At 52.9% G+C, this 115,343-nt stretch carries 98 protein-coding genes, 3 rRNA genes and 2 pseudogenes (1 of these 103 running past the window's edge); 44 read left to right on the top strand and 59 right to left on the bottom strand.

Annotated elements, in window-relative coordinates:
* The 6 genes from WC1_RS22065 to WC1_RS22090 all read left to right on the top strand — a co-directional run.
* Positions 1-1,377, top strand: the 3' portion of a protein-coding gene (locus WC1_RS22065) for a sugar ABC transporter ATP-binding protein (RefSeq protein WP_016149418.1). Its footprint begins 147 nt before the window's first position; 1,377 of the gene's 1,524 nt are visible here — the last part of the coding sequence; its start codon lies off the left edge, out of view; the stop codon is at positions 1,375-1,377.
* Positions 1,370-2,365 (top strand): ABC transporter permease subunit, encoded by a 996-nt coding sequence (locus WC1_RS22070; protein WP_003841094.1) that lies wholly within the window; start codon positions 1,370-1,372, stop codon positions 2,363-2,365. Before WC1_RS22065 ends, WC1_RS22070 begins: the two co-directional genes overlap by 8 nt.
* An 88-nt stretch (positions 2,366-2,453) precedes the next feature.
* Positions 2,454-3,395, top strand: coding sequence for an ABC transporter substrate-binding protein (locus WC1_RS22075; protein ID WP_003031801.1), 942 nt, complete (start codon positions 2,454-2,456; stop codon positions 3,393-3,395).
* Between the two features lie 120 nt (positions 3,396-3,515).
* Positions 3,516-4,199 carry a D-lyxose/D-mannose isomerase gene (locus WC1_RS22080; RefSeq protein WP_003031789.1) on the top strand — a complete coding sequence of 228 codons (684 nt, stop codon included), beginning with the start codon at positions 3,516-3,518 and terminating at the stop codon, positions 4,197-4,199.
* 14 nt (positions 4,200-4,213) lie between these two features.
* Complete coding sequence (locus WC1_RS22085; protein WP_016149417.1) at positions 4,214-5,074, top strand: ketose 1,6-bisphosphate aldolase; 861 nt, start codon at positions 4,214-4,216, stop codon at positions 5,072-5,074.
* Positions 5,071-6,075: a carbohydrate kinase family protein gene (locus WC1_RS22090; protein ID WP_155849113.1), complete on the top strand. Its 1,005-nt coding sequence runs from the start codon at positions 5,071-5,073 to the stop codon at positions 6,073-6,075. Before WC1_RS22085 ends, WC1_RS22090 begins: the two co-directional genes overlap by 4 nt.
* An 87-nt stretch (positions 6,076-6,162) precedes the next feature.
* Here the strand turns inward: WC1_RS22090 and WC1_RS22095 are convergent, their stop codons facing one another.
* Positions 6,163-6,894 (bottom strand): response regulator, encoded by a 732-nt coding sequence (locus WC1_RS22095; RefSeq protein ID WP_016149415.1) that lies wholly within the window; start codon positions 6,892-6,894, stop codon positions 6,163-6,165.
* 292 nt (positions 6,895-7,186) lie between these two features.
* On the opposite strand from WC1_RS22095, the gene WC1_RS22100 reads away from it, so the two are divergent.
* From WC1_RS22100 to yjcO, 7 genes are all read left to right on the top strand, one after another.
* Positions 7,187-9,172, top strand: a complete 1,986-nt coding sequence (locus tag WC1_RS22100; RefSeq protein WP_016149414.1) for an alkyl/aryl-sulfatase — start codon at positions 7,187-7,189, stop codon at positions 9,170-9,172.
* 216 nt (positions 9,173-9,388) lie between these two features.
* Positions 9,389-9,664: a YtcA family lipoprotein gene (locus tag WC1_RS22105; RefSeq protein ID WP_003844749.1), complete on the top strand. Its 276-nt coding sequence runs from the start codon at positions 9,389-9,391 to the stop codon at positions 9,662-9,664.
* Between the two features lie 19 nt (positions 9,665-9,683).
* Positions 9,684-10,718, top strand: a complete 1,035-nt coding sequence (gene mdtN / locus WC1_RS22110) for a multidrug transporter subunit MdtN (protein WP_016149413.1) — start codon at positions 9,684-9,686, stop codon at positions 10,716-10,718.
* Positions 10,715-12,754, top strand: coding sequence for a multidrug efflux transporter permease subunit MdtO (gene mdtO / locus WC1_RS22115; protein ID WP_016149412.1), 2,040 nt, complete (start codon positions 10,715-10,717; stop codon positions 12,752-12,754). The genes mdtN and mdtO overlap by 4 nt, the downstream gene beginning before the upstream one ends.
* Entirely contained in the window at positions 12,751-14,211 is a 1,461-nt protein-coding gene (locus WC1_RS22120) for an MdtP family multidrug efflux transporter outer membrane subunit (protein ID WP_032947886.1), read from the top strand. The genes mdtO and WC1_RS22120 overlap by 4 nt, the downstream gene beginning before the upstream one ends.
* Positions 14,212-14,415: 204 nt before the next feature.
* On the top strand, positions 14,416-16,563 hold the full coding sequence (gene fdhF, locus WC1_RS22130; RefSeq protein ID WP_080602221.1) for a formate dehydrogenase subunit alpha: 2,148 nt from the start codon (positions 14,416-14,418) through the stop codon (positions 16,561-16,563).
* Positions 16,564-16,666: 103 nt separating this feature from the next.
* Complete coding sequence (yjcO, locus tag WC1_RS22135; protein ID WP_003031775.1) at positions 16,667-17,356, top strand: Sel1 family TPR-like repeat protein YjcO; 690 nt, start codon at positions 16,667-16,669, stop codon at positions 17,354-17,356.
* A 104-nt stretch (positions 17,357-17,460) separates the two neighbouring features.
* On the opposite strand, the gene gltP is transcribed toward yjcO, so the two are convergent.
* The 7 genes and pseudogenes from gltP to nrfA form a co-directional block, all read right to left on the bottom strand.
* Entirely contained in the window at positions 17,461-18,774 is a 1,314-nt protein-coding gene (gene gltP, locus WC1_RS22140; protein ID WP_003031773.1) for a glutamate/aspartate:proton symporter GltP, read from the bottom strand.
* Positions 18,775-19,118: 344 nt separating this feature from the next.
* A complete protein-coding gene (gene nrfG, locus WC1_RS22145; protein WP_016149410.1) occupies positions 19,119-19,730 on the bottom strand; it encodes a heme lyase NrfEFG subunit NrfG in 612 nt (203 codons plus the stop codon).
* A pseudogene (nrfF, locus tag WC1_RS22155) lies at positions 19,730-21,956 on the bottom strand (heme lyase NrfEFG subunit NrfF). Before nrfF ends, nrfG begins: the two are co-directional and overlap by 1 nt.
* An 8-nt stretch (positions 21,957-21,964) precedes the next feature.
* Positions 21,965-22,921 (bottom strand): cytochrome c nitrite reductase subunit NrfD, encoded by a 957-nt coding sequence (gene nrfD, locus WC1_RS22160; RefSeq protein WP_003031764.1) that lies wholly within the window; start codon positions 22,919-22,921, stop codon positions 21,965-21,967.
* The gene (nrfC, locus tag WC1_RS22165; protein WP_003031761.1) at positions 22,918-23,589 is read right to left on the bottom strand and encodes a cytochrome c nitrite reductase Fe-S protein; all 672 of its coding nucleotides are present in this window, start codon (positions 23,587-23,589) and stop codon (positions 22,918-22,920) included. The genes nrfD and nrfC overlap by 4 nt, the downstream gene beginning before the upstream one ends.
* The gene (gene nrfB / locus WC1_RS22170; protein WP_003031758.1) at positions 23,586-24,152 is read right to left on the bottom strand and encodes a cytochrome c nitrite reductase pentaheme subunit; all 567 of its coding nucleotides are present in this window, start codon (positions 24,150-24,152) and stop codon (positions 23,586-23,588) included. The genes nrfC and nrfB overlap by 4 nt, the downstream gene beginning before the upstream one ends.
* Before the next feature lie 44 nt (positions 24,153-24,196).
* Positions 24,197-25,633 (bottom strand): ammonia-forming nitrite reductase cytochrome c552 subunit, encoded by a 1,437-nt coding sequence (gene nrfA, locus WC1_RS22175; RefSeq protein ID WP_003031755.1) that lies wholly within the window; start codon positions 25,631-25,633, stop codon positions 24,197-24,199.
* 433 nt (positions 25,634-26,066) lie between these two features.
* Between nrfA and acs the strand changes: the two genes are divergently transcribed.
* The 3 genes from acs to actP all read left to right on the top strand — a co-directional run bounded on the left by acs (position 26,067) and on the right by actP (position 30,223).
* A complete protein-coding gene (gene acs / locus WC1_RS22180) occupies positions 26,067-28,025 on the top strand; it encodes an acetate--CoA ligase (protein ID WP_003841063.1) in 1,959 nt (652 codons plus the stop codon).
* A gap of 237 nt (positions 28,026-28,262) precedes the next feature.
* Positions 28,263-28,577, top strand: coding sequence for a DUF485 domain-containing protein (locus WC1_RS22185; RefSeq protein WP_003031750.1), 315 nt, complete (start codon positions 28,263-28,265; stop codon positions 28,575-28,577).
* Positions 28,574-30,223, top strand: a complete 1,650-nt coding sequence (gene actP / locus WC1_RS22190; protein WP_003031747.1) for a cation/acetate symporter ActP — start codon at positions 28,574-28,576, stop codon at positions 30,221-30,223. The genes WC1_RS22185 and actP overlap by 4 nt, the downstream gene beginning before the upstream one ends.
* A 45-nt stretch (positions 30,224-30,268) precedes the next feature.
* Here actP and WC1_RS22195 read toward each other — a convergent pair whose 3' ends face one another.
* Together WC1_RS22195 and WC1_RS22200 are read right to left on the bottom strand one after the other, a co-directional pair.
* Positions 30,269-30,958 (bottom strand): LrgB family protein, encoded by a 690-nt coding sequence (locus tag WC1_RS22195; protein WP_003031745.1) that lies wholly within the window; start codon positions 30,956-30,958, stop codon positions 30,269-30,271.
* The gene (locus tag WC1_RS22200; protein WP_016149408.1) at positions 30,951-31,361 is read right to left on the bottom strand and encodes a CidA/LrgA family protein; all 411 of its coding nucleotides are present in this window, start codon (positions 31,359-31,361) and stop codon (positions 30,951-30,953) included. Before WC1_RS22200 ends, WC1_RS22195 begins: the two co-directional genes overlap by 8 nt.
* Positions 31,362-31,462: 101 nt before the next feature.
* On the opposite strand from WC1_RS22200, the gene WC1_RS22205 reads away from it, so the two are divergent.
* On the top strand, positions 31,463-32,353 hold the full coding sequence (locus tag WC1_RS22205; protein ID WP_003844732.1) for a LysR family transcriptional regulator: 891 nt from the start codon (positions 31,463-31,465) through the stop codon (positions 32,351-32,353).
* Positions 32,354-32,436: 83 nt separating this feature from the next.
* On the opposite strand, the gene WC1_RS22210 is transcribed toward WC1_RS22205, so the two are convergent.
* The 3 genes from WC1_RS22210 to soxR all read right to left on the bottom strand — a co-directional run bounded on the left by WC1_RS22210 (position 32,437) and on the right by soxR (position 36,773).
* The gene (locus WC1_RS22210) at positions 32,437-34,083 is read right to left on the bottom strand and encodes a Na+/H+ antiporter (protein ID WP_003031737.1); all 1,647 of its coding nucleotides are present in this window, start codon (positions 34,081-34,083) and stop codon (positions 32,437-32,439) included.
* A gap of 157 nt (positions 34,084-34,240) precedes the next feature.
* Positions 34,241-35,590, bottom strand: coding sequence for a guanine/hypoxanthine transporter GhxP (ghxP, locus tag WC1_RS22215; protein WP_003031735.1), 1,350 nt, complete (start codon positions 35,588-35,590; stop codon positions 34,241-34,243).
* 724 nt (positions 35,591-36,314) lie between these two features.
* Positions 36,315-36,773, bottom strand: coding sequence for a redox-sensitive transcriptional activator SoxR (gene soxR, locus WC1_RS22220; protein WP_003031733.1), 459 nt, complete (start codon positions 36,771-36,773; stop codon positions 36,315-36,317).
* Positions 36,774-36,859: 86 nt separating this feature from the next.
* Here soxR and soxS point away from each other — a divergent pair, with 86 nt between their 5' ends.
* A complete protein-coding gene (gene soxS / locus WC1_RS22225) occupies positions 36,860-37,183 on the top strand; it encodes a superoxide response transcriptional regulator SoxS (RefSeq protein ID WP_003031731.1) in 324 nt (107 codons plus the stop codon).
* A gap of 2 nt (positions 37,184-37,185) precedes the next feature.
* On the opposite strand, the gene WC1_RS22230 is transcribed toward soxS, so the two are convergent.
* Positions 37,186-38,772 carry an EAL domain-containing protein gene (locus WC1_RS22230; RefSeq protein ID WP_003841054.1) on the bottom strand — a complete coding sequence of 529 codons (1,587 nt, stop codon included), beginning with the start codon at positions 38,770-38,772 and terminating at the stop codon, positions 37,186-37,188.
* 553 nt (positions 38,773-39,325) lie between these two features.
* On the opposite strand from WC1_RS22230, the gene WC1_RS22235 reads away from it, so the two are divergent.
* Positions 39,326-39,607: a YjcB family protein gene (locus WC1_RS22235; protein WP_003844730.1), complete on the top strand. Its 282-nt coding sequence runs from the start codon at positions 39,326-39,328 to the stop codon at positions 39,605-39,607.
* An 83-nt stretch (positions 39,608-39,690) separates the two neighbouring features.
* Here WC1_RS22235 and WC1_RS22240 read toward each other — a convergent pair whose 3' ends face one another.
* Together WC1_RS22240 and ssb1 are read right to left on the bottom strand one after the other, a co-directional pair.
* Positions 39,691-42,000 carry an autotransporter family protein gene (locus WC1_RS22240; protein ID WP_016149407.1) on the bottom strand — a complete coding sequence of 770 codons (2,310 nt, stop codon included), beginning with the start codon at positions 41,998-42,000 and terminating at the stop codon, positions 39,691-39,693.
* 481 nt (positions 42,001-42,481) lie between these two features.
* Positions 42,482-43,006, bottom strand: coding sequence for a single-stranded DNA-binding protein SSB1 (gene ssb1, locus WC1_RS22245; RefSeq protein WP_003826621.1), 525 nt, complete (start codon positions 43,004-43,006; stop codon positions 42,482-42,484).
* A gap of 251 nt (positions 43,007-43,257) precedes the next feature.
* Here ssb1 and uvrA point away from each other — a divergent pair, with 251 nt between their 5' ends.
* A complete protein-coding gene (gene uvrA, locus WC1_RS22250; protein WP_003031720.1) occupies positions 43,258-46,080 on the top strand; it encodes an excinuclease ABC subunit UvrA in 2,823 nt (940 codons plus the stop codon).
* 115 nt (positions 46,081-46,195) lie between these two features.
* Here the strand turns inward: uvrA and WC1_RS22255 are convergent, their stop codons facing one another.
* The 5 genes from WC1_RS22255 to dnaB all read right to left on the bottom strand — a co-directional run bounded on the left by WC1_RS22255 (position 46,196) and on the right by dnaB (position 51,474).
* On the bottom strand, positions 46,196-46,552 hold the full coding sequence (locus tag WC1_RS22255; RefSeq protein WP_003031719.1) for an MmcQ/YjbR family DNA-binding protein: 357 nt from the start codon (positions 46,550-46,552) through the stop codon (positions 46,196-46,198).
* A 127-nt stretch (positions 46,553-46,679) separates the two neighbouring features.
* Positions 46,680-47,393 carry an acid phosphatase AphA gene (gene aphA / locus WC1_RS22260; RefSeq protein ID WP_016149406.1) on the bottom strand — a complete coding sequence of 238 codons (714 nt, stop codon included), beginning with the start codon at positions 47,391-47,393 and terminating at the stop codon, positions 46,680-46,682.
* Positions 47,394-47,640: 247 nt separating this feature from the next.
* Positions 47,641-48,834, bottom strand: coding sequence for an aromatic amino acid transaminase (gene tyrB, locus WC1_RS22265; protein ID WP_016149405.1), 1,194 nt, complete (start codon positions 48,832-48,834; stop codon positions 47,641-47,643).
* A gap of 128 nt (positions 48,835-48,962) precedes the next feature.
* Positions 48,963-50,042, bottom strand: coding sequence for an alanine racemase (gene alr / locus WC1_RS22270; protein WP_003844721.1), 1,080 nt, complete (start codon positions 50,040-50,042; stop codon positions 48,963-48,965).
* A gap of 16 nt (positions 50,043-50,058) precedes the next feature.
* Positions 50,059-51,474, bottom strand: coding sequence for a replicative DNA helicase (gene dnaB / locus WC1_RS22275; protein WP_003826610.1), 1,416 nt, complete (start codon positions 51,472-51,474; stop codon positions 50,059-50,061).
* A gap of 64 nt (positions 51,475-51,538) precedes the next feature.
* On the opposite strand from dnaB, the gene WC1_RS22280 reads away from it, so the two are divergent.
* Complete coding sequence (locus WC1_RS22280) at positions 51,539-52,522, top strand: quinone oxidoreductase (RefSeq protein WP_003841359.1); 984 nt, start codon at positions 51,539-51,541, stop codon at positions 52,520-52,522.
* Between the two features lie 301 nt (positions 52,523-52,823).
* Here WC1_RS22280 and pspG read toward each other — a convergent pair.
* From pspG to WC1_RS22290, 3 genes and pseudogenes are all read right to left on the bottom strand, one after another.
* Positions 52,824-53,066: pseudogene (gene pspG / locus WC1_RS0122590) on the bottom strand (envelope stress response protein PspG).
* 133 nt (positions 53,067-53,199) lie between these two features.
* Entirely contained in the window at positions 53,200-54,198 is a 999-nt protein-coding gene (dusA, locus tag WC1_RS22285; RefSeq protein ID WP_003841361.1) for a tRNA dihydrouridine(20/20a) synthase DusA, read from the bottom strand.
* A 107-nt stretch (positions 54,199-54,305) separates the two neighbouring features.
* Positions 54,306-54,794, bottom strand: a complete 489-nt coding sequence (locus tag WC1_RS22290; protein WP_003031710.1) for a cupin domain-containing protein — start codon at positions 54,792-54,794, stop codon at positions 54,306-54,308.
* A 115-nt stretch (positions 54,795-54,909) separates the two neighbouring features.
* Here WC1_RS22290 and zur point away from each other — a divergent pair, with 115 nt between their 5' ends.
* A complete protein-coding gene (zur, locus tag WC1_RS22295; protein WP_003031709.1) occupies positions 54,910-55,428 on the top strand; it encodes a zinc uptake transcriptional repressor Zur in 519 nt (172 codons plus the stop codon).
* A 48-nt stretch (positions 55,429-55,476) separates the two neighbouring features.
* On the opposite strand, the gene WC1_RS22300 is transcribed toward zur, so the two are convergent.
* The 4 genes from WC1_RS22300 to WC1_RS22315 all read right to left on the bottom strand — a co-directional run bounded on the left by WC1_RS22300 (position 55,477) and on the right by WC1_RS22315 (position 58,299).
* Positions 55,477-55,686, bottom strand: coding sequence for a CsbD family protein (locus tag WC1_RS22300; protein ID WP_003031706.1), 210 nt, complete (start codon positions 55,684-55,686; stop codon positions 55,477-55,479).
* Between the two features lie 136 nt (positions 55,687-55,822).
* Positions 55,823-57,142, bottom strand: coding sequence for an MATE family efflux transporter DinF (gene dinF, locus WC1_RS22305; RefSeq protein WP_016149403.1), 1,320 nt, complete (start codon positions 57,140-57,142; stop codon positions 55,823-55,825).
* A 70-nt stretch (positions 57,143-57,212) separates the two neighbouring features.
* Entirely contained in the window at positions 57,213-57,821 is a 609-nt protein-coding gene (gene lexA / locus WC1_RS22310) for a transcriptional repressor LexA (RefSeq protein ID WP_003031703.1), read from the bottom strand.
* A gap of 109 nt (positions 57,822-57,930) precedes the next feature.
* The gene (locus WC1_RS22315) at positions 57,931-58,299 is read right to left on the bottom strand and encodes a diacylglycerol kinase (RefSeq protein WP_003826594.1); all 369 of its coding nucleotides are present in this window, start codon (positions 58,297-58,299) and stop codon (positions 57,931-57,933) included.
* A 171-nt stretch (positions 58,300-58,470) separates the two neighbouring features.
* Here WC1_RS22315 and plsB point away from each other — a divergent pair, with 171 nt between their 5' ends.
* Positions 58,471-60,891 carry a glycerol-3-phosphate 1-O-acyltransferase PlsB gene (plsB, locus tag WC1_RS22320; protein ID WP_003841366.1) on the top strand — a complete coding sequence of 807 codons (2,421 nt, stop codon included), beginning with the start codon at positions 58,471-58,473 and terminating at the stop codon, positions 60,889-60,891.
* 54 nt (positions 60,892-60,945) lie between these two features.
* Here the strand turns inward: plsB and ubiA are convergent, their stop codons facing one another.
* The 5 genes from ubiA to malK all read right to left on the bottom strand — a co-directional run bounded on the left by ubiA (position 60,946) and on the right by malK (position 66,114).
* The gene (gene ubiA / locus WC1_RS22325; protein WP_016149402.1) at positions 60,946-61,818 is read right to left on the bottom strand and encodes a 4-hydroxybenzoate octaprenyltransferase; all 873 of its coding nucleotides are present in this window, start codon (positions 61,816-61,818) and stop codon (positions 60,946-60,948) included.
* Between the two features lie 13 nt (positions 61,819-61,831).
* Complete coding sequence (ubiC, locus tag WC1_RS22330; RefSeq protein ID WP_003031688.1) at positions 61,832-62,329, bottom strand: chorismate lyase; 498 nt, start codon at positions 62,327-62,329, stop codon at positions 61,832-61,834.
* A 180-nt stretch (positions 62,330-62,509) separates the two neighbouring features.
* Entirely contained in the window at positions 62,510-63,457 is a 948-nt protein-coding gene (malM, locus tag WC1_RS22335; RefSeq protein WP_016149401.1) for a maltose operon protein MalM, read from the bottom strand.
* Between the two features lie 113 nt (positions 63,458-63,570).
* On the bottom strand, positions 63,571-64,926 hold the full coding sequence (locus WC1_RS22340; protein ID WP_003031683.1) for a maltoporin: 1,356 nt from the start codon (positions 64,924-64,926) through the stop codon (positions 63,571-63,573).
* Positions 64,927-65,004: 78 nt separating this feature from the next.
* The gene (malK, locus tag WC1_RS22345; protein ID WP_003031682.1) at positions 65,005-66,114 is read right to left on the bottom strand and encodes a maltose/maltodextrin ABC transporter ATP-binding protein MalK; all 1,110 of its coding nucleotides are present in this window, start codon (positions 66,112-66,114) and stop codon (positions 65,005-65,007) included.
* Between the two features lie 360 nt (positions 66,115-66,474).
* On the opposite strand from malK, the gene malE reads away from it, so the two are divergent.
* The 4 genes from malE (at position 66,475) to xylE (ending at position 72,046) form a co-directional block, all read left to right on the top strand.
* A complete protein-coding gene (gene malE / locus WC1_RS22350; RefSeq protein ID WP_016149400.1) occupies positions 66,475-67,665 on the top strand; it encodes a maltose/maltodextrin ABC transporter substrate-binding protein MalE in 1,191 nt (396 codons plus the stop codon).
* Between the two features lie 131 nt (positions 67,666-67,796).
* Positions 67,797-69,341, top strand: coding sequence for a maltose ABC transporter permease MalF (malF, locus tag WC1_RS22355; RefSeq protein ID WP_016149399.1), 1,545 nt, complete (start codon positions 67,797-67,799; stop codon positions 69,339-69,341).
* 14 nt (positions 69,342-69,355) lie between these two features.
* Positions 69,356-70,246 (top strand): maltose ABC transporter permease MalG, encoded by an 891-nt coding sequence (malG, locus tag WC1_RS22360; RefSeq protein WP_003031677.1) that lies wholly within the window; start codon positions 69,356-69,358, stop codon positions 70,244-70,246.
* Between the two features lie 324 nt (positions 70,247-70,570).
* A complete protein-coding gene (gene xylE / locus WC1_RS22365) occupies positions 70,571-72,046 on the top strand; it encodes a D-xylose transporter XylE (RefSeq protein ID WP_016149398.1) in 1,476 nt (491 codons plus the stop codon).
* 45 nt (positions 72,047-72,091) lie between these two features.
* Here the strand turns inward: xylE and psiE are convergent, their stop codons facing one another.
* Positions 72,092-72,502 carry a phosphate-starvation-inducible protein PsiE gene (psiE, locus tag WC1_RS22370; RefSeq protein ID WP_003031674.1) on the bottom strand — a complete coding sequence of 137 codons (411 nt, stop codon included), beginning with the start codon at positions 72,500-72,502 and terminating at the stop codon, positions 72,092-72,094.
* Positions 72,503-72,640: 138 nt separating this feature from the next.
* Here psiE and WC1_RS22375 point away from each other — a divergent pair, with 138 nt between their 5' ends.
* Positions 72,641-73,093, top strand: coding sequence for an acyltransferase (locus WC1_RS22375; protein WP_016149397.1), 453 nt, complete (start codon positions 72,641-72,643; stop codon positions 73,091-73,093).
* A gap of 97 nt (positions 73,094-73,190) precedes the next feature.
* Here WC1_RS22375 and WC1_RS22380 read toward each other — a convergent pair whose 3' ends face one another.
* The 5 genes from WC1_RS22380 to pgi form a co-directional block, all read right to left on the bottom strand.
* Complete coding sequence (locus WC1_RS22380; RefSeq protein ID WP_016149396.1) at positions 73,191-75,287, bottom strand: YjbH domain-containing protein; 2,097 nt, start codon at positions 75,285-75,287, stop codon at positions 73,191-73,193.
* Positions 75,287-76,024 (bottom strand): capsule biosynthesis GfcC family protein, encoded by a 738-nt coding sequence (locus tag WC1_RS22385; protein ID WP_016149395.1) that lies wholly within the window; start codon positions 76,022-76,024, stop codon positions 75,287-75,289. The genes WC1_RS22380 and WC1_RS22385 overlap by 1 nt, the downstream gene beginning before the upstream one ends.
* The gene (locus tag WC1_RS22390; protein WP_016149394.1) at positions 76,021-76,659 is read right to left on the bottom strand and encodes a YjbF family lipoprotein; all 639 of its coding nucleotides are present in this window, start codon (positions 76,657-76,659) and stop codon (positions 76,021-76,023) included. The genes WC1_RS22385 and WC1_RS22390 overlap by 4 nt, the downstream gene beginning before the upstream one ends.
* A 119-nt stretch (positions 76,660-76,778) precedes the next feature.
* A complete protein-coding gene (gene yjbE / locus WC1_RS22395) occupies positions 76,779-77,021 on the bottom strand; it encodes an exopolysaccharide production protein YjbE (protein WP_003826562.1) in 243 nt (80 codons plus the stop codon).
* Between the two features lie 420 nt (positions 77,022-77,441).
* A complete protein-coding gene (pgi, locus tag WC1_RS22400; protein WP_003031668.1) occupies positions 77,442-79,091 on the bottom strand; it encodes a glucose-6-phosphate isomerase in 1,650 nt (549 codons plus the stop codon).
* Positions 79,092-79,405: 314 nt separating this feature from the next.
* Here pgi and lysC point away from each other — a divergent pair, with 314 nt between their 5' ends.
* The gene (lysC, locus tag WC1_RS22405) at positions 79,406-80,755 is read left to right on the top strand and encodes a lysine-sensitive aspartokinase 3 (protein ID WP_003844704.1); all 1,350 of its coding nucleotides are present in this window, start codon (positions 79,406-79,408) and stop codon (positions 80,753-80,755) included.
* A gap of 42 nt (positions 80,756-80,797) precedes the next feature.
* On the opposite strand, the gene WC1_RS22410 is transcribed toward lysC, so the two are convergent.
* A complete protein-coding gene (locus tag WC1_RS22410; protein WP_016149393.1) occupies positions 80,798-81,583 on the bottom strand; it encodes a nucleotidyltransferase domain-containing protein in 786 nt (261 codons plus the stop codon).
* 5 nt (positions 81,584-81,588) lie between these two features.
* A complete protein-coding gene (locus WC1_RS22415; RefSeq protein ID WP_003841393.1) occupies positions 81,589-82,716 on the bottom strand; it encodes a slipin family protein in 1,128 nt (375 codons plus the stop codon).
* Positions 82,717-83,164: 448 nt separating this feature from the next.
* On the opposite strand from WC1_RS22415, the gene rtcR reads away from it, so the two are divergent.
* Entirely contained in the window at positions 83,165-84,751 is a 1,587-nt protein-coding gene (gene rtcR / locus WC1_RS22420; protein ID WP_016149392.1) for an RNA repair transcriptional activator RtcR, read from the top strand.
* A gap of 20 nt (positions 84,752-84,771) precedes the next feature.
* Here rtcR and WC1_RS22425 read toward each other — a convergent pair whose 3' ends face one another.
* The gene (locus WC1_RS22425) at positions 84,772-85,110 is read right to left on the bottom strand and encodes a helix-turn-helix domain-containing protein (protein ID WP_003841397.1); all 339 of its coding nucleotides are present in this window, start codon (positions 85,108-85,110) and stop codon (positions 84,772-84,774) included.
* Complete coding sequence (locus WC1_RS22430; protein WP_016149391.1) at positions 85,107-85,463, bottom strand: type II toxin-antitoxin system RelE/ParE family toxin; 357 nt, start codon at positions 85,461-85,463, stop codon at positions 85,107-85,109. The genes WC1_RS22425 and WC1_RS22430 overlap by 4 nt, the downstream gene beginning before the upstream one ends.
* A gap of 192 nt (positions 85,464-85,655) precedes the next feature.
* Here WC1_RS22430 and WC1_RS22435 point away from each other — a divergent pair, with 192 nt between their 5' ends.
* Entirely contained in the window at positions 85,656-85,928 is a 273-nt protein-coding gene (locus WC1_RS22435; protein ID WP_003826541.1) for a YjbD family protein, read from the top strand.
* Here the strand turns inward: WC1_RS22435 and rluF are convergent.
* Positions 85,925-86,800: a 23S rRNA pseudouridine(2604) synthase RluF gene (gene rluF / locus WC1_RS22440; RefSeq protein WP_008786901.1), complete on the bottom strand. Its 876-nt coding sequence runs from the start codon at positions 86,798-86,800 to the stop codon at positions 85,925-85,927. The two genes, WC1_RS22435 and rluF, sit on opposite strands and share 4 nt — an antisense overlap.
* A gap of 469 nt (positions 86,801-87,269) precedes the next feature.
* On the opposite strand from rluF, the gene WC1_RS22445 reads away from it, so the two are divergent.
* The 8 genes from WC1_RS22445 to WC1_RS22480 all read left to right on the top strand — a co-directional run bounded on the left by WC1_RS22445 (position 87,270) and on the right by WC1_RS22480 (position 93,816).
* Positions 87,270-88,223, top strand: a complete 954-nt coding sequence (locus WC1_RS22445) for a sugar-binding transcriptional regulator (RefSeq protein WP_003844696.1) — start codon at positions 87,270-87,272, stop codon at positions 88,221-88,223.
* Between the two features lie 70 nt (positions 88,224-88,293).
* Positions 88,294-89,100, top strand: a complete 807-nt coding sequence (locus tag WC1_RS22450; RefSeq protein WP_003031649.1) for an SDR family oxidoreductase — start codon at positions 88,294-88,296, stop codon at positions 89,098-89,100.
* 9 nt (positions 89,101-89,109) lie between these two features.
* On the top strand, positions 89,110-89,517 hold the full coding sequence (locus tag WC1_RS22455; protein ID WP_003031647.1) for a mannose/fructose/sorbose PTS transporter subunit IIA: 408 nt from the start codon (positions 89,110-89,112) through the stop codon (positions 89,515-89,517).
* Positions 89,517-90,011: a PTS sugar transporter subunit IIB gene (locus WC1_RS22460; RefSeq protein ID WP_003031646.1), complete on the top strand. Its 495-nt coding sequence runs from the start codon at positions 89,517-89,519 to the stop codon at positions 90,009-90,011. Before WC1_RS22455 ends, WC1_RS22460 begins: the two co-directional genes overlap by 1 nt.
* Before the next feature lie 65 nt (positions 90,012-90,076).
* A complete protein-coding gene (locus tag WC1_RS22465) occupies positions 90,077-90,874 on the top strand; it encodes a PTS mannose/fructose/sorbose transporter subunit IIC (protein ID WP_003841402.1) in 798 nt (265 codons plus the stop codon).
* A gap of 11 nt (positions 90,875-90,885) precedes the next feature.
* On the top strand, positions 90,886-91,710 hold the full coding sequence (locus WC1_RS22470) for a PTS system mannose/fructose/sorbose family transporter subunit IID (RefSeq protein ID WP_003031641.1): 825 nt from the start codon (positions 90,886-90,888) through the stop codon (positions 91,708-91,710).
* A gap of 68 nt (positions 91,711-91,778) precedes the next feature.
* Complete coding sequence (sorE, locus tag WC1_RS22475; protein WP_003031639.1) at positions 91,779-93,002, top strand: L-sorbose 1-phosphate reductase; 1,224 nt, start codon at positions 91,779-91,781, stop codon at positions 93,000-93,002.
* Position 93,003: 1 nt separating this feature from the next.
* The gene (locus WC1_RS22480; protein WP_016149390.1) at positions 93,004-93,816 is read left to right on the top strand and encodes a shikimate 5-dehydrogenase; all 813 of its coding nucleotides are present in this window, start codon (positions 93,004-93,006) and stop codon (positions 93,814-93,816) included.
* Between the two features lie 33 nt (positions 93,817-93,849).
* On the opposite strand, the gene WC1_RS22485 is transcribed toward WC1_RS22480, so the two are convergent.
* The 3 genes from WC1_RS22485 to WC1_RS22495 form a co-directional block, all read right to left on the bottom strand.
* A complete protein-coding gene (locus tag WC1_RS22485) occupies positions 93,850-94,167 on the bottom strand; it encodes a CcdB family protein (RefSeq protein ID WP_003841409.1) in 318 nt (105 codons plus the stop codon).
* Positions 94,167-94,460 carry a type II toxin-antitoxin system CcdA family antitoxin gene (locus WC1_RS22490; protein ID WP_032947883.1) on the bottom strand — a complete coding sequence of 98 codons (294 nt, stop codon included), beginning with the start codon at positions 94,458-94,460 and terminating at the stop codon, positions 94,167-94,169. Before WC1_RS22490 ends, WC1_RS22485 begins: the two co-directional genes overlap by 1 nt.
* Positions 94,461-94,556: 96 nt before the next feature.
* On the bottom strand, positions 94,557-94,922 hold the full coding sequence (locus tag WC1_RS22495; RefSeq protein WP_003841415.1) for a hypothetical protein: 366 nt from the start codon (positions 94,920-94,922) through the stop codon (positions 94,557-94,559).
* Positions 94,923-95,063: 141 nt separating this feature from the next.
* On the opposite strand from WC1_RS22495, the gene WC1_RS24590 reads away from it, so the two are divergent.
* Positions 95,064-95,225: a phage protein gene (locus tag WC1_RS24590; RefSeq protein ID WP_003841416.1), complete on the top strand. Its 162-nt coding sequence runs from the start codon at positions 95,064-95,066 to the stop codon at positions 95,223-95,225.
* An 87-nt stretch (positions 95,226-95,312) separates the two neighbouring features.
* On the opposite strand, the gene WC1_RS22505 is transcribed toward WC1_RS24590, so the two are convergent.
* Positions 95,313-96,101 (bottom strand): phosphotransferase family protein, encoded by a 789-nt coding sequence (locus tag WC1_RS22505; protein WP_003844688.1) that lies wholly within the window; start codon positions 96,099-96,101, stop codon positions 95,313-95,315.
* A 491-nt stretch (positions 96,102-96,592) separates the two neighbouring features.
* Here WC1_RS22505 and WC1_RS22510 point away from each other — a divergent pair, with 491 nt between their 5' ends.
* Together WC1_RS22510 and pepE are read left to right on the top strand one after the other, a co-directional pair.
* On the top strand, positions 96,593-96,871 hold the full coding sequence (locus WC1_RS22510) for an addiction module antidote protein (RefSeq protein WP_016149388.1): 279 nt from the start codon (positions 96,593-96,595) through the stop codon (positions 96,869-96,871).
* A 109-nt stretch (positions 96,872-96,980) separates the two neighbouring features.
* Complete coding sequence (gene pepE, locus WC1_RS22515; RefSeq protein ID WP_016149387.1) at positions 96,981-97,670, top strand: dipeptidase PepE; 690 nt, start codon at positions 96,981-96,983, stop codon at positions 97,668-97,670.
* Positions 97,671-97,735: 65 nt separating this feature from the next.
* Here the strand turns inward: pepE and WC1_RS22520 are convergent, their stop codons facing one another.
* Positions 97,736-99,367 carry a Na/Pi cotransporter family protein gene (locus WC1_RS22520; RefSeq protein ID WP_016149386.1) on the bottom strand — a complete coding sequence of 544 codons (1,632 nt, stop codon included), beginning with the start codon at positions 99,365-99,367 and terminating at the stop codon, positions 97,736-97,738.
* Between the two features lie 239 nt (positions 99,368-99,606).
* Positions 99,607-103,290, bottom strand: coding sequence for a methionine synthase (gene metH, locus WC1_RS22525; protein WP_016149385.1), 3,684 nt, complete (start codon positions 103,288-103,290; stop codon positions 99,607-99,609).
* Between the two features lie 195 nt (positions 103,291-103,485).
* On the opposite strand from metH, the gene iclR reads away from it, so the two are divergent.
* On the top strand, positions 103,486-104,310 hold the full coding sequence (iclR, locus tag WC1_RS22530; RefSeq protein WP_003844677.1) for a glyoxylate bypass operon transcriptional repressor IclR: 825 nt from the start codon (positions 103,486-103,488) through the stop codon (positions 104,308-104,310).
* 21 nt (positions 104,311-104,331) lie between these two features.
* Here iclR and WC1_RS22535 read toward each other — a convergent pair whose 3' ends face one another.
* The 6 genes from WC1_RS22535 to metA all read right to left on the bottom strand — a co-directional run bounded on the left by WC1_RS22535 (position 104,332) and on the right by metA (position 111,045).
* The gene (locus WC1_RS22535) at positions 104,332-104,625 is read right to left on the bottom strand and encodes a type II toxin-antitoxin system RelE/ParE family toxin (protein WP_016149384.1); all 294 of its coding nucleotides are present in this window, start codon (positions 104,623-104,625) and stop codon (positions 104,332-104,334) included.
* 27 nt (positions 104,626-104,652) lie between these two features.
* Positions 104,653-104,907, bottom strand: coding sequence for a type II toxin-antitoxin system Phd/YefM family antitoxin (locus tag WC1_RS22540; RefSeq protein ID WP_016149383.1), 255 nt, complete (start codon positions 104,905-104,907; stop codon positions 104,653-104,655).
* Positions 104,908-105,016: 109 nt separating this feature from the next.
* On the bottom strand, positions 105,017-106,807 hold the full coding sequence (gene aceK / locus WC1_RS22545) for a bifunctional isocitrate dehydrogenase kinase/phosphatase (RefSeq protein ID WP_016149382.1): 1,791 nt from the start codon (positions 106,805-106,807) through the stop codon (positions 105,017-105,019).
* A gap of 102 nt (positions 106,808-106,909) precedes the next feature.
* Positions 106,910-108,214, bottom strand: a complete 1,305-nt coding sequence (aceA, locus tag WC1_RS22550) for an isocitrate lyase (protein WP_003031609.1) — start codon at positions 108,212-108,214, stop codon at positions 106,910-106,912.
* A 31-nt stretch (positions 108,215-108,245) separates the two neighbouring features.
* Positions 108,246-109,847 (bottom strand): malate synthase A, encoded by a 1,602-nt coding sequence (gene aceB, locus WC1_RS22555; RefSeq protein WP_003844674.1) that lies wholly within the window; start codon positions 109,845-109,847, stop codon positions 108,246-108,248.
* Positions 109,848-110,115: 268 nt separating this feature from the next.
* Positions 110,116-111,045 (bottom strand): homoserine O-acetyltransferase MetA, encoded by a 930-nt coding sequence (metA, locus tag WC1_RS22560; protein WP_003841431.1) that lies wholly within the window; start codon positions 111,043-111,045, stop codon positions 110,116-110,118.
* A 156-nt stretch (positions 111,046-111,201) separates the two neighbouring features.
* Between metA and WC1_RS22565 the strand changes: the two genes are divergently transcribed.
* Complete coding sequence (locus tag WC1_RS22565; RefSeq protein ID WP_003841433.1) at positions 111,202-111,639, top strand: acetyltransferase; 438 nt, start codon at positions 111,202-111,204, stop codon at positions 111,637-111,639.
* Between the two features lie 273 nt (positions 111,640-111,912).
* On the opposite strand, the gene rrf is transcribed toward WC1_RS22565, so the two are convergent.
* The 3 genes from rrf to WC1_RS0122580 all read right to left on the bottom strand — a co-directional run.
* A 5S ribosomal RNA gene (gene rrf / locus WC1_RS22570) occupies positions 111,913-112,028 on the bottom strand.
* A gap of 90 nt (positions 112,029-112,118) precedes the next feature.
* Positions 112,119-115,025 (bottom strand): 23S ribosomal RNA (locus WC1_RS22575).
* Between the two features lie 233 nt (positions 115,026-115,258).
* Positions 115,259-115,343: ribosomal RNA gene (locus tag WC1_RS0122580) — 16S ribosomal RNA — on the bottom strand; the annotation flags it as partial.

The raw sequence follows: 115,343 nt of genomic DNA, 5'->3' as shown, positions 1-115,343 counted from the left end.
AAGATCCTCGCGGGCGCCTATACCGCCACCAGCGGTGAAATCCTGATTGGCGGTCAGCCGTTTCACATTCGCGGTCCCAAAGATGCACTCAGCGCAGGCATCACGCTGATTTATCAGGAGATGCAGCTCGCGCCGAACCTGACGGTGGCAGAAAATATCTTTCTTGGCAGCGAGCTGTCGCGCGGCGGTCTGGTCCAGCGTAAAGAGATGGTCATGCAGTCACAGAAAGTCATCGATCGACTCGGCGCCCAGTTTAAGGCCAGCGACCGTGTGATGACGTTGACCATCGCCGAACAGCAGCAGGTTGAAATTGCCCGTGCCCTGCACCGTAACAGCCGCATTCTGGTGATGGATGAACCCACCGCCGCCCTCTCCTCACGTGAAACCCACCGCCTGTTTGAACTGATCATGCGCCTGCGCGATGAGGGGATGGCGATTATCTACATCAGCCACCGCATGGCGGAAGTGTACGAACTCTCCGATCGCGTCAGCGTCCTGCGCGACGGGCAATATGTTGGCAGCCTGACCCGCGACAAGCTCAACGCCTCGGAGCTGGTGCGCATGATGGTGGGCCGTCCGTTGAGCGATCTGTTCAACAAAGAGCGCGATATTCCCTTAGGTAAAGCACGCCTCAACGTCCATCACCTTACCGACGGCCATAAAGTCCAGCCGTGCAGCTTGCTGGTGCGCTCCGGGGAGATCGTCGGCCTGGCCGGGTTAGTTGGCGCCGGGCGTTCTGAACTGGCGCAGCTGATTTTTGGCGTGCGCAAAGCCATCGGCGGCATGATTGAAGTGGACGGTGAACCGGTGGTGATCCACTCCCCGCGCGAAGCAATTGACCACGGCATTGGCTTTCTGACGGAAAACCGCAAAGAGCAGGGATTATTTTTAGAGCTGGCAGCGGCAGAAAACATCACCATGGCAACGCTGGAACGTGACGCGAACTGGGGCATGCTCGATCGCAAAAAGGCGCAGGCGATTTCTGATGACGCCATCAAATTGCTCAATATTCGCGTCCCGCATGCCCAGGTCCGCGCAGGCGGCTTGTCCGGCGGCAACCAGCAAAAGCTGCTGATTTCGCGCTGGGTGGCGATCGGGCCACGCATTTTGATCCTCGATGAACCGACGCGCGGCGTGGACGTCGGCGCCAAAAGCGAGATCTACCGGATCATGAACGATATGGCGCGCAAAGGCGTGGCGATCCTGATGATCTCCAGCGAACTACCGGAAGTGGTCGGGATGAGCGACCGCGTGTACGTCATGCGCGAAGGCAGTATTGCCGGCGAGCTGAACGGACAAAGTATTACCCAGGAAAATATTATGACGCTGGCAACCGGCGTGAACGACTCCCATCATCAGGCGGTGCCCCATGAATAATCCAACCACTCCCCAGCAGGTGGCGAAATCCGCCTCCGCAAAAAAAATGCTGATGAGCGATCTGATGCAAACGGTCGGTATCTTACCGATTCTCATCCTGATAGTGGCGGTGTTTGGCTTTATCGCGCCTAACTTTTTTACCGAAAGCAACCTGCTGAATATTACCCGCCAGGCGTCGATCAACATCGTGCTGGCCGCTGGCATGACCTTCATTATTTTAACCGGCGGCATCGATCTTTCGGTTGGTTCGATTCTCGGCACCACCGCCGTCGCAGCCATGGTGGTTTCTCTCATTCCTGAGTTTGCCATGCTGTCAGTCCCTGCTGCACTGTTGCTCGGCATGGTGCTGGGGTTGTTTAACGGCGCGCTGGTCGCTTTTGCCGGCCTGCCGCCGTTTATCGTCACGCTTGGAACCTATACGGCGCTGCGCGGCGCGGCCTATCTGCTGGCGGACGGCACCACGGTGATTAACTCCAACATCAGCTTTGAGTGGATCGGCAACAACTATCTCGGTCCGGTTCCGTGGCTGGTGGTCATTGCGCTGGCGGTGGTGGTGGTGTGCTGGTTCATTCTTAGGCGCACAACGCTCGGCGTTCATATCTATGCGGTTGGCGGCAATATGCAGGCCGCGCGCTTAACCGGGATCAAAGTGTGGCTGGTGCTGCTGTTCGTCTACGGCATGAGCGGTTTGCTCTCAGGTCTTGGCGGGGTGATGAGCGCCTCGCGACTGTACAGCGCCAATGGCAACTTAGGTATGGGTTACGAACTGGACGCCATCGCGGCGGTGATCCTCGGCGGCACCAGCTTTGTTGGCGGGATCGGCACCATCACCGGCACGCTGGTGGGGGCGTTGATCATTGCCACGCTCAATAACGGCATGACGCTGATGGGCGTCTCCTATTTCTGGCAATTGGTGATCAAAGGGGCGGTGATCATCATAGCGGTGCTGATCGACAAATACCGTACCCGACACCATCAAAGTGTATAGACAAGCTTACTGGCCTACTCATTCGTAGGCCTGATAAGCGCAGCGCCATCAGGCGTATAACAACAATACCCTACGTGAGGAAACGAGTATGCGTTTGAAGCCATTAGTGACCGCGCTCTGTGCTGGCGCCCTACTTGCTGCAGCTCCATTTGTGCAGGCAAAAGAACTGAAATCCATCGGCGTTACGGTGGGCGATCTGGCCAACCCGTTCTTCGTGCAGATCACCAAAGGCGCGGAGCTGGAAGCACGCAAACTGGCAGGTGATAGCGTTAAAGTCACGCTGGTTTCCAGCGGCTACGATCTGGGGCAACAGGTGTCGCAAATCGACAACTTTATTGCCGCCAAAGTCGACATGATTATCCTTAACGCAGCCGACTCCAAAGGCATCGGCCCGGCGGTTAAACGCGCGAAAGACGCCGGGATTGTGGTGGTCGCCGTTGACGTGGCGGCGGAAGGCGCAGACGCCACCATCACCTCCGATAACACCCAGGCGGGAGAAATGGCCTGTAAATATATTACCGACCGTCTGAAAGGCAAAGGCAACGTGGTCATTATCAACGGGCCACCGGTATCTGCCGTCCAGAACCGTGTGGAAGGCTGCCAGACCGAGTTTAAACGCCACCCTGACATCAAGGTGCTGTCATATAACCAAAATGCCAAAGGCAGTCGCGAAGGCGGGCTGGAGATCATGACCGCGTTGCTGGCGGCGAATCCGAAGATCGACGGCGTATTCGCCATTAACGATCCCACGGCGATCGGTGCCGATCTGGCGGCAAAGCAGGCGCAACGTAGCGAATTCTTTATTGTCGGCGTAGACGGCAGCCCGGACGGCGAAGAAGCCCTGAAGCGCGAAAACTCACTATTTGTGGCGACGCCAGCACAAGATCCGCAGGTGATGGCTGCCAAAGCGGTCGAAATCGGTTATGACATATTACAGGGGAAACCCGCCCCGAAAGAACCCGTGCTGATCCCAGTGACGATGATCGATAAAAACAACGTCGGCAGTTATAAGGGTTGGACGGTGAAATAGCCCGCCACAACAACGCCGGCTGGCGGCAAAGATGCCTTATCCGGTCTACAAGATCGCTATGAATTTGTAGGCCGGATAAGCGCGGCACCATCCGGCATTATATTAAGGAGGATTCAGCCGATGAAACGCTCCGCAATAAACGAGATCCTTGGCCACACGCGCCAGTTTTTCTCTCAGCACGACGTGCATCTCCCCCCTTTTGCCAGCTTCCCCCCGACCCAATGGCGCAAGCTTGATGCCGCTGCCTGGAGCGAAGTGTTCGACCTTAAGCTCGGTTGGGATGTCACCGCGTTTGGCGGCAACAATTTCGCCGCGCAAGGATTAACGCTGTTCACCCTGCGTAATGGTTCGCCGAAAGGCATGCCTTACGAGAAATGCTACGCCGAGAAAATCATGCATGTTCGCGATGCACAGGTCACGCCGATGCATTTTCACTGGCGCAAACGCGAAGACATTATCAATCGCGGCGGAGGCAATCTCATTGTAGAACTGTGGAATGCAGGGATCCGCGAGCAAACGGAAGACAGCGACGTTAGCGTGGTAATTGACGGCTGTCGGCAAACCCATGCCGCAGGCAGTCAACTGCGCCTGACGCCGGGTGAAAGCATCTGCCTGCCGCCGGGCCTGTATCACAGCTTCTGGGCGGAAGAAGGTTTTGGCGACGTGCTGGTTGGCGAGGTCTCTTCTGTTAATGACGACGACCACGACAACCATTTTCTGCAACCGATTTCCCGCTACAACGACATTGAAGAAGACGAACCGGCGCTGCTGGTGCTGTGTAACGAATATCGCCTGTTCCGCTAACCAAGGAGCACATTATGCCGTTGATCTCACTCGCTGATGGCCTTGCCCATGCCCGCGAGCACCGCTATGCCTTAGGGGCGTTTAACGTTCTGGATTCACATTTCCTGCGCGCGTTGTTTGCCGCAGCAAAGCAAGAACGTTCGCCGTTTATTATCAACATTGCCGAGGTGCATTTTAAATATATCTCGCTAGATTCTCTGGTCGAAGCGGTCAAATTCGAAGCCGCGCGGCATGACATTCCGGTAGTGCTGAATCTTGACCACGGCCTGCACTTTGAGTCGGTGGTGCGAGCGTTACGCTTAGGTTTCAGCTCAGTGATGTTCGATGGCTCCACGCTGGAGTACGAAGAAAATATCCGTCAGACCCGTGAAGTGGTGAAGATGTGCCATGCCGTCGGCGTGTCGGTGGAAGCTGAGTTGGGCGCAGTCGGTGGCGATGAAGGCGGTGCGCTGTACGGTCATGCCGACGAATCACTGTTTACCGACCCAATGCTGGCGCGTGATTTCGTTGACAGAACCGGGATTGACGCGCTGGCGGTCGCCATTGGCAACGCCCACGGCAAATATAAAGGCGAACCGCTGCTCGACTTCCCGCGTCTGGACACCATTCGCCAGCAGGCGGCAATCCCGCTGGTACTGCACGGTGGCTCCGGCATCAGCGACGACGATTTCAAGCGCGCTATTGAACTCGGCATTCACAAAATCAACTTCTATACCGGCATGTCGCAGGCGGCGCTGTCGGCAGTGGAGACGCGGATGGCGAATCGTCAGCCCTTATATGACGAATTCGCCGAACTGCTGCTCGGCATTGAGGAAGCCATTACCGATACCGTTTCAGAACAGATGCGCATTTTTGGCAGCGCGGGGCGGGTCTGATGGAACGCAAAGGCGTTATCGCCGCAGGCAACATGCTGGTCGATCATGTGCATCAAATTGTGCAGTGGCCGGAACGCGGCTGGTTGGCGGAAATCACCCGTAGCGAACGCGCCACGGGTGGTGCGCCGCTTAATGTGCTGCTGACGCTGGCAAAAATGCACACTGGGCTGCCGTTGCAGGCGGTGGGGTTAATCGGTCAGGATAGCGATGGCGACTACATCATGGCGATGCTGGAGCAGTATCACGTTAATCGCCAACACGTGCAGCGCACGACATTCGCGCCCACGTCAATGTCGCAGGTGATGACCGATCCCAGCGGTCAGCGCACCTTTTTCCACTCGCCGGGCGCCAACAGACTGCTGGATTTGCCCGCTTTTGAGCAACTGGATACCTCGATGAAAATCTTCCATCTGGGATATCTGCTGCTGCTCGACAGTCTGGACATGCCGGATGAGGAGTACGGGACGCGTAGCGCAAGGCTGCTGGCACAAATGCGCGACAACGGCTTTGAAACGTCGTTGGATCTGGTCTCACGCAAGGGCGACCCGCGCTACCAACCACTGGTGATGCCAGCCTTGCGCCATCTCGACTATCTGGTAATTAACGAGCTGGAAGCCGGAGAATTTAGCGGGCTGGAGATCCGCCAGCCCAACGGCGAGCTGCATATCCCGCATATCGCTACCGCCGCGCGCGAATTATTGGATGCAGGGGTACGCCAGCGGGTGGTTATTCACTGTCCGGAAGGTGCCTGGGGTGAAGCGCCGGATCTGCCGGGCGTCTGGATCCCGTCGCAGTACCTGGCGCAGGAAGAGATCGTTGGCAGCGTCGGGGCGGGTGATGCGTTTTGCGCCGGATTCTTGTATGGCTGTCATGAGCGCTGGTCGCTGACGGACAGCGTCAGGTTGGCACACGCCTGTGCGCGGGCAAGCTTGCTGTGCGCCAATGCGATAGACGGCGCGAAGACGCTGGCAGAGTTAAAAGCGACTATGGCTGATGCCTGATGCGCTACGCTTATCAGGCCTACGGGGTCGTTATCGCTTTTGTAGGCCGGATCAGGCGTTTACGCCGCATCCGGCAAGTGCACACGATCACGCCGCCTTATCGTGATGCTGCACGTCGGCGGCAAACACATAACCCAACCCGCGCAGGGTTTTGATCAACATCGGTTGATGCGGGTTAATCTCTATTTTTCGCCGCAAGCGCATGATTAACACGTCAATAGTGCGGTCAAACACCTCAACGCTGTCGCTGCGCGTCAGCTCCAGCAGTTGTTCCCGACTCAGCACCCGGCGGGCATTTTGGGCCAGCGCCAACAGCAGGCTGTATTCCCCCTGCGTCAGGTCCACCTTCAATTGCTGAGGATTACGAAGCTGGCAACCGGCGGTATCGAGATGCCAGCCATTGAAAGAAAGCCCCGTGGTCTGTGGGCCGCCGCTTTCTGCCGTTAACACGCCAACGCGTCTGAGCACCGCCTTTACCCGAGCCACCAGCACCCGCGCATTGAACGGTTTACCGATATAGTCGTCAGCGCCCATTTCCAGCCCGACCACCACATCCGACTCGCTACCAAGCCCGGTCAGCATTACCACCGGTAATCCGGGCCTCATCTTTTGCACCTGCTGCAGCACCATCAGACCGTTGATGTCGGGCAACATCATATCCAGCAATACCAGCGCGATCTCCGGCTGAGTCTCAATGCTGCGCAACGCCTCCTGCCCGGTGTGACAAGCGGTCACCGCAAAGACGTGTTCGTTCAGCACATCCTGTAAAAGCGAGCAGACTGCCACGTCATCATCCACAACCAGAACAACGGGTTTCATCATTCGACTCCGTCCACTTCGTTATCATCTTATTGTGAGTAATATCAGGCGAAGTGAAAGAGCACACATGATCTATCTGATAAAAATATAATCCTTGTCACACTATTCAGTAAACATAATAGGTTTTCCTCTGCTCAGCACTTTGGGCACAAATACCTAATAAGAATAACTACGCAGATCACACTTCCTTTCTTTAAAATAAAACATTCGAACTTATGATAATGACAAAATTAAAGCAGCGATATTTACTATTTTAATAAATTCACAGTACATATGATAAATGGAGATTCATATGAATAAATCTCAGCCGTTCCGCCTGAGCAGGATTTTTATTGCATTGGTCGCGACTACCGGAATATTAGTTAATCCTGTACTTGCCAGTGAGTTATCCCAACCAGCGTCAAAATATACAAAGCAACAGAATCAACATTATTTAACATCATTACCTTTTGCCGATCGCCAGGATTTTGACGATGCGCAGCGTGGTTTTATCGCACCACTGCCTAACCAAGGTATTCTTAAAAATGCCGACGGAAAACCCTTTTATCGCGCAGAAGATTATAAGTTTGATATCAATGCCCCTGCACCAGAAACAGTAAACCCCAGCTTATGGCGACAGTCGCAGATCAACGGTATTTCGGGCTTGTTTAAAGTCACTGAACGGATGTATCAGGTACGCGGCCAGGATATTTCCAATATCACTTTTATCGAAGGTGATACAGGTATTATCGTTATCGACCCATTAGTTACCGCTGGGGCAGCAAAAGCCAGCCTGGACCTCTACTATCAACATCGTCCGCAAAAACCGATTGTTGCCGTTATTTATACCCATAGCCATACCGATCACTATGGCGGTGTGAAAGGCATTGTCTCTGAAAATGACGTGATATCTGGCAAAGTGCAGATTCTCGCCCCGGCAGGCTTTATGGAAGAAGCCATCAGCGAAAACGTATTGCTGGGCAATATTATGAGTCGCCGTGCTCTGTTCTCCTACGGCCTGCTTCTGCCTCGTAACCCACAAGGAAATATCGGCAACGGTCTGGGCGTCACGCTGACAACAGGTCTACCGACCATCATTGCCCCAACCCAATCAATCATCAAAACCGGTGAGAAAAAAGTCATCGACGGCCTGGAGTTCGATTTCCTGATGGCGCCAGGCAGCGAGGCGCCTTCCGAAATGCACTTATATATTCCGGCGCTCAAAGCGCTCTGTACGGCAGAAAATACGACGCACACGCTGCATAACTTCTATACGCTACGCGGTGCAAAAACACGCGATACCAGCAAATGGACCGAGTATCTGAACGAAACACTTGATATGTGGGGCAGCCAGGCAGAAGTGTTGTTTATGCCGCATACCTGGCCCGTCTGGGGTAATCAGCATATTAACGACTATATCGGTAAATATCGCGACACCATCAAGTATATCCACGATCAAACTCTGAATATGGCTAACCAAGGCTATACGATGAATGAGATTGGCAACATGATTCAACTACCACCAACGCTCGCCAATAACTGGGCCAGTCGTGGCTACTACGGTTCGGTCAGCCATGACGCGCGTGCGGTCTACAACTTCTACCTCGGCTACTTCGACGGCAACCCGGCAAATCTGGATCCTTACGGACAGACAGATATGGGTAAACGCTACGTCAAAGCGTTGGGTGGTGCAAAACAGACCATTGAGCTGGCTCAGGAAGCCTATGACAAGGGTGATTATCGCTGGACGTCAGAACTGCTCAAGCACGTGATTTCCGCTGAACCAGACAACCAGGCGGCTAAGAATCTGCAAGCGAATGCGTTTGAACAGCTGGGCTATCAGGCCGAGTCCGCCACCTGGCGCGGTTTCTACCTCACCGGCGCGAAAGAACTGCGTGAAGGCGTGCGTAAATTTACACACGGCACCACCAATTCCCCGGACACCATCAACGGCATGAGCGTAGAAATGCTGCTCGATTACATGGCCGTTCGTCTGGACAGTGAGAAAGCATCAGGTAAACACATCAGCCTGAACTTCAACCTGGACAAAGGCGAGAACCTGAATCTGACGCTCAACAACAGCGTGCTCAATCATCGTCAGACCCTGCAACCAGATGCCGACACCTCATTCTATATCAGCCGTACAGATCTGCACGACGTGCTGACAGGCCAGGTGAAAATGAGCGATCTGGTACACGCGAAGAAAGTCAAAGTGATTGGCAAAGCCGCGAAGTTGGATGAAGTGATAGCGATGCTGGATCAATTTGATTTGTGGGTTAATGTCGTTACACCCAATTAATAACAAGCCGCTTCCAGAGATATTTTCAATCTCTGGAAGCATATTTATTCACACAACAATGTGCAATCGCAAAAACAATAGAATAAATAAATGAATTATGAACTCGGTGGGCATGCAAAGATATTTTATCTCGTTAAAAAATTGCCATACTGCTGACGCTTTATATTTTTATATTCACTCATGATATTGTTCGCGATAAACAGGATGTATTTTGTTATGCAAACGGTTAACTCCAGCATTGTGATACCGCTGAGAATAATAGGCTGGTTTCTCTCGCTGCCATTATTAACAGGATGCAACTTCTCTCCCGCCATTCCGGTCATCGGTGCTTACTATCCCGACTGGCTGTTCTGCCTTATTGGCGGTGTCATCCTGACACTCATAACCCGAAAATTCATTCTGCATAAATATAGCGGATTGGCCTTTATCGGGATTATTTATACCGCCCTTTTTGCCCTCTACTCCATGCTGTTCTGGCTGGTATTTTTCTAACTTATTTTGAGACGCCCCTATGGAAAGCTCGTCGAAAAAAGCTCCGCGTAACAAACTTCCCGCGCTGATGCTGTTGGTACTTGCGCTGGTTATTTTGGCCTTCGTCATCTGGAAACTGGATAGCTCACCCGCGACCAATGACGCCTACGCCTCAGCCGACACCATCGATGTCGTGCCAGAAGTCAGTGGTCGCATTGTCGAACTGGCTGTTTCCGATAACCAGCAGGTCAAGCAAGGTGATGTGCTGTTTCGTATCGATCCCCGTATCTATGAAGCGAATCTGGCAAAAGCACAAGCGTCGCTCGCCGCTCTGGATAAACAGATCATGCTGACCCAGCGCAGCGTAGATGCACAACAATATGGTGCTGACTCCGTACGGGCTACGGTAGAAAAAGCGCGAGCAGCCGCTAAGCAAGCCAGCGATACTCTGCGCCGTACCGAACCACTACTGACGGAAGGTTTTGTCTCCGCGGAAGATGTTGATCGCGCCAGAACGGCACAACGCGCCTCAGCGGCAGATCTTAATGCGGTGTTATTACAGGCGCAGCAGGCTGCCAGCGCGGTGAGTGGCGTTGATGCCCTGGTAGCTCAGCGCATCGCCGTAGAAGCCGATATCGCCCTGACCAAACTGCATCTTGAAATGGCAACAGTACGCGCACCCTTCAATGGCCGCGTGGTGGCATTAAAAACCTCCGTCGGGCAGTTTGCTTCCGCCATGCGACCCATTTTTACCCTGATTGACACCCGTCACTGGTACGTAATCGCCAATTTTCGCGAAACAGAGCTGAAAAACATCCATGCAGGCACACCAGCCAATGTTCGCCTGATGAGCGACAGCGGCAAAGTGTTTGTCGGTAAAGTGGATTCAATCGGCTACGGTGTATTACCTGATGATGGCGGTATGGTGCTGGGCGGTTTGCCGCGTGTTTCCCGCTCTATCAACTGGGTTCGCGTTGCCCAACGCTTCCCGGTAAAAATCGTGGTAGATAAACCGGATGAAGAGATGTTTCGCATCGGCGCATCGGCGGTTGCTACCCTTGAGCCACAGAAATGAAAGCACTTAACTGTTTGCCTCTGCCACTGGTCAGGCTATTGGCGTTTTTTCACGAAGAATTAAGCGAACAACGTCCCGGAAGACTCCCACAAATCATGCAGCTCTGGGCGGGTTGCCTGCTGGTGGTACTGATCTCGATGACCTATGAGATCCCCTTCCTGGCGCTTTCGCTTGCCGTACTCTTTTATGGTATCCAGTCCAATGCTTTCTATACCAAATTCGTGGCGATTCTCTTCGTCGTCGCCACAGCATTAGAGATAGGTAGTTTATTTCTGATCTACAAATGGTCTTATAGCTACCCTCTGGTCCGTCTGATCATTGCCAGCCTGATCGTTCTGGCCTGCATGTTCCTGATGCGAACCCATCGTCTGGGGCTGGTTTTCTTTGCCGTGTCGATTGTTGCAATATACGGGCAATCTTTCCCCGGCATGCTCGACTACCCCGAGGTCGTCGTTCGCCTGACGTTATGGTGCATCGTCGTTGGTCTGTACCCCACGCTACTGATGACGCTGATCGCCGTTTTGTGGTTTCCCAGCCGCGCTGTCAACCAAATGCGCGAAGCCCTGCGTGCCAGGCTGGGTGATGCCCTCAATCGCCTGACGGCACCGACAACACCGCTTGCGGAAAAATACATCGAACGAGAAGTGCTGGCGCTGCAAAAGCTGAACATCTTTTGTCTGGCAGATGACGCAGACTGGCGAGAAAAAAGTGCCTGGTGGCAGGCTTGCGTTGCCACAACCACCTATCTGTACACTACGCTCAATCGCTACAATTTCACGGCACATAACCCGGCAACCCGCGATCTCCAGCAGAAACTGTGCCGTGAAATAACCGCACTGCAAGATGCGGTTGCTCGAGGTATGCCCTGGCAAAGTGAATGGGAACTCAGTCAGGCAGAAGCCACAACGGCCCGCGAATGCGGCCTGGAGCCCCTGTGCCAAACCCTGCTACAGCTTGGTCACATGAACCCTAATACGCCGCCAGCTCCTGTCGCTAAACCGCCCTCAATGGTATCTGACGCGTTCACCAACCCAGGCTATATTCGCTACGCGTTAAAAACACTGCTGGCATGTCTGATTTGCTATGTCTTTTACTCCGGTACCGACTGGGAAGGCATTCACACCTGTATGCTGACCTGCATTATTGTCGCGAACCCCAGTATCGGCTCGTCATACCAGAAGATGGCACTGCGCTTCGGCGGCGCATTTTTCGGCGCAATTCTGGCCCTGCTGATGACGATTTTTGTCATGCCCTGGCTGGACAATATCGTCGAACTTCTCCTGGTGCTGGCGCCACTTTTTCTGATGGGTGCCTGGATTGCCACCGGCTCAGAACGTTCCTCTTATATCGGAACCCAAATGGTCGTCACCTTCGCGCTGGCAACACTTGAAAACGTCTTTGGCCCAACCTACGACCTGGTGGAAATCCGCGATCGCGCCTTCGGCATTTTGATCGGCACTCTTGTTTCCGCGGTGATCTACACCTTTGTCTGGCCGGAAAGCGAAGCCAAAGCGCTGCCACAAAAACTGGCAAGCTCGCTGGGACTGCTCAGCAAATTACTGCGGATCCCACGTCAGCAGGATGCTGTTCTCATGCGCACTTATCTTCAGATGCGTATTGGTCTCCATGCGACGTTTAACGCCTGTGATGAAATGTGCGAGAGGGTCGCGCTGGAACGCCAACTCCCCGGCGATGAACGCATAGCGCTTATTCAACGTAGTCAGCGCGTTATTCACCTGGGCCGTGACATTCTCTATACCTGGGATGCCACCCGAAATGACGCCCCGACGCTGGATAACGCGGTATTGCTGGAGAGCGCAACACACCTGGCCGATGCGCTGGAAAAATACGCAGCCGACCTGGCGACAGCATCCAGCCTTCCGCCGTCGATTGAAAACCTGTCCCCATCTCAAGACATTTTACCAACGTTATCCAAACAGGAGCGCTGCATCATACAGCAGATAACCTGTTTACCCGACTGGACTCACCCGACGCTAATACCAGCAAGCGAGCAGGAGCAAGGAACCTCCCAATAATGAACCGATATCTCCCTCGATTACTCCTCTGCGGCATACTCAGCGGCGCAACGGTCCTTTCCGGCTGTGCACTGATCCGCAAAGATTCTGCACCACATCCGCAATTACAGCCTGAGCAGATCTCACTGGCTAAAGACATTCATCTGGCAAGCTCAGGATGGCCACAAGCACAGTGGTGGCGGCAGTTTAACGACCCACAGCTAAACTCGCTTATTGAAGCAACGCTGTCTGGCTCCCATAACCTCGCCGAAGTGAAGCTGCGTGAAGAGAAAGCGCAGTCGCAGACTGAACTGCTGGAAGGGCGTTCTCAGCTCCAGATGGCAGCGCTGGGCATGATTAACCGCCAGCAAGCGTCTGCCAACGGCTTCCTCGGCCCCTACGCGCTGGATGCGCCACGATTAGGGATGGACGGCCCCTACTACACTGAAGCGACGATTGGTCTGGTCGCCGGACTGGATCTCGACCTGTGGGGCGAGCATCGTTCCGCTGTCGCGGCAGCTATTGGCGCACAAAATGCCGTGATTGCCGAAACCGCAGCAGTGGAACTCTCCCTGACGACCGGCGTCGCGCAGCTGTATTACAGTATGCAAGCCAGCTACCAGATGCTTGATTTGTTGCAGCAGACCCACGATGTTATTGATTATGCCGTGAAGGCCCACCAGAGTAAGGTCGCTCACGGGCTGGAAGCAAAAGTACCGTACCATGGCGCACGTGCGCAATTGCTGGCAGTGGACAAGCAAATCGTCGCGGTTGAAGGACAAATCAAAGAAACTCGGGAATCACTCCGGGCGCTGATCGGTGCCGGCGCAAAAGATCTGCCTGAAATCAAACCGGTCGCACTGCCAACTGTCGATACAGGAATACCCGCAACGCTCTCCTACGACCTGCTTGCCAGGCGTCCGGACTTGCAGGCTATGCGCTGGTATGTGCAGGCTTCGCTGAACCAGGTCGAGGCCGCTCGCGCCCTGTTTTATCCGAGCTTTGATATCAAAGTCTTCTTCGGTTTAGACGCTATCCATATCGATCAACTGTTCAAAAGCACCAGCAGGCAGATCAACTTCATCCCCGGCCTGCGTTTACCGCTGTTTGACGGAGGTCGTCTGAATGCCAATCTGGAAGGCGCCCGCGCAACCAGCAATATGATGATAGAGCGCTACAACCAGTCGGTGCTCAATGCAGTGCGCGATGTCGCGATTAACGGAACACGTCTGCAAACGCTCAATGAACAACGGGTAATGCAGATGGAACGCGTAGATGCCACGCATTACACGCAAGCAGCAGCAGACGCGGCTTACCAGCGAGGCCTGAGCAGTCGCCTGCTGGCAACAGAGGCCAAATTACCCGTGATCGCAGAAGATATGTCGCTCCTGGTCATAGATACCCAACGACTCATGCAGAATATTCAACTCATCAAAGCGCTTGGCGGAGGTTATCAAGCCCCTGCTAACAAGAAGTAGCGTTCTCCGACCTCGCCGCGTGATATCCGTCACGCGGCATTTTCTTTCGTCACGTCAAATATGACGACAGCCTGTTTTTCGTCAGGGTTTTGCGCAAAATTCGCCCGTAATATCGATGAATGCCCCTGATAAAAACATGGCATAAAAGATGCATAACTAAAGCGACAGCGCGTATGCGCGATTTGATTAACTGGAGCGAGACCGATGAAAAAAGTCGTCACGGTTTGCCCATATTGCGCATCAGGTTGCAAAATCAACCTGGTGGTCGATAACGGCAAAATCGTCCGGGCTGAAGCGGCGCAGGGGAAAACCAACCAGGGTACTCTGTGTCTGAAGGGCTACTATGGCTGGGATTTTATCAACGATACCCAGATCCTGACCCCTCGTCTGAAAACCCCAATGATCCGTCGCCAGCGTGGCGGCAAACTGGAATCTGTTTCCTGGGATGAAGCGCTTGATTACGTCGCCACTCGTCTGAGCGCCATCAAAGCGAAGTATGGCCCGGACGCTATTCAGACGACCGGTTCATCTCGCGGTACGGGTAACGAAACCAACTATGTAATGCAAAAATTCGCGCGCGCCGTTATTGGTACCAATAACGTTGACTGCTGCGCTCGCGTCTGACACGGCCCATCGGTTGCAGGTCTGCACCAATCGGTCGGTAACGGCGCAATGAGTAATGCTATCAATGAAATTGATAACACAGATTTAGTGTTCATCTTCGGGTATAACCCGGCGGATTCCCACCCGATCGTGGCGAATCACGTGATTAACGCTAAACGTAACGGGGCGAAAATCATCGTCTGCGATCCGCGCAAAATTGAAACCGCGCGTATTGCCGACATGCACATCGCGTTGAAAAACGGCTCGAACATCGCGCTGCTCAACGCCATGGGTCATGTCATCATCGAAGAAAAACTGTACGACCAGGCGTTCGTCGCCTCCCGTACGGAAGGGTTCGAAGAGTACAGCAAGATTGTCGAAGGTTACACGCCGGAGTCCGTCGAAGATATCACTGGCGTTAGCGCGCAGGATATTCGTCAGGCTGCACGTATGTATGCCACGGCAAAAAGCGCGGCTATCCTGTGGGGTATGGGTGTTACCCAGTTCTATCAGGGCGTGGAAACCGTGCGTTCACTGACCAGCCTCGCAATGCTGACCGGCAACCTCGGTAAGCCAAGCGTGGGCGTTAACCCGGTTCGTGGTCAGAACAACGTTCAGGGCGCATGCGATATGGGCGCGCTGCCGGATACCTATCCGGGCTATCAGTACGTTAAGTTCCCGGAAAACCGCGAGAAATTCGCTAAAGCCTGGGGCGTGGAAAGTCTTCCTGCACATACCGGTTATCGCATCAGCGAACTGCCGCACCGTGCTGCGCATGGCGAAGTCCGCGCGGCGTACATCATGGGTGAAGATCCATTACAGACCGATGCTGAACTCTCCGCAGTGCGCAAAGGCTTTGAGGATCTGGAACTGGTCATCGTGCAGGATATCTTCATGACCAAAACCGCCGCTGCCGCAGACGTTATTTTACCGTCTACGTCATGGGGTGAGCATGAAGGCGTATTCTCCGCGGCTGACCGTGGCTTCCAGCGCTTCTTTAAAGCCGTTGAGCCGAAGTGGGATCTGAAAACGGACTGGCAGATTATCAGTGAAATCGCCACCCGTATGGGCTATCCGATGCACTACAACAACACCCAGGAAATCTGGGACGAGTTGCGTCATCTGTGCCCGGATTTCTACGGTGCCACTTACGAGAAAATGGGCGAACTGGGTTATATCCAGTGGCCTTGCCGCGACACCTCAGAAGCCGATCAAGGGACGTCTTATCTCTTCAAAGAGAAGTTCGACACCCCGAACGGCCTGGCGCAGTTCTTCACCTGCGACTGGGTAGCGCCAATCGACAAACTCACCCCAGAGTACCCAATGGTACTGTCTACGGTGCGTGAAGTCGGCCACTACTCTTGCCGTTCGATGACCGGTAACTGTGCGGCGCTGGCCGCTCTGGCGGATGAACCGGGCTATGCCCAAATCAACACCGCCGACGCAGAACGCCTGGGCATCCAGGACGAAGAACTGGTGTGGGTTAACTCGCGTAAAGGTCGGGTCATTACCCGTGCGGCAGTCAGCGATCGTCCAAACAAAGGCGCGATTTACATGACCTACCAGTGGTGGATTGGCGCATGTAATGAGCTGGTAACCGAGAACTTAAGCCCGATTACCAAAACGCCAGAGTATAAGTACTGTGCCGTTAACGTTGAACGCATTGCCGATCAGCGCGCTGCCGAGCAGTATGTTATTGATGAGTACAACAAGCTGAAAGCCAGTCTGCGCGAAAGCGCGATGGGTTAGTCCGTTTACGTACCTGTTCTGCAACAGCCTCCGCCCGGAGGCTGTTTTTTTATCCATACGATCTCTTTATACTGTTCATTCCGTATCCTAAATAAAACTCAAAATGAAACAACTCATTGCATTGATGTTCTTTATGACATTCTTTGCCCATGCCAGTGATACTGAGCCAGGAAGCCAGTACTTACAGGCCGCTGAGGCAGGGGACCGTCGCGCACAGTACTTTCTTGCCGATACCTGGTTCAGTTCGGGCGATTTGAGCAAAGCCGAGTATTGGGCGCAAAAAGCCGCCGACAATGGCGATGCCGACGCCTGCGCGCTCCTGGCGCAAATCAAAATTACGAATCCGGTCAGTCTGGATTACCCCCAGGCCAAAACACTGGCGGAAAAGGCAGCCAAAGCGGGCAGTAAAGCAGGAGAACTCACCCTGGCGCGGATTCTGGTCAACACCCAGGCAGGACACACAGATTACCCCAAAGCCATTACCTTGCTGCAAAACGCCTCTGAAGATCTGGAAAATGACTCAGCCGTCGACGCGCAAATGCTGCTCGGGCTGATTTACGCCAACGGCGTGGGGATCCCCGCAGACGATGAAAAAGCGACATGGTATTTCAAACGCAGCTCCGCCATCTCCCGCACCGGTTATTCCGAGTACTGGGCCGGAATGATGTTCTTAAACGGCGAGCAGGGTTTTATCGTGAAGAATAAACAGAAGGCGCTGCACTGGCTGAATCTGAGCTGTATGGAAGGGTTCGATACCGGCTGCGAAGAGTTTGAAAAGTTAACAAACGGGTAATGGTTTGCATTGCCGGATGGCGGCATAAACGCCTTATCCGGCCTACAGTTCACCGTCTTCCGTAGGCCGGATAAGCGCAGCGCCATCCGGCAATCTTTCATTAATTAATGATTAGCGGTCTTATCAAATTTACCCAGCATCTCGCGCTCGTAAGCCAGCGCCTTCTTGCGGTCAAATTTGTGCTCCCACTTGGCGATAACCAGCACCGCCAGCGCATTCCCCACCACATTCAGCGCGGTACGCGCCATGTCGAGGATACGGTCAACACCGGCAATAAACGCCAGGCCTTCCAGCGGGATCCCCACGCTGCCAAGCGTAGCCAGCAGTACCACGAAGGAGACGCCCGGCACGCCCGCAATCCCTTTCGAGGTCACCATCAACGTCAACACCAGCACGATTTCCTGCCACAGCGACAGGTCGATACCATACAGCTGCGCAATAAAGATCGCGGCAATACTCTGGTACAGCGTTGAACCATCAAGGTTGAATGAGTAGCCGGTCGGCACCACAAAGCTGGTGATTGAAGCCGGTGCGCCATAGGCTTCCATCTTCTCGATAATACGCGGCAGTACGCTCTCGGAGCTGGCGGTAGAGTAAGCCAGAATCAGCTCATCTTTCAAAATGCGGATCAGGATCCAGATGCTCAAACCGCAGATACGCGCCACAATCCCCAGCACCACCAGCGCGAAGAACAGGATGGCGAAATGCACCAACAGCACCAGTTTCGCCAGCGGCCACAGGGAGGCAAAACCGAAGTTCGCGACGGTCACAGCAATCAGCGCAAAAACACCGACTGGCGCATAACGCATCACCATGTGGGTCACTTTAAACATGGTTTCTGAAATCGAGCGGAACACAGTCACCAGCGGCTCGCGGTGGGTTGCTGGTAGTGAAGACAAGCCTAAACCAAACAGCACCGAGAAGAAGATAATCGGCAACATATCGCCTTTCGCCATCGACGCGACGATATTAGTCGGCACCAGCGACACAATCGTGCCCATCAGGCCATGCGCGTGGCTCTGCACTTCTGCGGTGGTATTTTGATATTTCGAAATATCCACGGTCGCCAGTTGCGACATATCAATCCCGGAACCCGGCTGGAAAACATTCGCCAGCGTGATGCCAAGAATAATCGCTACGGTGGTGATCACTTCGAAATAGAGAATGGTTTTGGCGCCAATACGGCCCAGCTGTTTTGCATCACCCACCCCGGCAATACCAACCACCAGCGTGGAGATAACAATCGGCACGACGATCATTTTGATCAGATGGATAAAGATATCGCCCGCCGGAGACAGCAGGTTGACCACCAGCCATTCGCGGCTGTCGCTATGGTAATGCAGGTAACTCCCTAGCAGAATGCCCAGCACCATGGCGATTAGAATCTGCCATGCCAGGCTGACTTTCAAATTTTTCATAACAACGGACTTCCTCGATGGAGCGCTATTCCACATGCGGTGTGTGGGAATAGTACATACTGAAAGGGTATGAATTGTGTTGCGTTCGTTTATGGAGTTTTTTAACGCTTATTATCATTATCATCTGCATGGCATTCCGCGCAACCCTCTAAGAACAGGGCTTTTGGCTGAATTTATGCATAAAAATGCAATTTTATCGCGGTATTGATGAATAACTTTTTGTTATAAAAGAATTTTAATATGTTCAAAAATGAAGAAGTCATAGCGTGAGTTTTTTTCGCTCACCTGTTCGTTTGCCTGTTTTTTAAACAGGCAAAATGATACAAATCACAAATAAAACAAATTTATTTTTGCCGATTCTGCAACAACTTCGCCATATTAATAGAGTCAACGAGCTGTGCCCGGTTCACCCTCGGCGAGTTTAAATCCATAACTTTTTGCCAAACTGAAATAGCCTGGGCGTAGTCTGCCTGCATAAACGCATCTGAGGCTAACAACATCAGCGCGGTGACCTCTGCCGGGTCCAGCGCCAAGGCCTTATCAATCATCTCGCGAGTGGGCGGCGCCATATGTTGTCCGGCCTGGTAATACAATACCGTTGCCATCGCTGAATAGATCTCAGCATTTTCACCGCCGACACGCAGCGCCTGCTCGTAGGCCAGCAGCGCATTATGATACGCGTTTTGCCAAAGATAGTACTCCCCGAGTTGCGCCCATTTCACGCCGTCCCGTGGATTGGCTCGAATCTGCGATTGCAGAAAAAGCAACTGTTTTTCCTGAATATTTTCATCAGAGAAAGCATGTAAAGGGTCCGCCAGTCGCGTCTGCTCCTGACGAACCGCCTGCCATTTTGGCGTCAACAGGTAACCTCCAATGCAGGCCACAACCATCAGTACCACCGCAGCGGTCAGCCGCTTCACGGGCATTGGGCGTAACAGCGGCTCGCACTGGCTCATTATTCACCTTCCTCCGTATGCTGACGTCTTCTCACTCGCCAGACCACGACACCTACCAGCAACAACAACAGGCACGGCAACGCCCACAGCAGCAGCGTTTGTTCATTCAGCGGCGGATTATAACGAACGAAGTCACCGTAACGCTCGGTCATCCAGGTGGTTATCTCAGCTTCACTTTTCCCTTCCGCCACCATGCTATAAACCTGATGGCGCATACTGACCGCTACCGGCGCATTGGATTCCAGCAAATTTTGGTTTTGGCACTGTGGACAACGCAGTTGGCTGGCAATAGACAGCGCTTGTTCCTGCTGCTGCGGGTTGGCAAACGTCCATGTGTCCACAACCTGGGCATGCGTAGCGAAAGTAATGAAAAACAGGACGAGCGTTAAGAGTAATAACTTTCTGCCGGATGGCGCTGCGCTTATCCGGCCTACGGTTTGCGCACCTTGTAGGCCGGATAAGGCGTTTACGCCGCCATCCGGCAACGCTGTGATTAATTTACGCATCGCGTTTCCTTCCTCGCCATCCGCTCAGCAGCGCGCCAAAGACCATTAATAGTCCCCCACCCCAAATCCAGCGCACGCCGGTCTGCACGTACAAGCGCATGGCATAACAGTCTGGTCCGGTTTTTTCACCCATTACCGCATACCAGTCATGCATCAGGTTCCAGCGGATCCCCGGCTCCATCATCTGTTGACGACGCGCGGCATAGAAGCGCCTTTCAGGTTGCAGGCTGCCAATGCGTTTTTCATTGTGCCACAGCGTGATCTGCGCTTTTTCACTGGTGTAGTTACCTTTGGCTTCCAGGTCGAGACGCTCAAAACGGAAAATGTAACCCGCCAGTTCAACCTGCTGCCCAGGGCTCAGGTTCAGGCTTATCTCCTGACGGCTACCGCTGGAAAAGACGATCCCCGCCGCAAACACCAGCACTCCGGCATGCGCCAGCAGTGCCGGAAGTTGGATGCGGAAAGACACTTTGCGGCTTCTGACCATTGCCAGCACAATAACCAGCAGCATCAGTAGGCCAAAGGGCAGCGTAGCGCGGTTAAAGTACGGTGCGCCCACGGAAAGCCGCCCCCAGCCGAACAGCCCGTAAATCATCGGGTAGAGCGTGCCAATCAGCACAATCAGCAGCACCGCACTAAAGAGCAGCAGCGCAACCAGAATCAGCATCTCGCGTGACCAACCGCCAAAACGAGCATTCTGCCGGACTTGCTGGCCCCGCCAGGCGTACAGCCCGAGCGACGCCAGACTCAACACGGTAAACAGCGCAAACAGCGGCGCGGCACGAACGTTATCCAGCGCGAAAGCATGCACCGAAACGAGAATGCCGGAACGCACAATCAGCGTCCCCAGCAGCGATAAAATCAGCGTGACGATCGCCAGCAGCAGCGACCAGTGGCGGAAGATCCCGCGCTGGCGCGTGATATACAGGCTATGTAGCAGCGCGCTGGCGGAAAGCCAGGGTAATAAGGAAGCATTTTCTACCGGGTCCCAGAACCACCAGCCGCCCCAGCCCAGCTCGCAGTAGGCCCACCAGGAGCCGAGGATAATCCCCAGTGTCAGCGCGCACCAGCCGGGCAAGGCCCAGCGCCAGCACACCCAGGCGCTCTGCGCATTAAAGTCACTACGTAGCAGCGAGGCCAGCGCCACGCCTGCCGCCACCATCAAACCACCGTAACCCAGGTACAGCAGCGGTGGATGGAGGATTAACCCGAGATGTTGCAGCATCGGGTTAAGGTCGCGCCCTTCAATGGCTGGCGGAAAGATACGCACGAACGGCTCGGACCATACCACCACAAACAGCAGCAGCAGGGCCGTTATCATTGAAAGGACACTGAGCGTCAGCGGAAACAGCGCGTTGGTATTACGCCGATAGCGAAGAGCAAATAGCGCGCTCCAGGCGGAAAGAAACAGCACCCACAGCAGCAGCGATCCTTCATGACCGCCCCACACCGCCGCCAGTTTTAATCCCCACGGCAGCAGGCTGTAGCTGTGCTGGGCAACGTAGACCACCGAAAAATCGCTGGTCAAAAAGCAGAATACCAGAATGGTAAAGGCCAGTAGCAGCAGGGCAAATTGCGTCCACACGCCCACGCTTGCCAGACGCATCACCCCCTGCCAACGCTGGCGGACACCTACCAACACGGCAAGCGGGGTCAACACGTTGACCCCGAGGCTTAATAACAGCGCCAGAAAACCGGCTTCAGGAAGGAGAACGTCCAGATATCACCTTACGCAACGGTTAGCTGACCCGCATAGAGGATAAAAAAGCGCAGCAGCAGTACGCCGGTCAGGCTAGCGCCGCACACTGCCAGCACGCCATGAAACGTCGAACTGCGGTTGGCCCAGGGTTTTAGCAGCATCGGCAGTATCAACCCAAGCCCAGCCACGCCAAGCCAGAACCACCAGGTCCAGAATCCGCCGCCCAGTGCCGCCGCCAGCGCACGCATTTTGCCGTCATCGCCCAGCGCCAGGCCGACGAAGAACGCCGCCAGCAGGAAGATCTCCAGCCATACGACCGGGACTTCCATGCGATGCACAAAGTGCGCTTCCGTACTGTGCGGGTTGCTACGATGGCGTAACGCCATGGCGATCAGCGCCACTGCCGCGCCGGAGGAGATCCCGGAGAACAGAAACAGCACCGGCAGGATCGGGTTATTCAGGAACGGATAGGATTTCAGCGCCGACAGCAGGAACCCGGTATACGCCCCGAGCAGAACCGCCAGCACCAGCATCAGCGTCTCAAGCGCGCGATGGAACGGCGTGATTAGCGTCAGGAGTTTTGACACAATCGTCAGTCGCGGCACGAACCGCTGTTGCAGGGCAATCACCTCTTTTTCAAAGATTTTTGCCAGCCACAGCACTAACACCACCATGTACAACTGGAACAGCATGACCCCCATCGACATCACCGAGGTGAAGCTGTAGTGGAACATCAGTTTCCAGAAAGTCCATGGACGCGTCAGGTGGAACACCAGAATCAGCAAACCGAGGATAATTGCCCCCGGCCCTAACACCAGCGTGGTGCGCAGCAGCGTGCTGTCTGAACCGCCCGCCTCCGGATGGAAGCGACGCAGCAGAATCGCCAACGTGACCAGTCCGGCAGAGATACCTATCAGGAACAGATAGATGGCAATGGGCCAGTCCCACACCAGTGATTCAAAATGAAATGCAGAAGCGGATGTCATTGGCTCACCTCCCCAAATTTAAAGGGAACGCGGTAGACCTTCGGTTTTGTACCCAACGCCAGTTTGTAACGGTAGGTAGTTTTCTGCTGCAACAAACGGGATATATCGCTGTTGGGATCGTCCAGATTACCAAACGTCAGCGCCTTCGTCGGGCATGACTCAACGCAGGCGGGCTGTTTGCCCGCTTTCAGGTTGGTTTTCCGGCAGAAATCACATTTATCCGCCGTTTTGCTCACCGGATGGATAAAGCGCACGCGATAAGGACACGCGGCGATACAGTACTGGCAGCCAACGCAAAGGTCCGGGTTCACATCCACAATGCCGCTGGCGGCATCGCGATACGATGCCCCCGTCGGGCAGACGTCAACGCAGGGAGCGTGGTCGCAATGCTGGCACGAGTGACGGAAGAAGCGATACTTCACATCAGGAAATGTCCCTTGCGGCTCACTGCGGATAATCGTCAGACGCGATACGCCTTCCGGCACGTTGTTAACTTCCCGACAAGCATCCATGCAGGCCGTACAGCCAATGCATAAAGACTCATCATGAACCATACCGTAACGCACACCGTTGATGTTCAGCGTCTTCGCCACAACGCGCCCCGCCGTCCCGCTCACTGCCACCAGCGCGCCGACGCCGGTGATAAACTGGCGACGAGAGCAACTCATGGATGCTCCTTAAGCAACGGAACCGACGCCGGGTTAAAGTTCGGATTGTTACGTTGATCGCTGTGGCAATCGACGCAAATCTTGATCCGTCCTTTATCGCTCAGCGTCTGCATCGTGTCTTGCTTCGGATGCAGTGAGTGACAGCTGGCACACGCCACTTTGGTTACGTGGACATCGTGCGGCCAGAACGCTTTTTGCAACTGCTCAGGCAGGTGACAGGACATACAGACACTGTTCTGCTGCTCCACGTTGTACATCGGCTCATTAAAGCGCATCACATCTTTCACCCCTTCGCGGTGGTTCGGTGACGGCTGGCCGTGACAATTGGTGCAGGTGACAGGCAGTTTGTTATTCGGGTTGATGGCTTCCGCATGCTTACCATGCATGCCTTCGGTATCCGGCTTGTGACAGTCCAGACAGGCGGCATCCGGATTACGCTGTTGGGTAACCGTCCAGCGTTGATCCGACTCCTGCGGCGTTGGCGTGGCAGTGATTCCACTCAGGCTCCATAACAAGCCTGACGCCAGCACCCCAGCAGTTAATAACGAACGTAATACGCTCATATTCACTCCGTTGAGTTATCCGCCCCTTGCGGGGCGAAATGGGGTTATTGGCTTAACAGACCGTTTTTACGCGCCTGTTCTTCCCACTGCGGAATCACCGTTTTGATGAAGTCCTGCTTCTCAGCATTGATTTGCTGCATGTTCAGACCAATCGCCGCCTGGGCTTTCTCTTTGGTAGAGATATCCGGTAACGGGATTTCATGCGTGATGCCTTTGGTCGCCAGCAGACGGACCAGTTTGGTACGTGCGTCAGCGGCTTTATCCATTGCGCTACCCAGCATCCGCAGACCTTCTTCCGGGGCATGCATGTGAATACCGTGTGAGGCGATAGACAGGTCCCAACGCCATTGCGCGTGACGGATATCTTCCAGAATCGGCTTCATTTCCGCTTCGGTCGCACCCGCATCCCATGCAGCTTTCGCTTCGAAGTGCGCACGAACAAGCTGGTCTTCAACTTTGATTTTCAGGTCATGAATGGCCTGTTTACGCTCGGCGACCACTTTTTGCAGGGACGCTTTGTCCTGGGTGTGGCAGTTCGCACAGGTCTGAGCGAAATTATCAAACGGATTACCAATCTTATGGTCGGTGTAAATCTTGCCTTCCGCGTTCTGCACTTTCGGCATGTGGCAGTCGATACAGGTCACATTGTTCTTGCCGTGAATGCCTGCGCTCCAGGTTTCATACTCCGGGTGCTGCGCTTTCAGCATCGGGGTTTTAGACAGGGAGTTGGTCCAGTCAGAGAAGGCGATGGTGTCGTAGTACTTCTCCATGTTCTCGACTTTCATGCCGTCGTCCCACGGGAACTTAACGGCTTTGTTTTTACCGTCGAAGTAGTATTCCACGTGGCACTGGCCGCAGACCATGGATTGCTGGTCAAATCGACCGGCTTTCTCAAACGGTTTGCCGATTGTTTCCATCGCGCGTTCAGCATAAGGACGCGACAGCGTCAGTTCTGGCTTGCCTTTGGCAAAGTCTGGTGACGCGGTGTTATGGCAATCGCCACAGCCAAGATTATTAACAATTTCAGGACCGCCGCGCGCCCATTTACCGTGGAAGTAGCCATCTTCACCGTCTTTCTGGATCAGACGCGCCACATCCGGGCTTTTACAGCTCCAGCAGGCCATCGGCAACGGACCATCTTCTGCCGTTTTGGGTGCGCCGGTACGTAAGGTTTCACGAACATCGGTCACTGCATACGCGTGCCCGCGCGGTTTGTTGTAATCGCGCGAGAAGGGATATCCCGCCCACAGGATCACCAGACGAGGATCTTCTGCCAGCGCATCTTCACGGGCTGATTGCTCAGACGTGGCTTTCCAGGAGAGATATTGATCGGGATGCTGAGGGGCGAAGACTTCATTCTTCGCTTCAACGGTGACGGTTTTTGCGGGTACGGGGGTTTGTTCAGCGTGAACTGCAGAGATAAATAATAAAGGTACTAACAGGCTGAAGAAACGGCGTACGCGTGATTTTATCCTTGCCATAGGGGTCTCATCCAGATGACGCCATTATCTGCAATGGCGGTTCTTTTATTGTTTTCCATAACAGCAACCACACGAATACTGTCATGACATTGCTCCACCCTATTTGTAACAAGAAACCACACTGAAAATGTTGTCTTTAATCAATTGTAAGTGTATGTAAAATACCACTTTAGAGTTAGTAACTCCCTTTGATTGCACCCTCTTTTGTCTAATTCAGAGACAGATCACCTTTTCAACAATCCTTTAGATAACCACATGTTATCGCAAGATTTAGTCAATTTTGCTAGCTCCCTTCAAAATTCAGTTTGTCGCTAATTTGCACAATTCGTTTATTGCGTGATCTGCCGCGCAAATACTAAACAAAACTCTCAAAGCCCCTACATTTAACGTTTATGAGACATATTATTAACATCCTACAAGGAGAACAAAAGCCATGAGCCAAATACATAAACACGCTATTCCCGCAAACATTGCGGATCGTTGCCTGATAAATCCGGAGCAGTACGCAGAGAAATACCAGCAATCCGTTAACGAACCCGACACATTTTGGGGCGAACAGGGAAAAATTCTTGATTGGATCAAGCCGTACAGCCAGGTGAAGAACACTTCCTTCGCACCAGGCAACGTGTCGATTAAATGGTACGAAGACGGCACCCTGAATCTGGCCGCAAACTGTCTTGACCGCCACCTGCAGGCAAACGGCGATCGTACCGCCATCATCTGGGAAGGCGATGACGCAACCCAAAGCAAAAACATTACCTATCGCGAGTTGCATCGCGATGTCTGCCGTTTCGCCAATACGCTACTGGATTTAGGCATTAAAAAAGGTGACGTGGTGGCCATTTATATGCCGATGGTGCCGGAAGCTGCGGTCGCCATGCTGGCCTGCGCCCGTATTGGCGCGGTGCATTCAGTCATCTTCGGTGGTTTCTCACCGGAAGCCGTCGCCGGACGTATTATCGACTCCAATTCACGCCTGGTGATCACCGCCGACGAAGGCGTACGCGCCGGGCGCGCTATCCCACTGAAAAAGAACGTCGATGATGCGCTGAAAAATCCAAATGTGAAAACCGTTGAACATGTGATCGTTCTCAAACGTACCGGTGGAAAAACGGAATGGCAGGAAGGTCGCGACCTGTGGTGGTCCGATCTTATCGAGAAGGCCAGCTCAGAACACCAGCCGGAAGAGATGAATGCGGAAGATCCGCTGTTTATCCTGTATACCTCCGGCTCAACCGGCAAGCCGAAAGGCGTGCTGCACACTACCGGCGGGTATCTGGTCTACGCTGCAACCACCTTTAAGTATGTGTTTGATTACCATCAGGGCGATATCTATTGGTGTACCGCTGACGTAGGCTGGGTAACCGGGCATAGCTACCTGCTGTACGGTCCGTTGGCCTGTGGCGCAACTACGCTGATGTTCGAAGGCGTGCCAAACTGGCCTACCCCGGCGCGTATGTCGCAGGTTGTGGACAAGCATCAGGTCAATATTCTGTATACCGCACCGACCGCCATTCGCGCCCTGATGGCGGAAGGCGATAAAGCGATTGAAGGCACTGACCGTTCGTCGCTGCGTATCCTGGGTTCAGTTGGCGAGCCGATCAACCCGGAAGCATGGGAGTGGTACTGGAAGAAGATCGGCAACGAAAAATGCCCGGTCGTCGATACCTGGTGGCAGACTGAAACCGGTGGATTCATGATCACCCCGCTGCCGGGCGCCACCGAACTGAAAGCCGGTTCTGCAACCCGTCCATTCTTTGGCGTACAGCCTGCGATTGTCGATAACGAAGGTAATCCGCTGGAAGGCGCGACCGAAGGCAATCTGGTGATTACCGACTCGTGGCCGGGCCAGGCGAGAACGCTGTTTGGCGATCACGAACGCTTTGAGCAAACCTACTTCTCTACCTTCAAGAATATGTACTTCAGCGGCGACGGCGCGCGCCGTGACGAAGATGGCTATTACTGGATCACCGGACGTGTGGACGATGTGCTGAACGTCTCCGGCCACCGTCTGGGAACAGCTGAAATCGAATCGGCGCTGGTGTCGCATCCGAAGATTGCCGAAGCCGCGGTGGTAGGGATTCCGCATAATATTAAAGGCCAGGCGATCTACGCTTACGTCACGCTGAATCACGGTGAAGAGCCGTCACCTGAGTTGTACGCCGAGGTTCGCAACTGGGTGCGTAAAGAAATTGGCCCGCTGGCAACGCCAGACGTGCTGCACTGGACCGACTCACTGCCGAAAACCCGCTCCGGCAAAATCATGCGCCGTATTCTGCGTAAAATCGCGGCGGGCGATACCAGCAATCTGGGCGATACCTCGACTCTCGCCGATCCTGGCGTCGTGGAGAAACTGCTCGAAGAGAAGCAGGCCATCGCGATGCCATCATAACCATAACTGTGAAATGCCCGATGGCGCGCAGCTTATCGGGTCTACAAATCCTATCCCTACCCCTCCCCTGACCGGGAGGGAAATATAAAAACCCTCCCCCAAAGGATTTCGCGTTGCAGGAAGGCGGCAAGCGAGCACATCCCCAGGAGCATAGTTCACTATGTGACTGGGGTGGGCGAGTGCGGCCAACGCACCTGCGGCGTGAAAGACGAAGGGGGTATCTCTGGAGACTCTGTGATGAATGACCAAATTTATCAGCGGATAGAAGACAGTGCGCGTTTCAGGGAGTTAGTAGAAAAACGGCAACGGTTTGCCACCATTCTGTCCATCATCATGCTGGCAGTTTATATCAGCTTTATTTTACTGATTGCCTTTGCGCCTGGCTGGCTGGGTACGCCGCTCCACGCGGGAACCAGCGTCACCCGGGGTATTCCGATTGGGGTCGGAGTGATCCTCATCTCCTTCATTCTGACCGGGATTTATATCTGGCGGGCAAACGGTGAATTTGATCGCCTGAACAATGCGGTTCTGCACGAGGTTAAAGCATCATGAAGAGAGTCCTGACGGCGCTTGCCGCCACGCTGCCCTTCGCCGCAAACGCGGCGGATGCTATTAGCGGTGCAGTTCAACGCCAGCCAACCAACTGGCAGGCGATTGTTATGTTCCTGATTTTCGTCATCTTTACGCTCGGCATTACCTACTGGGCGTCTAAACGCGTACGTTCGCGTAATGACTACTACACCGCCGGCGGTAACATCACCGGTTTCCAGAACGGGCTGGCGATTGCGGGCGACTATATGTCGGCGGCATCGTTCCTTGGAATTTCCGCGCTGGTATTTACCTCCGGTTATGACGGGCTGATTTACTCACTCGGCTTCCTGGTCGGCTGGCCAATTATCCTGTTCCTGATTGCTGAGCGTTTGCGTAACCTCGGTCGTTACACCTTTGCTGACGTTGCTTCTTATCGTCTGAAACAGGGTCCAATCCGTATTCTGTCGGCCTGTGGTTCCCTGGTGGTGGTCGCTCTGTATCTGATCGCCCAGATGGTCGGCGCAGGTAAACTGATTGAGCTGCTGTTTGGTCTGAACTATCACATCGCCGTCGTACTGGTTGGCGTACTGATGATGATGTACGTTCTGTTTGGCGGCATGCTGGCAACCACCTGGGTACAGATCATTAAAGCTGTTCTGCTGCTGTTCGGCGCCAGCTTTATGGCCTTCATGGTAATGAAGCACGTCGGCTTCAGCTTCAACAACCTGTTCACCGAAGCGATGGCAGTACACCCGAAAGGCTCCGCGATTATGAGCCCGGGCGGTCTGGTAAAAGATCCGATATCCGCCCTGTCGTTAGGTCTTGGATTGATGTTCGGTACAGCAGGTTTGCCGCATATTCTGATGCGTTTCTTCACGGTCAGCGATGCCCGCGAAGCGCGTAAGAGCGTATTCTATGCCACCGGTTTTATGGGTTATTTCTACATCCTGACCTTTATCATCGGCTTTGGCGCGATCATGCTGGTAGGTGCTAATCCAGAGTACAAAGATGCTGCAGGCGCACTGATCGGTGGTAACAACATGGCGGCGGTTCACCTGGCGAATGCGGTGGGCGGTAACCTGTTCCTCGGCTTCATCTCTGCAGTGGCGTTTGCCACCATCCTGGCGGTGGTTGCCGGGCTGACGCTGGCGGGCGCTTCGGCAGTTTCTCACGACCTGTACGCCAACGTATTCCGCAAAGGCGCAACCGAACGTGAAGAGCTGAAGGTGTCAAAAATCACCGTACTGGTACTGGGTGTGATAGCCATCCTGCTCGGCGTGCTGTTTGAGAACCAGAACATCGCCTTCATGGTGGGTCTGGCGTTCGCCATCGCGGCCAGCTGCAACTTCCCGATCATCCTGCTTTCCATGTACTGGTCGCGTCTGACCACCCGTGGCGCAATGCTGGGTGGCTGGTTAGGTCTGTTAACAGCGGTAGTATTGATGATTCTCGGCCCAACCATTTGGGTCCAGATCCTCGGTCACGAAAAAGCCATTTTCCCGTATGAATATCCAGCGCTGTTCTCCATCAGCATAGCGTTCCTCGGGATCTGGTTCTTCTCTGCTACCGACAACTCAGAAGAAGGCAACCGCGAACGCGAGCAGTTCCGTGCTCAATTCATCCGCTCCCAGACCGGGTACGGCGTAGAACAAGGTCGCGCGCACTAACCTCCCCTCTCCTCCGGCTTTCGGGCCGGAGGATTACATCCTTTCTTAGAACATCAGCCTCGCGACCAGCGGCGCCACCAATACCATCACCACACCGGAAAGCATCATTACCAGGCTGGCCACCACGCCCTCCTGCTGACCAAGCTCATAAGAGCGCGCCGTACCTGCGCCATGCGATGCGGCGCCAAATCCTGCGCCTTTCGCCATTCCTTCACGAATGGAAAGGCGTAAAAACAGCACATCGCCGACCGCCATGCCGAATACGCCGGTCACCACCACGAACAAGGCCACCAGGTCCGGCTGCCCGCCCAATGGCTCTGCCGCTGCCAGCGCAAATGGCGTGGTGACGGAACGAACCGCCAGACTGCGTTGGATCTCATCAGGCAACATAAACAGGCGCGCCAGCCACACGGAACTGGTGACGGCCACCAGCGTTGCCGTTACCACGCCCGCCGTCAGCGACATCCAGTGACGCTTAATCACCGCAAGGTTGTCATACACCGGAACGGCAAAGGCGATGGTCGCCGGTCCTAACAGCCACAGCAACCAGTGCGATTCACCAATATAGTTTTGCCAGGAGATATGGCCGAAGACTAGCATCAGCACCAGCAGGGCTGGGGTGAGAACTAATGGCATCAGCGGTAATTTACGAAAACGGCGATACAAACGCTTATTAGCAAAGTAGATACCCAGCGTAATCACCAGACACAGCACGCTTAGCTGAAAATTACTCACGGTTTAGCCTGCTCATTTCATAGCGATACACTTTATCCACCACCCACGCCGTTGCGCCGAGCACCATCAGCGTACTGATCGCAATAACAGTAAATATACGCCAGCCATCAACCAGCAACAGCTGCGTGTAGTTCACAACGGCGACCACCGCCGGGACAAAAAACAGCAGCATTTCAGCCAGTAACCAGCGAGCACCTGCGCGAATCCAGTTCAGCGGGATAACCCGGCAGACAATTAACGCCAGCATCAGCACCATCCCTACCAGGTTGGCAGGAAGCGGCAGATGCAGCCAGGAGACAAGATATTGAGCAAATACAAAGAGACCTGCGTACAACAGAACCTGAACGGGGATCTGGAGTCGATGAATAACAGCAGGCGTCACGCGGCTTATCGCCACAGCCATGAGGGTATGTCCTTAAAAAATAGAGAGCGCCAGTATAGAGAGCCCCCGTCCAGGACTGAAATGAATTAAACTCATTGCAGGCATAGTCTTAAGGAATAATCATGGATATCAGAACGCTGCGATATTTTGTTGAGGTGGTTCGTCAGCAGAGCTTTACTCGCGCAGCGGAGAAGCTTTTTGTCACCCAGCCCACCATCAGCAAGATGTTGAAGAACCTTGAAGACGAGCTTAATTGCACGTTGCTCATCCGCGACGGGCGGCGGTTGTTGTTAACCGACACCGGGCAGGTCGTTTTCGAACGCGGCCTGGCGATCCTCGCTGAGTTTCGCCAGCTTGAAGCCGAACTTAGCGACATTAATCACCTCAACAGGGGTGTGCTGCGCCTCGGTATCCCGCCGATGGTCGGTATGTTGATGGCCGGGCCTATCAGCCTGTTTCGCCAGCGCTATCCCGGCGTTGAGCTGAAGGTCTCTGAATTTGGCGGCTTAACCGTCCAGCAGGCGGTGATGAATGGCGATCTGGATGTCGCGATGACCGCGCTGCCGGTTGAAGAAGAGAGTGGTCTGGCGACCTTACCGCTTTTCAGTCATCCGCTCTGTGTGCTGGTCCCCCGCTCCGGTCAGTGGACAACATGCGAATCCATTTCCCCCGAGGCACTGGCGGAACATCCGCTACTGATCTACAACGAAGATTTCGCGTTGAGCCGCCAATTGCTTGAGCTGTTTAGCCAACACAACGTCAAGCCCCGCATCGCGGTACGCAGCGGGCAGTGGGATTTTCTGGCTGCGATGGTACAAGCCGGAGTCGGGATTGCCATTTTGCCGGAGCCGATTTGCCAGCGCCTGGATAAGCAAACATTGCGCTGGATCCCTCTGGAGAGTGATTTACGCTGGCAGTTGGGCATGATTTGGCGCGAAGGCGTGTATCTGTCGCACAGCGCCCAGGCGTGGCTCAAATGCTGTGAAGGGTTTTGGCTACCGCAAGCGTCGTAAAATGCCGGATGCAGCGCAAACGCCTTATCCGGCCTACATCGGTTTTGTAGGCCTGATAAGCGTAGCGCATCAGGCTCTCTCGTTTATTGATTCTCGATCAACAGCGCTTCCAGCAAGTCCAGATCGTGCAGCAGCTTTTGCAGCGTTTCATTGCTGATTTCCCGCGTCGCGCGCAGGTGATAAAGCTCTGCGCGTTCTGAACGCAACGCTGCCAGGCGGAAACGTCGCTCGAGGTTTTCTTCCTGCATCGAGCTTTCCACATCGTTGCGTCCGTCGGCGCGACGACGCAGGTTACCAATCACGCGGGAACTCACCTCGGTGAGTAACTGGTTATCGATGTTCTCTTCGGTGTCCGCGGCCAGTCGCTCCTCCATTTTCTGGATCGCGACAATCGCCACTTCTGCCGTAGCAGCGCGAGCAATACGTTCCTCTTTCTGCTGCTGCGAGTGGTCTGCCACTTCCAGATGTTGTAGCAGAATCGGCAACATCACCACGCCAACAAACAGCGAGAACAGAATCACGCCTGCGGCAAGGAAGATCAGCTCATATCGCGCCGGGAATCCGCTACCATCCGGTAACAACAGTGGAATGGAGAGCACACCGGCGAGGGTGATTGCCCCGCGCACGCCGGCAAAGGAGGCAATCAGGATTTCACGCGTCGTCCAGGATCCGAATTCCATCGGCTTTTTCTTCAGGAAGCGCAGACTGAATTTTTTCATCGTCCACAGCCAGCCAAAACGTACCAGCATCAGCGCCACGTAAATCAGCACGATATCGGTAAACAGCATCCAGATTTCAACGTTCGGATCGACCTCGGCCGCCGCTAAGGAAGACTCCAGAATCCCCGGTAACTGTAGCCCTAACAGCAAGAAGACCATGCCGTTAAACACAAACTCCAGCATTGCCCAGGTACTGTTAGCACGTAAACGCATCGCCAGCGGTGCGCGGCGCATCACCCCGGAACGGGTGATCGTCATCCCGGCAGCGACCGCCGCGAGAATACCGGAAACGCCGATGTGTTCCGCAATCAGGTAAGACGCAAACGGCAGCAGGAACAGCAGGACGATTTGCGTTGCCGGCTCGTCACCGCCCCAGCGGCTGAGGAAGCGCAGGGAGCGCCCGTACAGCCAACTGACGACAAAACCAGCCAGGATGCCGCCAATCGCCACTTTGAAGAACTCAAGCGTTGCGCCACCAACGGTGAATACCATCGTCCCCATCGCCACGGCGACGGCAAACTTCAGAGAGACCAGACCGGAGGCGTCGTTCATCAACGCTTCGCCCTGCAGGATGCCCATGATTTTCTTCGGTATGCGCCCCTCCCCCACAATGCCGGAAAGGGCAACAGCATCGGTTGGCGAAAGGACGGCGGCCAGCGCAAAGGCTGGGATAAGTGGTATCCCCGGCACCAGCCAGTAAATCATAAATCCAATGCCGACCACCGTGACCAGCACCAGCGCCAGCGCAAGGCCGAAGATCTCTCGCCCATGCTCGAGAAACTCACGCGTTGGCGTCTTCCAGCCATCGGCAAAGAGCAGCGGCGGGATGAACAGCACCAAAAACAGCTCAGGATCGAATTCCACATGCAAACCAAACGTCGGCCACGCCAGCAAGGCGCCGATGGCGATCTGCATTAGGGGTAAAGGGAGTTGGAAGGGCAATACGCGAGTAAATACCCCCGACAGCGAGACCACAAGGGTCATGATGAGTATGGTGAAAAAGATTTCCATGCGTTCCCTGTTTGCGATGTTTCTTATGATTGGTGATGAGAGGCGTCGTGCCTCAATTCTATCTAATTGAGAGTAACGCAAAAGACAACGAGTGTGTTCTGAAAATAAAAACGGGCGGCCAAAGCCACCCGTTTTGAGGATCTTTATCGAACAAAAATCAGATAGCCCAGCCGCCCGCGTAGAAGGCCACCAGCGCGATAGCGATAACCACCGTGCCGATGTTCAGCTTGCGCCATTCGCCAGAGACAAGACGGCCAATCACCAGGGTAGCAAAGCCAATCATAATGCCGGTAACGATGTTACAGGTCAGCACGATAAATACGGCCGTTACCAGACCCGCCATTGCGTCGACAAAGTCAGCAAAGTCGATTTTCGCAACGTTGCTCAGCATCAACAGGCCCACATACATCAGTGCAGGCGCCGTTGCGTATACCGGTACAAGATACGAGAGCGGAGAGAGGAACAGGATCAGCAGGAACAGGACGCCAACGGTGATCGCCGTCAGGCCAGTTTTACCGCCTGCCGCCGTACCCGCTGCGGATTCAATGTATACCGCCGCAGGAGCAGCGCCCACCAGACCAGAGAACACGCTGCTCAGGGAGTCGGTGGTCAGCGCTTTGCCGCCGTCGATAATCTGTCCGTCTTTATCCAGCAAATTCGCCTGTCCGGCTACGGCACGAATGGTGCCGGTCGCATCGAAGACGGCGGTCATAACAAGCGCCAGCACGCTCGGCAGAACGATAGGATTCAGTGCGCCCATAATATCCAGGCTGCCGATCAGCGAGTTGCCGTTTTCGTCGCTCAAAGACGGCATGGCAAAAATACCGGAGAAATGCACGGCCGGGTCGAAAATCAGGCCAACAATGGAAATACCGATAATAGTCAGCAGGATGCCGCCCGGTACTTTCAGTTTTTCGAGGCCAATAATCACCGCCAGACCAACCAGCGACATAATCACCGGGAAGGTATCGAAGTCGCCCAGCGCAACCGGCAGACCGTCCAGCGGATTCTTAATCACCAGACCAACGCCGTTTGCCGCAATCAGCAGCAGGAACAGGCCGATACCGATTCCCGTACCGTGCGCAACGCCCTGCGGCAGATTGCGCAGGATCCAGCTACGAATACCCGTCGCGGAAATGATGGTAAACAGGACGCCCATCAGGAACACCGCGCCCAGCGCAACGGGCACGCTGATATGTTGCCCCAATACCAGGCTGAATGCGGTAAACGCCGTCAGAGAAATGGCGCAACCAATCGCCAGCGGCAGATTTGCCCACAGGCCCATGACAATAGAACCGACGCCCGCGACCAGGCAGGTTGCCACAAATACAGCGGCAGGCGGGAATCCGGCTTTACCCAGCATCCCTGGAACCACAATAACGGAGTAAACCATGGCTAGGAACGTCGTTAATCCGGCAACGACTTCCTGACGAACGGTACTGCCGCGAAGCGAAATTTTAAACCAGGCGTCGAGTGAACCGCCGGTACGCGCTGAAGGCGTAGACATAGAAAACATCCCCTGAGAGTTTATTTTTTCGTCATTATGCGTGCTGGACAATCCACTGCCTGCTAAACGTTTTCTCCATGTGCCAGGTTTGCGTCATTAGGGGTGTCGCAAAAAAGCAAACGTTTAGCTCCGCGCATAAAAAACGGGTGGTAAAAAAAAGCAAACGATTATCCAGCGATCATACGCCGGTTTTCAACTGAACTTTGCCGCTTTTTACTCATTTCTTCTTATAACGCACAATAAACAACCAGTCGATGCGCAAACGTTATCGTCAATGCGCAATCTGGTAACAAATTTCGCCAGATTGTCGCAACAATCGTTCTTATTTTTCGCGCAAACTCGCGCAAGAAAACCGGTGAAGATGCGGTAAATTTTTTGGCTAAAAAATCATCGTTTCACTGGCAAATGGAGGGAGGTAGCTTACACTTACATTATCAACACAGGCCGGAACCTCCCCTAATGTGCTCGACTGAGGGGTGTTGATGTCGGGGGAAACCCTCCCGTGAACCAGCGGGATAGAGTGAAAGACGAAGACCGGAACCAAACTAAAGCGCCCTCTGTGGCGCTTTAGTTTTATACCCGTCATACTTCACGTTGCAGGTGTGTTGGCTGCGTTTACTCACCCGAATCACTTAGTTTACTAAGCTCATCGGGATTCGTGCTCTTGCCGCCTTCCCACAACGCGAATTATTTAGGGTATATATCCGTCATATATTTAAACCAATCAATCATCTTCCAGCAGACGCGCCCCGGTTCCTTGCTCGCCCAACTGATCGCCTGGGTTACGCAACGGGCAATCGCTGCGCGACAAGCAGCCGCAACCAATACATCCATCCAGCTCATCACGTAGCGACACCAAAGTATGAATGCGTCGGTCCAGCTCTTCACGCCATTGCGAAGAGAGCTGTTTCCACTCTTTAGCGCTAAGTGAATGTCCTTCAGGTAATACGCCCAGCGCGTCGCCAATCGTTGCCAGCGGGATCCCAATACGTTGAGCAATCTTGATAATCGCCACGTAACGCAACACATCACGTTTGTAGCGACGCTGATTACCGCTGTTGCGCATGCTGCTGATTAACCCTTTGCTTTCATAGAAATGCAGGGTCGAAACTGCCACGCCGCTACGCTTTGCAACTTCACCTGGCGTGAGCAGCGCTTTTATTCGGGGTAATTTCTTTTCCATAAATCGCTTTACCTCAAGTTAACTTGAGGAATTATACTCGCCCACAGACAAAACGACGAATCGAATACTGAGAAAGAGGCAGCCCTATGTCCCATCAGCAGATTATTCAGACCCTTATTGAATGGATTGATGAACATATCGATCAGCCGCTGAACATTGAGGCGGTTGCGAAAAAATCAGGTTACTCGAAGTGGTATTTACAGAGAATGTTCCGCACGGTGACGCGCCAGACGCTGGGTGACTACATCCGCCAGCGACGACTTCTGCTGGCGGCGGTTGAACTGAGGACGACTGAGCGACCTATTTTCGATATCGCGATGGATCTTGGTTATGTATCGCAACAAACCTTCTCGCGCGTGTTTCGCCGCGAGTTTGATCGTACCCCCAGCGATTACCGCCACCGCCTGTAAACTTATTGCCCGCTCTGCGTCAGTATGGCGGGCGACCGTTGTATCCAGTGCATGAACTCCTGCGACGGCAGCGCCTTCGCAAAATACCAGCCCTGACAATACTGTACGCCGCGTTCAAGCAGCCATTCGATTTGTTCCTTCGTTTCCACCCCTTCCGCAATCGTCTTCAGGTGTAAGCTTTGCGCCATCTCAATAATATGTTCGGCAATCAAGTGACTGGTGCTGTTAGTGGACAACGTGCTAATAAACGATTTGTCGATCTTCAGGATATCGACATTCAGCGCTGATAAATTATGCAGATTGGAATATCCCGTGCCAAAATCATCAAACGCCACTTCATAACCCGCCTTGCGGAACGCCTGGATTACTGGGGTCATTTTATGTACGTCTATGAACCCCCGCTCCGTCACTTCGACTTTAATTTGCTGGGCCGCCACGGAGTACTCACGATTTTTGTCGTTAATCAGAGCAATCAATCGGGATGAATGAAAGTCAGAAGCGGAAAGGTTAATCGAGATATAAAGCTGAGGATGCGCCGAAAGAAAATACCCCAAATCGTTGAATACCTCTTCAACGACATAATCCGTGATCCGCTCAATCATTCCCTCTTTTTCAGCCAACGGAATAAACTCCGTCGGGCTCATCACCTCACCTTTACAACCCGGCCAGCGCAGCAGAGCTTCAGCACCAACACATTGTCCATTCTTAATATCAATGATCGGCTGGTAATGCAGGCAAAGCTGACGTTTTTTGATCGCGCGTTTTAGTAAGCGCCGGGGAGATAAGTATTCCTGGCGCGTGCGCCACCACATTAGCAGTATCAGGATGCTGCAGATAATCCCGAAGGGAATGGTTAACGCCGCCTCGTGATAGAAAATCTGACTTACGCGGTTGTCTGAGGTCGACACAATGATCGCAATTGGGCGTTTTTCTGAATGCACGATGGTGTAAAAGCGATCGTCTTGTTGAAAGGTCGAGGCTTCACCGCGTACGAGAGGCGCGAATTGCGCAATATTTGCCGCTTCGCTGGCAGAGAAAAACGTATCTGTTACTGTGTCATATACGCCCCAGGACAGATCCGGATCATCTGACATGACTTCGCTGTAGGATAATGGATTTATGACTGCGACGTAGTTCCCACGTTGCATGTACGTCATTCTGTAGCCAGCGAAAAAAGGGGTATCGCGGTAGTAATAGATGGCGATATCCGGCGTACGTTTATAGTCTGCGGTCGGCATAATATAGGTAACGGGTGGCACCATCGACGTAGAGCACAAAAAATGATCGCCCTGCGCATAAATTAGCTCGCTGATATATAAACGACCGCGAATAATATTCAGCATACTTTTCTGATGTGCCGGGGTACACATCTTACCCTGATACAACTGGGCCATATCACGCGCCAAATCGGCTTGCAGGATTACCAATTCTGTTTTATTTAACACCAGTTGAGCAAATGAGCGGAGTTGATTACGGGTTTCGGACATAGCCCGAATTTGAGCAAACCATAATGCCAGCACCACGGGGAGCAATACCACCATGAATGTTCCCAGCAACTTCAGCAGCTTGCGTCGCGCACTGTGATTCATGTCAGCCTTATGTCCCTGTTTTGTCTATGCCAGTACCTGTCACGGCAGGATGCTATAAACACCAGCTAGTTAACTTGCATGAATCTATCAGTATTAGCAACAGACGTCTCTATGTAAAAGTCTGATAATAGTTGATGATGATATTATTTTTCCGTAAGGCAAACTTAAAGTTACGCTTATTTCACAACGTTATTATCCCTAAAACGTAAATTTTTTATGAGCACTATCCTGGTTGCATTTAAGAAATTCATTAAATTTTTTTAACACAAAATTTAGGATAAATTAAACCGGTGGTCTAAATGCACCTTTAAGATTGATTATTTAGTGTCAAAAGCCTTTTTGAATATAACCACACATTGAGAGTGGTTATGATCCTGTAAAAATAACGTCCAGCACTGGTGAACAAACGAGCACTTGTGATATAGTTCACAAAAATCATGTAACAGAAACAATGTTTCATTCATGTTATTGCCCGTCGATAGCCAGAGTACTACACCCTCGGTGAACACCCCCGCGCTGTCCTGGGCATCCAGACTTTCTGAGGACGTTTTTCATGGCAACGATAACAACTGGCGTGGTTCTTCTGCGGTGGCAATTACTCAGTGCAGTGCTGATGTTTTTAGCCAGTACGCTCAATATCCGTTTTCGTAAATCAGATTATATTGGCCTGGCCGTCATTAGCAGCGGTTTGGGGCTGGTTTTTGCCTGCTGGTTTGCGACTGGATTGCTCGGCATAACCCTGGTGGATATGTCTACTATCTGGAAGAACATTGAAACCGTGATGGTCGAAGTGATGAGCCACACACCGCCAGAATGGCCGATGGTGTTGAACTGATAACAACAGTGTGTCCGACCAGAATATACCCGGTCGGACACGGTTTTAAGCAATAACGATTCTACTGACGTTCCGGTAACCGTTTACCACTCCATACGGAACCCTGCGTTCACCTGCCAGTTCATATCAATGTCGCCTCCAGCCGATCTTTCCAGGTCAACATACAGTCGGGAGTTATTGTTCTGAGTGAGGTGGATATTGGTACCAATACCGTAGTTAATCCACGAGTCACTTCCTCCCTCGCGAACCGTCATGGACGCGTCTTTACCCCACACAGTGACATCACGATCGCCGGCAAACTCATGCAGCAGATCCAGCTTCACATAAATGTCGCTGTCCGGGCGTTCTTCAAATCGATAACCTCCTCGCAATCCGACACGACCGATCACGCTATCGATATCATTCTGACGAACCCGTAGTCCGCTGCTGGTGGTATAACGAGCCTCATCCAACCGGGTATACACGAGCTGCGCTTGCGGTTCGATGAAAGAGGATTCTCCCAGACTAAACTCACGACCGTATTCTGCGCTGGCGCTAATTGACCACGTACTGCTATCCGCCACCCCCATATTGCCGTACACATTTCGGTAGTTAAAATCACTCTCATGGCGGCTATATTTCAGCACCAGATCCAGGTAGTCCTGTTTCTCCGGACGGTTCCATGCAGCATAAAGTGAACCACCGTAGCTCTTGTTATCACCCGTGCCATAAGTAAAGTCAGCGTTACCTCTCATGTAATGCGCCGCAATGCCTCGCGTCCAGACTGATTGTTCACCTTCTTCTTTATTGTCATAACCAAGTTGCCAGAAGCTGTACAGGTTTTTGAAGTAGCTGCCATTATCGCTTTCCATTTCGCCGCCTTTATAGCGTATCCACAGACCATTTTGCTGTTGGTTCTGGCGTAATTCCCCTAAACGCTTATTCAGGCTGTCGATTTCGAGACGGGCGGTGGCCGCCGCGTAGTTTAACCCAGCATTGGCAATTGCGGTGTTGCTACCCGCACTGGCTTTCGTTGAAACCCCCGTGATATACCAGTTTGTGCCATACTGGCTTACCGGATCGCCTTCCCGAATATCAGAACGCAGTAGCGGTTTATAGTCGTATACATACTCGTTAGTGATATCGATTTTATCGTACGCTGCGAACGTCACATTGCTGGCGGCATCGGCAACCCAGATATCTTCTTGCAGATTGCTGAGCTTATTAATATTTAACGCCTCAATGGCATGAGTTCCCCCCGTGCTACTCTTAACGACCTCGATAAAGTCGCTCCCATTACGCCGCTGCTCATCGGTTTTATTTGTATTTACATCAATCAGGAAAATACCGTTGTTGCCTTTCAGATCGTGAATCTTCACGGTTTCGTTGATACTCTGATTGGTATGCAGGTTAAAACCATGCAGGTTTATCGTCCCGCCGTCTTGCAAGGTAATGGCGCTGATCTGAGCGTCTTTGCCATCCGGGATCCAGTAAGCATTATTCATCAGCGTCAGATTCAAATCTCCCGCCCATTTACCGCTGGCAGTTTCCAGGAAGTTCGCTTCATGCCCATGCCAGAATGACTCTGCACCATTGAGAGTAATATTCATCTGGCTGGTATTAGCATATATTTTATCGCCGAAGTCGATATTTCCTAACAAATTAACCTTGTGCTCACCTGACTGATTAATATTTACGACACCACCATCTTTAGCACTAACTGCATCACTTTTTGATGAGCCATCAGGATAACCACTATTGTTCTCCAGCAGTTCTTTGAAATTACTGGCGTATGTATTAATGTAAACATCGCCACCGTTAGCTGTAATAGTTGAACCTGCACCGCGCGCATAGACTCCATTATTTGCCAGCGTGGCGTCTTTCCCCTCGTTGCTGTGTTCAACCTCTGAACGAATGTACACATTACCGTTTACAGTGATATCCGCACCGCTTCCCGCATACAACGCAGTATTGTTATGTGTATACTTAGAGCCAATTAAGAAAGTGTTTTTCAGGCTAAAGTTATCGACGGTGACGTTGGTGTCCTGACCTTCGGCGGATAAGCCAAAAAAGGCCAGACCGGCGCGGTGTTCCTGTTGCGTAGTTCCGCTAATATTCACGTTGTAATTGCCAATTTGATAATCTCCCGCCTGGGCTTTGGTGATACTGCCAATCTTCACCTCAAGGCCATTACCTTCACCTCGCACAGGGTTATCAATATTTACCGTGATATCATAGCTTTTATCATCTGCAATCGTATCCTGAATGATGATCCCTTCCTGACCACCATTAACATCTATATAATTTAGTTCATAGTTTTTTGCACTCGCAAATCCGGCGCAAACCAACTGCGCTGCGGTAAATGATAGTGTAAAAGGTATTATTGCTTTCGGGTTTATCTTCCTGTGATACATAGTAAGCTCCATAACAAATAGTTTACCAACGCACTTATTAACACCCCACCAATAAAAAGCAGCCAATAATAAATATATTTTCATTAATGAAGAATTGATAAGCTAAAAGCATTATTTAAAGCCATGCATTAATTTGTCAATATTTACCACACAGCAAATTACATTTTTTTCTTTAAATTAATTTAATATTGCTCTCCAAAAACTATCTCAAACTGAAAAAATCAAAAGTGCAATATAAATCCATTAGTTATTATCGTCATTTTTAATGTTATCATTCGGTAATACCTACATTGATTTTCATTCCCTGTAACAATCAATAAATATTATCGAATATTAGCGTAAATCAGTTCGTATTAAATGAATAATAAAGCTGCGATGATAAACCAGAAAATACCGAATAATTAATTCTGAATAAGAGATGTAAAAAAACCCCGTCGCAACGGGGTTTTTTTACATTAGAACGTTAATGCGTTCAGCTATCTTAGAACGGAATATCGTCGTCGAAATCCATCGGCGGTTCGTTAGACGGCGCTGCCGGAGCGGACTGCTGCGGACGAGACTGCGCACCGCCGCTGAACTGATTGCCGCCCTGCGGCTGCTGAGGCTGACCCCAACCACCCTGCTGCTGGCCACCACCTGCCGGAGCACCACCGCCCTGACGACCGCCCAGCATTTGCATGGTGCCGCCAACGTTAACAACAACTTCAGTGGTGTACTTTTCTACGCCGGACTGATCGGTCCATTTGCGGGTACGCAGCTGACCTTCGATATAGACCTGGGAACCTTTACGCAGATATTCACTGGCCACTTCCGCCAGTTTGCCAAACAGCACAACGCGGTGCCATTCAGTCTGCTCTTTCATTTCACCGGTCGCTTTATCACGCCAGGATTCGGAAGTAGCCAGCGTAATGTTGGCAACTGCGCCACCATTCGGCATATAGCGTACTTCCGGGTCCTGGCCCAGATTACCGACGAGAATCACCTTGTTTACGCCTCTGCTGGCCATGATCGTGTCTCCTGAAAAACGTTACTGAATAAGTGTAAGCGCGGGATTGTAGCATTTCCAATAGCGCTTTTACTACGTTGCGAAGTTGATTCCAGTAAACAACCCCCGCCAGACATTGTTGCACAGGAACATGCGTTTTGCATTCCAATACTGTATATCCATTCAGGTCAGGTTGTGTCATAATTAACCGTTTGTGATCGCCGGTAGCACCATGCAGCCAGGCAAAAAAGCGTTTAATCCGGGAAAGATGAATGGATAAGATCGAAGTTCGGGGCGCCCGCACCCATAATCTCAAAAACATCAACCTCGTCATCCCGCGCGACAAGCTGATTGTCGTCACCGGGCTTTCGGGCTCAGGCAAATCTTCGCTCGCTTTCGACACCTTATATGCCGAAGGGCAGCGTCGTTACGTTGAATCCCTTTCCGCGTACGCGCGTCAATTTCTGTCGCTGATGGAAAAACCGGACGTCGACCACATTGAGGGGCTCTCTCCTGCCATCTCAATTGAACAAAAATCGACGTCCCATAACCCGCGATCCACGGTAGGTACAATTACCGAAATTCACGACTATCTGCGTCTGCTGTTTGCCCGCGTTGGCGAGCCGCGCTGTCCGGATCACGACGTTCCCCTGGCAGCGCAGACCGTTAGCCAGATGGTGGACAACGTCCTGTCCCAGCCGGAAGGCAAACGTCTGATGCTGCTGGCACCGGTAATTAAGGAGCGTAAAGGCGAGCACACCAAAACGCTGGAAAACCTGGCGGGCCAGGGCTATATCCGCGCCCGTATCGACGGCGAAGTGTGTGACCTTTCCGATCCGCCCAAGCTTGAGCTGCAAAAGAAACACACTATTGAAGTGGTGATTGACCGCTTTAAGGTACGCGACGACCTCACTCAGCGACTGGCTGAATCCTTTGAAACCGCGCTGGAACTGTCCGGTGGTACGGCGGTGGTGGCCGATATGGACGACCCGAAAGCGGAAGAGCTTCTGTTCTCCGCCAACTTCGCCTGCCCTATCTGCGGCTATAGCATGCGCGAACTGGAACCCCGCCTGTTCTCGTTTAACAACCCTGCGGGCGCGTGTCCAACCTGTGACGGTCTCGGCGTGCAGCAGTATTTCGATCCTGACCGGGTGATTCAAAACCCGGAACTGTCGCTGGCCGGTGGTGCTATTCGTGGTTGGGATCGCCGTAACTTCTATTATTTCCAGATGCTTAAGTCTCTGGCTGAACACTATAAATTCGACGTTGAAGCCCCATGGGCCAGCCTGAGCCCTACCGTGCATAAAGTGGTGCTGTACGGTTCGGGTAAAGAAAATATCGAATTCAAATACATGAACGATCGCGGCGATACGTCCGTACGTCGTCACCCGTTTGAAGGTGTGCTGCACAATATGGAGCGCCGTTATAAAGAGACGGAATCCAGTGCGGTACGTGAAGAATTAGCCAAATTCATCAGTAACCGACCGTGCGCCAGCTGTGAAGGGACGCGTTTACGTCGCGAGGCCCGCCACGTATTTGTTGAAAATACGCCGCTGCCCGCGATTTCCGACATGAGCATCGGTCATGCAATGGATTTCTTCAACAATCTGAAGCTTGCGGGTCAGCGGGCGAAGATTGCTGAGAAAATTCTTAAAGAGATTGGCGATCGTCTGAAGTTTCTGGTCAACGTCGGCCTCAACTACCTGACGCTATCGCGGTCGGCGGAAACGCTATCCGGCGGTGAGGCCCAGCGTATTCGTTTGGCAAGCCAGATCGGCGCGGGTCTGGTCGGTGTAATGTACGTGCTGGATGAACCGTCTATCGGTTTGCATCAGCGCGATAACGAGCGCCTGCTGGGTACGCTTATCCACCTGCGTAATCTGGGTAATACCGTCATTGTAGTCGAGCACGATGAAGATGCGATTCGCGCCGCTGACCACGTTATCGATATCGGCCCCGGCGCGGGTGTTCACGGTGGTCAGGTCGTCGCCGAAGGGACGCTCGACGACATCATGGCAGTGCCTGAGTCGCTGACCGGCCAGTACATGAGCGGTAAGCGCAAGATTGAAGTGCCTAAACAGCGCGTGGCGGCTGACCCAGAGAAAGTGCTGAAGCTCACCGGCGCACGCGGCAACAACCTGAAAGATGTCACCCTGACGCTGCCGGTAGGTTTATTTACCTGCATTACCGGTGTTTCCGGTTCGGGTAAATCGACACTGATTAACGATACGCTGTTCCCGATTGCGCAGACGGCGCTGAACGGTGCGACGCTGGCTGAACCTGCGCCGTATCGCGACGTTCAGGGCCTGGAACATTTCGACAAAGTCATCGATATTGACCAAAGCCCGATTGGCCGTACGCCGCGTTCTAACCCGGCAACCTACACCGGCGTGTTTACGCCAGTGCGCGAACTGTTTGCCGGCGTGCCGGAGTCACGTGCACGCGGTTACACCCCGGGGCGTTTCAGCTTTAACGTCCGCGGCGGACGCTGTGAAGCCTGTCAGGGCGACGGCGTGATCAAAGTCGAAATGCACTTCCTGCCGGATATCTACGTGCCGTGCGATCAATGTAAAGGCAAGCGCTATAACCGCGAAACGCTGGAAATTAAGTACAAAGGCAAAACTATCCACGAAGTGTTGGATATGACGATTGAAGAAGCACGCGAGTTCTTCGATGCCGTTCCGGCGCTGGCGCGTAAGCTGCAAACACTAATGGACGTTGGCCTGACGTACATCCGACTGGGTCAGTCCGCTACCACACTCTCGGGCGGCGAGGCGCAGCGCGTGAAGCTGGCGCGCGAACTGTCAAAACGCGGTACCGGGCAAACGCTGTATATTCTCGATGAGCCGACCACCGGTCTGCATTTTGCGGATATTCAGCAACTGTTGGACGTGCTGCATCAGCTCCGGGATCAGGGCAACACCATCGTGGTGATTGAGCACAATCTGGACGTGATTAAGACCGCTGACTGGATTGTCGATCTCGGTCCGGAAGGTGGCAGCGGCGGCGGCGAAATTCTTGTCTCCGGCACACCAGAAACGGTCGCTGAGTGTGAAGCCTCACACACGGCACGTTTCCTCAAACCACTGTTGTAATTACGCAACACTTATCAGGCCCACAGAACAGGCGTAAAGCTTGTAGGCCTGATAAGGCGCTTGCGCCGCATCAGGCAACGGTTGTACCTGATGGCGCTACGCTTAACAAGACCGTTCAGGGCTGCGTCAGTATCCGCCGTTTATCAGCAGGCAGCGTGTTCACAGCCTGCTGATAAGAGGCGTCAACCAGATAATAAATCTGTGAATCCGGTAGCGAGCCGTCCAGATACACCGTACTCCAGTGCGCCTTATTGAGATGCCTGCTTGGCCGAACATCGCTATGCTGCTGGCGCAACAACTCTGCCAGTTCTGGGCTGGTTTTCAGAGACACCGCCGGGCGTTCTTCCACCTCTTTTACCATGGCAAAAAGCACATCTTCGACTTTGATTTGCGTGGCCTTCCAGTCACTGTGAACGCTCTGCTCCGCGCCCATTTTTGCCATGCAGTATTGCAGCAACTCCGAATTCGTCATCTTTATTCCCCTTACCAGCATATTGCCTAATGAGAACATCATTTATTCAGTGTGCAGCAAGTCCGCAAAAGGTAAAAGCCAGCAATGTAAATTTGTTTAAAAAAACAGCAACCCGCAGCCAGTGTCCTCAATATTCCGAGTTGACGATCACCTCTTCACCAAACGTACCGGCCTGTGGCAGCGGCTTATAAGTGGAGTTAGAGGCGCGCAAAATGCGAATACCACGAATACCCACGTCGCGAGCGGCAGTGATGTCATTATCGGAGTCACCGTAAAACATGCGGATATTTTTATCCTGCAACCACTGCGTTTTGGTGTTCTGGCCCGGCTTATCGCCGGCAAAAATGACCGAATTCATATTGCCAGCCGGGATGTGAAAGTTATCAGACAACGTTTTCGACACCGTTTCAGTCTTCGTCTGGCTACGCCCGGTCACGAAAAAGATGCTGTCACCACGACGCACGTGCATATCAATTAGCTGGCGCGCGACTTCTTTTGGAATACTGAACTCGTCCCAGCCGTTATTCATTTTCTCCCAGAAGGCCGGATTCTTCAGGTAATCCTCACTGTCCGGAGAATACGTTTTTTTACCGCGCCAGAAGCCTGGGCTGGAAAAGAGGACTGTGTCATCAATATCAAACCCGACCGCCATCGGCGGACGTCCGGTCAGGCTGTTTTCAATTTGTGCCACGGAGACCCAGTGAATGGGAGCCTGCTCAGCGAGCTTTGCAACATTGGTGCCTGGATTGAGCTGAGAGGGAGAAGAAACGAGTGCCTGGGCTGGCTGATTTAGCGTGAACAATAAACAAACGGCACTCAGTGCCAACGTAAACTTGCGCATATTTTTCCCTAAGTAGTCAGTTAGTTATCATTTTTTTATTAACAACTGGTCAAAAAACTATCTGACCTTACCCCTTAGGGGGAGGGAAAGGAAGGATTTTCTCTGGTTTTGCTCTGGAAAAGGAGCACGATCACACAGGAAAACGTGCCTGATGGCACGACGCTTATCAGGCCTCCAAACGAAAATCTATATACCTTTGTAGGCCGGATAAGGCATTTCGCCGCCATCCGGCAACATTCAAAGCCGGTTACATGACGGCGGCAAATGCCTTTGCCACGCGCTGCACGTTACCGTGATTCAACCCAGCTACGCACATGCGACCGCTGGCGATCAGGTACACACCGAACTCATCGCGCAGGCGATCAACCTGGGCTGCGCTAAGCCCGGTATAGCTGAACATACCGCGCTGTTGCAACAGGTAGTCAAAGTTACGGCCCGGGATCTCTGCATTCAATACGTTAACCAGCTCCTGACGCATCGCCAGAATGCGGGTACGCATCTCTTCGACTTCTGCCAGCCAGCTGGCTTTCAGCGCGTCATCACCCAGTACCGCGGCAACTACCTGCGCACCAAAGTTTGGCGGGCTGGAGTAGTTACGACGCACCGTCGCTTTTAGCTGCCCCAGAACGCGGCTGGCAGTATCACCATCTTCACATACTACAGACAGTCCGCCGACACGCTCGCCGTACAAGGAGAAAATCTTCGAGAATGAGTTACTGACCAGAGCGGGCAATCCGGCGCTGGCAATGGCGCGAATCGCATAGGCGTCGTCTTCTATTCCACCACCGAAACCCTGGTAAGCAATGTCCAGGAACGGAATCAAATCGCGTGCTTTCAGGATCTCAATAACGCTATCCCACTGCGCAGGCGTTAAATCCGCACCCGTCGGGTTATGGCAGCACGGATGCAGCAGCACGATGCTGCGCGCCGGTAAGGTATTCAGCGTTGCCAGCAGGTCGTTGAAACGCACGCCGTTAGTCGTGTCGTCATACCATGGGTAAGTGCTTACTTCGAATCCAGCCCCCTCAAAAATCGCGATATGGTTTTCCCAGGTCGGATCGCTGACCCATACGCCAGAATCAGGGAAATAGCGTTTCAGGAAGTCTGCGCCAACCTTTAACGCACCGGAGCCGCCCAGCGTCTGAATAGTTGCGACGCGCTGCTGCTGGAGAACCGGATGATCTGCGCCAAACAGCAGCGGCGCAATAGTATGACGATACGTGTTCAGACCTTCCATCGGCAGATACAGCGAAGCACCATGCGGTTTGGCATTAAGTCGAGCTTCCGCTTCCGCCACCGCTTTAAGCTGAGGAATAATTCCGTCTTCGTTGTAATACAGGCCGATGCTGAGGTTCACTTTGTCGCTACGTGAATCTTCTTTGAAGCGCTCCATGAGCGATAAAATCGGGTCGCCGGCGTAGGCGTCAACTTTTTGAAACACGTGTGGTTCTCCAGGTTTACAGGCAAGGGTTAAGAACACAATAAACCGGAAGCGGGAGAAGATCGAGAGGATGTTGAGGGTAATATTGCCGGAAGGCGGCGTAACCGCCTGTCCAGCACATCATTCTGCTAATCGATATACTTCATCGCCACCCTTGAGGTCAGGCGCGTAATAAGTTCGTAAGCACTTACTTTCGTCATTTCAGCAATGCGTTCAACGGGCAGCCCCTCACCCCACAGAATCACCGAATCGCCGGCTTTATCCTGCGCTTCGGGGCCTAAATCGACGCAGATCATATCCATCGCAACGCGACCGACGATCGGCACTTCACGGCCATTGACCAGTACCGGCGTCCCAGACGGCGCCGCGCGCGGATAACCATCACCATAGCCCATTGCCACCACGCCCAGACGCGTGTCGCGCTCGCTCAACCAGGTACCACCATAACCAACCGGCTCGCCCGCTTTGTGCTCACGCACCGCAATCAGGCTGGAGGTCAGCGACATCACCGGCTGGCAGCCAAAATCAGCGCCGATAGAGTGGTTTTCCAGTGGCGACACACCATACAGAATCAGTCCCGGACGCGCCCAGTCGAAGTGAGACTGTGGCCACAGCAGAATACCGCCCGATGCGGCAATCGAACGCTGCCCAGGTTTGCCCTCGCAAAAGCTGTTGAAGATATCGAGCTGTTTTTCGGTCGCACCACATTCAGGTTCGTCTGCGCGCGCAAAATGGCTGACGATATTGACCGGCTGGCGCACATTTTCACATTGCGTTAGGCGCTGATAAAACGCCTCGGCCTGCTCAGGGCGTACGCCCAGGCGGTGCATACCGGTGTCGAGCTTCATCCAGACGGTAACGGGTTCAACCAGATTAGCGGCTTCCAGGGCTTCGAGCTGCTCCTGGTTATGGACGGCTGTATGCAGACGCTGCGCGGAAATAGTCGGCAGATCGGAGGCATCAAAAAATCCCTCCAGCAGCAGGATGGGCTGCGTGATCCCTCCCGCTCGCAACCGCAGGGCTTCTTCAAGACGAGCGACACCAAAAGCGTCCGCATCGGGGAGCGTTCGCGCGGTCTCTAACAGACCATGGCCGTAGGCGTTCGCTTTCACGACCGCAACCAGTTTACTGGCAGGGGCCAGTTCACGCAGACGTTGCAGGTTGTGTCGCAGAGCGCGGCGGTTAATGACTACAGTTGCCGCTTGCATTTGTATTCCTTAGAAATTACTCATCATCATATTGAGGACCGGCATAGTTGTCGAAGCGGGACCACTGTCCGTTAAACGTCAGGCGCACCGTACCGATCGGACCGTTACGCTGCTTACCAATAATAATTTCGGCGATGCCTTTTAAGTCACTGTTTTCGTGATAAACCTCATCACGGTAGATAAACATGATTAAGTCGGCATCCTGTTCGATGGAGCCGGATTCACGCAGATCCGAGTTAACCGGACGCTTGTCGGCGCGTTGTTCCAGAGAGCGGTTAAGCTGCGACAGCGCCACCACCGGCACATGCAATTCTTTCGCTAACGCTTTCAGCGAGCGGGAGATTTCTGCAATTTCCAGCGTACGGTTGTCGGAGAGTGACGGCACGCGCATCAGCTGCAGGTAGTCGATCATGATAAGTCCGATACCACCATGTTCACGGGCGATACGACGGGCACGCGAGCGCACTTCCGTTGGCGTCAGGCCGGAGGAGTCATCAATATAGATGTTTCGTTTCTCCAGCAAAATACCCATTGTTCCGGAAATTCGTGCCCAGTCTTCATCATCCAGTTGACCGGTACGGATTTTGGTTTGGTCTACGCGTGAGAGCGAGGCCAGGGAACGCATCATGATCTGTTCCGAGGGCATTTCAAGACTAAAGATAAGAACCGGCTTATCCTGCAACATCGCCGCATTTTCGACGAGGTTCATCGCAAATGTTGTTTTACCCATCGACGGACGCGCGGCGACGATAATTAAGTCTGACGGCTGCAAACCCGCCGTCTTTTTATTGAGGTCGTCATAACCGGTGTTCACCCCGGTGACGCCGTCGTGCGGCTGCTGGAACAGTTGCTCGATACGCGCGACGGTGGCGTCGAGCACATCAGTAATATTTTTCGGCCCTTCGTCTTTATTTGCGCGGCTTTCCGCGATTTTAAAGACACGGGATTCAGCAAGGTCCAACAGATCTTCACTGGAACGGCCTTGCGGATCAAACCCGGCTTCCGCGATTTCGTTCGCAACCGAAATCATGTCACGAACAACGGCACGTTCGCGGACGATATCCGCATAAGCGCTAATATTCGCCGCACTTGGCGTATTTTTAGATAACTCAGCCAGGTAAGCAAAACCGCCGACGCTATCCAGTTGTCCCTGAACCTCCAGCGACTCTGCCAGCGTGATCAGATCGATGGGTTTCCCCATCTCCTGCAGGCGATGCATTTCCGTAAAGATATGCCGGTGCGGCCGGGTATAAAAATCTTCCGCCACCACACGCTCGGCGACATCGTCCCAGCGTTCGTTATCCAGCATTAAACCGCCCAACACCGACTGTTCCGCTTCAATCGAGTGCGGCGGTACTTTCAGCCCGGCGACCTGGGGATCGCGCTCACGAGCATCAGTCTGTTGTTTGTTGAAGGGTTTATTTCCTGCCATAGTGAATGGAGTTACCGAGATAATGATTGGGTCGAAAGATTACCACATTTCTTTTGGAGGAAGCATGGCAACACGTATTGAATTTCACAAGCATGGTGGCCCTGATGTACTCAAGGCGGTGGAGTTTACACCCGTAGACCCGGCGGAAAACGAAATCCAGGTCGAGAACAAAGCTATTGGGATCAACTATATCGACACCTACATCCGCAGTGGTCTTTATCCGCCGCCATCTCTGCCCAGCGGCCTGGGTACCGAAGCTGCCGGCGTAGTCAGCAAAGTCGGCAGCAAAGTGACACACATTAAAGCTGGCGATCGCGTGGTGTACGCCCAGTCTGCCCTTGGCGCCTACAGCTCAGTGCATAACGTTCCGGCCGATAAAGCCGCCATCCTACCCAACGCAATCTCATTTGAACAAGCCGCAGCCTCATTCCTGAAAGGGTTAACCGTTTTTTATCTGCTGCGTAAAACCTATGAAATTCAGCCTGATGAGCCGTTTTTGTTCCATGCGGCTGCGGGCGGCGTCGGGATGATTGCCTGCCAGTGGGCAAAAGCATTGGGCGCGAAGCTGATTGGTACCGTCGGCAGTGCGCAAAAAGCGCAAATTGCGCTGCAGGCCGGCGCATGGCAGGTCATTAACTATCGTGAAGAAAGCATAGTTGAGCGAGTGAAAGAGATAACCGGCGGAAAAAAAGTACGGGTGGTGTATGACTCGGTGGGGAAAGATACCTGGGAAGCCTCGCTGGATTGTTTACAGCGCCGGGGACTAATGGTCAGCTTTGGTAATGCTTCCGGGCCGGTGACTGGCGTGAACTTAGGTATTCTGAACCAGAAAGGTTCGCTGTACGTGACCCGTCCTTCACTCCAGGGGTATATCACCAATCACCGCGAATTAACCGAAGCCAGCAATGAGCTATTCTCGCTAATTGCCAGCGGAGTAATCAAAGTGGATGTCGCGCCTGGTCAGACGTTCGCACTGCACGATGCACAGCGTGCTCATGAAGTACTTGAAAGCCGGGCAACGCAGGGATCGAGTTTGCTAATCCCATAATGCTTCGACTTCCCCTAAATAATTCAAATTGCAGGAAGGCGGCAATTGAATGAATCCCCAGGAGCTTACTGGAGTAAGTGACTGGGGTGAATGAAAGCAGCCAACACACCTGCGGTTTGAATTATGACGGGGAAGTAAAGAATTAGGGCTTCCCGTGGGAAGCCCTTTCTTTTTTTAGTTCGGCTGTATGTAGGGTACAGCTCGATGAATTCGTTAACCTGGCAATAGTGACAGATTTGATAATCAATTCCTATTTGGTTCTAAAGGCAATGTTGCAGGTTGTGACGCACCGCTCAATACCTTAGTAAAATCGACGGTTATTGCGCTGATACTGTGGGACTTTTGGCGCTTTTATCGCCTTGATAACCCACACCACGGCAACAGCCAGTAGCAGCTAGGGCAACAGTTTAATCATCAAGGCAAATAGTCCGCCCAGAAACATCACTGCGGTGGCTACGACCAATGCAGCCAGAACGCCCAGCAAAGATACGCCGGTGACCATCAGCATGATAAAAAATCCAATCACAAAAAGTAGTTCCAGCATGGCTCTCTCCCGAAATGAAATTCTCTCCATTGCTTTACAAGAAACATGCCAAAAATAATGTATTGATTTATAAAGAAAACGCCCCGCGACAAAGCGCAGGGCGTGGTGAAATTAACTAACTTTTGGCGAAAACTTAACGCTTGTCAGCGACCAGCTTCAGCGCATGCTCCAGTACGTTAATATCTGCCCCGGCTTTATGCGCATTTTCGCTCAGATAGCGACGCCACTGACGAGCCCCAGGGATCCCCTGAAACAGCCCCAACATATGGCGCGTCACATGTCCCAAATAGGTCCCCTTACTCAGTTCACGCTCAATGTACGGGTACATGGCGCGCACCACGGCAACTGGATCGGCATCTTCGGTGGCAGCAGCAAAAATCTCACGGTCAACGGACGCCAGAATACCTGGGTTTTGGTAAGCTTCACGCCCCACCATCACGCCATCCATATGTTGCAGATGAATTTTTGCTTCTTCCAGCGATTTAATGCCGCCGTTGATCGACATCGTCAGATGCGGGAAATCACGCTTTAGCTGATAAACACGGTCATAATCCAGCGGTGGGATCTCGCGGTTTTCTTTCGGGCTTAACCCGGATAGCCAGGCCTTGCGGGCGTGAATAATAAACATCTCACATTCGCCGTTGCCAGATACCGTGTTGATGAAATCGCACAGGAATTCGTAGCTGTCCTGATCATCAATGCCGATACGCGTTTTCACCGTTACCGGAATCGACACCACGTCGCGCATTGCTTTGACACAATCGGCGACCAGTTGCGCATTCCCCATCAGGCAGGCGCCAAACATGCCATTCTGCACGCGGTCGGAAGGACAACCCACGTTGAGATTGATTTCGTCATAACCCCGCTGTTCAGCGAGCTTTGCGCACTGCGCCAGCGCCGCAGGATCGCTCCCGCCCAGTTGCAATGCGACCGGATGCTCTTCTTCGCTATACGCCAGATAATCGCCTTTACCATGAATGATCGCGCCGGTGGTTACCATCTCCGTATAGAGCAACGTCTGGCTGGACAGTAAGCGCAAAAAGTAGCGGCAGTGTCTGTCCGTCCAGTCGAGCATCGGCGCGATAGAAAAACGATGAGCGGGAAAAGCGGTAGACTGAGATTCAGGCAGCATGGCGAATATTCAAGCATCCGGTTAAAAAAGGGGCGCTACTATAGCATAGACCGTTACGATAGTGAGCCACATCCTCGCGGCTCACTCCCTCTGCCCCTCAACAAACGCTATTTACGCCCCGGTTTTCCGTCGTGTGATCCGAAAAACTGCGGCGGATGGTCGACCCAGCGATCCTCGCGTGTAGCGGCATAGACCGGGTTAAGCGGATAATAAATGCGGTTATATTTTTTGTTCGCCTCACCCACGACTAATAGACGCACCTCTTCGCTGGTGTTATTGATAAAGGTATGGCACACGCCTGTACCTGCCGGGAAACCGACGCTGTCGCCCGGTTCTAGCTTCCATAAATACCCGTTAATCCAGGCCTCAGGATAACCTTCCAGCACATAGATAAACTCTTCCTCATCGCTTTCAGCGTGCGGGTACGACGTGCGCCGACCCGGCGGCAGGCGTTCATGATGAATGCCGAGTCGTCCTAACCCCAATTTGCGGGCAAGCGGCGCGCCAATAGCAAATAGCTCATCGCTGTCGGGATAAGTGGAGTCGTCAGCCCCCTCAACCTCACGCCAGTGGCGAATACAATCGGGTCTTTTCATGGTTATTTTCCAGTATTGCGATGCGTCAGGTATAGCACACCGCGGTGGATCTCGGCGTTTTAAGCAGAACATGTTAAAGTAAGGGATTAACCTTCCACGCAAATCGAGGCGCCAAATGGACAAAACCACTACGCAAGAGTTATTGGCTCAAGCTGAAAAACTCTGTGCGCAACGCAACGTGCGGCTTACGCCACAGCGTCTCGAAGTGTTGCGCCTGATGAGCCTGCAGGAAGGGGCTATCAGCGCCTATGACCTGCTCGACCTGTTGCGGGAAACTGAGCCGCAGGCCAAGCCGCCAACCGTGTATCGTGCGCTCGATTTTCTGCTGGAACAAGGGTTTGTGCATAAGGTGGAATCCACCAACAGCTATGTCCTTTGCCATCTGTTCGATCAGCCAACCCACAGTTCCGCGATGTTCATTTGTGACCGCTGTGGTGTGGTAAAAGAAGAGTGCGCAGAAGGTGTGGAAGACATCATGCATACGCTGGCGGCCAAAATGGGCTTTGCTCTGCGACATAATGTTATTGAAGCACACGGACTATGTCCGGCCTGTGTAGAAGTTGAGTCATGCCGCCATCCTGGCGAGTGCCAGCATGACCATACGATTCAGGTGAAGAAGAAAGTGGGGCGCTAGGTAAGCGGGAGAGCGTACATCCTTGTACTCTCAGGAGGGAGGGGTTAATTACCAGCGGTAATCATTACGTTTTTCCCAATCGTTAACTTCTTTCTCCGCCTGATCTTTCGCGTAACCGTAACGCTCCTGGACTTTACCGACCAGTTGGTCACGTTTACCTTCAATGACCGTCATATCATCATCGGTCAGTTTGCCCCATTGCTCTTTCACTTTACCTTTAAACTGCTTCCAGTTGCCGCCGACTTCGTCTTTATTCATCATCAAGTCCTCATCGTTAGGTTGTGAATAGCGAGAGTGCCATGTCCAGACACATGCTGTTTTTGCTGGACGTGAGAATAAGTGTAGTCACTGATTCTGGGTTTTATTTATTATTCGGAATTTTTAACCATCCAGATTAGGCAAACCAGGTTCCATTACGCCAGTGACGCCGCCAGATAAAGGCCAGCGACAGCCCGCGCAACGCGAGGAAAACGGTTAACGCCAGCCACAAACCATGATTTCCCAGCCACGGCAACGTCAGGAGCGTTAAGGCGAATCCCACTGCGGCAACGGCCATACTGTTGCGCATTTCTGCAGCCCGCGTCGCGCCAATAAACATTCCGTCGAGCAGATAACACCAGACACCCACCAGCGGTAACACCACCTGCCAGAAGAGATAGCGATCGGCCAGTAGTTGGATTTGCGGCAGCGAGGTCAGTAGCGCAACAATCTGCTCGCCAAACAGGGCATAAACCAGCGAAAACAGAATAGCCACAATACCGGACTGCCGACAGGCCGCCCGCCAGACGTCCAGTAACTGGCTACCATCTCGCGCCCCATAGGCCTGGCCCGAATGCGCTTCCACGGCATAGGCAAATCCATCCAGCGCGTAGGCGGTAAAGGTTAGCAGGGTCATCAGAACGGCATTAACCGCAATAATATCGCCTCCCAGACGCGCACCCAGCACCGTGATAGCGCCAAAACAGAGCTGCAGCAGCAGCGAGCGCAACATGATGTCACGATTAAGCGCCAGCAAACGACGGAAGTTGCCACGCCACGCCTGCTTCAGCATTGCCAGCGATATTCCGCGCATATGCAGGACTTTGCGCACCATCATCAGGCCGATCAGTAAGGTGGCATATTCAGCAATCACCGTCGCCAGTGCCGCACCTTGCACGTTCATATGCAGGCCCATCACCAGCCATAAATCGAGCACAATGTTAAGAATATTGCCAACAATCAACAGGATAACCGGCGCACGCGCATACTGAACGCCAAGCAGCCAGCCGAGCAGCACCAGATTAGCCAGCGAGGCGGGTGCGCTGAGCCAGCGGATTTCAAGGAAACGCCGGGCTTGTTCCAGTACCGCTTCACTTCCCCCGACAATATGCAGCGCTACATCGATAATCGGCGTACGAAACAGTGCGATAAGCAACCCCGCGCCCAGCGCCAGCATTAGCGGCTGCACCAGTGCGCGCGCCAGCGCCTGTGGATTTTTCGCACCAAATGCCTGGGCAGTAAGACCCGTGGTGCTCATGCGCAGGAAAAGCAGCAGCATAAAGAGAAAACTGGTTGCCGTAGCACCAACCGCAACACCGCCAAGATAGACCGGACTATCCAGATGACCAATCACCGCGGTGTCCACCAGTCCCAGCAGGGGAACGGTGATATTGGAGAAGATCATCGGTAAGGCGAGGTGCCAGAGTGCTTTATCAGAAGAGGTAAAGAAAGGCATACAGGAAAGCCTGATGAAAAGAAGTGAAAACTAACTGTGGCGCAGAATGCGCCACAGTATTAATACATGATTACAGCCATTCACCGTTACGAATGACACCTACCGCCAGCCCTTCAATGGTGAAGCTTTGCTCACGCAGGTCGACAACGATAGGTTTAAATTCGCTATTTTCTGGCAGAAGTTCAACCTTGTTTCCCTGCTTTTTCAGGCGTTTAACCGTAACTTCGTCATCAATACGGGCAACAACAACCTGACCGTTACGCACGTCCTGAGTTTTATGCACAGCGAGTAAATCACCGTCCATAATACCAATATCTTTCATAGACATACCGCTGACGCGCAGCAGAAAATCGGCGTTCGGTTTGAACAGTGAAGGATCGACCTGATAATGGCCTTCGATGTGCTGCTGCGCCAGAAGTGGCTCGCCTGCCGCCACACGACCGACAAGCGGTAATCCCTCTTCTTCTTCCTGCAGCAGTCTAATACCGCGCGATGCGCCGGAGACAATTTCCAGCACACCTTTACGCGCCAGCGCTTTCAGATGTTCTTCAGCGGCATTTGGGGAACGGAACCCCAAACGCTGCGCGATCTCCGCACGCGTCGGTGGCATACCTGTCTGGCTGATGTGATCTCTAATGAGATCAAACACCTCTTGCTGCCTGGCCGTTAACGCTTTCATTCCGCCCCCTGGGTGTATATACAGTTATGCTGTGAGTATATACAGCTAAAGGTGATTTTGGAACCGCAAACTGCACAAAAAGCAGGAGATTTATGAAGATGTGGAATCCTTATCGCAAATGCGACCACAACAGGATGCCCCAGGTAATCAGAGCGACAAAAATAGACAACAATACCGCCGCCGACCCCATATCTTTCGCCCGGCCGGAAAGTTCGTGATACTCAGAGCCTATACGATCAACTACCGCCTCAATCGCACTGTTGAGGATTTCAACGATCATCACCAGCATCACGGAACCAATCAACAGCACGCGAGTAATCGCATCGACGTCCAGCCAGCAGGCGATAGCTACGCCCAGCAGTACGGCAACGCTTTCCTGGCGGAATGCCGCCTCATTGATCCATGCGGCGCGAAAACCTTTCCAGGAATAGCCTGCAGCTTTGATAATTCGGGTGAATCCAGTGGTATTATTGGCCATCAAAAAGAACCTTTTTACATTATTAGCGTCAATGTCATTGTAACGTTACCCCGTTTGTTTCAGGGGGTGGCAAAGCAGCGCGAAGTATGACGGGATACCACAGAAATTCACTAAACTTTCTGATATCCTTGCAGCGCATTTGCATTATTAACCAGAGGCTTTACATCGTTTATGTCCGGCTGGCCACGAATTTACTACAAATTACTGAATTTACCATTAAGCGTCCTGGTAAAAAGCAAGTCTATTCCGGCAGAACCTGCCCCGGAATTGGGGCTCGATACGTCTCGTCCCATTATGTACGTCCTACCGTACAATTCAAAAGCAGACTTGCTGACGCTGCGTGCCCAATGTCTGGTGCACGATCTCCCCGATCCCCTGGAACCGCTGGAGATAGACGGGACTTTACTGCCGCGCTACGTGTTTATTCACGGCGGCCCGCGTGTGTTCACCTATTACACGCCAAAAGAAGAGTCCATCAAGCTGTTCCATAACTATCTCGACTTACATCGCAGCAATCCAGACCTGGATGTGCAGATGGTGCCGGTTTCGGTGATGTTTGGCCGTGCGCCAGGGCGTGAAAAAGGTGAAGTTAATCCGCCGTTACGTATGCTAAACGGCGTACAGAAATTCTTTGCGGTTTCCTGGCTGGGTCGCGACAGTTTTGTCCGCTTCTCCCCGTCGGTCTCTCTGCGTCGTATGGCGGATGAACACGGTACGGATAAGATCATTGCCCAGAAGCTGGCACGCGTGGCGCGTATGCACTTTGCTCGCCAGCGTCTGGCCGCTGTCGGCCCGCGCCTCCCTGCCCGCCAGGATCTGTTTAATAAACTGTTAGCTTCAAAAGCGATCGCTCGCGCGGTAGAAGATGAAGCGCGCAGTAAAAAAATCTCCCACGAAAAAGCGCAGCAAAATGCCATTGCGCTGATGGAAGAGATTGCCGCCAACTTCTCCTACGAAATGATCCGTTTGACGGACCGTATCCTGGGCTTTACCTGGAACCGTCTGTATCAGGGGATTAACGTTCATAATGCGGAGCGTGTACGCCAGTTGGCGCACGATGGGCATGAAATCGTGTACGTTCCGTGCCACCGCAGCCATATGGACTATATGCTGCTGTCGTACGTTCTGTACCACCAGGGTCTGGTTCCGCCGCACATCGCAGCCGGTATCAACCTGAATTTCTGGCCAGCGGGTCCGATTTTCCGTCGTCTGGGCGCATTCTTTATTCGTCGTACCTTCAAGGGCAACAAGCTCTACTCCACCGTATTCCGTGAATACCTGGGCGAGTTGTTCAGCCGCGGCTACTCGGTTGAGTACTTTGTCGAGGGTGGACGTTCACGTACTGGTCGTTTGCTCGACCCTAAAACCGGCACCCTGTCGATGACTATTCAGGCGATGCTGCGCGGCGGTACGCGTCCTATTACTCTCGTACCGATCTACATCGGCTACGAGCACGTAATGGAAGTGGGCACCTACGCAAAAGAGCTGCGTGGCGCGACGAAAGAGAAAGAAAGTCTGCCACAAATGCTGCGTGGCTTAAGCAAGCTGCGCAACCTGGGTCAGGGCTACGTCAACTTTGGTGAACCAATGCCATTGATGACTTACCTCAACCAGCATGTGCCAGAATGGCGTGAATCTATCGATCCTATCGAGTCTATCCGTCCGGCCTGGCTGACGCCGACGGTGAATAACATTGCCGCCGATCTGATGGTGCGCATTAACAACGCTGGCGCGGCCAACGCCATGAACCTGTGTTGTACCGCGCTGTTGGCTTCCCGCCAGCGCTCTCTGACCCGTGAACAGTTAACCGAGCAGCTCGACTGCTACCTGAGCCTGCTGCGCAACGTGCCGTACGCGGCGGACTCAACCGTTCCTGCGCAAAGTGCCAGTGAACTGATCGACCACGCCTTGCAGATGAACAAGTTTGAGGTCGAGAAAGACACCATCGGTGACATCATTATTCTGCCGCGCGAGCAGGCGGTCTTGATGACATACTACCGCAATAACATTGCGCATATGCTGGTTCTGCCTTCGTTGATGGCAGCCATTGTGACTCAGCATCGTCGTATTTCACGCGTCGCGCTACAGCAGCATATTGATGCGTTGTACCCGATGCTGAAAGCCGAGTTGTTCCTGCGCTGGGAGCGCGATGAGCTTGCCGGGGTGATTGACGAACTGGCCAGCGAAATGCAGCGCCAGGGGCTGATTACTCTACAGGATGGCGAGCTGCATATTAACCCTGCCCGCTCCCGTACGCTGCAGCTGTTGGCTGCGGGTGCTCGCGAGACGTTGCAACGCTACGCTATCACCTTCTGGCTACTGAGCGCCAACCCGTCGATCAACCGTGGCACGCTGGAGAAAGAGAGCCGCACCGTGGCACAACGCCTCTCAGTGCTGCACGGCATTAACGCGCCGGAATTCTTCGATAAAGCGGTGTTCAGCTCTCTGGTGCTGACACTGCGTGACGAGGGATTCATTAGCGATACCGGGGATGCCGAGCCGGAAGAGACGATGAAGATCTACCAGATGCTGGCCGAACTGGTCACATCGGATGTGCGTCTGACCATCGAGAGCGCCACACAGGGCGAGTAAGCATAAAAAAACCGGTCGAAATGACCGGTTTTTATTTTGCAGGCTAAGCCAAACTCAAAAGTGCCAGTAGCTCATCGCCAGTCCTAAGAACAGTACCAGGCCTACATAGTTATTGTTCATAAACGCTTTAAAACAGGCATCACGCTCACGATTAACGATCAGCTTCTGCTGATACACAAACAGCGCACCCGCCACCAGCAGAGACCAGTAATAGCCCGGTCCCAGCCCGTTCAGCCACCCAACCAGCGCCATCAGCACCAGTACACCGACCTGCAGAATACCAATAATGAGTTTGTCGTTCTGGCCGAACAGGATCGCGGTCGATTTAATGCCAATCTTCAGGTCATCATCCCGGTCAACCATCGCATACTGTGTGTCATAGGCCACCGCCCAGAGAATGTTGGCGAGGAACATCAGCCAGCAGCTCAGTGGTACAGACTCGCTCACGGCGGCAAACGCCATCGGTATAGACCAGCCAAACGCCGCGCCCAGCACCACCTGCGGCAGATGCGTGTAGCGTTTCATGAAGGGATAGACCCACGCCAGCGCTAGCGCCGCAACGGACAACAAAATGGTCATCGTGTTGAGCGTCAAAACCAGCAGGAAGGCCAGCAACACCAATACGACGAACAGCGTTCGGGCTTCTTTTTCGGTGACGGCACCGCTCGGCAGCGGTCGATTCGCGGTGCGTTTAACGTGTCCGTCAAATTTCCTGTCGGCATAATCATTTACCACGCATCCAGCGGCGCGCATTAACCAAACGCCGGCGACAAATACCGCCAGGATCCACAGTTGCGGCATGCCTGGGGTCGCCACCCACAATGCCCATAGCGTTGGCCAGAGCAGCAGTAAGGCGCCGATCGGCTTATCCGTACGCATCAAGCGGTGAAACGCCAGCAGCTTATTCTGCGTCAGACTCCACTCCATCTTTATCTTCCTCTCAGTACAACGGCGATGCAGGCAGAAAAAGCTCGGTAAGCATCAGCGGCTTACCGCTCAGCCGTAGGCGGGAACGACGCCCCCATAGCGCTGCATCGCGGCCAATCTCAATAAAATCTCGGGTCAATGTCGATGACGTAAACAGGTAGCGTCCGAGCGGGGTTTTCCCCAGGTTCTGTAAGGCCAGTTCAGGGCCGCACAAGGTTGATTCAGGCACCACGGTCCGTCCGGCAAGCCAGGGTTCACCATCCGCACATAACAGGATTTCACGTAACCAATAGCGAGACTCTTTAGGCAGCAGCGTCAGTTCTTCAGCCACCTCATTTTGCCCAACGAATTCTTCGCGAATCAACGTTACGGTGACCTTTTTCCCCTGCTGCTCAAAACGTTTGGTCATGGAATCTTCCAGTAACAACCAGTCGAGCAGTTGGGGGTCCAGCGCCGGGATCGCATCAAAATAACGCAGCGCACGCAGTTGCGTTAACGCAGGGTGTGGCATGCCTTACTCTCCGATTTATAACCTGAAGGCATTGTATCGCAGAAAATGCATTACGGGGTGAGCAAACACAATTAAGTGATCGTCAGAGCAACATAAGTGTAACAATTAGCACCGAAGGATAAAAAAAGGTGCGCCAGGAGACGCACCAGTTGTTGCAAAATCAGCACTGCGGGGAGACGTTTACCCCTTGCCTTTTACACTGCTGATAAAGGTGGATCGGGCAGATTTGGAACCCAGACGTTCAGCTTCATCAAGCAGCTTCAGCGCTTTATCGACATCGCCTTTCGCCACGGCATCCTTAATACCCTGGTTAAAATAACTTTCCGTGTCATTTAACATCGGCTCACTTTTCTTCACCGGTTGTGGCGCTGGAGCAGCAACGGCTGCTGCCGGGGCCGCGTAGACCACCGCAGGCGCGGCGGTATTGCCAACCGTGACAGGGCCAGGGCCGGATGAGCCAAACAGCGGCCCTACCAGCACGCTGGAGGAGGAACTGGTTTTGACTTTCAGCTTCAGCAGACCGTCGGTGGTATGACGGGCGATCGGGTCAGGAATATCCGGAACAGCGTTACCTACACCCTTGGCATAGGCTTTTGCCGGGTCAAGCAGGGTCGTGGTCTGCTGGAGATCTTTATCTGTGGTAAAGACCAGAACATAGAGCTTTTGCTGGCCCAGCGCTGGCGTCAGACGCATTACGCCTTCCAGACGATCGGCACTCATCACGCCGGGTTCCTGGTAGGTGAAATAGCTGCTGGGGAAGAACGCAGATGGCGTCATGTTCTGATCAAGAATTAAAACGTTTGGTGCAAATACACTGGTTTGTTTGTTGACTTCACTGGTCAGCGTCAGAGTTAACTCACCAATATTCGCGGGTACGCTGTACGCAGCGACTGGGCCAGTAATACCAGCAACATCCAGACGCTGACCCGCTGTCGCTAGCTGTGTCGACTGGGTTTTGGATTGATCAACCGGCGTCCAGGTTAACTGTTGTAGCGCAGCAGTGGGAATAGCTGGAGCCGCGGTGGTGTTCTGCGGAACAATATTTACATCGGCCAGGCTGATGCCAGGCGCGCTGGCAAATAACCCTGCAGATAAACAAAGGGCAACGAGACTTTTCTTCATTTTCATTGTTATCACCTCAGATAGCATGGGTTCAGCGGTGGCCAGGCAATAGCGCGCTAAACCGTAATCAAGAGGGGCTGGCGCCCCTCTTTCGGTCTTTACGTCAGGTTAGTGCTGAATTACCACCAGATTTCCATCTGGGCACCGAAGGACCACTCATCGCTGTCGCCACGGCTGGTTGTGCTGATACCAGAGTTGGTTGCAGCGGCGTATTTGGTTACGTCGTTACCATTTTTAACGTAGCCCCACTCTTCATCCCATTTGGCATAGGTTGCAAAGACACGAATTGCCGGGCGGGACCAGATGCTGTCGCCAGCCTGCCACTGTTGCGCCAGGGTGATTTTGTACTGGCTGTTGCGATCGCCAGTTTGCTGAGATTTGACGTTGTCGTAACCGACTTCCAGCAGGGTGCTCATGATCGGTGTCCATTTGTACATCGGACGAATACCGACGGTGTACCATTCGGTCCCCAGGTCGTTATCCATATCGAGGTTCTGGTACATACCGACGTACATCAGATCCCATTTGTCGCCCAGGGAGATTGCACCGTGGTCAAGTACGCGGAACAGGCTACCGTTGTTATTAATAACGTTATTGGCGTAATTCGTTTTACTACCGTCTGGGTTAGTAACGGTGAAGGAGGATGAACCGTAAGACCCTTGGTTCAGACCTTTACCCTGAGTGGTCATAGAATCTGTCGCGTACTGAACAACAAACTTGTTGTAGCCCTTCAGCATGCTCTGGGTATGTTCAGCGGTGAACATCCAACCATCTTTAGATGCGCCGTCTGCCAGGTGGTAATCATCGGTGGTATTCGCACGGCCATAGTCAACGCCCAATTCCAACATCCCATCCGGGTTAGTTGCCAACTGTGCTAAACGAACGTCAAATACGTCGTTGGCGGTGTCTTTGGTACGATCATAGATATTCTGGCTGCTGAAAGCATATGAACCACCCGCTTCCTGTGAACGGCTCGCGGCCAGAGACAGTTTACCGAAGCCCAGATCGATGTTTTCAATACCAGCACCAGGACCTGAAATATCCCAGTAGTAGAAGTCGATCATGTGAACATCATGACGCTGATAGAAGCGCTTACCTGCCCAGATAGTGGAGCCTGGCAGCCATTCAATCAGGTTTTTACCCTGCACGTTGGCTTCACGGAAGGCCGGGTCAGTCCCTTCCCAGTCATTCTGCTGTGCGACGGAATAGGCAACGTTAGTGTCGAAGTAGAAGCTCTTATCGCCTTCTTTCCACACTTCCTGACCTAATTTAATTTCCGCATAGGTTTCACATTCGTTACCAAGACGGTATTTACTTTGGGCGCCGGTTGCCTGGAAACACTGTTGTTCACCGCCGCTACCCGTCCAGCCAATACCGGAACGTGCATAGCCATGGAAATCCACAGCCATTGCCTGAACAGACATAATGCCTGCCGCCACAGCAACCGCCAGAGGGAGTTTGCGCAGAGTAATCATCGTTCTATCTCCTGAGATCATTGCTTTTCTTTAAACGCTTCACCTTGACGGTTTTGCGCTTTTTTTTAATGGGATACCTTAAACACCCGGCTCTTGATGCAACCGACGACATGCACTGCCATCCTCACGGAACAGATGGCAACGCTCTGGCGGCAGGCCGATAGCGAATGTGGCACCCTCTTCTACCAACACCACGTCGTTCTGGCGGTAAACCAGGTTTTGACGGATGGCGGGGATCTGGATATGAATTTGTGTTTCGTGACCAAGCTGCTCGACCACCTGCACTTCACCTTCGAGGGTGACATCGGCGATATCGCTGGGCAGCAGATGTTCCGGGCGGATACCTAAAGACATGTTGGCGCCAACCTGCACCGCATGGCTGTCTACCGGGAGCCATATTTGCTGGCGGTTAGGCAGTTCAACCTGCACCTGATCGATGGCCGTCCCGGTGACTTTCACCGGCAGGAAGTTCATCTTCGGCGAGCCAATAAACCCGGCAACAAAGCGGTCAGCCGGGTAGTGGTATAGCTCCAGCGGTTTACCAACCTGCGCTACGCGACCGGCATCCAGCACCACAATTTTGTCAGCCAGGGTCATCGCTTCGACCTGATCGTGGGTGACGTAAATCATCGTGCGACCAAGACGTTTATGCAGGCGGGAGATTTCAATACGCATCTGCACGCGCAGCGCGGCGTCGAGGTTTGACAGCGGTTCGTCCAGCAGGAATACACGCGGTTCAGCGACCAGCGTACGGCCAATCGCCACACGCTGACGTTGTCCGCCGGAAAGCGCTTTTGGTTTACGCTCCAGCAGGTGTGCCAGTTGCAGAACTTCCGCAACCTGGTTCACACGCTGGTTCATCACTTCTTTTTTCGCCCCGGCCAGTTTGAGGCCGAATGACATGTTTTCCGCGACAGATAAATGGGGGTATAACGCGTAGGACTGGAAGACCATACCCACACCGCGTTCGGCGGGCGGAATGTCGTTCATCCGGGTCTCCCCGATAAACAAGTCACCACTGGTGATGGTTTCAAGCCCGGCGATCATACGCAGCAAGGTCGACTTACCGCAGCCTGACGGTCCGACAAACACCACGAATTCCCCTTCGTGAATGTCGAGATTGATATCTTTCGATACCACCACGTCACCCCAGGCTTTTGTTACATTTCGCAGCTGTACGCTCGCCATGCCCTTCTCCCTTCGTTACAACCTGTCATCGACAGCAACATTCATGATGGGCTGACTATGCGCGATCACTTGACTGCGTGAATCCTCCACCCCCCGGCTTTTTTATGGGGGAGGAGGCGGGAGGATGAGAGAGCAGCGTCTGAGACCCGGGCTACCCGCCTCAGAGGAATTTCGTGATGCAGCCTGCAAAAATCGGTGGGTTTTTATGTGCGCCAGTACGCAATACTCACATTTATGTAACACAGATCACATAAAGAGCGGGTGGGGCGTAGGGGTAAGGAGGATGGAAAGAGGTTGTCGTATAAAGAAACTAGTAACCGTTAAGCCACCTCTGCAAAATCACCAAACAGGATGGGAACTATGAAAATCAAAACTGGCGCACGCATCCTCGCATTGTCTGCATTGACGACGATGATGTTTTCCGCCTCGGCTCTCGCCAAGATTGAAGAAGGTAAGCTGGTTATCTGGATTAACGGCGACAAAGGCTATAACGGCCTCGCTGAAGTGGGCAAAAAATTCGAGAAAGACACCGGGATCAAAGTCACTATTGAGCACCCGGACAAACTGGAAGAGAAATTCCCGCAGGTTGCCGCGACCGGCGACGGCCCGGACATCATCTTCTGGGCTCATGACCGTTTTGGCGGTTACGCTCAGTCTGGCCTGCTGGCTGAAATCACGCCTGACAAAGCGTTCCAGGACAAACTCTATCCGTTCACCTGGGATGCCGTACGCTATAACGGCAAACTGATTGCCTACCCGATCGCGGTTGAAGCGCTGTCGCTGATTTACAACAAAGACCTCGTGCCAAACCCACCGAAAACCTGGGAAGAAATTCCTGCACTGGATAAAGACCTGAAGGCGAAAGGTAAATCCGCGCTGATGTTCAACCTGCAAGAGCCGTACTTCACCTGGCCGCTGATTGCCGCCGACGGCGGTTACGCATTCAAGTTTGAAAACGGCAAGTACGATGTGAAAGACGTGGGCGTGGATAACGCCGGCGCGAAAGCGGGTCTGACCTTCCTGGTTGACCTGATCAAGAACAAACATATGAACGCGGATACGGATTACTCCATCGCCGAAGCTGCCTTTAACAAGGGCGATACTGCGATGACCATCAACGGTCCGTGGGCGTGGTCCAACATCGACAAGAGCAAAATCAACTACGGCGTCACGCTGCTGCCAACCTTCAAAGGCAAAGCGTCTAAACCGTTTGTTGGCGTTCTGAGCGCCGGTATCAATGCCGCCAGCCCGAACAAAGAACTGGCGAAAGAGTTCCTCGAAAACTACCTGCTGACCGATCAGGGTCTGGATGAAGTGAACAAGGACAAGCCGCTGGGCGCCGTTGCGCTGAAATCCTTCCAGGATCAGTTAGCAAAAGACCCACGCATTGCCGCCACCATGGATAACGCTCAGAAAGGCGAAATCATGCCGAACATCCCACAGATGTCCGCATTCTGGTATGCCGTTCGTACCGCAGTGATCAACGCAGCCAGCGGCCGTCAGACCGTCGATGCCGCGCTGAAAGATGCACAAGGTCGTATCACCAAGTAATGCTGTAGCACACGTGCCGGATGGCGGCATAAATGCCTTATCCGGCCTACAACACACCGTAGGCCTGATAAGCGCAGCGCCATCAGGCACGCTGACCAACAGGTTTTCATTGTTGTTGAGGATTGAACCCCATGGATGTCATTAAAAAGAAACACTGGTGGCAAAGCGACACGCTGAAATGGTCAGTGATGGGTCTGCTTGGGCTGCTGGTCGGTTACCTTGTTGTTTTGATGTACGCTCAGGGGGAGTACCTGTTTGCCATCATGACGCTGATTTTAAGCTCTGCTGGCCTGTATATTTTCGCTAACCGTAAAGCCTATGCCTGGCGCTATGTTTACCCGGGCGTTGCCGGTATGGGGCTGTTTGTCCTGTTTCCGCTGATTTGTACGATCGCCATTGCCTTTACCAACTACAGCAGTACTAACCAACTGACCTTTGAACGTGCTCAGGAAGTCCTGATGGATCGTTCGTATCAGGCTGGGAAAACCTACAACTTTGGCCTGTATCCGGCGGGTGATGAGTGGCAATTGGCTCTCACCGACGGTGAAACCGGCAAGAATTATGTTTCCGACGCCTTCAAATTTGGCGGCGAACAGAAACTGCAACTGAAAGAAACGGATGCTTTGCCAGCGGGCGAGCGTGGGACGCTGCGCATCATCACGCAGAATCGCCAGGCGCTGAACCAATTGACCGCCAACCTGCCGGATGAAAGCAAAGTGATTATGAGTTCACTGCGCCAGTTTTCCGGCACGCAGCCACTTTATACGCTCGCTGATGACGGTACGCTCACCAACAGCCAGAGCGGCGTTAAATACCGCGCCAATAACGATATTGGTTATTATCAGGCGATTAACGCTGACGGTAGCTGGGGTAGCGAAAAACTCAGTCCAGGCTATACCGTTGCCATCGGCTGGGATAACTTCACTCGCGTGTTTACCGACGAAGGCATCCAGAAACCGTTCTTCGCCATCTTTGTCTGGACGGTGGTCTTCTCCGTTCTGACTGTGATCCTCACCGTTGCTGTGGGGATGGTGCTGGCCTGTCTCGTACAGTGGGAGTCTCTCAAAGGCAAAGCGATTTACCGTGTCCTGCTGATTCTTCCGTATGCCGTACCGTCGTTTATCTCGATTCTGATTTTCAAGGGCTTATTCAACCAGAGCTTTGGTGAAATCAACATGATGCTGAGCGCACTGTTTGGTATCAAACCGGCCTGGTTCAGCGACCCAACCACCGCACGCTCGATGATTATTATCGTCAACACCTGGCTCGGTTATCCATACATGATGATCCTGTGCATGGGTCTGCTGAAAGCGATTCCTGACGATCTGTATGAAGCCTCGGCGATGGATGGTGCAGGTCCGTTCCAGAACTTCTTTAAGATAACGCTACCGCTGCTGATTAAGCCGCTGACACCGCTGATGATCGCCAGCTTCGCCTTTAACTTTAACAACTTCGTGCTGATTCAGCTGTTGACCAACGGTGGCCCGGACCGACTCGGCACCACCACGCCAGCCGGTTATACCGACCTGCTCGTGAGCTACACCTACCGTATTGCCTTTGAAGGCGGCGGTGGTCAGGACTTCGGTCTGGCGGCGGCGATTGCCACGCTGATCTTCCTGCTGGTCGGCGCGCTGGCGATTGTGAACCTGAAAGCCACACGTATGAAGTTTGATTAAGGGAGACAACGAACATGGCTATGGTACAACCCAAATCTCAGAAACTGCGTCTCTTAACAACGCACCTGCTGCTGCTGATTTTCATCGCGGCGATCATGTTCCCGTTGCTGATGGTTATCGCTATCTCGCTGCGCGAAGGCAACTTTGCCACCGGCAGTTTGATCCCGGAAAACATCTCCTGGGAACACTGGAAACTGGCACTGGGCTTTAGCGTTGAACACGCGGATGGCCGTGTGACGCCGCCGCCGTTCCCGGTACTGCTGTGGCTGTGGAACTCTGTGAAAGTGGCCAGCATTACCGCGATCGGTATCGTGACGCTTTCCACCACCTGTGCTTACGCCTTTGCCCGTATGCGTTTCCCGGGCAAAGCAACCCTGCTGAAAGGGATGCTGATTTTCCAGATGTTCCCGGCGGTGCTGTCTCTGGTCGCGTTATATGCTTTGTTTGACCGCCTGGGTCAGTACATTCCGTTTATCGGCCTGAACACGCACGGCGGCGTGATCTTCGCCTATCTTGGCGGTATTGCGCTGCATGTATGGACGATTAAGGGTTATTTCGAAACCATCGACGGTTCGCTGGAAGAAGCGGCCGCGCTGGATGGCGCAACGCCGTGGCAGGCATTCCGCCTGGTGCTGCTACCACTTTCCGTTCCGATTCTGGCGGTCGTGTTTATTCTGTCTTTCATTGCCGCTATTACCGAAGTACCGGTCGCGTCACTGCTGCTGCGTGATGTGAACAGCTATACCCTCGCGGTAGGTATGCAGCAGTACCTCAATCCACAGAACTATTTGTGGGGCGACTTTGCCGCCGCAGCTGTACTTTCAGCCATTCCGATCACTCTGGTGTTCTTGCTGGCGCAGCGCTGGCTGGTCAACGGACTGACGGCAGGTGGTGTGAAAGGTTAAGTTTTACCGAAGTAACTGCCCGGCAACGGGCAATGCCACTGCAACCCTCAACTTATGTTATCCCAACCTGTGACTGTTATTCGGCGCTCTACGGAGCGCCCTTTTTTTATGTTATTTTGTATTACGCTTACGATTATTTCCTTTCGTGCTCTCCATCACTGCAATTCTATTTTTCACCCGAACGCAATAAAATTAAACAGAATTAAGATCACAGAAAAGACAAAACGTAATTGCAATGTAAAAAATGATAATTGTCTTCCCTGCCTGTTAAATTCAACATCACGGCACTGATCAAAAGAGCTGTATCCTCTAAGGCAGGTCTGAATGAACACTCAATATAATTCCAGTTATATTTTTTCGATTACATTAGTGGCAACATTAGGAGGGCTATTATTCGGCTACGACACTGCAGTCATATCCGGAACGGTAGAGTCCTTAAATACCGTATTTGTCGCCCCACAACACTTAAGTGAATCCGCCGCCAACTCGCTGTTGGGCTTTTGCGTTGCCAGTGCGTTGATTGGCTGCATCATCGGCGGTGCGTTGGGCGGCTATTGCAGTAACCGATTTGGCCGCCGGGACTCGCTGAAAATCGCGGCGCTGCTGTTCTTTATTTCTGGTATTGGTTCCGCCTGGCCGGAACTAGGCTTTACAACTATTAATCCAGATAACGCCGTACCCGTTTATTTAGCCGGATACGTTCCCGAATTTGTTATTTATCGTATCATTGGGGGTATTGGGGTAGGTTTAGCTTCAATGCTCTCACCAATGTATATTGCTGAACTGGCACCCGCGCACATTCGTGGGAAACTGGTGTCATTTAACCAATTCGCCATTATTTTTGGTCAACTGTTAGTGTATTGCGTTAACTATTTTATCGCCCGTTCGGGTGATGCGAACTGGCTGAATACCGATGGCTGGCGCTATATGTTTGCGTCCGAAAGTATTCCCGCTCTGCTGTTTTTACTGCTGCTGTACACCGTACCAGAAAGCCCGCGCTGGCTGATGGCGCGTGGCAGACACGAACAAGCGGAAGGTATTCTGCGCAAAATTATGGGCAGTACCCTCGCCACCCAGGCCATGCAGGAGATCAATCACTCTCTGGAACATGGTCGTAAAACCGGTGGTCGCCTACTGATGTTTGGCGCAGGCGTTATCGTCATCGGCGTAATGCTGTCTATCTTCCAGCAATTCGTCGGTATTAACGTCGTGCTCTACTACGCCCCGGAGGTGTTTAAAACGCTGGGAGCCAGCACCGACGTGGCCTTGTTACAGACCATTATTGTTGGCGTGATCAACCTGAGCTTCACCGTGCTGGCTATCATGACGGTGGATAAATTTGGTCGCAAACCACTGCAGATTATTGGCGCTCTGGGCATGGCCATCGGTATGTTCAGTCTCGGTACCGCGTTTTATACCCAGGCTTCCGGGCTGGTTGCTCTGCTGTCGATGCTGTTTTACGTCGCCGCATTCGCCATGTCCTGGGGACCAGTTTGTTGGGTGCTGCTGGCCGAAATCTTCCCGAACGCGATTCGTGGCAAAGCGCTCGCCATTGCCGTTGCAGCTCAATGGCTGGCGAACTACTTCGTCTCCTGGACCTTCCCGATGATGGACAAAAATTCGTGGCTGGTTTCCCATTTCCACAACGGTTTCTCCTACTGGATTTACGGTTGCATGGGCATTCTGGCCGCGCTGTTTATGTGGAAGTTTGTGCCGGAAACCAAAGGCAAAACGCTGGAAGAACTTGAAGAACTGTGGGAGCCCTCCGCAGAGAAAACCCAGCCTGCCTCTGCGCAGTAATCCTGACCAGCAACACGCCGCAGCCCGATTGCGGCGTGTTGTCTTTTACTCTCGCTTCAGCCGTTTGGAATTACACAGCCACAGGGTGATCACCAGCAGCAGGATCGCTGCAGAATAGATCAGCACATCCATCGGCGCTTTATGATCGACAATGATCAACCGCACAATCGCGGTGATCCCGATATAGACAAAGTAGCGCAACGGAAAGTGAAACCCTGACTGAAAGTACTTCACAATCAACGCGATAAATTCAAAGTAGAGGAAGTAAACCACCAGCCCTTCCACCAGCTCATACTTGCTGGTTTGTTCCGGCGCGAACAGCACGTCCGCCAGATGCAGCGTTTCTTTCCCGAGGAATACAACCAGGATCAAGCCCAGACTCAGCAGTCCCAGATTCAACACGGTCTGTAAGATGGTGGAGATAAACTCCACGCGCGGACGAGATAGCGACGTCATAACAGCACCTCTTACTCAGTGGCGAGGTTCCTGTATAACGCAAAAATGTGACAGAGATCTACATTTTTTGTTTATATTTTGTGCAAGAAAGGTCAACAGAGAATGATGAATGCCACGATACATTTCACAGGATGAATTATGCAGCTAAGACAATCCGCTGTCCGCAACGTTACCTGCGGTGACAACGTGGTGATTTATGAACCCGCCAATCTCTACGATTGCACATTGGGAGACAACGTTTTTGTCGGACCATTTGTTGAAATCCAGGGCAACACGCAGATTGGCGCAGACAGCAAAATTCAGTCACACACCTTCATCTGCGAATATGTCACCCTCGGCGCCCGCTGTTTTATCGGGCATGGCGTGATGTTCGCCAACGATATGTTCCGCGAAGGAAAACCCAACGCCGACCGCAACAGTTGGGGAAGAATTACGATTGGCAACGATGTTTCGATCGGCAGCGGGGCGACCATTCTGGCGGTCACTGTCTGCGATGGCGCGGTCATCGGCGCAGGAAGCGTAGTGACCAAATCGATCACCGAGAAAGGCGTGTACGCGGGAAATCCAGCAAAATTATTGCGTCGCCTGTAACTTCCCTGATGACGGCGTAAATACCTTATCCGGCCTGCAATACAGGCACTTTGTAGGCCGGATAAGCGTAGCGCCATCCGGCTGGCAAACGGCTCGATTACCGAAAATTCACGCTGCGATCGCTGGTCATATCGTACAGACCAAACTTACGCCCAAGCTGCTGACCGCCATCACGTGTTAACGGCGTCCAGCCAATCGCCGCACGGCTGCGGGTCGGACCAGACGAGAACAGATCCAGCGGCACGGAAACGTACACCCCTTTAGTAAAATCACCCTCGCCATACTCATCCGGCGAGGCGTTAGTGATAGTCGCATAACCACCCACCACGACACCGCTGTCGAAGCGTTTGGCGATCTCCAACGTTCCGCCCTTATCCCCGGCCAGATACTGACCCACGCTGGCTTTCACCAGCACATCCTGGGCGAAAGAAGGATTCCAGTACGCGGTCAAATGCCCGGTCTTCACGCTGTAGTCGGTGAATTTCATCATGTCCTGCGCGCTACGCCAGTCACGCTGTTTCACGTAGTTGGCATCAACACCAAACGCCCAGTTGCTGTCCAGCGGACGATACAGCACTTCTGCCCCCGCGCCGCCGTACATGGTCTCCAGATAGCCGCCGTACACCTGTCCGTAAAAGCCGTTGCCGAGTGACTGGAAGTAGTTGGCCTGCAGGTTATTCACGTAAACATCGTTTTGCACGTAGTCACGTACATGGGTACGCACACGCGGCAAATGCGAATCCTGCGGCGGGTTGGTGTAGTTAAACTTGTCATAGTTATTGGCGAGGTTGGCGAACAAACTCCCGGTGGTCAGCAGATGATCGGTCACCCACCAATCCGCCGTACCCATCACGCCCAACTGATACATATAGAAATTTTCCGGGCCACCCACCGACTGGTTTAACACCGGATCGATATGGAAATCGAAGCGCGACTTATCGATATACCAGCCCTGCTCGGTCGTTTTCGGCACCACGGGCTCCACGCGTTTTTGCGCCAGTTGAGTCTCATGGCCCAAGGGCTCGCCTTCCAGATGGCGCTTGAGGCTGGAAACCTCTGTTTCGGTCGTCACCTGCGGCAAGTTAAGGCGATTTTCCGTAATACGGATCGTGCGGATCCCGTCAGGAAGATCGTTCATCACGATCCGGTTGGCACGCTCGATCCCCTCGCGCGAATCACGGTATTTCACCTGTTCGCCTGTTACATACAGCGTATCGCCCTGCACCTGGATTTTAGGATCCGCCAGCCCGGCATTGTATTTCAGCAGCGTTAGCTGATTCGCCACTACCGAATGTTGCAGGATCGCATCCTGCGGCTGCGGCTGATACTTCGGACGGGCGTTATCGTTATAGTTTGGTCGCAAATCGTTGAAGTTAGTCCGCAGCGTGAACCCAAACATAAAGGTGTTGCCGCGCTCATAGCTGAGGTTAACGTCGGCCCAATCGGTGACGCGATAAATAGCGCCGACGTTAAACTTGCTCTTCTGATCCAGCTTGCCCGCAAAATCCTGCTGGTAATTATTACCCTCATACTCCAGTTTCAGACGCAGCGGCTGCCAGGGTGTCTGATATTCCACGCCACCAAACAGCGACGCCGGGCCGTGGAACATCTGGCTGCCGTCAATAGAACCCGCCTGCTTGTAACTGTTATCGCGATGACAGAATTTATCGCTGTATGAGCAAAACGGATTGCTGACGTTGCCGCTGGTCCCGAGGTATCCCCAGCCAAGACCGAGTGAGAAATCAAACGGTCCCCAGGCTTTGTTCGCCACAATATACTCCGCATCGAACAGGCCCGTTCCGCCAATATCTCGCGCGCCAACTGCCACCTGCGGCATCCAGTAGCTCTCTTCCCACAGACGTAGCTTGAGATCAAAAGCTTTATCCTTGTAAGTCTGATCGCCAGAAAACGACTCCACGCTACTGTATTGTTTGGTACGCACATCGGTATAGCGCAGCGTGGTTTCCAGCCACGGGAAGAGCTGCACCGACGCAGAGTAATAGCGGTACTGATCGTTATCGCGGTAGTTAAGGCTCATTTCGCCCTCACGCGCCATGCGTGCGGTTGGGGTTTGCAGCAGCCCCACGCCGCCAAAATCGGACTGGGAAGGACCAATCGGTGCAGGATACGTTTCACCGTAACAGGCCGCACTAATACCCAGCGCCAACAGGCTGAGCAGATAAGTTTTTCTCATTATTCGGGTATCCGCTGGGTCAGGGTGCGAAGAATGTCGGCATTGATTTCATCCGGGGTGCTGCTCCAGACAGAGTCCGACAACCCGACAAAAATGATGCTGCCGGGCATCGGCTCAATGTGACGTTTGTTCCAGTAGGCGACCGGTACTTTTTGTGTGCGTCCGTTGGGATAGACAACCCAGGCGTAGCTACGATCCGCGCCGCTGAGCCGATGTTGCCCATCGAGATAGCTGGCAACATCACGTCCGGGTATAAAAGGCTGTTTACCCGGGTGGCTTAGCAGGCCAAACAGCGTGATATCTGTGGGCTGCGGTCCGACCCACAGTGTGTAATTGCCCTGCAACGGCGGGTTGCCTGGCTCACTGGTACGCACTACATCTGGGTCGAGATTAATCGTCTGTCTACCGGTCACCTTCAGCGCCTGAATTTGCTGGCGTAATGCGTTGATAGCGCCAGCATCATCACCGCTTGCTTCAGCACTCAACGCCGCCAGACGAGCCAGTAATGCCTGCTGCTGACGTTGTGCCTCAGTTGTTGCCCGCTCTTCGCTGATAACCGCACCTGGCCACCAGCTATTGCTCAACCGCGGCTGTCCAACCAGGTCGAGCAGATGTTCAGCCCCGGTCAGCGTTTTTGCTTCTGTGCTACCTGTCGTAATCACTTTTACGCTGCCCGCAGCAAAAACAGATGCCGCGCACAGGCTGAATGTCAGCGCAGTAATCATTTGTTTCATCATGGTTTTGCCGCCTTAATCAGCGTGGTTTTCACCGGGAAGAAACCTGCGCCAAGATACTGTTCCGACTGGCGAATCTGCCCTTCACTGTCGATCCAGTAGCGGTTATGCCAGCGCGTTTGATCGGTGGTGACCTCTTCATCAAGGATCCGTACCGGCGTGTTATCGCTGCCGACTTTGATGGTGTCTGCGCCATCCCATGTGAAAACCGAGCGCGCGGTGGCATAGCGTACCTGCTGATGTTCAGTCCAGCCCATCGTGCGGGTCCACGTTGCGCCGTCGACTATCTGATTTGGCTTGATGAGCGGGTCTGCCGCCAGATTATTCACCTCGATTAGGTTGTCCCCGCCAAGGTGCGTTTTCACAATGCGCCCATGCTGCGTGACGAGAATAGCCCGATCCTGAGTCACCCATTTCTGCTGTCCGTTTTCTGCAAACGCGAGTACCACAAACAGTTGGGGACCGCCGTTGAGCTGCATGTACTGGCTGGCGTAAGGCATGTTTTGAATTTCATCGTCCGTCATCTGTACGCCGGGAGTACCAAACACGCTATCCCACAGCGAATGACCCAGCCCTTCGGTAGTGGCTGAGCACGCCTGCAGTAGCAGGCAAACCATTATGATCGCTGGTCGCTTCACGACGTTTCTCCGCATTATTGCCGGGTGGCGCGACGCTTACCCGGCCTACAAATCCCACAGACTTTTGGCAATTCCAAAATAACCACACCGAAGTGTGGTTAGAATTAAACGTACCTTTATTACTGGGTACTGGTGGTTGTGGTAGTTGTGGTTCCGGTATTAGAACCATCGCCGCCGCCGGTCGCCGCCAGGGCAACCCCCACCGCAGAACTTACGGTGCTCACGCTGGTTGCGGAGGAACTTCCTGCCGAAACCGACGCAGCAGCCGACCCTGCAGCCTCACCCACCTGAACGGGGGCGGCATAGACAGAGGTCGCCGCAAGCGCAGATATAGCCCAAAGGCCATACAGAACTTTTTTCATCACAAATTCCCTTCATTGTATGAATGGAGATTTACCCAAAAGAATTTCGGGCGAGATCGAGTATACACAAGCGAAGTATGCAAATTAGGTCGAGAGGGAATTTAGGACAATTAGATAACGAGAGAAAAAATGATTAACAGCAAATAATAAAAAACAAATTAATTCAAATAGTTAAAATATAATAGTAAAAACATAATATCCGGTAAATCTGAAAATATCAGAAACAGGATAACGTTGAATAAATTATTTTAGGATTAAGCTCAATTAAAGAGTGAAGTAAAAACGTAGATATCCTGGAGTAATCTTATAAAAAAGCCGATATTAATATCGGCTTTTTTATTTCATTAATGCCGGATGGCGGCGAAACGCCTTATCCGGCCTACAGGATATGTGCCTGTAGGCCGGATAAGCGCAGCGCCATCAGGCGCGCCAGGCTTTGTAACGGTTAATCAACCCATTAGTAGAAACATCATGGGAAGAAACAGTTTTATCATCGTTCAGCTCTGGCAGAATGCGGTTCGCCAGCTGTTTGCCCAGCTCAACGCCCCACTGGTCAAAGGTGAAGATGTTCAGGATCGCGCCCTGAGTGAAGATTTTGTGTTCGTACAGCGCAATCAGCGCACCCAGGCTGAACGGCGTGATTTCGCGCAGCAGGATGGAGTTCGTTGGACGGTTACCTTCGAACACTTTGAACGGCACAACGTGCTCAAGCGTAGCCGGATCTTTACCCTGGTCGCGATATTCCTGCTCAACCACTTCACGAGATTTACCAAAAGCCAGCGCTTCGGTTTGCGCGAAGAAGTTAGACAGCAGTTTCGGATGGTGATCCGACAGCGGGTTGTGGGTGATTGCCGGCGCGATGAAATCGCACGGCACCATTTTGGTACCCTGGTGGATCAGCTGGTAGAACGCATGCTGGCCGTTAGTACCCGGCTCACCCCAGATAATTGGGCCAGTCTGGTAATCCACCGCATTGCCGTTACGGTCAACGTATTTACCGTTGGATTCCATGTTGCCCTGCTGGAAGTAGGCCGCGAAACGGTGCATATACTGGTCATACGGCAGAATCGCTTCGGTTTCGGCACCGAAGAAGTTGTTGTACCAGATACCGATCAGCGCCAGCAGCACCGGCAGGTTTTTCTCAGCCGGGGTGGTGGAGAAGTGTTTGTCCATCGCATGCGCGCCGGAGAGCAGCTCAACAAAGTTGTCGAAGCCTACGGACAGGATGATGGACAGACCGATTGCAGACCACAGGGAGTAACGACCGCCAACCCAGTCCCAGAACTCGAACATATTGGCAGTATCAATACCAAACTCGCCAACCGCTTTACCGTTAGTGGAAAGCGCTGCGAAGTGTTTGGCTACGTGCTTGTTGTCGCCAGCGGTCGCCAGGAACCAGTCGCGCGCGCTGTGGGCGTTGGTCATGGTTTCCTGGGTGGTGAAGGTTTTGGAAGCGACCAGGAACAGCGTGGTTTCCGGGTTCACTTTTTTCAGCACTTCGGCGATGTGCGTACCATCGACGTTCGACACAAAGTGCATGTTCAGGTGATTTTTATACGGACGCAGCGCTTCGGTCACCATGAACGGACCAAGGTCAGAACCGCCGATACCGATGTTTACTACATCAGTGATGGCTTTGCCGGTATAGCCTTTCCAGCTTCCGGAGATGATCGCTTCAGAGAAAGATTTCATCTTCTCCAGTACCGCATTCACTTCCGGCATCACATCTTTGCCGTCAACGATGATCGGCGTATTGCTACGGTTACGCAGCGCCACGTGCAGCACGGCACGGTCTTCAGTACGGTTGATTTTCTCACCGGAGAACATGGACTTGATGGCACCCGCCAAATCGGTTTCTTTCGCCAGATCCTGCAGTTTAGCCAGCGTCTCTTCAGTGATGCGGTTTTTGGAGAAATCCACCAGCATCAGATCGTCAAACGTCGCGGAAAACTTAGTGAAACGATCGCTATCTTTCGCGAAAAGATCCGCGATAGTAACGTCTTTCATTTCTTCAAAGTGTTTTTGTAGTGCCTGCCAGGCTGAGGTCTGCGTTGGATTGATGTTTTTCATTAGCAATACTCTTCTGATTTTGAGAATTGTGACTGAGATCGATTGTAACGCCAGTCACAGAAAAGTGTGATTGTTTTAATGCCATTGCCAGGGCATCCGCCAAACGTGGCTAAAAAGTATAGCGGTTATCAGCGTTGTTATTAGTACCGTTACTCAACGCAGTTGCAGCATGAAAAATCCGCATAATCCCAGCGTTGACAGTGCAAGCTACACATTTTATTTATAAATACGGTATTTGCATTTGCGCCTGCACCGGTTTTCGTTCTGCCTTATGTGCCATGGTCGCTCTATTCATTCCCTGACACGAGGTAGTTATGACTGATGTAGTTGTCTCCAAGTTTGGTGGTACCAGCGTGGCGGATTTTGATGCCATGAATCGCAGCGCTGATGTCGTGCTTTCTGATGCTAACGTCCGTGTGGTGGTACTTTCCGCTTCTGCGGGAATCACCAACCTGCTGGTCGCACTGGCTGAAGGGCTGGAGCCAACCGCGCGCTTCGAAAAACTCGATGCCATTCGTCAAATTCAGTTCAACATTCTGGAACGCCTGCGTTATCCAAACGTGATCCGTGAAGAGATCGAACGTCTGCTGGAAAACATCACCACACTGGCAGAAGCGGCGTCACTGGCGACCTCAACCGCGCTGACCGACGAACTGGTCAGCCACGGTGAACTGATGTCTACCCTGCTGTTCGTCGAGATCCTGCGTGAACGCAACGTGCAAGCGCAGTGGTTTGACGTGCGTAAAGTGATGCGCACCAACGATCGTTTTGGTCGTGCAGAACCCGACGTCACGGCGCTGGCTGAACTGGCAACGCTCCAGTTGGCCCCGCGTCTGAGCGAAGGTCTGGTGATTACTCAGGGCTTTATCGGCAGTGAAGGCAAGGGCCGCACCACCACGCTGGGACGCGGCGGCAGCGATTATACCGCCGCCTTACTGGCAGAAGCCCTACACGCAACGCGCGTTGATATCTGGACCGACGTTCCCGGCATCTACACGACCGATCCGCGCGTGGTTCCGGCTGCGCAGCGTATTGATGAAATTGCCTTTGAAGAGGCCGCGGAAATGGCGACCTTTGGCGCGAAAGTGCTGCATCCGGCAACCCTGTTGCCAGCCGTACGTAGCGATATTCCGGTGTTTGTGGGCTCCAGTAAGGATCCAAAAGCAGGCGGTACGCTGGTATGTAATAAAACCGCGAATCCACCGCTGTTCCGGGCGCTGGCATTACGCCGTAAGCAGACGCTGCTGACGCTGCATAGCCTGAATATGCTGCACTCTCGCGGCTTTTTGGCGGAAGTGTTCGGCATCCTGGCACGCCACAATATCTCGGTCGATTTAATTACCACATCCGAAGTCAGCGTGGCGCTGACGCTGGATACCACCGGTTCAACGTCCACCGGCGATACACTGTTAACACAGTCTCTGCTGATGGAGCTGTCGGCGCTGTGCCGCGTGGAAGTCGAAGAAGGCCTGGCGCTGGTGGCGTTGATTGGCAACGACCTGTCCAAAGCCTGCGGCGTGGGTAAAGAGGTGTTCGGCGTACTGGAGCCGTTCAATATTCGGATGATTTGCTATGGCGCGTCCAGCCATAACCTGTGCTTCCTGGTACCCGGTGCTGAAGCCGAGCAGGTGGTACAGAAGCTACACCATAATTTGTTTGAATAAGTAGACGTCAACGCCCGATGGTTCTTAGGCCATCGGGCATTTTCACCGCATCACCGTGCCATATAGCAGCCTGTCCAATTCCCTCACATCCCCTTCCCGGCTGTCTGGTAAGGTTGGCGGGATTTCTCCTCTCTCCAGTTCGGCGCGGATAAACGCATGTAACAATGGACGACGCGGACCATACTCAGCCTCACCTGACCGCTGTTTGCGCGCCAGCAATTCGTCGATTTCCTGACGCAATGGCGCATCCAGTTCACTCCCCGCCAGCAGGTCGGCAAAACGCATCGGCGGCACGCCTTTTCCCGCCTCCACCCAACGTACCGCCAGCAGCGGCCGAATGACGTAGAAGTACTTCTTCAATCGCACGTCGTCACCTTGCAGATAGCCACGGAAGTTTTTCCGCGCCATCGAGTAGTAGTGCCAGCGGGCACGTAGCGGAGAAAACCATTTGGGCACCAACGCTTTCAGCGCCGAAACGGTCACTTCATCCTGCTGATAGACAACTGGCGAATCCAGCCACTCGATAAGCGTCGGGTTTGCGCCTTTGAGTAACCCCAGCGCCTTGCGCCATTCCCAGCCGCACACGTCCAGCTCATCATCTATCGGCAGCTCGATAACATCGCGTTGCGCTTCGACCCGCAGATACCATTCAGGGGGATGAACATAGAGAAATCGCACGTCGTAGTCGCTGTCCGGCGAGGCAAATCCCCAGCCACGGCTGCCGGATTCACAGGCATACAGCACCCTGACGCCATAACGCTGCTCAACCTCTTTTAGCTGGCGCAATACCCTTGCACGCATTGCGCTGTCCACTGTGTTGTCGCTCATTATTCTTATCCTTTTATGTTCACAAGGCCGTGCAGCACCTGATCCAGGCCCCCGAACACCGAGATTTTATCGATACGCTCAGCAACTCTTTCGAGGGTTTCCAGTTCTTTTAAGCGCAGCGCTACCGGGTTGTTTTCCATCACTTTTGCCGTATTTAACAGCGATCGCGTGGCGGCAGTCTCTTCACGACGTCGGATCACGTTGGCCTGGGCGGATTTTTCCGCTTCAACCAGTTGCGACAAAATAGCCTTCATATCGCCGGGCAGGACAATATCCTTCACCCCCAGTGAAGCCACTTCGATACCAAACGGCGTCATGCGGGCTTTCACCTGTGCGCTCACTACTTCATCGATCACCTGCTTATCTTCCAGCAATTCGTCCAGCGTGCGCGTTCCCACCGCTTCACGCAGCGCAAACTGCAATTCACGGTAAAGGTGATCCAGCGGTTTAGTCAGTTGACCAAATGCCAGCAACACATCGCTATAACGCCAGTTCGCCGCCAGGTTTAAACGCAGGTTGACCTTATCTTTGGTCAGTATCTCCTGGCCGCCAACCTCCAGCACCTGCAAACGGGTATCCACCACTTCCGCTTCAATCAGATGGTTTACCTTCCAGTATGCTGTTAACCCCGGCAGCAACAGCGCCTGAGTTTCACCGTCAATTTTCAGTACACCGACGTGCCACGCCGGGACCTGCACCGTTAAGATAGCTTCGCGACCTTTCACCGCACCGCTGCGACGGGGCTGTAATACTGCGTTCATCACGTCAACAGGAACCAAAACCTGACGTGTATCCATCCGTACCAGCTTCAGCGCTTCATCGGCCTGCCAGTACAGACGGCGCGTTGCCGGTGGCAAAATTTCCTGCAAGACGCCGTTCACATACAGCGCACCTGCTTCAGTATCGGTTAAATCAGCCACCACACAGTACTGCTCCACCCATGTAGGCTGGAAGCGACGTAAATACTCCGCGAGCGCTTCCGGAATTTCGCTGCCATCGGTATTGATTACCAGAACGTCCGGAGTGTTAAACCATGGCAAACGGTGTTCACCTGCATCCAGTACCTGATAGTAATCACCCTGTCGGGATAACAGGCCAAGCTGGCCTTTACGAATAGTGATTTTTTTCATCATTTTTTATTCCTTATTGTGAGTCAGGCGCGGGTGCAGGGGCGAAGCGACAGGGGAATTCCTTTTTGCCTGTCACACGGCATCATTACCGGCAGCCTGTTCTGAAGCGTGCTAACTGCGCATCACTCCGCTTTATTTCTATGATTAACAACCAGTTTTCATTCGGGGATGAAATTGGGAATCGAACCCACTGTGTGTCATCGGCTGACGGAACACTCCCGGAAAACAGCCTGTGCCGTTCCTGACGTGCCGGCGGGGTTTAACCCCCTGCGCTTTCAGCGTGATTGACGCAAGTGTTATTGCCAGAAGCGTGCCAGGAATTAAAACAAGCATATTTAATTTTTAATTAATTGATTTTTATGATTTTAATTATTAACACCAATAATGGTGGTTGTCTCAACGGGTTAATTTTTTTATCTTTTATTCTCTTATTTATCTTTTCGGATAAACCATGAAGAAGCGACGGGTAGTGATTGGCGTACTGGGAACGGTGCTCGATAAGCGCGGCAAGCGGGCCAATCGGTTTAAGAAGTGGCGACCCACGGTTGGGCTATGCCAACAACCCGATTTCCCTGTCGACAGGCTGGAACTCCTCCACCAGCCACGCGATGAGAGCATGGCGCAAAGGTTGATTGAAGACGTCGCGCTGCTTTCGCCGCACACCCATGTTCGCCCGCATGCCGTCACCATTAACGATCCGTGGGACTTTGAAGAGGTCTACGCCGCGTTTCTCGACTTTGCCACGCATTATGAATTTGATACGGAAAACGAAGAGTATCTGGTGCACATCACCACCGGCACTCACGTGGCACAAATCTGCTGGTTTTTGCTGACAGAAGCGCGCTACCTGCCCGCCAGCCTGCTGCAAACCGGCCCCGCGCCACGCGGTTCATCAGATGAGGCCATCGCCGCTGGCGTCTGCTCGGTTATCGATCTCGATTTAAGCCGCTACGCCACGCTCACCAGTCGTTTTCAGCGCGAACAGCAGCAGTCGGTCTCTTTTCTGAAAGCCGGGATTGATACGCACAACGCCACCTTCAATAAACTGATCGACCGCATTGAGCGGGTCGCTCTGCGTTCGACCGACCCGATCCTGCTCACCGGCCCTACCGGCGCGGGTAAATCCTTCCTGGCGAAACGTATTTTTCAGCTACGCCAGTCGCGGCATCTGGTGGCAGGAAAACTGGTTGCCGTCAACTGCGCAACCCTGCGCGGCGACAATGCGATGTCCACGCTGTTTGGTCATGTGAAGGGGGCGTTTACCGGTGCGCTCACGGCGCGTAGCGGATTACTGCGAGAGGCCGATGGCGGCGTGCTGTTTCTCGATGAGATCGCCGAATTAGGGCTGGACGAGCAGGCCATGCTACTCAAAGCAATTGAAGAAAAAACCTTTTTCCCGTTTGGGTCAGACAAAGAAGTACGCAGCGATTTTCAGCTGATTGCCGGCACCCATCGCGACATGCGGCAATGGGTCGCTGAAGGCCGTTTTCGCGAGGATCTCTACGCGCGTATCAACATGTGGTGCTTCGCCCTGCCCGGTCTGACGCAGCGGCGGGAAGATATCGCGCCGAACGTCGAGTATGAGCTGCAACGTTTCTCCAACAGCAAACAGACGCAAATCCGTTTCGATAAAGAAGCCCGCGCTTCCTATCTGGCATTTGCCTGCTCCCCACAGGCGCAATGGCGCGGCAACTTTCGCGAACTCAGTTCATCCATCGCGCGCATGGCGACGCTTGCCGAACAAGGTCGCATCACCTTATCCCTTGTCGAAGAAGAGATTGCGCTGCTAAAGGAGAGTTGGCAGATAGCAACTCCGCAGCCTGAACTGAATATGGACATTGACCTGTTCGATCGCCGCCAGTTAGAAACGGTACTGGAAGTGTGCCGCCGCTGTGCGTCGCTGTCGGAAGCCGGACGCGAACTGTTTGCCGTCTCACGGCAGAAAAAAGCCAATCCTAACGATGCAGACCGCCTGCGCAAATATCTCGCTCGTTTCGGGCTAAGCTGGGAAAGCGCTCACAGCGATCAGATACAATGAAACAATATCTAAATCTAATATTACCCAATCTGAACTGTTACTGGTTTTCCTAATTTCACCAGCATCATGACCAGCGCATCAAGAGTAAATTTGTTGGTTTTCTGATTAACAACATCTGAAACACGGGGCCGGGAAATATTCAGTTTCACAGCAGCTTCCGCTTGTTTCAGATGGTTTTCATGAATCCATCCGGAAATTTCTTGCATCAACTGCTGCTTCAGGAGAATGAGTTGTTCGACCTCGCATTCAGCATCATGCTTTAGGCTCTTCGCTTCCGCTTCTGCAAACCCCAGTTCGGCAAAAATATTGACATCCGGAGAGGTTACATGGCGAACCTTATTATCAACGGTATTGTTCATTTCTGATTCCTGTCTTCTTGCAAAGCCGTTCGATATCTAACTTTAGCAATGTGTTTATCGTGCTCAGAAGTACGTTTTGTCTTTTTATTGAAGCAATGCAGTACATAGACTGCGTTAGCATAGCGAGCAATGTAGATGATTCGGTATGCGCCAGATTCATACCTGAGCCTTACCTCCTCAACACCGCGACCTATCTCTGGCATCGGCTTCCAGTCAGCAGCTTCTAATCCCGCCTGTAAACGATGTAACTGAAAACCAGCGGTTTTACGTATATCTTCAGGAAAGCTTCGTAAATCATCAAATGAACTGCCAATCCAGACAATGGGCTTTAAGGCTCGCCTTATTGAAAGCATAACACATCCTTGTATAAAATTTTATACAAGCAATAAAATGTTGTAACCCACACGTTTTCCTGTCATTACGCTAAATCAGAATAGAAATTCCGTCACTTCAACAAGCTATATTTTGCGAGGCTCTTTCAGGATTAGTTTTATTCTGCACGAATTACCGTACACTGAGGATATCGGCTAACAGAGGGCACCCGTATGGCACTCCCCCGCATTACCCAAAAAGAGATGACCGAGCGCGAACAGCGTGAACTGAAAACGCTGCTCGACCGCGCGCGCATTGCGCATGGCCGGCTGCTGACCAACGCAGAGACCAACAGCATCAAGAAAGAGTACATCGATAAACTGATGGCCTTGCGCGAAGCGGAAGCGAAAAAAGCCCGCCAGTTAAAGAAAAAGCAGGCTTATAAACCGGATGCGGAAGCATCGTTTTCCTGGTCAGCGAATACGCCAACGCGCGGCAGACGTTAACGTCCTTTCTTCTTACGCCCCGGCGAGGTAAAGCGTTTACCGTTTGCTGCCGGGCGTGATTTCTCTTTCTCCGCAGATTTTTCGATTTTCACTACCGGGCGCTTAATGCCTGCGGTTTTTGGCTTCGCTTTCGCCTTCGGTTTGGCCTCTGAGGACGAGTTCTCAATCAACTTGAACAGATCGATCAGTTCGTCATCCGTCAGGTCGCGCCATTCACCAAGCGGCAGGCCGGACAAGCCAACGTTCATGATACGCGTACGCTCAAGTTTGGTAACTTCATAGCCAAAGTGTTCGCACATACGACGGATCTGACGGTTCAGCCCCTGAATCAGCGTGATGCGAAACACAAACGGCGCTTCTTTCTTCACCTTACATTTCTTGGTGACGGTACCGAGGATTGGCACACCAGCCCCCATACCACGGATAAAGTCATCAGTGACCGGCTTATCTACCGTCACCAGATACTCTTTTTCGTGATCGTTACCGGCACGCAGGATTTTATTCACCAGGTCGCCGTGGTTGGTCAGAAAGATTAGCCCCTGGGAATCTTTATCCAGACGGCCAATGGGGAACACGCGCTTGCTGTGATTCACGAAATCAACAATGTTGTCGCGTTCGCTGTCTTCGGTGGTGCTGACAATTCCTACCGGCTTGTTCAGCGCGATAAAAACCAGATCTTCCGCTTCACGCGGCTCAATCAACCGACCATTCACTTTTACGACGTCGCCAGGCATCACCTGATCGCCGATGGTGGCGCGTTTACCATTCAGGAAGACATTCCCTTGTTCGATAAAGCGATCCGCCTCGCGACGCGAGCAGATTCCGCTTTCACTGATGTATTTATTTAATCGGATGGATGAGTCGGGCAGCATAATTTCTCCTGTATACACTTCATCCTTCAAGCCGTCTCTGCGTTGGCTGCCCTCACTTACCCTGGTCACATAGTTATCTATGCTCCCAGGAATTCGTTCCCTTGCCGCCTTGATACAACTTGAATACTTTTGTGTATTAAAAGCGAAATATACCCTACCTTGCGGACGATAAAAAATAATCGTGTTCGACTGCCCACGCGCTATTTGTGATCCGTCACACCTTTTGACACAAAAGTGTCAGCGATCCATCCCTGCAATTTTGTTGGGTGAAAACAAGCAGAATCAATACATTAGAGAGACAAGCACATATGTGCCGACAGCACGCCATCACCACATCAAATGTGCAACACAATCGGTCATTACAGGGCACTGAAATAAGTGAAAATAGCTTTGAGATGGAGAACAGTTGGGGTTATATCAGATCAAGAAGACAATTTCGTGATTTGCACAAATGTGCAGGAGTCCAAAAATGGCGACGGAAAACAGCGATGATATCCGCCTAATCGTAAAGATAGCGCAGCTGTATTACGAACAGGATATGACACAAGCGCAAATCGCCCGCGAGCTGGGTATTTACCGCACCACGATCAGCCGTTTGCTAAAACGTGGACGCGAGCAGGGTATCGTCACCATCGCCATTAATTACGACTACAACGAAAATCTGTGGCTGGAACAGCAGCTAAAACAGAAATTTGGCCTGAAAGAAGCGGTGGTGGTCTCCTGCGACAGTGAACAGGAAGACGAACAACTCACCATGATGGGTGTGCACGGTGCACAGTTGCTGGAACGCTTACTGGAACCTGGGGACATTATCGGGTTCTCATGGGGCCGCGCGGTGCGGGGACTGGTGGAAGGGTTATCCCCTGCCAGCCAGTCGCGCCAGCTGATCTGCGTGCCGATTATCGGCGGACCGTCCGGCAAGCTTGAAAGCCGTTACCACGTCAATACGTTGACCTACGGCGCTGCGGCAAAGCTTAAAGGGGAATCACACCTGGCAGATTTCCCGGCACTGCTGGAAAACCCGCTGATCCGTAACGGGATCATGCAGTCACGACATTTTAAATCGATTTCCGCTTATTGGGATAATCTGGACATCGCGCTGGTTGGGATTGGATCTCCGGCAATACGTGATGGCGCCAACTGGCACGCTTTTTACGGCAGTGAAGAGAGTGATGACCTGCATGCTCGCCAGGTCGCCGGAGACATTTGCTCGCGCTTTTACGATATCAACGGTGCAACCGTAGAAACCAATATGAGTGAAAAGACGCTCTCCATCGAAACCAATAAATTAAAACAGACGCGTTACTCCATTGGCATTGCAATGGGTGAAGAAAAATACAGTGGGATATTAGGCGCATTACGTGGGAATTATATTAACTGTTTAGTCACCAACAGCCATACCGCTGAATTATTGTTGAAGTAAATAAATTCTAATTGGTCCTGCCATAATTAATTTTATGTGGGATCCCCTTATCTGAAATCGGGAGTTAATTATGCAAACGTGGTTAAACTTGCAGGGCAAAGTCATTATTGTTACCGGTGGTGCATCCGGAATTGGGCTGGCGATTGTTGAAGAGTTATTAGCGCAGGGCGCTAATGTGCAAATGGCGGATATTCACGGTGGTGACGGTAAATATGAAGGCCATAATGGATATCATTTCTGGCCGACAGATATTTCCAGCGCCAAAGAAGTTAATCATACCGTTACCGAAATTATCCACCGCTATGGGCGTATCGATGGTTTGGTGAATAACGCAGGCGTTAATTTTCCGCGGCTACTGGTCGATGAAAAAGCCCCCGCCGGGCAATATGAACTCAACGAAGCCGCTTTTGAAAAAATGGTGAATATCAACCAGAAAGGTGTGTTCTTAATGTCGCAAGCAGCGGCACGCCAAATGGTAAAACAGCGTAACGGCGTGATTGTGAATGTCTCTTCAGAAAGCGGGCTGGAAGGTTCAGAGGGCCAAAGTTGCTATGCCGCCACCAAAGCAGCATTGAATAGCTTTACCCGTTCCTGGTCGAAAGAGTTGGGCAAACACGGCATTCGTGTGGTGGGCATTGCACCCGGCATTCTGGAAAAAACCGGACTGCGTACCCCCGAATATGAAGAAGCGCTGGCCTGGACTCGCAACATTACCGTCGAACAGCTGCGCGAGGGCTACACCAAGAACGCGATCCCAATTGGGCGCTCAGGGCGCTTAAGCGAAGTCGCTGATTTTGTTTGTTATCTTTTGTCTGAGCGCGCCAGTTACATAACCGGAGTAACCACTAACATTGCTGGCGGAAAAACGCGAGGCTAAGGAGGTTTTATGGTCAATGCAATCTTCTGTGCTCACGGCAAACTGGCCTGCGCCATGCTGGAATCGGTACAGATGGTCTACGGTGATGCCAACGTTGAAGCCGTGGCATTTGTCCCCGGAGAGAACGCCAGCGACATCGTGGAAAAGCTGAAAAAGTTAGTAAGTATTCACACTGGCGATGAATGGCTGATTGCCGTCGATTTGCAGTGTGGCAGTCCCTGGAATGCTGCCGCGACGCTGGCGATGCACAATCCGGCGATACGGGTCATTAGCGGGTTATCACTGCCGTTGGCGCTGGAGCTGGTAGACAACCAAAGCAGTATGAATGTGGATGAACTGTGCGAACACCTGACGACCATTGCTCAACAAACCTGTGTCGTCTGGAAACATCTGGAAACGGCCGAAGAGGATTTCTGATGAACATTACCCTTGCTCGTATTGATGACCGCCTGATCCACGGTCAGGTCACCACCGTCTGGTCGAAGGTGGCGAATGCCCAACGGATTATTATCTGTAATGACGACGTTTATAACGATGAAGTACGTCGTACATTATTACGTCAGGCCGCCCCGCCGGGAATGAAAGTGAACGTTGTTAATATCGAAAAGGCGGTCGCAGTTTACCATAATCCGCAATACCAGAACGAAACCGTTTTTTATCTATTTACCCGCCCGCAGGATGCATTAGCAATGGTAAAACAAGGGGTAAAAATCACCACATTAAATATTGGCGGCATGGCCTGGCGACCAGGTAAAAAACAATTAACCAAAGCCGTTTCTTTAGATAACGACGATATTCATGCGTTTCGTGAGTTAGATAAACTGGGTGTCACGCTGGATTTACGCGTCGTCGCATCCGATCCATCTATTAATATTCTCGAAAAAATAGAAGAACAATCGTTCGCTGAATAAATAAAAATGCCTGTGTACTTATGCTTTAACAGGCAGGGATGATCACATTCACAAGGTGACATATTATGGAAATAAGTACCCTACAAATTATCGCCATATTTCTATTTTCCTGTATTGCAGGAATGGGCAGCGTGCTGGATGAGTTCCAGACCCACCGTCCGCTAATTGCTTGTACCGTTATCGGCCTGATCCTCGGTGATTTAAAAACCGGGATTATGCTCGGCGGCACGCTGGAGTTAATCGCTCTTGGCTGGATGAACGTCGGCGCAGCGCAGTCTCCCGATTCGGCGCTCGCCAGTATTATCTCTGCCATTCTGGTTATCGTCGGTCAGCAAAGCATTGCTACCGGTATCGCCATCGCCCTGCCGGTGGCGGCGGCAGGCCAGGTACTGACGGTATTCGCCCGTACCATCACCGTGGTGTTCCAGCACGCGGCGGATAAAGCCGCCGAAGACGCCCGCTTTCGTACCATCGACATGCTGCACGTTTCCGCTCTCGGTGTACAGGCGCTGCGCGTTGCCATTCCTGCATTAATCGTCTCGCTGTTTGTCAGCGCCGATATGGTCAGCAATATGCTCAACGCCATTCCGGAATTCGTCACCCGCGGATTGCAGATTGCCGGTGGCTTTATCGTGGTGGTCGGCTACGCCATGGTGCTGCGCATGATGGGGGTGAAGTACCTGATGCCCTTCTTCTTCCTCGGGTTTATCGCTGGGGGTTATCTCGATTTGAGCCTGCTGGCTTTCGGTGGGGTTGGCGTGATTATCGCGCTGGTCTACATCCAGTTGAACCCACAGTGGCGTAAAGCCGAACCGCAGGCGCAACCCGCCTCTTCTCAAGCTATCGATCAGCTTGATGACTAATGGAGCCAGCCATGGAACAGAAAAAACTGACCAAATCCGACCTGTTTAGCATGTTCGTTCGCTCCAACCTGCAACAGGCGTCATTCAACTTTGAACGCATTCATGGGCTGGGCTTTTGCTACGACATGATCCCTGCCATCAAGCGCCTGTATCCGCTGAAAGAAGACCAGGTCGCAGCACTCAAACGGCACCTGGTGTTCTTCAATACCACACCTGCCGTTTGCGGTCCGGTGATTGGCGTGACCGCCGCGATGGAAGAAGCTCGCGCCAACGGTGCGGAAATTGACGACGGTGCCATCAACGGTATCAAAGTTGGGCTGATGGGTCCGCTGGCCGGCGTCGGCGATCCGCTGGTATGGGGAACGCTGCGCCCGATTACCGCCGCGCTCGGCGCATCGCTGGCGCTGTCCGGTAACATTCTCGGCCCACTGTTGTTCTTCTTTATTTTCAATGCAGTACGTCTGGCAATGAAGTGGTACGGCTTACAGCTTGGCTTTCGTAAAGGGGTCAACATCGTCAGCGACATGGGCGGCAATCTGCTGCAGAAACTGACCGAAGGCGCATCGATTCTCGGCCTGTTTGTGATGGGAGTATTGGTCACCAAATGGACCAGCATCAACGTGCCGCTGGTGGTATCGCAAACGCCTGGCGCAGACGGCACCACCGTCACCATGACCGTGCAGAACATTCTCGACCAACTCTGCCCCGGCCTGCTGGCGTTGGGTCTGACACTGCTGATGGTGCGTCTGCTCAACAAGAAAATTAATCCGGTATGGCTAATATTCGCCCTGTTTGCGCTGGGAATTATCGGTAACGCACTGGGCTTCCTGTCCTGATTTTTTCGCTCCGGCAATGCCGGGGCAACTTCAACAAATAGTCCTCGAAAGAGGAAGAGGTGGTAACAATGCAAACAACAACAGCTTTACGTCTTTATGGTAAACGCGATCTGCGCCTGGAAACTTTCGACCTTCCTGAAATGCGGGATGACGAAATTCTGGCCTCAGTCGTAACCGACAGCCTGTGCCTTTCTTCCTGGAAAGAGGCTAACCAGGGCGAGAACCACAAAAAGGTGCCGGACGATGTGGCCACCAACCCGATCATCATCGGTCATGAGTTTTGCGGCGACATTATTGCCGTAGGCAAAAAATGGCAGCATAAGTTTCAGCCCGGCCAGCGCTATGTCATTCAGGCTAACCTGCAACTGCCGGATCGCCCGGACTGTCCCGGCTACTCCTTCCCGTGGGTGGGCGGTGAAGCCACGCACGTCATCATTCCTGATGAAGTCATGGAGCAGGACTGCCTGTTGGCCTACGAAGGTGAAACCTATTTTGAAGGTTCGCTGGTTGAGCCGCTATCCTGCGTGATTGGCGCATTCAACGCCAACTATCACCTGCAGGAAGGCTCTTATAACCATAAGATGGGCATTCGTCCGCAGGGACATACACTGATACTCGGCGGCACCGGTCCGATGGGACTACTGGCGATCGACTATGCACTGCATGGCCCGGTTAACCCGGCGCTGCTGGTGGTAACCGATACCAATAACGACAAGTTGAGCTACGCCCGCAAGCACTATCCATCAGAACCACAAACGTTGATCCATTATCTCCACGCCCAGGATGCGAGTTATGACACCTTGATGGCGCTGAGCGGCGGGCACGGGTTTGATGACATCTTTGTGTTTGTGCCCAACGAACAGCTGGTTACGCTGGCCTCTTCCCTGCTGGCTGCCGATGGTTGCATGAACTTCTTTGCTGGTCCGCAGGATAAGCAGTTTAGCGCGCCGATTAACTTCTACGACGTACACTACGCCTTCACCCATTATGTTGGGACGTCTGGCGGCAATACCGACGACATGCGCGCGGCGGTAAAACTGATCGAAGAGAAGAAAGTTCAGGCGGCAAAAGTGGTGACGCACATTCTGGGGTTAAATGCGGCAGGTGAAACAACGCTGGAACTGCCAAAAATCGGCGGCGGGAAAAAACTGGTTTATACCGGCAAAGCCTTACCATTAACCGCGCTCACGCAGATTGATGATCCAGCCTTGCGCGATATCCTGGAGCGTCATCAGGGGGTCTGGTCGCAGGAAGCCGAACAGTACATATTGTCTCACGCCGAGGAAATTTAACATGATTAACCGCGACACCCAGTTGTGCATGTCGCTTGCCGGTCGCCCTGGCAACTTTGGCACTCGCTTTCACAACTATCTGTATGAAAAATTAGGGTTAAATTTTATCTACAAAGCCTTTACCACGCAGGATATTGAGGCCGCAGTGAAAGGCGTTCGCGCGCTGGGTATCCGCGGTTGCGCGGTATCAATGCCGTTTAAAGAGAGCTGCATGCCGTTTCTGGATGCCATCGATCCTTCCGCAAGCGTCATTGATTCCGTCAATACCATCGTCAATGACAACGGTACGCTGACAGGATTTAACACCGACTATATTGCGGTAAAAAGTCTGATTGCCAGCCACCAGCTCGATAGCAGTGCACGCGTGATGATTCGCGGCAGCGGCGGCATGGGCAAAGCGGTGATTGCCGCCTTTCGCGATGCGGGGTTTACGGATGTAATCATTGCCGCACGTAATCGAGAGAGCGGCACTACGCTGGCAAAACAGTACGGTTTCCAGTGGCAGCCGCAGCCGGATGGAATTGCCTGCGATATTCTGGTCAACGTGACGCCCGTCGGCATGGCGGGTGGTAAAGAAAGCCATGAGCTGGCCTACAGCGAAGCGATGGTCGCTGCCGCCTGCGTAGTGTTTGACGTCGTCGCCCTGCCGCCAGAAACACCGGTGATTAAGCTGGCACAGCAGTTGGGTAAAAAGACCATCAGCGGCGCAGAGGTGATTGCCTTACAGGCCGTAGAGCAATTCGCCATGTACACCGACGTGCGCCCGGATAACGCGCTGATTGCCGAAGCAGCAGAATTTGCGCGGGCGGGGTAAAGGAGCAGGAACAGAGCGCCGGGGATGGGCGCTCTAATAGCCATTAATCAGAAAATCAATCGCATCTCGAAGTTCTGCCCTGTTTGCGGTCAGATCTCCCACAAAGTTACCCACATTCTTCACAGGTATGCCTGTCATCATGTACGTCATCACCACATAGGCTTGCCCACCAATGCTAACAACCGGGCAAATTTTAGCTGGCGGGACTTCGTTGGGAAACTGGCTTAGCGCTATAACGGGTGCGACCAGTACATGCTGCAAAACAGCGGCCACCGGATGCTGTAAGCTAATTAAAAACGGATAAACGCTTTTTCCACTTCCTGTATTCTCATAAGCGCAATACTGCTCCATCAGAATGTCCTTTGAAAATCACTGAACGAACCGTTTTCTTCCACCCATTGATTTAATGCTTCTATCGATTTTTTATTATCCCGCAACCATTCTTCGCGTTTGTTCTCGCGAAATTTTTCGATCAGGGCTTCGGTTAAAACCGCTGACAGATTGATTTTAAGCTTGCGCGCCTCTTCCAGTATCTCTGGAGCCAGAGAGACATTGACTGATTTTTTTACCTTAGACACAGTGCGCATGATAACCCCCATAGCAGTGCGCATGATATGCCTAAGATTAGCGTAATAAGCGAGCATTTCCTATTCCCCGACCAGCAAATCATCATGTCACACTAAGGTGGTTGCACAGGCCTGTCACGCCCCGAAGAAGATGTCTGCGAGGCGCTTTCCAGATTAGTTTAGGGAGTCGCTGACAAACAGCTGCTGGTCAGCTTTCGCTTCCAACTGCGCCAGCGCGGGAATCAACTGGCTGATATTTACCAGACTGTGTCCTAACTGGCATATGCTCTCATAGGCAAAATGTTCCTGACCTTCACCCGCCATGGTCAGCAGGCTTTCGCCCATAAAATTCAGCGTCTGGTACAACCCTGCCAGCGCCTCTTCACAACCAAACGATAGCGCCAGATTTTCTTCGGTGGTGAGATGGCGACAATCAAGATGGCGGAACGCCTCGGCGAGTGGAAAATAAAGCAGGTCAGCTTGCGGTATGAGAGAAGAAGACGCAAAACAGGCGTTAGTGGTACTATTAGCATCAGCCATAGCATTACCTCGTATAATGTTGTGGTTAGACGCCCTGATCGTGTTCCCGCACTTTCGGGGCGTTGTCATTTTTGGTGTGTGAGAGTAATGTGTCATCACACATACTCACACTACTCTTGTGTAATTAAGGTGTCAACACACATGAACGAAAGAAGAGGCAATCCCCCGTTTCAATTCCGTCTGGATCCGGAACTGCGCAAAGCGATGGAAGAAGCACAACGGCAGGATGGCGATGAATCGTTGGCAGCCTGGATTAAACGTGTGATCAGAAAAGAACTGAAGCAGAAAGGGATTGAAGTCTAGCGATCGGCATTATGTATCGTTTTCTGGAGGTCTGCTTAGAGCGAGGAGCGGACATTCCGGTAAAGTGCATTTTTTTAAATTCATTCTTCATAACATTTTTTTGACGTTGTCTAACCAGTCTGGAAGATGCTCTCTATACCAGTTTAGATAAATGGGAAATGCAGCCTTTTTCCGCTTTTGAAGTAGGGTAATCACTTCAGTGACAATCCAGGCTTTGGCTATAGCAATTTCTCTGGCCAGATCTATGATATTTTTGTGGGAGGATAGCTTGCAATAGCGTTCTGAAAGGGCCATAAACATTTGTTTTTTCCCCATTCCCTTTATAAGGGGAGCTAGATCGATAGCAGGACTCCCTTTGCCAAATCTTTCCCAGTCAAAAAGAACTAAATCACCGTTTTCTCTCATTCCCCAGTTGCCTGCGTTGCTGTCGCCTGAAACCAGGCTTTGGTAGCCAAATAACTCATTACTACATTGCTGAAATCGTCGTAGCTGCTGTGCACTTTTTTCTGGTAACGCCAAAAGCACGAGAGAGTTTTCTAACGCTTTTTCTGTCCATGTATGAGTGTGATAAAGCCATTCAGAATGCGCAGGATAACGATGCAGGCGGCCCAGCATAGCTATGGCATAATCATTTGCCACATTGGCTTGTTCAACCGAATAAGGAATATACTCCATACTTAATTGGCGTAAGGCTGCATCAGCAGACAAGAGCTTAGGAGTTGCAACCTCTGCCTGATTAAGCTCTGTTGCCACGTATTTATAAAAGGCCCATTCAACTTCGCTGACAGGCCACTTCTCTATAACTATATGATCACAATCACTGGTATTCAGAGCCACTCTGGCAGTGCCCATTTTGGATAAATCCATGGCAGACATGCACTATCCCTTCAAAATTAGCGGATTGGTTGTTCTTGTTTATTAAGTGTAATGCAAATAGGTAGTGGTGCGGATGAAGTTATAAAGCACCATTCCTAATTTGCGCGTATGGCAACGTCCGCTTTTGGCACAAAGCAGCCCCCTCTCCCCTGTTATCGTTTCGCGTATCAACCGCAGCATCCTGGAAAATTACGCATTACTGCGATGTGCTTTCCTGTTTACGCCCACCAGCATTTTCTCTTATCTCCCAGTTTTTTATTCTCTACTTTCAACTTGTCAATTCATAATGTAGTTTATAAAATACATGGAACGTAATCATGGAAATTCTTCAGACCACGGTTTTCCAACGCTGGGAACAGTATCTTCGGGATCGCAGGGCCAAAACGCTCATTGCCGCACGACTTTTTCGACTGCCGAATGGTTGAGCTGGTGATGTTAAACCTATTGGAGAATGCTCGCCCGTTCACTGGACTATCAGGAGACCTTCCGCCATGAATAAACTTACTCACTACGATCCTGCCACTGCGCTGGTTGATGATGAAGAAATTGCCGTGTTTATGGCCGATGCCCTCGAAACAGGCGATGCAACGTACATTGCAAAAGCGTTGGGCGTGGTGGCACGCGCTAAGGGAATGGCGAACATCGCGGCAGAAACGGGATTATCCCGCGAGCAGCTTTATCGTTCTTTTAGTGAGAAAGGAAACCCGACGCTGAAAACCACGCTGGCTGTGATGAAGGTGCTCGGTATTGGATTGACACTTAGGAAATAGTCCCAGCTTCTATCTCCCCTTCCAACATCGTGAGCCATATCAGTAAGGCGTCAGGCTGATAGTGGTAGCATTAGCGCGGTTTGTAATTTTCTGATTACATGGAGAAATGATGGAACTGCTTTTATTGAGTAACTCGACGCTGCCGGGCAAAGGCTGGATGGAACATGCGCTGCCGCTGATCGCAGAGCAACTGAATGGTCGCCGCACGGCGGTGTTTTTTCCGTTCGCTGGCGTGACGCAAACCTGGGATGAGTACACGGCGAAAACGGCAGCCATCTTTGCGCCAATGGGCGTTAACGTTACCGGTATTCATACCGTTGCCGATCCAATTGCAGCCATTGAAAACGCCGAGCTGGTGATTGTCGGCGGCGGGAATACCTTCCAGTTGCTGAAAGAGAGTCGTGAGCGCGGGTTGCTGGCGCCGATCGTGGATGTCGTCAAACGCGGTGCGCTGTACATCGGCTGGAGCGCGGGTTCCAACCTTGCCTGCCAGACCATCCGCACCACCAACGACATGCCGATTGTCGATCCCAAAGGCTTTGATGCGCTGGGTCTGTTCCCGCTGCAGATTAACCCACATTTCACCAACGCGCTGCCGGAAGGCCACAAAGGCGAAACGCGTGAACAGCGTATTCGCGAACTGCTGGTTGTGGCACCGGAGCTGACGGTGATTGGCTTGCCGGAAGGTAACTGGATCAAGGTGAGTAACGGTAAGTCCGTGCTCGGCGGCCCGAACACCACGTATATCTTTAAAGCGGGTGAAGAGGCGGTTGCTGTTGAAGCAGGCCACTGCTTTTAGTTGATTTGTTGTCTGATGCCGGATGGCGGCATAAATGCCTTATCCGGCCTACCGCTTCACCTCACTCAATAATCATCCCGCTCATCGTCTTCATCCGGCTGTTCCAGCACGCTGTAGGCCACGGAGCAAAACAGCGAGTTCAGACGCTGCATATCGCCCAACAGTGCCAGGTGCAAGGAGCTGGTTTCAATGCTCTGCACGTTCTGCTGATGCAGACGGTCAACGTGCGCGTGCGAATAACGACGGTTGAGAATACGGAAACGGTGCTTGCTGCGGCGCAGACGGCGGGCGCTGGTCACATCGCCTGAGAAGAACACCGACATCGCCAGTTGCAGATTGCTGAGCAACTGATCGTAAAGCGCATCCAGCTCTTTCAGCCCTTCCACAGAGAATGCCCGACGGGCGGCCAGCGACTTATCGGCAATCTCGCTGCCCATACGTTCAACGATATCGGAAGCCTGTTCGAGGTTGAGCGACATTTCGATAATCTCCGCCCAACGGCGTGATTCCTCTTCCGCTAGTTCATCCTTTGGCATCCGCGCCAGATAGAGCTTAATCGCTGTGTACAACACGTTGATGTCATCCGCCATCCTGCGCAACTCTTTCTCTTCGCGCGGCTCGCCGTGCATCACCTTCTTCAACCCGTCCATCATCTGCTCCATCGCGTCGCCGATACGCAGCGCTTCGCGGGCGGCATTAGCCAGAGCGAGCGTCGGCGTATCCAGCGCACTGACGTCCAGATGTTTGGGCTTCAGATGCGCATCCAGCTCCGGCTCATCGCGGATGATGCGTTTACAAAAACGCGCCATCGGTTCGGCGAACGGCACCATTGCCACGCAGCGCACCAGGTTGTAGAAGACGTGGAAGTAGATAACCAGTTCAGATTTCGGCAGCGGCAGTTCATCCATCAGATTGGCCAGCGGATGAACAAACGGCAGGATAATCAGGCTGCCCACCAGCTTAAACAGCAGGCTGCCGAGCGCCACACGACGGGCAGCAGCATTCGCAGCACTGTTGTTGAGCATCGCCAACAGACCAGAGCCGAGGTTGGCGCCAATCACCAGACACAACGCTACCGGGAACGAGATAATGCCCGCCGCGGTCAGCGTTGCCGTCAGCAGTACCGCCGCCAGGCTGGAGTAACTGATAATCGCAAACATGGCGCCAATCAGCGCATCCAGCATGATATCGCCGGTAAGTGAGGCGAAAATAACCTGTACGCCATTAGCCTGAGCGATCGGCGTTACTGCCTGCACAATCAGCTCCAGCGCCAGTAAAATCAGCCCCAGTCCAATACCGACCCGCCCCAGTTGCCCCACGCGGGACTGCTTACGGCCGAGAAAGAAGATCACGCCGATAAAAATCAGCAGTGGCGACAGCCAGGAGAGATCGAAGGTCAGGATACGCGCCATCAGCGCGGTCCCCACGTCGGCACCGAGCACAATCACCAGCGCAGGGGTCAGCGCCACGAGATCCTGCGCGACAAACGACGTCACCAACATGGTGGTAGCGTTACTGCTTTGCACCAGGGCAGTGACGCCGATTCCGGCACAGAAGGCGAGCGGTTTCTTTTCAACGCTACGGCTGAGCACGGTGCGTAAACGCGCGCCGAAGACGCGCATCACGCCGGTACGCACAATATGCGTACCCCAAACCAGCATCGCGACGGCAGAAAGCAGGTGTAACAGAGTTAACACGGAATCAAGTACTCCTTATCGTTATATGTTCCTGGGCTCGGCGCAGATAGCGTGCCTGATGGCGCTGCGCTTATCAGGCCTACAGAATGTCCCTTGTAGGCCGGATAAGGCGTTTACGCCGCCATCCGGCAAACAGCGCTCGCGAACCTTCTTTCAGTATAAGGGTTTAAACGTAATAAAGAGACAGGGCACTCATTGAGCGCCCTGTTTGTTGTAAAGAAAGATGACAGTTTTGTGAATCAGTCGGCGTCATAGCCGAGGTTCGGCGCTAACCAGCGCTCCACTTCTGCCACGCTCATCCCTTTACGGAAGGCATAATCTTCAACCTGATCGCGCTGGATTTGCGCCACAGCGTAGTACTTGCTGTCCGGATGACTGAAATACCAGCCGGAAACCGACGCACCTGGCCACATGGCGAAGGATTCGGTGAGCTTCATCCCGGTATGCGCCTCCACGTCCAGCAGTTCCCAAATGGTGGCTTTTTCGGTGTGTTCCGGACACGCCGGATAGCCCGGTGCCGGGCGAATCCCCTGGTAGTTTTCGCGGATCAGCTCCTCGTTACTGAGATTCTCATTCGCCGCATAGCCCCAGTAGACTTTACGCACGCGCTCATGCAGATATTCTGCGAACGCTTCCGCCAGACGGTCAGCAATCGCTTTCACCATGATCTTGTTGTAGTCGTCATGTTGCGCTTCGAAAGCATCTGCCAGCGCGTCTTCTTCCAGACCACCAGTGACCGCAAAAGCACCGATGTAATCCGCTTTACCGCTCAATTTCGGCGCAACAAAGTCAGACAAGCAGTAGTTGGCGAAACCGACTTTTTCCGTCTGCTGGCGCAGGTGATGACTCACGTTGATGACGTGCGTACGCGTCTCGTCACGGTAAATCTCGATGTCGTCACCCACGCGGTTGGCCGGGAATAAACCCACCACGCCACGCGGATTCAGCGTCTTCTCAGCGCTGAGTTTATCCAGCATGTCGTTGGCATCTTTGAACAGACGCTTCGCCTCTTCGCCCACTACTTCATCTTCGAGGATTCGCGGATATTTCCCGGCCAACGACCAGGTCATAAAGAACGGCGTCCAGTCGATGTAGTTGCGCAGGGTTTCGATGCTGGCTTCCACTTCCTGTACGCCCAGACGGTGCGCCACCGGCGGAGTGTAGTTTTCCCAGTCAAAGGCCAGATCGTTGTCGCGGGCAGCCTGTAACGTTACGGGCGGAGTACGCGGTTTCTTACGCGCATGCTGGATACGCACGGTTTCATACTCTTTACGCGTACGGGCGACAAAGTCATCACGCTGGGTGTCAGAGAGCAGCGCAGCGACGACGCCAACGGTACGCGAGGCGTTCTGCACGTACACCGTCGGGCCGCTGTAGTTCTGCTCAATTTTCACTGCGGTGTGCGCTTTTGAGGTGGTCGCACCGCCAATCAGCAGCGGAATAGTGAAGCCCTGACGCTCCATCTCTTTCGCCACGTTGACCATTTCGTCCAGCGATGGGGTAATCAGCCCGGAAAGGCCAATCAGATCGGCATTCACTTCACGCGCCGTTCTGAGGATTTTCTCCGCGGGTACCATCACGCCAAGATCGACGATTTCGTAGTTGTTACATTGCAGCACCACGCCGACGATATTTTTACCGATATCGTGCACATCGCCCTTCACGGTTGCGATGACCATTTTGCCGTTGCTGGAACCTTTCTCTTTGCTGGCCTCAATGTACGGTTCAAGGTAGGCCACCGCCTGCTTCATCACGCGAGCGGATTTCACCACCTGCGGCAGGAACATTTTGCCCTCACCGAACAGGTCGCCAACCACGTTCATGCCGTCCATCAGCGGTCCTTCAATAACCTCGATCGGGCGCGCGGCCTGCTGGCGAGCTTCTTCGGTATCCAGCTCAATAAACTCGGTTATGCCTTTCACCAGCGAGTATTCGAGGCGCTTTTTCACGTCCCAACTGCGCCACTCCGCCATCTGGGCATTCGCCGTGTCGTCGGTTTTACTGCCGCGATACTTCTCAGCAAGCTCCAGCAGTCGTTCGGTGCCATCGTCACGGCGGTTGAGGATCACATCTTCAACCGCATCGCGCAGCTCGGTGGGCAGGTCGTCGTAAATTGCCAGTTGTCCGGCGTTGACGATCCCCATGTCCATGCCGTTGCGAATGGCGTAGTAGAGGAATACCGCGTGAATGGCTTCACGTACTGGGTCGTTGCCACGGAACGAGAATGAAACGTTAGAGACGCCGCCGGAGATCAGCGCATGTGGCAGTTCGCGTTTGATATCTTCACAGGCCCCGATAAAGTCCTGCGCGTAGTTGTTGTGTTCATCAATCCCGGTCGCCACCGCAAAGATGTTCGGGTCAAAGATAATATCTTCCGGCGGGAAGCCCACCTCTTCGGTAAGAATCTTGTACGCCCGACGGCAGATCTCAATTTTGCGCGCGCGAGTGTCGGCCTGGCCCTGCTCGTCAAAGGCCATCACCACCACTGCAGCACCGTAGCGACGCAGCAGCTTCGCGTGATGGATAAAGGTCTCAACCCCCTCTTTCATCGAGATGGAGTTAACGATGCCTTTACCCTGAATGCACTTCAGCCCTTTTTCGATTACTTCCCATTTCGAGGAGTCGATCATAATCGGCACGCGGGCGATATCCGGTTCACCGGCAATCAGGTTGAGGAAACGAACCATCGCCGCTTCGGCGTCGAGCATCCCCTCATCCATGTTGATATCGATAATCTGTGCACCGCTTTCTACCTGCTGGCGGGCGACGTCCAGCGCCTCGCTGTATTTCTCTTCTTTGATCAGGCGCTTAAACTTCGCCGAACCGGTAACGTTGGTACGCTCGCCGACGTTCACAAACAGGCTGTCGTCGCCGATGTTCAGCGGCTCAAGGCCGGAAAGGCGGCAGGCAACCGGGATTTCCGGCAAGCGGCGTGGCGGCAGTCCGTCCACTGCGCGACTCATGGCGGCGATGTGTTCCGGCGTGGTGCCGCAGCAGCCGCCAACAATATTCAGGAAGCCCGCCTCGGCCCATTCGCGGATTTGCGCCGCCATGGTGTCGGCATCGAGATCGTACTCACCAAAGGCGTTCGGCAGACCGGCGTTCGGGTGTGCGGTAACGTAGCATTCGGCAATACGCGACAGTTCCTGCACGTACTGGCGCAGTTCGTCCGGGCCTAAGGCACAGTTCAGACCAAAAGTCAGCGCATCGGCGTGGCGCAGGGAGTTGTAGAATGCTTCGGTGGTCTGGCCGGAGAGCGTACGCCCGGAAGCGTCGGTGATGGTGCCGGAGAGCATAATCGGCAGCTCAACGCCCAGCGCTTCGAATTCAGTTTTAACCGCGAAAATAGCGGCTTTGGCGTTGAGGGTATCGAAAACGGTTTCAATCAGGATTAGGTCGCTACCGCCTTCCACCAGCGCTTTGGTGGATTCGCGGTAGGCGGCCACCAGCTGATCAAAGGTAATATTACGATAAGCCGGGTCGTTGACGTCGGGCGAGATAGACGCCGTACGGTTGGTTGGGCCAAGCACGCCCGCGACGTAGCGCGGTTTGTCTGGCGTGCGCGCCGTCCATTCGTCTGCCGCCGCGCGCGCCAGTTTGGCTGCCGCAAAGTTGATTTCCGCCGACAGGGATTCCATCTGGTAATCCGCCATGGCGATAGTCGTGGAGTTAAAGGTGTTGGTTTCGATGATGTCCGCGCCCGCCTCGAAGTAGGCGTTATGAATCGCGGCGATCACCTCCGGTTTGCTGAGCACCAACAGGTCGTTGTTACCTTTCAGATCGCACGGCCATTCGGCAAAGCGTTCGCCGCGGAAATCCTCTTCGCTCAGACGATATCCCTGGATCATGGTGCCCATACCGCCGTCCAGCACCAGAATACGTTCATTTAACTGCTGACGTAATTGTTCTACTTTGCTGCTCACACTCGCTCCCGACAACGCTCAACCAGACCGAAAAAAACTCAACAGGCCATACTGGCACAAACCTGAGAGGCGGAAAAGAGAACAACGGCCAACATGAGACATGTTCAGCTTCACTCATCCGATCAGTACAGGAATTCTTGCATTATAATTGAATAAAACGAAAATGATTTCCACGATACAGAAAAGGAGTCTGCCATGGTTGCCCCCGTTCCCGCGAAACGCGGTAGAAAACCCGCCGCTACTACTGCGCCCGCAACCGGGCAGGTTCAATCCCTGACGCGCGGCCTGAAGCTACTGGAGTGGATTGCGGAATCCAACGGCAGCGTGGCGCTGACCGAGCTGGCGCAGCAGGCCGGCCTGCCAAACTCCACGACTCACCGATTATTGACCACCATGCAGCAGCAGGGATTTGTTCGTCAGGTCGGTGAATTAGGGCACTGGGCCGTGGGTGCACATGCGTTTATCGTCGGCAGCAGCTTTTTGCAAAGCCGTAATCTGCTGGCGATTGTGCATCCGATCCTGCGCAAGCTGATGGAAGACTCCGGTGAGACGGTCAACCTCGCCGTGCTGGATCAAAGCGATCATCAGGCCATTATTATCGACCAGGTGCAGTGCACCCAACTGATGCGCATGTCCGCGCCTATCGGCGGCAAACTGCCGATGCATGCTTCCGGCGCGGGTAAGGCGTTTTTATCCCAACTGAGCGAAGAACAGGTGACTGGGCTGCTGCACCGCAAAGGACTACACGCTTATACCCACGCCACGCTGGTGTCGCCAGTGCATCTGAAAGAGGATTTGGCCCAGACGCGCAAGCGCGGCTATTCCTTTGATGATGAGGAACATGCGCTGGGTCTGCGCTGCGTGGCGTCGTGCATTTATGACGAGCACCGCGAGCCGTTCGCCGCGATTTCCATCTCCGGACCCATTTCGCGCATTACCGACGATCGCGTGACCGAGTTCGGCGCCATGGCGATCAAAGCGGCGAAAGAAGTGACACTGGCGTACGGCGGATTTCGTTAAGCCGCTTTCTGCGCCACGCTCTCACAGGTAGTTTTGAGGATCTTGTTTTTCGTGCAGCACCGCCAGCACGATTATGCCTGTGGGTGCTTCACGGTAATAGATAATGTGGCTTTCTACAGGGAAACTACGTACGTCAGGAAAAAGATCGCCACTGCGATCACGGCCAGGAGAAGGATGTTTATCAAGCACATCCACCATCACCGTGCGCAGCACGAAAGCATAGGCTTCTGCGACTTCTTCTCCCCAGCGACGCGCAGAATAAACGCGGATTGCGCGAACATGTTCTTTGGCTTTTGTCGTAAACCTGACACTCATCCCTTCGCCTTACCTCTGCCTTCCATATTATTTATCAGATGTCAGCGGGCCAAAAACATCATCAATACTGTGCAGCTCACCGTTATCAGCCTGAGTGATAGATTCCGTCAACACAGCCTTTAGTCTCTGGAGTTTTAGCTGCTTAAACTGGTCATATTCCTCGGGGGAAATCACCACGGCCACACGCTTGCCATGTTTGCTTATTTCCACCGGTTCACGCTGAACTTTCATCAGTAAATCACCGAACTGGTTTTTCGCTTGTTGTGCGGGCATGACCTGCATATCCCCTCCTTCTGACCAAAATGGCTTGAATGTCCAATATGGACATAATAGACAGAAGAGGCCAATATCGCCAACGAAATTGTTGGATGGGTTTAGCTCAAGCCTCCGGTCACAGTACAGTCATTGGTGAGCTATCACCAGCGTTGGGATCTGTTGTTGGAAAGCTGCTCGCAAAAGCCGCAAACCGTACGCTAAACCGCTGCCGACGTCGGTAGGCGTAAACATCTTCCACATGCCCGTTTTTAATCCGCGTTTGCAAACCCCGCCAGTAGTCGGCGCTGAACAAGTCAGCGTGCATCTCTTCAAATAGCGGCCCGATACGCGGGTCGGCACATAGCCAGTGGCGAAACTCTTCCGGGAAGACATCTCCAGGCGATACGCTGTACCACGGCTCAGCGCTCATCTCATCTTCCGGGTAGCGTGGCGGCGGGATATGACGGAAATTAACCTCCGTCATGTAGCAGATTTCATCGTAATCGTAGAACACCACGCGCCCGTGACGGGTGACGCCGAAGTTCTTAAACAGCATATCGCCGGGGAAAATATTGGCGGCGGCCAGCTGACGAATCGCGTTGCCGTACTCTTCAATGGCATCGCGCAGTTGTTGACCTTCGACTTGCTCCAGCCAGATATTCAGCGGCACCATCCGTCGTTCGATATACAGATGGCGAATGACAATCTGATCGCCAAGATCGGTAATTTTTTCCGGGGCTTCCTGCAATAACAGCGCCATCAGCGCCGGATCGATTTGCCGTTTATCCAGCACAAAATTCTCGAACTCCTGGGTGTCAGCCATCCGCCCCACACGATCGTGCTCTTTGACCAGTTGATAACAGGCGCGGACGTGGGCGGCAGACATCTCTTTTTGCGGCGCAAATTTGTCTTTAATGATTTTAAACACCCGGTCAAAGCCCGGCAGGGTAAACACCAGCATCACCATACCGCGGATCCCCGGCGCTTCAATAAACTGCTCATCACAGTTGGCCAGGTAGAGCAGATACTCCCGATAACTTTCCGTTTTTGCATGCTTCTGACAGCCAATCGCCATATACAATTCAGCGGTGGTTTTACCGGGCAGGATCTCGCGCAACCACTCCACCAGTGCCGCGGGCAGCGGGGCATACACCATAAAGTAGGAGCGGGCGAAGCCAAACACAATGCTCGCCTCCGCCGTCGTGGTCAGGCAGGTATCGACAAACAACTCACCTTCGTCTGTCCGGTGGATTGGCAGTAAAAACGGCAGCGTCCTGGAAGGGGTAATCAGCTTCCCGACCAGCCAGGCGGCCTTGTTACGATAAAACAGTTCATTCGCCACCTGTAAATGGCAGCCTGCCAACACATCCGCTCCCAAGGTTTCGGTCAGGTGCTCGATGATGTAGTGGATATCACGATATTTATTCTGCCATGGAAGACGTAGAGGAAGATCGCTAAGGACGCGAGTTAGCAGCCACTCCCAGCCGGTATCAGGAAAAAAGTCTTTCGCCAACGGGCGTGGGATCGTGCGGAAACGACGCTCTGGCTGAGAACTGAAAATAAACAGCCGCTCGGGAGTCAGCGAGCGGTGATCAAATAACCGACAGTAAACGGAGTTAAAAAAGCTCTCCGCAATCTCGAAGCGCGGGTAATCCGGCAGTAGCCGGGTGTAATGCTCTTTCACGCGAAGTAAAAAATCCGCGTCGGTACTTTTGCCGTCTGTAATGCAGCGCAACTGCTCCACCACCAGACCTACGTGATGATCATAAAGGTGAATACGGCTTTTCATCGCCTGCTGAACCGCATGCCAGTCGGCATGTTCAAAACGCTGCTGCGCGCCGGAGGTGACTTCCAGAAAACGCCCGTACTGGGCGTCGAAACCTTGCAAAATCGTCTGAGCAATCAGTAATTCCAGGCCACGCGTCATCGACTTCTCCCATCCGGCACAACGTCATGCCGGATGGCGCGTTCGCTTATCCGGCCTACATCCCTTCGTAGGCCCGGTAAGCACAGCGCCACCGGGCATTAATCAAAACTGCGATTCTTCGGTCGAGCCGGTCAGCGCGGTCACCGAGGAAGCGCCGCCCTGAATGATAGTAGTGACTTTGTCGAAGTAGCCTGTACCCACTTCCTGCTGATGGGACACGAAGGTGTAACCGTCTTTAGCCGCCGCAAATTCTGGCTGCTGAACCTTCTCAACATAGTGGCGCATGCCTTCACCCTGCGCATAGGAGTGTGCGAGGTCGAACATGTTGAACCACATGCTGTGGATGCCCGCCAGGGTAATGAACTGGTATTTGTAACCCATATCCGACAGTTGCTGCTGGAAGCTGGCAATGGTTTTGTCGTCCAGGTTTTTCTGCCAGTTAAATGACGGCGAACAGTTGTAGGCCAGCAGTTTGCCGGGGAATTTCGCGTGAATCGCATCGGCAAAGCGCTTCGCCAGTTCGAGATCCGGCGTGGAGGTTTCACACCACACCAGATCCGCATAAGGTGCATAGGCCAGACCACGGCTGATCGCCTGCTCAATACCCGCATGCGTACGGTAGAACCCTTCGCTGGTACGTTCGCCGGTGATGAACTCGCTGTCGTATGGGTCGCAGTCAGACGTTATCAGATCGGCTGCGTCAGCATCAGTACGCGCAATAACCAGCGTCGGAACACCCATGACGTCGGCTGCCAGACGGGCGGCCACCAGTTTCTGGATAGCTTCCTGAGTCGGCACCAGAACTTTGCCGCCCATGTGACCACATTTTTTTACCGATGCGAGCTGATCTTCGAAGTGAACGGCCGCTGCACCAGCCTCAATCATCGATTTCATCAGTTCAAACGCGTTCAGTACGCCGCCAAAACCCGCTTCCGCATCGGCAACGATCGGCAGGAAGTAATCCACATAGCGCGGATCGTTCGGTTCAATACCGGTTGACCATTGGATCTGATCGGCGCGACGGAATGTGTTGTTGATCCGATCCACCACTGCCGGGACGGAGTTCGCCGGATACAGCGATTGGTCCGGGTACATGCTGGATGCCAGGTTGGCATCTGCCGCCACCTGCCAGCCTGAAAGGTAGACCGCTTCAATACCGGCTTTCGCCTGCTGCAGCGCCTGACCGCCAGTCAGCGCGCCGAGGCTGTTGATATAACCTTTCTTCGATTCGCCGTGCAGCAGACGCCACATTTTCGCCGCGCCAAGCTGAGCCAGCGTGCATTCCGGGTTGACCGAGCCACGTAATTTCACCACTTCCTCCGCGCTATATGGACGGGTGATGCCTTCCCAGCGCGGTTGAGTCCATTCTTTCTGTAATTCTTCGATTTGTTGAGTACGGGTTTTCATGTGCAGATGCTCCATATTGTTATGTGGTGGATTACGCCAGCAGGCGGTAGCCTGGCAGGGTCAAGAAATCGATCAATTCATCAGAGGTAGTGATTTGCTCCATCAGGCGCGCGGCATCGTCAAAACGCCCGCTGCTGTAGCGGTGTTCGCCCAGCTCGTCCTGAATCACCAGCATCTCTTCGGCCAACATCTGACGGAACAGCGGTTTGGTAACCGGCTTGCCGTTGCTGAGCGTCTTCTGGTGGTGGATCCATTGCCAGATGGAGGTACGGGAGATTTCGGCAGTGGCCGCATCTTCCATCAGACCGTAAATCGGTACGCAGCCGTTACCGGAGATCCACGCTTCGATGTACTGCACCGCAACACGAATGTTGGCGCGCATGCCTTCTTCAGTACGCTCACCTTCACAAGGCGCCAACAGTTGCTCTGCGGTAATCGGGGCATCTTCTTCACGGGTCACGAACAGCTGATTTTTGTTTTCACCGAGTACGTCGTTGAACACCGCCATAGCGGTATCTGCCAGCCCCGGATGAGCAATCCATGTGCCGTCATGACCGTTATTTGCTTCCAGCGCTTTGTCCGCTTTTACCTTGGTCAGAACCTGGTTGTTACGTTCCGCATCTTTGCTGGGAATGAAAGCTGCCATGCCGCCCATCGCGAATGCGCCACGTTTATGACAGGTTTTAATCAGCAGACGCGAATAGGCGCTGAGGAATGGCTTATCCATCGTCACCACCTGACGGTCCGGCAGCACGCGATCCGGATGGTTCTTCAGCGTTTTGATATAGCTGAAAATGTAGTCCCAGCGACCGCAGTTCAGACCGACAATATGGTCACGCAGGGCGTGCAGAATTTCGTCCATCTGGAAGACGGCCGGCAGCGTTTCAATCAGCAGAGTCGCTTTGATGGTGCCGCGTGGCAGATTAAAGCGATCTTCTGCATAGCTGAACACTTCGCTCCACCATGCTGCTTCTTGCCAGGCCTGCGTTTTTGGCAGGTAGAAGTAAGGGCCGCTGCCTTTTGCCAGCAACGTTTTGTAATTGTGGAAGAAATAGAGGGCAAAATCGAACAAGCTGCCCGGGATGGATTCGCCACGCCAGGTGACGTGTTTTTCCGGCAGATGCAGACCACGAACGCGGCATACCAACAGAGCCGGATTAGGTTTGAGTTGGTAAATTTTGCCCGCTTCGTTGGTATAGCTAATGGTGCCATTGACCGCATCACGCAGGTTTATCTGCCCGTCGATAACTTTGTTCCACTCAGGAGCCAGCGAATCTTCAAAATCAGCCATAAAGACTTTGACGTTCGCGTTCAGCGCGTTGATAACCATCTTGCGCTCAACAGGCCCAGTTATCTCTACGCGGCGATCCAGTAAATCATCAGGAATTCCGCGAATTTTCCAGTCACCTTCTCGAATGGAAGCCGTTTCCGAAATAAAATCAGGCAACTTACCGTCATCAATATCCTGCTGCTGCTGGATACGTGCAGCCAGAAGTTTATTGCGTTTTGGCGTAAATCTTGTCACCAGTTCAGTCAGAAACTCTACTGCTTCAGCGGTCAGAATTTGTTGCTCCTGTTCGCCACGCGGCCTGGTGAAGACCAGTTCATCGGTTGTCGTTGCCTGTTGATTCATTGCGTAGTTCCTCGTCATTGATCCAAACACATCCCCAATGCGAACGAAGGATCGTTGTGCGCTTTTCGTTCAGCACAACTAAGACTACTCATTTAAATTTCAAAATCAAAAACAATTTCCATTTTTAATTTAATTATCAATTAACCTATTGATAACAATATAAATAAAATTTAATTACACCGTGAGGTGCGTTTCGGAAATAAAAAAGGCACCCGAAGGTGCCTGATTCAATATGCTGAAACGCTTAAGGATCGTCTGCTACAGAAGATTAATCCAGCGTTGGATTCATGTGACGCAGATCATATGGCGTGATCTGGTAGACGTAATAGTTGAGCCAGTTGGTAAACAACAGATTACCGTGGCTACGCCAGGTTGCCCGCGGTTTGTTTTGCGGGTCATCTTTCGGGAAGTAGTTATAGGGCACTTCCGGCGTTAGGCCCGCTTCGACGTCACGAAAATACTCACTGCCGAGCGTATGGGCATCATATTCCGGATGGCCCGTCACAAAGGCAATTCGTTTATCTTTGCTGGCAAACAGGTAGGCATCTCCCTCTTCGGTTTCAGCAAAAATCTCGAGATCGGTGTAGTCGCGAATAAGCGCAGCAGGAAAATCGGCATAGCGCGAATGCGGAGCCAGGAACGCATCATCGAATCCACGCGTCAGCAGCGCATGAGGATGCAGAATATGGTGCTCATAGACGCCTGAGAGTTTGTCCGTACGGGTTTGCTTAGGAATTCCGTACAGGATATTCAGCGCGGCCTGCACCGCCCAACAAACAAATAGCGTTGAGGTAACGTGATCTTTCGCCCATTCAAGCACTTGTTGAATCTGCGGCCAGTAAGCCACGTCATTAAATTCGACCAGACCCAACGGCGCGCCGGTCACGATCAGTCCGTCAAAGTTCTGATCGCAGATATCCTCGAAATTACAGTAAAAGTTATTCAGATGCTCCGTAGGGGTGTTACGTGACTCGCGAGCATCGATGCGCAATAGCTGAACATCTACCTGTAGCGGTGAGTTAGACAGTAAGCGCAGGAACTGGTTTTCCGTTTCAATCTTCTTGGGCATCAGGTTGAGGATGAGCACCTTCAGTGGTCGAATTTCCTGACCGGAAGCGCGGGATGTCGTCATCACAAAGACGTTTTCCTCACGCAAGAAATTGACGGCGGGTAGCTCGTCCTGCACGCGAATTGGCATAACCTGATAACCTCACTACATACGTTTAAACGTTTAGACATCCAGATAGCTGAAGATACCCAGGAATCATGCGAATGTCGAGCCTGCATCCTCAAGTTGAGAAAGTTTCACGGCCCTTGCTGTAGAATAGTGCAGTAAAGATAAAAGGAGAATGCCATGCCCTTTACCATTCGTCGTTCGCGTAAGGACGAAGGCGATAAGCTCATATCTATCTGGTGTCGTTCTGTCGATGCGACGCACCATTTCCTCTCTGCGGATTATCGGATTGAGCTGGAAGAGCTGGTAAGTTCATTTTTACCAGAAGCTCCGCTATGGGTTGCAGTGACAGAACAAGATGAGCCTGTCGCCTTTATGCTTTTGACCGATCAGCATATGGATGCGTTGTTTGTCGATCCGGATGTGCGTGGTAGTGGCGTTGGTAAACTGCTGATTGAACATGCTTTATCAATGGTTTCAACGCTAACGACCAACGTTAATGAACAGAATGAGCAGGCAGTTGGATTCTATAAGAAGATGGGATTTACTGTGACGGGACGGACGGAAGTGGACGATCTCGGACGAGCGTACCCGTTACTCAACCTCGTACACGGGTAGCCGTATCCGGATAACTGCTGGCGCACACCGCATCCGGCGTTTTTTACCCCGCACACACGCAAAAAAGCCCATCCGTCAGGATGGGCTTCTTCACTTTATTTGATGCCTGGCAGTTTATGGCGGGCGTCCTGCCCGCCACCCTCCGGGCCGTTGCTGCGCAACGTTCAAATCCGCTCCCGGCGGATTTGTCCTCCTCAGGAGAGCGCTCACCGACAGACCACAGATAAAACAAAAGGCCCGGTCTTTCGACCGGGCCTTTCGCTTTTATTTGATGCCTGGCAGTTCCCTACTCTCGCATGGGGAGACCCCACACTACCATCGGCGCTACGGCGTTTCACTTCTGAGTTCGGCATGGGGTCAGGTGGGACCACCGCGCTACAGCCGCCAGGCAAATTCTGTTATTAACCCGCTTCTCGCCGGTTAATGTTATCTGTATCAAGCTGAATGTCGTCTCTTCGCCAAAACATCTTCGGCGTTGTAAGGTTAAGCCTCACGGTTCATTAGTATCGGTTAGCTCAACGTATCGCTACGCTTACACACCCGACCTATCAACGTCATCGTCTTTAACGTTCCTTCAGGAGACTTATAGTCTCAGGGAGAACTCATCTCGGGGCAAGTTTCGTGCTTAGATGCTTTCAGCACTTATCTCTTCCGCATTTAGCTACCGGGCAATGCCATTGGCATGACAACCCGAACACCAGTGATGCGTCCACTCCGGTCCTCTCGTACTAGGAGCAGCCCCCCTCAATTCTCCAGCGCCCACGGCAGATAGGGACCGAACTGTCTCACGACGTTCTAAACCCAGCTCGCGTACCACTTTAAATGGCGAACAGCCATACCCTTGGGACCTACTTCAGCCCCAGGATGTGATGAGCCGACATCGAGGTGCCAAACACCGCCGTCGATATGAACTCTTGGGCGGTATCAGCCTGTTATCCCCGGAGTACCTTTTATCCGTTGAGCGATGGCCCTTCCATTCAGAACCACCGGATCACTAAGACCTGCTTTCGCACCTGCTCGAGCCGTCACTCTCGCAGTCAAGCTAGCTTATGCCTTTGCACTAACCTCCTGATGTCCGACCAGGATTAGCTAACCTTCGTGCTCCTCCGTTACTCTTTAGGAGGAGACCGCCCCAGTCAAACTACCCACCAGACACTGTCCGCAACCCGGGTAACGGGTCCACGTTAGAACACCAGCCATTAAAGGGTGGTATTTCAAGGATGGCTCCATGCAGACTGGCGTCCACACTTCAAAGCCTCCCACCTATCCTACACATCAAGGACCAGTGTTCAGTGTCAAGCTATAGTAAAGGTTCACGGGGTCTTTCCGTCTTGCCGCGGGTACACTGCATCTTCACAGCGAGTTCAATTTCACTGAGTCTCGGGTGGAGACAGCCTGGCCATCATTACGCCATTCGTGCAGGTCGGAACTTACCCGACAAGGAATTTCGCTACCTTAGGACCGTTATAGTTACGGCCGCCGTTTACCGGGGCTTCGATCAAGAGCTTCTCCTTACGGATAACCCCATCAATTAACCTTCCGGCACCGGGCAGGCGTCACACCGTATACGTCCACTTTCGTGTTTGCACAGTGCTGTGTTTTTAATAAACAGTTGCAGCCAGCTGGTATCTTCGACTGATTTCAGCTCCATGAGTAAATCACTTCACCTACATATCAGCGTGCCTTCTCCCGAAGTTACGGCACCATTTTGCCTAGTTCCTTCACCCGAGTTCTCTCAAGCGCCTTGGTATTCTCTACCTGACCACCTGTGTCGGTTTGGGGTACGATTTCGTGTTACCTGATGCTTAGAGGCTTTTCCTGGAAGCAGGGCATTTGTTACTTCAGCACCGTAGTGCCTCGTCATCACACCTCAGCGTTAAAAAGGTACCGGATTTACCTGGAACCTCCGCCTACATGCTTAAACCGGGACAACCGTCGCCCGGCTAACATAGCCTTCTCCGTCCCCCCTTCGCAGTAACACCAAGTACAGGAATATTAACCTGTTTCCCATCGACTACGCCTTTCGGCCTCGCCTTAGGGGTCGACTCACCCTGCCCCGATTAACGTTGGACAGGAACCCTTGGTCTTCCGGCGTGCGGGTTTTTCACCCGCATTATCGTTACTTATGTCAGCATTCGCACTTCTGATACCTCCAGCATGCCTCACAGCACACCTTCAACGGCTTACAGAACGCTCCCCTACCCAACAACACATAGTGTCGCTGCCGCAGCTTCGGTGCATGGTTTAGCCCCGTTACATCTTCCGCGCAGGCCGACTCGACCAGTGAGCTATTACGCTTTCTTTAAATGATGGCTGCTTCTAAGCCAACATCCTGGCTGTCTGTGCCTTCCCACATCGTTTCCCACTTAACCATGACTTTGGGACCTTAGCTGGCGGTCTGGGTTGTTTCCCTCTTCACGACGGACGTTAGCACCCGCCGTGTGTCTCCCGTGATAACATTCTTCGGTATTCGCAGTTTGCATCGGGTTGGTAAGTCGGGATGACCCCCTAGCCGAAACAGTGCTCTACCCCCGAAGATGAGTTCACGAGGCGCTACCTAAATAGCTTTCGGGGAGAACCAGCTATCTCCCGGTTTGATTGGCCTTTCACCCCCAGCCACAAGTCATCCGCTAATTTTTCAACATTAGTCGGTTCGGTCCTCCAGTTAGTGTTACCCAACCTTCAACCTGCCCATGGCTAGATCACCGGGTTTCGGGTCTATACCCTGCAACTTAACGCCCAGTTAAGACTCGGTTTCCCTTCGGCTCCCCTATACGGTTAACCTTGCTACAGAATATAAGTCGCTGACCCATTATACAAAAGGTACGCAGTCACCCCATAAAGAGGCTCCCACTGCTTGTACGTACACGGTTTCAGGTTCTTTTTCACTCCCCTCGCCGGGGTTCTTTTCGCCTTTCCCTCACGGTACTGGTTCACTATCGGTCAGTCAGGAGTATTTAGCCTTGGAGGATGGTCCCCCCATATTCAGACAGGATACCACGTGTCCCGCCCTACTCTTCGAGTTCACAACCTGTGCATTTTGGTGTACGGGACTATCACCCTGTACCGTCGGACTTTCCAGACCGTTCCACTAACACACAAGCTGATTCAGACTCTGGGCTGCTCCCCGTTCGCTCGCCGCTACTGGGGGAATCTCGGTTGATTTCTTTTCCTCGGGGTACTTAGATGTTTCAGTTCCCCCGGTTCGCTTCATTACGCTATGTATTCACGTAATGATAGTGTGACGGATCACACTGGGTTTCCCCATTCGGAAATCGCCGGTTATAACGGTTCATATCACCTTACCGACGCTTATCGCAGATTAGCACGTCCTTCATCGCCTCTGACTGCCAGGGCATCCACCGTGTACGCTTAGTCGCTTAACCTCACAACCCGAAGATGTTTCGTAAAACACCATCGTGTTGCGAAAATTTGAGAGACTCGAACACACCATTTTTCATTTCTTATTACGGAGAAATGAAACAGTGTGTCGTTTCAATTTTCAGCTTGATCCAGATTTTTAAAGAGCAAAACTTCTTAATGCACTCGAAAGTACATTCAGAAGTTCATCATTCATCAGACAATCTGTGTGAGCACTACAAAGAACGTTTCTTTAAGGTAAGGAGGTGATCCAACCGCAGGTTCCCCTACGGTTACCTTGTTACGACTTCACCCCAGTCATGAATCACAAAGTGGTAAGCGCC

Source organism: Citrobacter sp. KTE30 (assembly GCF_000398825.1).
In the GTDB taxonomy this organism is placed as follows: Bacteria; Pseudomonadota; Gammaproteobacteria; order Enterobacterales; family Enterobacteriaceae; genus Citrobacter; species Citrobacter freundii.
The sequence above is the reverse complement of the archived record's forward strand: the minus strand, read 5'-3'. Positions and strand labels throughout refer to the sequence as shown.

What these genes read in the sequence shown, in the direction of transcription:
- WC1_RS22070 (WP_003841094.1), top strand. Translation starts at nt 1,370, where the DNA reads ATGAATAATCCAACCACTCCCCAGCAGGTGGCGAAATCCGCCTCCGCA.
- WC1_RS22075 (WP_003031801.1), top strand. Translation starts at nt 2,454, where the DNA reads ATGCGTTTGAAGCCATTAGTGACCGCGCTCTGTGCTGGCGCCCTACTT.
- WC1_RS22080 (WP_003031789.1), top strand. Translation starts at nt 3,516, where the DNA reads ATGAAACGCTCCGCAATAAACGAGATCCTTGGCCACACGCGCCAGTTT.
- WC1_RS22085 (WP_016149417.1), top strand. Translation starts at nt 4,214, where the DNA reads ATGCCGTTGATCTCACTCGCTGATGGCCTTGCCCATGCCCGCGAGCAC.
- WC1_RS22095 (WP_016149415.1), bottom strand. Translation starts at nt 6,894, where the DNA reads ATGAAACCCGTTGTTCTGGTTGTGGATGATGACGTGGCAGTCTGCTCG.
- WC1_RS22100 (WP_016149414.1), top strand. Translation starts at nt 7,187, where the DNA reads ATGAATAAATCTCAGCCGTTCCGCCTGAGCAGGATTTTTATTGCATTG.
- WC1_RS22105 (WP_003844749.1), top strand. Translation starts at nt 9,389, where the DNA reads ATGCAAACGGTTAACTCCAGCATTGTGATACCGCTGAGAATAATAGGC.
- mdtN (WP_016149413.1), top strand. Translation starts at nt 9,684, where the DNA reads ATGGAAAGCTCGTCGAAAAAAGCTCCGCGTAACAAACTTCCCGCGCTG.
- mdtO (WP_016149412.1), top strand. Translation starts at nt 10,715, where the DNA reads ATGAAAGCACTTAACTGTTTGCCTCTGCCACTGGTCAGGCTATTGGCG.
- yjcO (WP_003031775.1), top strand. Translation starts at nt 16,667, where the DNA reads ATGAAACAACTCATTGCATTGATGTTCTTTATGACATTCTTTGCCCAT.
- gltP (WP_003031773.1), bottom strand. Translation starts at nt 18,774, where the DNA reads ATGAAAAATTTGAAAGTCAGCCTGGCATGGCAGATTCTAATCGCCATG.
- nrfG (WP_016149410.1), bottom strand. Translation starts at nt 19,730, where the DNA reads ATGAGCCAGTGCGAGCCGCTGTTACGCCCAATGCCCGTGAAGCGGCTG.
- nrfD (WP_003031764.1), bottom strand. Translation starts at nt 22,921, where the DNA reads ATGACATCCGCTTCTGCATTTCATTTTGAATCACTGGTGTGGGACTGG.
- nrfC (WP_003031761.1), bottom strand. Translation starts at nt 23,589, where the DNA reads ATGAGTTGCTCTCGTCGCCAGTTTATCACCGGCGTCGGCGCGCTGGTG.
- nrfB (WP_003031758.1), bottom strand. Translation starts at nt 24,152, where the DNA reads ATGAGCGTATTACGTTCGTTATTAACTGCTGGGGTGCTGGCGTCAGGC.
- nrfA (WP_003031755.1), bottom strand. Translation starts at nt 25,633, where the DNA reads ATGGCAAGGATAAAATCACGCGTACGCCGTTTCTTCAGCCTGTTAGTA.
- acs (WP_003841063.1), top strand. Translation starts at nt 26,067, where the DNA reads ATGAGCCAAATACATAAACACGCTATTCCCGCAAACATTGCGGATCGT.
- WC1_RS22185 (WP_003031750.1), top strand. Translation starts at nt 28,263, where the DNA reads ATGAATGACCAAATTTATCAGCGGATAGAAGACAGTGCGCGTTTCAGG.
- actP (WP_003031747.1), top strand. Translation starts at nt 28,574, where the DNA reads ATGAAGAGAGTCCTGACGGCGCTTGCCGCCACGCTGCCCTTCGCCGCA.
- WC1_RS22200 (WP_016149408.1), bottom strand. Translation starts at nt 31,361, where the DNA reads ATGGCTGTGGCGATAAGCCGCGTGACGCCTGCTGTTATTCATCGACTC.
- WC1_RS22205 (WP_003844732.1), top strand. Translation starts at nt 31,463, where the DNA reads ATGGATATCAGAACGCTGCGATATTTTGTTGAGGTGGTTCGTCAGCAG.
- WC1_RS22210 (WP_003031737.1), bottom strand. Translation starts at nt 34,083, where the DNA reads ATGGAAATCTTTTTCACCATACTCATCATGACCCTTGTGGTCTCGCTG.
- ghxP (WP_003031735.1), bottom strand. Translation starts at nt 35,590, where the DNA reads ATGTCTACGCCTTCAGCGCGTACCGGCGGTTCACTCGACGCCTGGTTT.
- soxR (WP_003031733.1), bottom strand. Translation starts at nt 36,773, where the DNA reads ATGGAAAAGAAATTACCCCGAATAAAAGCGCTGCTCACGCCAGGTGAA.
- soxS (WP_003031731.1), top strand. Translation starts at nt 36,860, where the DNA reads ATGTCCCATCAGCAGATTATTCAGACCCTTATTGAATGGATTGATGAA.
- WC1_RS22230 (WP_003841054.1), bottom strand. Translation starts at nt 38,772, where the DNA reads ATGAATCACAGTGCGCGACGCAAGCTGCTGAAGTTGCTGGGAACATTC.
- WC1_RS22235 (WP_003844730.1), top strand. Translation starts at nt 39,326, where the DNA reads ATGGCAACGATAACAACTGGCGTGGTTCTTCTGCGGTGGCAATTACTC.
- WC1_RS22240 (WP_016149407.1), bottom strand. Translation starts at nt 42,000, where the DNA reads ATGTATCACAGGAAGATAAACCCGAAAGCAATAATACCTTTTACACTA.
- ssb1 (WP_003826621.1), bottom strand. Translation starts at nt 43,006, where the DNA reads ATGGCCAGCAGAGGCGTAAACAAGGTGATTCTCGTCGGTAATCTGGGC.
- uvrA (WP_003031720.1), top strand. Translation starts at nt 43,258, where the DNA reads ATGGATAAGATCGAAGTTCGGGGCGCCCGCACCCATAATCTCAAAAAC.
- WC1_RS22255 (WP_003031719.1), bottom strand. Translation starts at nt 46,552, where the DNA reads ATGACGAATTCGGAGTTGCTGCAATACTGCATGGCAAAAATGGGCGCG.
- aphA (WP_016149406.1), bottom strand. Translation starts at nt 47,393, where the DNA reads ATGCGCAAGTTTACGTTGGCACTGAGTGCCGTTTGTTTATTGTTCACG.
- alr (WP_003844721.1), bottom strand. Translation starts at nt 50,042, where the DNA reads ATGCAAGCGGCAACTGTAGTCATTAACCGCCGCGCTCTGCGACACAAC.
- dnaB (WP_003826610.1), bottom strand. Translation starts at nt 51,474, where the DNA reads ATGGCAGGAAATAAACCCTTCAACAAACAACAGACTGATGCTCGTGAG.
- WC1_RS22280 (WP_003841359.1), top strand. Translation starts at nt 51,539, where the DNA reads ATGGCAACACGTATTGAATTTCACAAGCATGGTGGCCCTGATGTACTC.
- dusA (WP_003841361.1), bottom strand. Translation starts at nt 54,198, where the DNA reads ATGCTGCCTGAATCTCAGTCTACCGCTTTTCCCGCTCATCGTTTTTCT.
- WC1_RS22290 (WP_003031710.1), bottom strand. Translation starts at nt 54,794, where the DNA reads ATGAAAAGACCCGATTGTATTCGCCACTGGCGTGAGGTTGAGGGGGCT.
- zur (WP_003031709.1), top strand. Translation starts at nt 54,910, where the DNA reads ATGGACAAAACCACTACGCAAGAGTTATTGGCTCAAGCTGAAAAACTC.
- WC1_RS22300 (WP_003031706.1), bottom strand. Translation starts at nt 55,686, where the DNA reads ATGAATAAAGACGAAGTCGGCGGCAACTGGAAGCAGTTTAAAGGTAAA.
- dinF (WP_016149403.1), bottom strand. Translation starts at nt 57,142, where the DNA reads ATGCCTTTCTTTACCTCTTCTGATAAAGCACTCTGGCACCTCGCCTTA.
- lexA (WP_003031703.1), bottom strand. Translation starts at nt 57,821, where the DNA reads ATGAAAGCGTTAACGGCCAGGCAGCAAGAGGTGTTTGATCTCATTAGA.
- WC1_RS22315 (WP_003826594.1), bottom strand. Translation starts at nt 58,299, where the DNA reads ATGGCCAATAATACCACTGGATTCACCCGAATTATCAAAGCTGCAGGC.
- plsB (WP_003841366.1), top strand. Translation starts at nt 58,471, where the DNA reads ATGTCCGGCTGGCCACGAATTTACTACAAATTACTGAATTTACCATTA.
- ubiA (WP_016149402.1), bottom strand. Translation starts at nt 61,818, where the DNA reads ATGGAGTGGAGTCTGACGCAGAATAAGCTGCTGGCGTTTCACCGCTTG.
- ubiC (WP_003031688.1), bottom strand. Translation starts at nt 62,329, where the DNA reads ATGCCACACCCTGCGTTAACGCAACTGCGTGCGCTGCGTTATTTTGAT.
- malM (WP_016149401.1), bottom strand. Translation starts at nt 63,457, where the DNA reads ATGAAAATGAAGAAAAGTCTCGTTGCCCTTTGTTTATCTGCAGGGTTA.
- WC1_RS22340 (WP_003031683.1), bottom strand. Translation starts at nt 64,926, where the DNA reads ATGATTACTCTGCGCAAACTCCCTCTGGCGGTTGCTGTGGCGGCAGGC.
- malK (WP_003031682.1), bottom strand. Translation starts at nt 66,114, where the DNA reads ATGGCGAGCGTACAGCTGCGAAATGTAACAAAAGCCTGGGGTGACGTG.
- malE (WP_016149400.1), top strand. Translation starts at nt 66,475, where the DNA reads ATGAAAATCAAAACTGGCGCACGCATCCTCGCATTGTCTGCATTGACG.
- malF (WP_016149399.1), top strand. Translation starts at nt 67,797, where the DNA reads ATGGATGTCATTAAAAAGAAACACTGGTGGCAAAGCGACACGCTGAAA.
- malG (WP_003031677.1), top strand. Translation starts at nt 69,356, where the DNA reads ATGGCTATGGTACAACCCAAATCTCAGAAACTGCGTCTCTTAACAACG.
- xylE (WP_016149398.1), top strand. Translation starts at nt 70,571, where the DNA reads ATGAACACTCAATATAATTCCAGTTATATTTTTTCGATTACATTAGTG.
- psiE (WP_003031674.1), bottom strand. Translation starts at nt 72,502, where the DNA reads ATGACGTCGCTATCTCGTCCGCGCGTGGAGTTTATCTCCACCATCTTA.
- WC1_RS22375 (WP_016149397.1), top strand. Translation starts at nt 72,641, where the DNA reads ATGCAGCTAAGACAATCCGCTGTCCGCAACGTTACCTGCGGTGACAAC.
- WC1_RS22380 (WP_016149396.1), bottom strand. Translation starts at nt 75,287, where the DNA reads ATGAGAAAAACTTATCTGCTCAGCCTGTTGGCGCTGGGTATTAGTGCG.
- WC1_RS22385 (WP_016149395.1), bottom strand. Translation starts at nt 76,024, where the DNA reads ATGATGAAACAAATGATTACTGCGCTGACATTCAGCCTGTGCGCGGCA.
- yjbE (WP_003826562.1), bottom strand. Translation starts at nt 77,021, where the DNA reads ATGAAAAAAGTTCTGTATGGCCTTTGGGCTATATCTGCGCTTGCGGCG.
- pgi (WP_003031668.1), bottom strand. Translation starts at nt 79,091, where the DNA reads ATGAAAAACATCAATCCAACGCAGACCTCAGCCTGGCAGGCACTACAA.
- lysC (WP_003844704.1), top strand. Translation starts at nt 79,406, where the DNA reads ATGACTGATGTAGTTGTCTCCAAGTTTGGTGGTACCAGCGTGGCGGAT.
- WC1_RS22410 (WP_016149393.1), bottom strand. Translation starts at nt 81,583, where the DNA reads ATGAGCGACAACACAGTGGACAGCGCAATGCGTGCAAGGGTATTGCGC.
- WC1_RS22415 (WP_003841393.1), bottom strand. Translation starts at nt 82,716, where the DNA reads ATGATGAAAAAAATCACTATTCGTAAAGGCCAGCTTGGCCTGTTATCC.
- rtcR (WP_016149392.1), top strand. Translation starts at nt 83,165, where the DNA reads ATGAAGAAGCGACGGGTAGTGATTGGCGTACTGGGAACGGTGCTCGAT.
- WC1_RS22425 (WP_003841397.1), bottom strand. Translation starts at nt 85,110, where the DNA reads ATGAACAATACCGTTGATAATAAGGTTCGCCATGTAACCTCTCCGGAT.
- WC1_RS22430 (WP_016149391.1), bottom strand. Translation starts at nt 85,463, where the DNA reads ATGCTTTCAATAAGGCGAGCCTTAAAGCCCATTGTCTGGATTGGCAGT.
- WC1_RS22435 (WP_003826541.1), top strand. Translation starts at nt 85,656, where the DNA reads ATGGCACTCCCCCGCATTACCCAAAAAGAGATGACCGAGCGCGAACAG.
- rluF (WP_008786901.1), bottom strand. Translation starts at nt 86,800, where the DNA reads ATGCTGCCCGACTCATCCATCCGATTAAATAAATACATCAGTGAAAGC.
- WC1_RS22445 (WP_003844696.1), top strand. Translation starts at nt 87,270, where the DNA reads ATGGCGACGGAAAACAGCGATGATATCCGCCTAATCGTAAAGATAGCG.
- WC1_RS22450 (WP_003031649.1), top strand. Translation starts at nt 88,294, where the DNA reads ATGCAAACGTGGTTAAACTTGCAGGGCAAAGTCATTATTGTTACCGGT.
- WC1_RS22455 (WP_003031647.1), top strand. Translation starts at nt 89,110, where the DNA reads ATGGTCAATGCAATCTTCTGTGCTCACGGCAAACTGGCCTGCGCCATG.
- WC1_RS22460 (WP_003031646.1), top strand. Translation starts at nt 89,517, where the DNA reads ATGAACATTACCCTTGCTCGTATTGATGACCGCCTGATCCACGGTCAG.
- WC1_RS22465 (WP_003841402.1), top strand. Translation starts at nt 90,077, where the DNA reads ATGGAAATAAGTACCCTACAAATTATCGCCATATTTCTATTTTCCTGT.
- WC1_RS22470 (WP_003031641.1), top strand. Translation starts at nt 90,886, where the DNA reads ATGGAACAGAAAAAACTGACCAAATCCGACCTGTTTAGCATGTTCGTT.
- sorE (WP_003031639.1), top strand. Translation starts at nt 91,779, where the DNA reads ATGCAAACAACAACAGCTTTACGTCTTTATGGTAAACGCGATCTGCGC.
- WC1_RS22480 (WP_016149390.1), top strand. Translation starts at nt 93,004, where the DNA reads ATGATTAACCGCGACACCCAGTTGTGCATGTCGCTTGCCGGTCGCCCT.
- WC1_RS22485 (WP_003841409.1), bottom strand. Translation starts at nt 94,167, where the DNA reads ATGGAGCAGTATTGCGCTTATGAGAATACAGGAAGTGGAAAAAGCGTT.
- WC1_RS22490 (WP_032947883.1), bottom strand. Translation starts at nt 94,460, where the DNA reads ATGCTCGCTTATTACGCTAATCTTAGGCATATCATGCGCACTGCTATG.
- WC1_RS22495 (WP_003841415.1), bottom strand. Translation starts at nt 94,922, where the DNA reads ATGGCTGATGCTAATAGTACCACTAACGCCTGTTTTGCGTCTTCTTCT.
- WC1_RS24590 (WP_003841416.1), top strand. Translation starts at nt 95,064, where the DNA reads ATGAACGAAAGAAGAGGCAATCCCCCGTTTCAATTCCGTCTGGATCCG.
- WC1_RS22505 (WP_003844688.1), bottom strand. Translation starts at nt 96,101, where the DNA reads ATGTCTGCCATGGATTTATCCAAAATGGGCACTGCCAGAGTGGCTCTG.
- WC1_RS22510 (WP_016149388.1), top strand. Translation starts at nt 96,593, where the DNA reads ATGAATAAACTTACTCACTACGATCCTGCCACTGCGCTGGTTGATGAT.
- pepE (WP_016149387.1), top strand. Translation starts at nt 96,981, where the DNA reads ATGGAACTGCTTTTATTGAGTAACTCGACGCTGCCGGGCAAAGGCTGG.
- iclR (WP_003844677.1), top strand. Translation starts at nt 103,486, where the DNA reads ATGGTTGCCCCCGTTCCCGCGAAACGCGGTAGAAAACCCGCCGCTACT.
- WC1_RS22535 (WP_016149384.1), bottom strand. Translation starts at nt 104,625, where the DNA reads ATGAGTGTCAGGTTTACGACAAAAGCCAAAGAACATGTTCGCGCAATC.
- WC1_RS22540 (WP_016149383.1), bottom strand. Translation starts at nt 104,907, where the DNA reads ATGCAGGTCATGCCCGCACAACAAGCGAAAAACCAGTTCGGTGATTTA.
- aceK (WP_016149382.1), bottom strand. Translation starts at nt 106,807, where the DNA reads ATGACGCGTGGCCTGGAATTACTGATTGCTCAGACGATTTTGCAAGGT.
- aceA (WP_003031609.1), bottom strand. Translation starts at nt 108,214, where the DNA reads ATGAAAACCCGTACTCAACAAATCGAAGAATTACAGAAAGAATGGACT.
- aceB (WP_003844674.1), bottom strand. Translation starts at nt 109,847, where the DNA reads ATGAATCAACAGGCAACGACAACCGATGAACTGGTCTTCACCAGGCCG.
- metA (WP_003841431.1), bottom strand. Translation starts at nt 111,045, where the DNA reads ATGCCAATTCGCGTGCAGGACGAGCTACCCGCCGTCAATTTCTTGCGT.
- WC1_RS22565 (WP_003841433.1), top strand. Translation starts at nt 111,202, where the DNA reads ATGCCCTTTACCATTCGTCGTTCGCGTAAGGACGAAGGCGATAAGCTC.